The organism is Mycobacterium colombiense, from assembly GCF_001672755.1.
Taxonomy (GTDB): Bacteria; Actinomycetota; Actinomycetes; order Mycobacteriales; family Mycobacteriaceae; genus Mycobacterium; species Mycobacterium colombiense_C.
Genome location: NZ_LZKI01000034.1, coordinates 57,672 through 160,839, shown reverse-complemented (window position 1 = coordinate 160,839; position 103,168 = coordinate 57,672). Strand labels below are relative to the sequence as shown.

Annotated in this window: 110 protein-coding genes, 5 tRNA genes and 1 other RNA gene (1 of these 116 running past the window's edge); 57 read left to right on the top strand and 59 right to left on the bottom strand. The window is 67.0% G+C overall.

What is annotated here, in order from left to right; all coding sequences use genetic code 11:
* Positions 1-163: 163 nt before the first annotated feature.
* Together A5708_RS05060 and ffs are read right to left on the bottom strand one after the other, a co-directional pair.
* The gene (locus A5708_RS05060) at positions 164-1,447 is read right to left on the bottom strand and encodes an aminotransferase class I/II-fold pyridoxal phosphate-dependent enzyme (protein ID WP_196772532.1); all 1,284 of its coding nucleotides are present in this window, start codon (positions 1,445-1,447) and stop codon (positions 164-166) included.
* A gap of 85 nt (positions 1,448-1,532) precedes the next feature.
* Positions 1,533-1,629, bottom strand: an RNA gene (ffs, locus tag A5708_RS05055) — signal recognition particle sRNA small type.
* 76 nt (positions 1,630-1,705) lie between these two features.
* Here ffs and A5708_RS05050 point away from each other — a divergent pair.
* A tRNA-Ser gene (locus A5708_RS05050) sits at positions 1,706-1,794 on the top strand.
* 89 nt (positions 1,795-1,883) lie between these two features.
* A complete protein-coding gene (locus tag A5708_RS05045) occupies positions 1,884-2,705 on the top strand; it encodes a hypothetical protein (RefSeq protein WP_065027566.1) in 822 nt (273 codons plus the stop codon).
* Here the strand turns inward: A5708_RS05045 and A5708_RS05040 are convergent, their stop codons facing one another.
* Positions 2,706-3,446, bottom strand: coding sequence for an enoyl-CoA hydratase/isomerase family protein (locus tag A5708_RS05040; RefSeq protein WP_231117811.1), 741 nt, complete (start codon positions 3,444-3,446; stop codon positions 2,706-2,708).
* A 14-nt stretch (positions 3,447-3,460) separates the two neighbouring features.
* Positions 3,461-3,841, bottom strand: a complete 381-nt coding sequence (locus tag A5708_RS05035; protein ID WP_065027564.1) for a hypothetical protein — start codon at positions 3,839-3,841, stop codon at positions 3,461-3,463.
* Between the two features lie 177 nt (positions 3,842-4,018).
* Between A5708_RS05035 and A5708_RS05030 the strand changes: the two genes are divergently transcribed.
* From A5708_RS05030 to A5708_RS05020, 3 genes are all read left to right on the top strand, one after another.
* A complete protein-coding gene (locus tag A5708_RS05030; RefSeq protein ID WP_196772534.1) occupies positions 4,019-4,477 on the top strand; it encodes a lipoprotein LpqH in 459 nt (152 codons plus the stop codon).
* Between the two features lie 97 nt (positions 4,478-4,574).
* Entirely contained in the window at positions 4,575-6,284 is a 1,710-nt protein-coding gene (locus A5708_RS05025; RefSeq protein WP_065027562.1) for a hypothetical protein, read from the top strand.
* Complete coding sequence (locus tag A5708_RS05020) at positions 6,281-7,657, top strand: CHAT domain-containing protein (protein ID WP_065027579.1); 1,377 nt, start codon at positions 6,281-6,283, stop codon at positions 7,655-7,657. The genes A5708_RS05025 and A5708_RS05020 overlap by 4 nt, the downstream gene beginning before the upstream one ends.
* Positions 7,658-7,660: 3 nt before the next feature.
* Here A5708_RS05020 and A5708_RS05015 read toward each other — a convergent pair whose 3' ends face one another.
* Positions 7,661-7,960: a hypothetical protein gene (locus A5708_RS05015; RefSeq protein ID WP_155765896.1), complete on the bottom strand. Its 300-nt coding sequence runs from the start codon at positions 7,958-7,960 to the stop codon at positions 7,661-7,663.
* 83 nt (positions 7,961-8,043) lie between these two features.
* Here A5708_RS05015 and A5708_RS05010 point away from each other — a divergent pair, with 83 nt between their 5' ends.
* From A5708_RS05010 to A5708_RS05000, 3 genes are read left to right on the top strand one after another with little or no spacing between them, the layout of a single operon-like run.
* Positions 8,044-9,372 (top strand): hypothetical protein, encoded by a 1,329-nt coding sequence (locus A5708_RS05010; RefSeq protein WP_065027560.1) that lies wholly within the window; start codon positions 8,044-8,046, stop codon positions 9,370-9,372.
* On the top strand, positions 9,369-10,508 hold the full coding sequence (locus tag A5708_RS05005; RefSeq protein ID WP_065027559.1) for a hypothetical protein: 1,140 nt from the start codon (positions 9,369-9,371) through the stop codon (positions 10,506-10,508). The genes A5708_RS05010 and A5708_RS05005 overlap by 4 nt, the downstream gene beginning before the upstream one ends.
* A gap of 38 nt (positions 10,509-10,546) precedes the next feature.
* Positions 10,547-11,605 carry a dihydrodipicolinate reductase gene (locus A5708_RS05000; RefSeq protein ID WP_065027558.1) on the top strand — a complete coding sequence of 353 codons (1,059 nt, stop codon included), beginning with the start codon at positions 10,547-10,549 and terminating at the stop codon, positions 11,603-11,605.
* 9 nt (positions 11,606-11,614) lie between these two features.
* Here A5708_RS05000 and A5708_RS04995 read toward each other — a convergent pair whose 3' ends face one another.
* Both A5708_RS04995 and A5708_RS04990 read right to left on the bottom strand, forming a co-directional pair.
* A complete protein-coding gene (locus tag A5708_RS04995) occupies positions 11,615-12,916 on the bottom strand; it encodes a serine hydrolase domain-containing protein (RefSeq protein ID WP_065027557.1) in 1,302 nt (433 codons plus the stop codon).
* A gap of 39 nt (positions 12,917-12,955) precedes the next feature.
* On the bottom strand, positions 12,956-13,114 hold the full coding sequence (locus tag A5708_RS04990) for a hypothetical protein (RefSeq protein ID WP_231117815.1): 159 nt from the start codon (positions 13,112-13,114) through the stop codon (positions 12,956-12,958).
* Positions 13,115-13,172: 58 nt separating this feature from the next.
* Here A5708_RS04990 and A5708_RS04985 point away from each other — a divergent pair, with 58 nt between their 5' ends.
* From A5708_RS04985 to A5708_RS04975, 3 genes are read left to right on the top strand one after another with little or no spacing between them, the layout of a single operon-like run.
* The gene (locus A5708_RS04985) at positions 13,173-13,346 is read left to right on the top strand and encodes a CsbD family protein (protein ID WP_065027555.1); all 174 of its coding nucleotides are present in this window, start codon (positions 13,173-13,175) and stop codon (positions 13,344-13,346) included.
* On the top strand, positions 13,346-14,065 hold the full coding sequence (locus A5708_RS04980; RefSeq protein WP_065027554.1) for a cutinase family protein: 720 nt from the start codon (positions 13,346-13,348) through the stop codon (positions 14,063-14,065). The genes A5708_RS04985 and A5708_RS04980 overlap by 1 nt, the downstream gene beginning before the upstream one ends.
* Positions 14,066-14,092: 27 nt before the next feature.
* Positions 14,093-15,079: an NAD-dependent epimerase/dehydratase family protein gene (locus A5708_RS04975; RefSeq protein ID WP_065027553.1), complete on the top strand. Its 987-nt coding sequence runs from the start codon at positions 14,093-14,095 to the stop codon at positions 15,077-15,079.
* 12 nt (positions 15,080-15,091) lie between these two features.
* Here the strand turns inward: A5708_RS04975 and A5708_RS04970 are convergent, their stop codons facing one another.
* The 3 genes from A5708_RS04970 to A5708_RS04960 all read right to left on the bottom strand — a co-directional run bounded on the left by A5708_RS04970 (position 15,092) and on the right by A5708_RS04960 (position 17,753).
* Entirely contained in the window at positions 15,092-15,481 is a 390-nt protein-coding gene (locus tag A5708_RS04970) for a PPOX class F420-dependent oxidoreductase (protein WP_065027552.1), read from the bottom strand.
* Positions 15,482-15,562: 81 nt separating this feature from the next.
* Positions 15,563-17,017 (bottom strand): aldehyde dehydrogenase, encoded by a 1,455-nt coding sequence (locus A5708_RS04965; protein ID WP_065027551.1) that lies wholly within the window; start codon positions 17,015-17,017, stop codon positions 15,563-15,565.
* 31 nt (positions 17,018-17,048) lie between these two features.
* Complete coding sequence (locus A5708_RS04960; RefSeq protein WP_065027550.1) at positions 17,049-17,753, bottom strand: SDR family NAD(P)-dependent oxidoreductase; 705 nt, start codon at positions 17,751-17,753, stop codon at positions 17,049-17,051.
* Positions 17,754-17,888: 135 nt separating this feature from the next.
* Between A5708_RS04960 and A5708_RS04955 the strand changes: the two genes are divergently transcribed.
* The 5 genes from A5708_RS04955 (at position 17,889) to A5708_RS04935 (ending at position 22,101) form a co-directional block, all read left to right on the top strand.
* A complete protein-coding gene (locus tag A5708_RS04955) occupies positions 17,889-18,854 on the top strand; it encodes a TIGR03621 family F420-dependent LLM class oxidoreductase (RefSeq protein WP_065027549.1) in 966 nt (321 codons plus the stop codon).
* Positions 18,855-18,956: 102 nt separating this feature from the next.
* Positions 18,957-19,856, top strand: a complete 900-nt coding sequence (locus A5708_RS04950) for an enoyl-CoA hydratase/isomerase family protein (protein WP_065027548.1) — start codon at positions 18,957-18,959, stop codon at positions 19,854-19,856.
* Entirely contained in the window at positions 19,853-21,157 is a 1,305-nt protein-coding gene (locus tag A5708_RS04945; RefSeq protein WP_065027547.1) for an aromatic ring-hydroxylating oxygenase subunit alpha, read from the top strand. Before A5708_RS04950 ends, A5708_RS04945 begins: the two co-directional genes overlap by 4 nt.
* Positions 21,154-21,483: a hypothetical protein gene (locus A5708_RS04940; RefSeq protein WP_065027546.1), complete on the top strand. Its 330-nt coding sequence runs from the start codon at positions 21,154-21,156 to the stop codon at positions 21,481-21,483. The genes A5708_RS04945 and A5708_RS04940 overlap by 4 nt, the downstream gene beginning before the upstream one ends.
* Before the next feature lie 60 nt (positions 21,484-21,543).
* Positions 21,544-22,101 carry a TetR/AcrR family transcriptional regulator gene (locus A5708_RS04935; RefSeq protein WP_065027578.1) on the top strand — a complete coding sequence of 186 codons (558 nt, stop codon included), beginning with the start codon at positions 21,544-21,546 and terminating at the stop codon, positions 22,099-22,101.
* Between the two features lie 9 nt (positions 22,102-22,110).
* On the opposite strand, the gene A5708_RS04930 is transcribed toward A5708_RS04935, so the two are convergent.
* The 3 genes from A5708_RS04930 to A5708_RS27760 all read right to left on the bottom strand — a co-directional run bounded on the left by A5708_RS04930 (position 22,111) and on the right by A5708_RS27760 (position 24,372).
* Positions 22,111-23,313: a cytochrome P450 gene (locus tag A5708_RS04930; protein WP_065027545.1), complete on the bottom strand. Its 1,203-nt coding sequence runs from the start codon at positions 23,311-23,313 to the stop codon at positions 22,111-22,113.
* An 11-nt stretch (positions 23,314-23,324) separates the two neighbouring features.
* Positions 23,325-24,158, bottom strand: a complete 834-nt coding sequence (locus tag A5708_RS04925; RefSeq protein WP_155765894.1) for a mycofactocin-coupled SDR family oxidoreductase — start codon at positions 24,156-24,158, stop codon at positions 23,325-23,327.
* A gap of 79 nt (positions 24,159-24,237) precedes the next feature.
* Entirely contained in the window at positions 24,238-24,372 is a 135-nt protein-coding gene (locus A5708_RS27760; RefSeq protein WP_269199376.1) for a hypothetical protein, read from the bottom strand.
* 167 nt (positions 24,373-24,539) lie between these two features.
* Here A5708_RS27760 and A5708_RS04920 point away from each other — a divergent pair, with 167 nt between their 5' ends.
* Positions 24,540-25,370 carry a rhomboid-like protein gene (locus A5708_RS04920; RefSeq protein WP_081292820.1) on the top strand — a complete coding sequence of 277 codons (831 nt, stop codon included), beginning with the start codon at positions 24,540-24,542 and terminating at the stop codon, positions 25,368-25,370.
* Here the strand turns inward: A5708_RS04920 and A5708_RS04915 are convergent.
* Complete coding sequence (locus tag A5708_RS04915; protein WP_065027544.1) at positions 25,311-27,353, bottom strand: glycoside hydrolase family 172 protein; 2,043 nt, start codon at positions 27,351-27,353, stop codon at positions 25,311-25,313. The two genes, A5708_RS04920 and A5708_RS04915, sit on opposite strands and share 60 nt — an antisense overlap.
* A gap of 1,244 nt (positions 27,354-28,597) precedes the next feature.
* Positions 28,598-29,629, bottom strand: a complete 1,032-nt coding sequence (gene ligD / locus A5708_RS04910; RefSeq protein ID WP_065027543.1) for a non-homologous end-joining DNA ligase — start codon at positions 29,627-29,629, stop codon at positions 28,598-28,600.
* Positions 29,630-29,655: 26 nt separating this feature from the next.
* Between ligD and A5708_RS04905 the strand changes: the two genes are divergently transcribed.
* Positions 29,656-30,726, top strand: a complete 1,071-nt coding sequence (locus A5708_RS04905) for an ATP-dependent DNA ligase (protein ID WP_065027542.1) — start codon at positions 29,656-29,658, stop codon at positions 30,724-30,726.
* Positions 30,727-30,867: 141 nt separating this feature from the next.
* Here the strand turns inward: A5708_RS04905 and A5708_RS04900 are convergent, their stop codons facing one another.
* Together A5708_RS04900 and A5708_RS04895 are read right to left on the bottom strand one after the other, a co-directional pair.
* Positions 30,868-32,130, bottom strand: coding sequence for an HNH endonuclease signature motif containing protein (locus A5708_RS04900; RefSeq protein ID WP_065027541.1), 1,263 nt, complete (start codon positions 32,128-32,130; stop codon positions 30,868-30,870).
* Between the two features lie 94 nt (positions 32,131-32,224).
* The gene (locus tag A5708_RS04895; RefSeq protein ID WP_065027540.1) at positions 32,225-32,515 is read right to left on the bottom strand and encodes a CDGP domain-containing protein; all 291 of its coding nucleotides are present in this window, start codon (positions 32,513-32,515) and stop codon (positions 32,225-32,227) included.
* Between the two features lie 93 nt (positions 32,516-32,608).
* Between A5708_RS04895 and A5708_RS04890 the strand changes: the two genes are divergently transcribed.
* A complete protein-coding gene (locus A5708_RS04890; RefSeq protein ID WP_065027539.1) occupies positions 32,609-32,977 on the top strand; it encodes a hypothetical protein in 369 nt (122 codons plus the stop codon).
* On the opposite strand, the gene A5708_RS04885 is transcribed toward A5708_RS04890, so the two are convergent.
* The 6 genes from A5708_RS04885 to A5708_RS04860 form a co-directional block, all read right to left on the bottom strand.
* Positions 32,974-34,233, bottom strand: a complete 1,260-nt coding sequence (locus tag A5708_RS04885) for a cytochrome P450 (RefSeq protein ID WP_065027538.1) — start codon at positions 34,231-34,233, stop codon at positions 32,974-32,976. The genes A5708_RS04890 and A5708_RS04885 overlap by 4 nt on opposite strands.
* A gap of 35 nt (positions 34,234-34,268) precedes the next feature.
* Positions 34,269-35,174 carry a haloalkane dehalogenase gene (locus A5708_RS04880; protein WP_065027537.1) on the bottom strand — a complete coding sequence of 302 codons (906 nt, stop codon included), beginning with the start codon at positions 35,172-35,174 and terminating at the stop codon, positions 34,269-34,271.
* Between the two features lies 1 nt (position 35,175).
* A complete protein-coding gene (locus A5708_RS04875; RefSeq protein WP_065027536.1) occupies positions 35,176-35,661 on the bottom strand; it encodes an NUDIX domain-containing protein in 486 nt (161 codons plus the stop codon).
* A 6-nt stretch (positions 35,662-35,667) separates the two neighbouring features.
* On the bottom strand, positions 35,668-37,023 hold the full coding sequence (locus A5708_RS04870) for a WS/DGAT/MGAT family O-acyltransferase (RefSeq protein WP_065027535.1): 1,356 nt from the start codon (positions 37,021-37,023) through the stop codon (positions 35,668-35,670).
* A gap of 116 nt (positions 37,024-37,139) precedes the next feature.
* Entirely contained in the window at positions 37,140-37,523 is a 384-nt protein-coding gene (locus A5708_RS04865) for a DUF1330 domain-containing protein (RefSeq protein ID WP_065027534.1), read from the bottom strand.
* Between the two features lie 45 nt (positions 37,524-37,568).
* The gene (locus A5708_RS04860) at positions 37,569-38,426 is read right to left on the bottom strand and encodes an SDR family oxidoreductase (protein ID WP_065027533.1); all 858 of its coding nucleotides are present in this window, start codon (positions 38,424-38,426) and stop codon (positions 37,569-37,571) included.
* A gap of 112 nt (positions 38,427-38,538) precedes the next feature.
* On the opposite strand from A5708_RS04860, the gene A5708_RS04855 reads away from it, so the two are divergent.
* The 4 genes from A5708_RS04855 to A5708_RS04840 are packed head-to-tail and all read left to right on the top strand — an operon-like array spanning position 38,539 to position 41,487.
* On the top strand, positions 38,539-39,624 hold the full coding sequence (locus A5708_RS04855) for a dihydrodipicolinate reductase (RefSeq protein ID WP_065027575.1): 1,086 nt from the start codon (positions 38,539-38,541) through the stop codon (positions 39,622-39,624).
* On the top strand, positions 39,621-40,124 hold the full coding sequence (locus A5708_RS04850) for a VOC family protein (RefSeq protein WP_081292818.1): 504 nt from the start codon (positions 39,621-39,623) through the stop codon (positions 40,122-40,124). Before A5708_RS04855 ends, A5708_RS04850 begins: the two co-directional genes overlap by 4 nt.
* Entirely contained in the window at positions 40,121-40,894 is a 774-nt protein-coding gene (locus A5708_RS04845; protein WP_065027532.1) for an SDR family NAD(P)-dependent oxidoreductase, read from the top strand. The genes A5708_RS04850 and A5708_RS04845 overlap by 4 nt, the downstream gene beginning before the upstream one ends.
* A complete protein-coding gene (locus A5708_RS04840; RefSeq protein ID WP_065027531.1) occupies positions 40,891-41,487 on the top strand; it encodes a TetR/AcrR family transcriptional regulator in 597 nt (198 codons plus the stop codon). Before A5708_RS04845 ends, A5708_RS04840 begins: the two co-directional genes overlap by 4 nt.
* 6 nt (positions 41,488-41,493) lie before the next feature.
* Here A5708_RS04840 and A5708_RS04835 read toward each other — a convergent pair whose 3' ends face one another.
* On the bottom strand, positions 41,494-42,483 hold the full coding sequence (locus A5708_RS04835; RefSeq protein ID WP_065027530.1) for a D-2-hydroxyacid dehydrogenase family protein: 990 nt from the start codon (positions 42,481-42,483) through the stop codon (positions 41,494-41,496).
* Positions 42,484-42,599: 116 nt separating this feature from the next.
* Between A5708_RS04835 and A5708_RS04830 the strand changes: the two genes are divergently transcribed.
* On the top strand, positions 42,600-42,980 hold the full coding sequence (locus tag A5708_RS04830) for a hypothetical protein (RefSeq protein WP_065027529.1): 381 nt from the start codon (positions 42,600-42,602) through the stop codon (positions 42,978-42,980).
* Between the two features lie 29 nt (positions 42,981-43,009).
* On the opposite strand, the gene A5708_RS04825 is transcribed toward A5708_RS04830, so the two are convergent.
* Complete coding sequence (locus tag A5708_RS04825) at positions 43,010-44,425, bottom strand: short-chain fatty acyl-CoA regulator family protein (protein ID WP_065027528.1); 1,416 nt, start codon at positions 44,423-44,425, stop codon at positions 43,010-43,012.
* Positions 44,426-44,543: 118 nt separating this feature from the next.
* On the opposite strand from A5708_RS04825, the gene prpD reads away from it, so the two are divergent.
* The 4 genes from prpD to A5708_RS04805 are packed head-to-tail and all read left to right on the top strand — an operon-like array spanning position 44,544 to position 51,473.
* Complete coding sequence (prpD, locus tag A5708_RS04820; protein ID WP_065027527.1) at positions 44,544-46,043, top strand: 2-methylcitrate dehydratase PrpD; 1,500 nt, start codon at positions 44,544-44,546, stop codon at positions 46,041-46,043.
* Positions 46,043-46,960, top strand: a complete 918-nt coding sequence (prpB, locus tag A5708_RS04815) for a methylisocitrate lyase (RefSeq protein WP_065027526.1) — start codon at positions 46,043-46,045, stop codon at positions 46,958-46,960. Before prpD ends, prpB begins: the two co-directional genes overlap by 1 nt.
* Positions 46,957-48,084: a bifunctional 2-methylcitrate synthase/citrate synthase gene (locus A5708_RS04810; RefSeq protein ID WP_065027525.1), complete on the top strand. Its 1,128-nt coding sequence runs from the start codon at positions 46,957-46,959 to the stop codon at positions 48,082-48,084. Before prpB ends, A5708_RS04810 begins: the two co-directional genes overlap by 4 nt.
* Positions 48,085-48,089: 5 nt before the next feature.
* Positions 48,090-51,473 (top strand): pyruvate carboxylase, encoded by a 3,384-nt coding sequence (locus A5708_RS04805; RefSeq protein ID WP_065027524.1) that lies wholly within the window; start codon positions 48,090-48,092, stop codon positions 51,471-51,473.
* 67 nt (positions 51,474-51,540) lie between these two features.
* On the opposite strand, the gene A5708_RS04800 is transcribed toward A5708_RS04805, so the two are convergent.
* Genes A5708_RS04800 through A5708_RS04790 form a run of 3 tightly spaced genes read right to left on the bottom strand, consistent with a single transcriptional unit; the run spans position 51,541 to position 55,013 of the window.
* Entirely contained in the window at positions 51,541-52,455 is a 915-nt protein-coding gene (locus A5708_RS04800; protein ID WP_065027523.1) for an HpcH/HpaI aldolase/citrate lyase family protein, read from the bottom strand.
* A 16-nt stretch (positions 52,456-52,471) separates the two neighbouring features.
* Positions 52,472-53,656 carry a CaiB/BaiF CoA transferase family protein gene (locus A5708_RS04795; protein ID WP_065027522.1) on the bottom strand — a complete coding sequence of 395 codons (1,185 nt, stop codon included), beginning with the start codon at positions 53,654-53,656 and terminating at the stop codon, positions 52,472-52,474.
* Entirely contained in the window at positions 53,649-55,013 is a 1,365-nt protein-coding gene (locus A5708_RS04790) for an LLM class flavin-dependent oxidoreductase (RefSeq protein WP_065027521.1), read from the bottom strand. Before A5708_RS04790 ends, A5708_RS04795 begins: the two co-directional genes overlap by 8 nt.
* A gap of 68 nt (positions 55,014-55,081) precedes the next feature.
* On the opposite strand from A5708_RS04790, the gene A5708_RS04785 reads away from it, so the two are divergent.
* Positions 55,082-55,732 (top strand): GntR family transcriptional regulator, encoded by a 651-nt coding sequence (locus A5708_RS04785; RefSeq protein WP_065027520.1) that lies wholly within the window; start codon positions 55,082-55,084, stop codon positions 55,730-55,732.
* On the opposite strand, the gene A5708_RS04780 is transcribed toward A5708_RS04785, so the two are convergent.
* The 5 genes from A5708_RS04780 to A5708_RS04760 form a co-directional block, all read right to left on the bottom strand.
* Positions 55,729-56,700, bottom strand: coding sequence for an LLM class flavin-dependent oxidoreductase (locus A5708_RS04780; RefSeq protein WP_065027519.1), 972 nt, complete (start codon positions 56,698-56,700; stop codon positions 55,729-55,731). The genes A5708_RS04785 and A5708_RS04780 overlap by 4 nt on opposite strands.
* Before the next feature lie 13 nt (positions 56,701-56,713).
* On the bottom strand, positions 56,714-57,196 hold the full coding sequence (locus A5708_RS04775) for a VOC family protein (RefSeq protein ID WP_065027518.1): 483 nt from the start codon (positions 57,194-57,196) through the stop codon (positions 56,714-56,716).
* Positions 57,193-58,431 (bottom strand): MBL fold metallo-hydrolase, encoded by a 1,239-nt coding sequence (locus A5708_RS04770; RefSeq protein ID WP_065027517.1) that lies wholly within the window; start codon positions 58,429-58,431, stop codon positions 57,193-57,195. Before A5708_RS04770 ends, A5708_RS04775 begins: the two co-directional genes overlap by 4 nt.
* A gap of 14 nt (positions 58,432-58,445) precedes the next feature.
* On the bottom strand, positions 58,446-59,717 hold the full coding sequence (locus tag A5708_RS04765) for a sulfotransferase family protein (protein WP_065027516.1): 1,272 nt from the start codon (positions 59,715-59,717) through the stop codon (positions 58,446-58,448).
* 93 nt (positions 59,718-59,810) lie between these two features.
* Positions 59,811-60,197: a DUF2237 family protein gene (locus A5708_RS04760; protein WP_065027515.1), complete on the bottom strand. Its 387-nt coding sequence runs from the start codon at positions 60,195-60,197 to the stop codon at positions 59,811-59,813.
* Between the two features lie 129 nt (positions 60,198-60,326).
* Between A5708_RS04760 and A5708_RS04755 the strand changes: the two genes are divergently transcribed.
* The 4 genes from A5708_RS04755 to A5708_RS04740 all read left to right on the top strand — a co-directional run bounded on the left by A5708_RS04755 (position 60,327) and on the right by A5708_RS04740 (position 64,492).
* Positions 60,327-60,803, top strand: a complete 477-nt coding sequence (locus A5708_RS04755; RefSeq protein ID WP_065027514.1) for an NINE protein — start codon at positions 60,327-60,329, stop codon at positions 60,801-60,803.
* 230 nt (positions 60,804-61,033) lie between these two features.
* Complete coding sequence (locus A5708_RS04750; protein ID WP_065027513.1) at positions 61,034-62,167, top strand: cellulase family glycosylhydrolase; 1,134 nt, start codon at positions 61,034-61,036, stop codon at positions 62,165-62,167.
* A 136-nt stretch (positions 62,168-62,303) separates the two neighbouring features.
* Positions 62,304-63,947 (top strand): DUF4185 domain-containing protein, encoded by a 1,644-nt coding sequence (locus tag A5708_RS04745; RefSeq protein WP_065027512.1) that lies wholly within the window; start codon positions 62,304-62,306, stop codon positions 63,945-63,947.
* A 23-nt stretch (positions 63,948-63,970) separates the two neighbouring features.
* Positions 63,971-64,492: a hypothetical protein gene (locus tag A5708_RS04740; protein ID WP_155765892.1), complete on the top strand. Its 522-nt coding sequence runs from the start codon at positions 63,971-63,973 to the stop codon at positions 64,490-64,492.
* An 83-nt stretch (positions 64,493-64,575) separates the two neighbouring features.
* On the opposite strand, the gene A5708_RS04735 is transcribed toward A5708_RS04740, so the two are convergent.
* From A5708_RS04735 to A5708_RS04710, 6 genes are all read right to left on the bottom strand, one after another.
* Positions 64,576-65,052: a CAP domain-containing protein gene (locus A5708_RS04735; RefSeq protein WP_065027510.1), complete on the bottom strand. Its 477-nt coding sequence runs from the start codon at positions 65,050-65,052 to the stop codon at positions 64,576-64,578.
* Positions 65,053-65,186: 134 nt separating this feature from the next.
* The gene (locus A5708_RS04730; protein ID WP_065027509.1) at positions 65,187-66,191 is read right to left on the bottom strand and encodes a glycoside hydrolase family 6 protein; all 1,005 of its coding nucleotides are present in this window, start codon (positions 66,189-66,191) and stop codon (positions 65,187-65,189) included.
* 97 nt (positions 66,192-66,288) lie between these two features.
* Positions 66,289-67,005, bottom strand: a complete 717-nt coding sequence (locus A5708_RS04725) for a cutinase family protein (protein WP_065027508.1) — start codon at positions 67,003-67,005, stop codon at positions 66,289-66,291.
* A 157-nt stretch (positions 67,006-67,162) separates the two neighbouring features.
* A tRNA-Ser gene (locus A5708_RS04720) sits at positions 67,163-67,252 on the bottom strand.
* A gap of 29 nt (positions 67,253-67,281) precedes the next feature.
* On the bottom strand, positions 67,282-67,740 hold the full coding sequence (locus A5708_RS04715) for a nucleoside deaminase (protein ID WP_065027507.1): 459 nt from the start codon (positions 67,738-67,740) through the stop codon (positions 67,282-67,284).
* Positions 67,737-68,258: a tRNA adenosine deaminase-associated protein gene (locus A5708_RS04710; protein ID WP_007772009.1), complete on the bottom strand. Its 522-nt coding sequence runs from the start codon at positions 68,256-68,258 to the stop codon at positions 67,737-67,739. The genes A5708_RS04715 and A5708_RS04710 overlap by 4 nt, the downstream gene beginning before the upstream one ends.
* Positions 68,259-68,387: 129 nt before the next feature.
* Between A5708_RS04710 and A5708_RS04705 the strand changes: the two genes are divergently transcribed.
* Entirely contained in the window at positions 68,388-69,332 is a 945-nt protein-coding gene (locus A5708_RS04705) for a prephenate dehydrogenase (protein WP_196772533.1), read from the top strand.
* Here A5708_RS04705 and A5708_RS04700 read toward each other — a convergent pair.
* Genes A5708_RS04700 through A5708_RS04680 form a run of 5 tightly spaced genes read right to left on the bottom strand, consistent with a single transcriptional unit; the run spans position 69,295 to position 73,296 of the window.
* Entirely contained in the window at positions 69,295-69,894 is a 600-nt protein-coding gene (locus A5708_RS04700; RefSeq protein ID WP_065027505.1) for a putative glycolipid-binding domain-containing protein, read from the bottom strand. The two genes, A5708_RS04705 and A5708_RS04700, sit on opposite strands and share 38 nt — an antisense overlap.
* Complete coding sequence (locus A5708_RS04695) at positions 69,895-70,611, bottom strand: ABC transporter permease (RefSeq protein ID WP_065027574.1); 717 nt, start codon at positions 70,609-70,611, stop codon at positions 69,895-69,897.
* Positions 70,608-71,294, bottom strand: coding sequence for an ABC transporter permease (locus A5708_RS04690; RefSeq protein ID WP_065027504.1), 687 nt, complete (start codon positions 71,292-71,294; stop codon positions 70,608-70,610). Before A5708_RS04690 ends, A5708_RS04695 begins: the two co-directional genes overlap by 4 nt.
* Before the next feature lie 3 nt (positions 71,295-71,297).
* Positions 71,298-72,407 (bottom strand): ABC transporter ATP-binding protein, encoded by a 1,110-nt coding sequence (locus A5708_RS04685; protein ID WP_065027503.1) that lies wholly within the window; start codon positions 72,405-72,407, stop codon positions 71,298-71,300.
* A gap of 1 nt (position 72,408) precedes the next feature.
* On the bottom strand, positions 72,409-73,296 hold the full coding sequence (locus A5708_RS04680) for an ABC transporter substrate-binding protein (protein WP_419538303.1): 888 nt from the start codon (positions 73,294-73,296) through the stop codon (positions 72,409-72,411).
* Between the two features lie 159 nt (positions 73,297-73,455).
* On the opposite strand from A5708_RS04680, the gene A5708_RS04675 reads away from it, so the two are divergent.
* Positions 73,456-73,812, top strand: coding sequence for a LapA family protein (locus A5708_RS04675; protein WP_065027501.1), 357 nt, complete (start codon positions 73,456-73,458; stop codon positions 73,810-73,812).
* On the opposite strand, the gene A5708_RS04670 is transcribed toward A5708_RS04675, so the two are convergent.
* Together A5708_RS04670 and A5708_RS04665 are read right to left on the bottom strand one after the other, a co-directional pair.
* Complete coding sequence (locus A5708_RS04670; protein ID WP_065027500.1) at positions 73,809-74,861, bottom strand: phosphotransferase family protein; 1,053 nt, start codon at positions 74,859-74,861, stop codon at positions 73,809-73,811. The genes A5708_RS04675 and A5708_RS04670 overlap by 4 nt on opposite strands.
* 63 nt (positions 74,862-74,924) lie before the next feature.
* Positions 74,925-75,563 carry a histidine phosphatase family protein gene (locus tag A5708_RS04665; protein ID WP_064880171.1) on the bottom strand — a complete coding sequence of 213 codons (639 nt, stop codon included), beginning with the start codon at positions 75,561-75,563 and terminating at the stop codon, positions 74,925-74,927.
* Between the two features lie 126 nt (positions 75,564-75,689).
* On the opposite strand from A5708_RS04665, the gene A5708_RS04660 reads away from it, so the two are divergent.
* From A5708_RS04660 to A5708_RS04635, 6 genes are all read left to right on the top strand, one after another.
* A complete protein-coding gene (locus A5708_RS04660) occupies positions 75,690-76,361 on the top strand; it encodes a class I SAM-dependent methyltransferase (RefSeq protein WP_065027499.1) in 672 nt (223 codons plus the stop codon).
* 74 nt (positions 76,362-76,435) lie between these two features.
* Complete coding sequence (locus A5708_RS04655) at positions 76,436-77,470, top strand: phosphotransferase family protein (RefSeq protein ID WP_065027498.1); 1,035 nt, start codon at positions 76,436-76,438, stop codon at positions 77,468-77,470.
* A gap of 1 nt (position 77,471) precedes the next feature.
* A complete protein-coding gene (locus A5708_RS04650; protein ID WP_065027497.1) occupies positions 77,472-78,236 on the top strand; it encodes an SDR family NAD(P)-dependent oxidoreductase in 765 nt (254 codons plus the stop codon).
* Between the two features lie 18 nt (positions 78,237-78,254).
* On the top strand, positions 78,255-79,538 hold the full coding sequence (locus tag A5708_RS04645) for an acyl-CoA dehydrogenase family protein (protein ID WP_065027496.1): 1,284 nt from the start codon (positions 78,255-78,257) through the stop codon (positions 79,536-79,538).
* A complete protein-coding gene (locus A5708_RS04640; RefSeq protein ID WP_065027495.1) occupies positions 79,519-80,142 on the top strand; it encodes a TetR/AcrR family transcriptional regulator in 624 nt (207 codons plus the stop codon). The genes A5708_RS04645 and A5708_RS04640 overlap by 20 nt, the downstream gene beginning before the upstream one ends.
* Positions 80,142-81,110, top strand: coding sequence for an NADPH:quinone oxidoreductase family protein (locus tag A5708_RS04635; protein WP_065027494.1), 969 nt, complete (start codon positions 80,142-80,144; stop codon positions 81,108-81,110). The genes A5708_RS04640 and A5708_RS04635 overlap by 1 nt, the downstream gene beginning before the upstream one ends.
* A 7-nt stretch (positions 81,111-81,117) precedes the next feature.
* On the opposite strand, the gene A5708_RS04630 is transcribed toward A5708_RS04635, so the two are convergent.
* Entirely contained in the window at positions 81,118-82,992 is a 1,875-nt protein-coding gene (locus A5708_RS04630; RefSeq protein ID WP_065027493.1) for an alkyl/aryl-sulfatase, read from the bottom strand.
* A 177-nt stretch (positions 82,993-83,169) separates the two neighbouring features.
* Here A5708_RS04630 and A5708_RS04625 point away from each other — a divergent pair, with 177 nt between their 5' ends.
* Complete coding sequence (locus A5708_RS04625) at positions 83,170-83,637, top strand: lipoprotein LpqH (protein ID WP_065027492.1); 468 nt, start codon at positions 83,170-83,172, stop codon at positions 83,635-83,637.
* 1 nt (position 83,638) lies between these two features.
* Here A5708_RS04625 and A5708_RS04620 read toward each other — a convergent pair whose 3' ends face one another.
* The 6 genes from A5708_RS04620 to A5708_RS04600 all read right to left on the bottom strand — a co-directional run bounded on the left by A5708_RS04620 (position 83,639) and on the right by A5708_RS04600 (position 87,922).
* Positions 83,639-85,147 (bottom strand): sensor histidine kinase, encoded by a 1,509-nt coding sequence (locus A5708_RS04620; protein WP_065027491.1) that lies wholly within the window; start codon positions 85,145-85,147, stop codon positions 83,639-83,641.
* The gene (locus A5708_RS04615) at positions 85,125-85,829 is read right to left on the bottom strand and encodes a response regulator transcription factor (RefSeq protein ID WP_065027490.1); all 705 of its coding nucleotides are present in this window, start codon (positions 85,827-85,829) and stop codon (positions 85,125-85,127) included. Before A5708_RS04615 ends, A5708_RS04620 begins: the two co-directional genes overlap by 23 nt.
* A 151-nt stretch (positions 85,830-85,980) precedes the next feature.
* Positions 85,981-86,136: a DUF6131 family protein gene (locus A5708_RS26650; protein WP_155765891.1), complete on the bottom strand. Its 156-nt coding sequence runs from the start codon at positions 86,134-86,136 to the stop codon at positions 85,981-85,983.
* A gap of 22 nt (positions 86,137-86,158) precedes the next feature.
* Positions 86,159-86,398 (bottom strand): hypothetical protein, encoded by a 240-nt coding sequence (locus A5708_RS04610; protein WP_064880197.1) that lies wholly within the window; start codon positions 86,396-86,398, stop codon positions 86,159-86,161.
* A 106-nt stretch (positions 86,399-86,504) separates the two neighbouring features.
* Complete coding sequence (locus A5708_RS04605; RefSeq protein WP_065027489.1) at positions 86,505-86,915, bottom strand: MmcQ/YjbR family DNA-binding protein; 411 nt, start codon at positions 86,913-86,915, stop codon at positions 86,505-86,507.
* Positions 86,916-86,977: 62 nt separating this feature from the next.
* Positions 86,978-87,922, bottom strand: a complete 945-nt coding sequence (locus A5708_RS04600; RefSeq protein ID WP_065027488.1) for a class I SAM-dependent methyltransferase — start codon at positions 87,920-87,922, stop codon at positions 86,978-86,980.
* Positions 87,923-88,046: 124 nt separating this feature from the next.
* Here A5708_RS04600 and A5708_RS04595 point away from each other — a divergent pair, with 124 nt between their 5' ends.
* From A5708_RS04595 to A5708_RS04580, 4 genes are read left to right on the top strand one after another with little or no spacing between them, the layout of a single operon-like run.
* Positions 88,047-88,403 carry a nuclear transport factor 2 family protein gene (locus A5708_RS04595; protein WP_065027487.1) on the top strand — a complete coding sequence of 119 codons (357 nt, stop codon included), beginning with the start codon at positions 88,047-88,049 and terminating at the stop codon, positions 88,401-88,403.
* 39 nt (positions 88,404-88,442) lie between these two features.
* Positions 88,443-89,441 (top strand): phosphotransferase family protein, encoded by a 999-nt coding sequence (locus tag A5708_RS04590; protein ID WP_065027573.1) that lies wholly within the window; start codon positions 88,443-88,445, stop codon positions 89,439-89,441.
* A 19-nt stretch (positions 89,442-89,460) separates the two neighbouring features.
* Positions 89,461-89,940 (top strand): hypothetical protein, encoded by a 480-nt coding sequence (locus A5708_RS04585; RefSeq protein WP_065027486.1) that lies wholly within the window; start codon positions 89,461-89,463, stop codon positions 89,938-89,940.
* Between the two features lie 10 nt (positions 89,941-89,950).
* Positions 89,951-90,520, top strand: a complete 570-nt coding sequence (locus tag A5708_RS04580; protein ID WP_155765889.1) for a GNAT family N-acetyltransferase — start codon at positions 89,951-89,953, stop codon at positions 90,518-90,520.
* On the opposite strand, the gene A5708_RS27755 is transcribed toward A5708_RS04580, so the two are convergent.
* From A5708_RS27755 to A5708_RS04570, 3 genes are all read right to left on the bottom strand, one after another.
* Positions 90,517-90,645, bottom strand: coding sequence for a hypothetical protein (locus tag A5708_RS27755; RefSeq protein WP_267880497.1), 129 nt, complete (start codon positions 90,643-90,645; stop codon positions 90,517-90,519). The two genes, A5708_RS04580 and A5708_RS27755, sit on opposite strands and share 4 nt — an antisense overlap.
* An 87-nt stretch (positions 90,646-90,732) precedes the next feature.
* Positions 90,733-90,805: transfer RNA gene (locus A5708_RS04575), tRNA-Arg, on the bottom strand.
* A 43-nt stretch (positions 90,806-90,848) separates the two neighbouring features.
* Positions 90,849-90,937, bottom strand: a tRNA-Ser gene (locus tag A5708_RS04570).
* An 83-nt stretch (positions 90,938-91,020) separates the two neighbouring features.
* Here A5708_RS04570 and hisC point away from each other — a divergent pair.
* Both hisC and A5708_RS04560 read left to right on the top strand, forming a co-directional pair.
* Positions 91,021-92,088 (top strand): histidinol-phosphate transaminase, encoded by a 1,068-nt coding sequence (gene hisC, locus A5708_RS04565; RefSeq protein WP_065027485.1) that lies wholly within the window; start codon positions 91,021-91,023, stop codon positions 92,086-92,088.
* A gap of 10 nt (positions 92,089-92,098) precedes the next feature.
* The gene (locus A5708_RS04560) at positions 92,099-92,563 is read left to right on the top strand and encodes a DUF4334 domain-containing protein (protein WP_065027484.1); all 465 of its coding nucleotides are present in this window, start codon (positions 92,099-92,101) and stop codon (positions 92,561-92,563) included.
* 110 nt (positions 92,564-92,673) lie between these two features.
* On the opposite strand, the gene A5708_RS04555 is transcribed toward A5708_RS04560, so the two are convergent.
* Positions 92,674-93,258: a TIGR03086 family metal-binding protein gene (locus A5708_RS04555; RefSeq protein WP_196772531.1), complete on the bottom strand. Its 585-nt coding sequence runs from the start codon at positions 93,256-93,258 to the stop codon at positions 92,674-92,676.
* Between the two features lie 23 nt (positions 93,259-93,281).
* On the opposite strand from A5708_RS04555, the gene A5708_RS04550 reads away from it, so the two are divergent.
* The 4 genes from A5708_RS04550 to A5708_RS04535 are packed head-to-tail and all read left to right on the top strand — an operon-like array spanning position 93,282 to position 96,747.
* Positions 93,282-94,106 carry a crotonase/enoyl-CoA hydratase family protein gene (locus A5708_RS04550; RefSeq protein WP_065027482.1) on the top strand — a complete coding sequence of 275 codons (825 nt, stop codon included), beginning with the start codon at positions 93,282-93,284 and terminating at the stop codon, positions 94,104-94,106.
* Between the two features lie 25 nt (positions 94,107-94,131).
* Positions 94,132-95,370: a lipase LipE gene (gene lipE / locus A5708_RS04545; RefSeq protein ID WP_065027481.1), complete on the top strand. Its 1,239-nt coding sequence runs from the start codon at positions 94,132-94,134 to the stop codon at positions 95,368-95,370.
* A 29-nt stretch (positions 95,371-95,399) separates the two neighbouring features.
* Positions 95,400-95,588 carry a hypothetical protein gene (locus tag A5708_RS04540; protein ID WP_065027480.1) on the top strand — a complete coding sequence of 63 codons (189 nt, stop codon included), beginning with the start codon at positions 95,400-95,402 and terminating at the stop codon, positions 95,586-95,588.
* A 37-nt stretch (positions 95,589-95,625) separates the two neighbouring features.
* Positions 95,626-96,747, top strand: coding sequence for a hypothetical protein (locus A5708_RS04535; RefSeq protein WP_065027479.1), 1,122 nt, complete (start codon positions 95,626-95,628; stop codon positions 96,745-96,747).
* A gap of 3 nt (positions 96,748-96,750) precedes the next feature.
* Here A5708_RS04535 and A5708_RS04530 read toward each other — a convergent pair.
* A tRNA-Ser gene (locus tag A5708_RS04530) sits at positions 96,751-96,837 on the bottom strand.
* Positions 96,838-96,874: 37 nt separating this feature from the next.
* Here A5708_RS04530 and A5708_RS04525 point away from each other — a divergent pair.
* On the top strand, positions 96,875-97,849 hold the full coding sequence (locus A5708_RS04525) for an NAD(P)H-quinone oxidoreductase (protein WP_065027571.1): 975 nt from the start codon (positions 96,875-96,877) through the stop codon (positions 97,847-97,849).
* A 104-nt stretch (positions 97,850-97,953) separates the two neighbouring features.
* Here A5708_RS04525 and A5708_RS04520 read toward each other — a convergent pair whose 3' ends face one another.
* Positions 97,954-99,150, bottom strand: a complete 1,197-nt coding sequence (locus A5708_RS04520; protein ID WP_065027478.1) for a cysteine desulfurase-like protein — start codon at positions 99,148-99,150, stop codon at positions 97,954-97,956.
* A 118-nt stretch (positions 99,151-99,268) separates the two neighbouring features.
* Here A5708_RS04520 and A5708_RS04515 point away from each other — a divergent pair, with 118 nt between their 5' ends.
* The 4 genes from A5708_RS04515 to A5708_RS04500 all read left to right on the top strand — a co-directional run.
* The gene (locus A5708_RS04515; RefSeq protein ID WP_065027477.1) at positions 99,269-101,245 is read left to right on the top strand and encodes a DUF6541 family protein; all 1,977 of its coding nucleotides are present in this window, start codon (positions 99,269-99,271) and stop codon (positions 101,243-101,245) included.
* A gap of 81 nt (positions 101,246-101,326) precedes the next feature.
* Positions 101,327-101,776, top strand: a complete 450-nt coding sequence (locus A5708_RS04510; protein ID WP_231117814.1) for a bacterial proteasome activator family protein — start codon at positions 101,327-101,329, stop codon at positions 101,774-101,776.
* A 15-nt stretch (positions 101,777-101,791) separates the two neighbouring features.
* Positions 101,792-102,640, top strand: coding sequence for an ABC transporter ATP-binding protein (locus A5708_RS04505; RefSeq protein WP_065027475.1), 849 nt, complete (start codon positions 101,792-101,794; stop codon positions 102,638-102,640).
* Positions 102,633-103,168, top strand: the 5' portion of a protein-coding gene (locus A5708_RS04500) for a glycosyltransferase (protein ID WP_065027474.1). It continues 397 nt past the right edge of the window; only the first 536 of its 933 coding nucleotides appear in the window; its start codon is at positions 102,633-102,635; the stop codon falls past the right edge of the window. Before A5708_RS04505 ends, A5708_RS04500 begins: the two co-directional genes overlap by 8 nt.

Here is a 103,168-nt window from a genome sequence, read left to right as displayed (position 1 = left end):
AGGTTGCCGGACGGTACTTGCGGTAGAGGGCCACGGTCAGCAGGCTACCGGCGCGGGGTGACTACCGTCGCGCTGGCATCCAGTGTGCGTCAGCGGCTTCGAGTGTGCGGGTAGGGCGCGATTTCGCCGAATTTCCCGCCGTCAGCGCACAGTCGACGCGTGCTCAAACTCGTTGGGAAGCCAGCAGCGATTCGGACGCCGCCAGCAGCGCGCAGGTGGCCAGGCCGTCGACGGCGTCGCGCAGGTCCGGCAGCGACGGGAAGGTCGGCGCGATCCGGATGTTGGTGTCCCTCGGATCTTTCCGGTACGGGAACGACGCGCCCGCCTCGGTCACCGCGATACCGGCGTCCTTGGCCAGCGCGACGGTCCGCTTCGCCGTGCCCGGCAGCACGTCGAGGCTGATGAAGTAGCCGCCTTTGGGGTCGGTCCACGACGCGATCTTGGAGTCGCTGAGCCGCTGATCGAGGATCTCGGCGGCCAGCGCGAACTTCGGCGCCAGGATCTGTTGGTGCTTCAGCATGTGCAGCCGCACCCCGTCGGCGTCGCGGAAGAAGCGCAGGTGCCGCAGCTGGTTGATCTTGTCGGGTCCGATCGACTTCTTCCCCGCATATTGCAGGTACCAGGCGATGTTGCCCAGCGATCCGCCCAGGAAGCTCACGCCGGCGCCGGCGAAGGTGATCTTCGAGGTGGACGCGAACACGTAGGGCCGATGCGGATTGCCGGCCGCGGAGGCCAGCCCGAGCACGTCGACCTGCCGGATGAAGTCGTGCGTCAGGGTGTGCACCGCATACGCGTTGTCCCAGAACAGCCGGAAGTCGGGCGCCGCGGTCCGCATCTGGACGAGCCGCAGGACGTTGTCCCAGGAGTAGGTGACCCCGGTGGGGTTGCCGAACACCGGCACCGTCCACATGCCCTTGATGGCCGGGTCGGCGGCGACCAGCTCTTCGATCAGGCCGACGTCCGGCCCGTCGGACAGCATCGGGACTCCGATCATCTCGATGCCCATCGTCTCGGTGATGGCGAAGTGCCGGTCGTAGCCGGGGGCCGGGCACAGGAACTTGACGCTCGGTTCGTCCTTCCAGGGCCGCTGCGAGTCCACGCCGCCGTACAACATCGAGAAGGCGACCAGGTCGTGCATCAGTTCCAGGCTGGAGTTGTTGCCCGCGATCAGGTTCTGCACCGGGATGCCGAGCAGCTCCCCGAAGATGGCCCGCAGTTCGGGCAGGCCGTGCAGGCCGCCGTAGTTGCGGGTGTCGGTGCCCTCGCTGTCGCGGTAGTCGTCCCCGGGCAGGCTCAGCAGCTGGTTGGACAGGTCGAGCTGGGCGGGAGCGGGTTTGCCGCGGGTCAGGTCCAGCGCGAGCTTCTTCGCCTGCAGATCGACGTAATCCTGCTGGTGACGGGCGTGTGCTCCGGCAAGTTCTTCCGGGCTGAGGGACTCCAGCGACACCATGGACCCTTTCGCTGTCGAAGGCGGGAAACCAATGGCGATCGCAAGCGCGGCGGAGCCGGGCGAAGCGGGTCGCCACTCGTGGATATAGGGGACCCCGCGCACCCGACAGAGCCCATTGACCCTTGCTGCCTTCCGGCCCTGGGGGAGTTCACAGGATAGACGCCGCGCGGGGTCCAGCGACGAGTCTAATACCTGCCCCGGAGTCGACGATGAGCAACTGGCGGGGGCCGTCGGGGCCTCGGTTACCATGGCCACGGAGGATTCGCCTAGTGGCCTATGGCGCTCGCCTGGAACGCGGGTTGGGTTAACAGCCCTCGCGGGTTCAAATCCCGCATCCTCCGCCATTGGTCCGCCAAGCGGACACGTACGAATTGATATGGATTCGGGTCGGCCGCCTTTAGGCTGGCGTGAAATCACCAGCACGAGGAGGGGTATGGGGCGCAAGGTCGCCATCCCGTGGCACGCGTCATTTTCGATCGCTGCCGGCTTCCTCTACTTCTTCTTCGTGCTGCCCCGCTGGCCCGAGCTGATGGGCGACACCGCGCACACGTTGGGGACGACGCTGCGCATCGTGACGGGTGCGCTGGTCGCGCTCGCGGCCCTGCCCGTGGTGTTCACCCTGCTGCGCACCCGCAAGCCCGAGTTGGGGACGCCGCAGCTGGCCCTGTCCCTCAGGATCTGGTCGATCGTGGCCCACGTGCTGGCCGGGGTGCTGATCATCGGGACGGCGATCAGCGAGATCTGGTTGAGCCTGGACGCCGCCGGACGGTGGTTGTTCGGGATCTACGGCGCCGCCGCCGCGATCGCGTTGCTCGGCATTTTCGCCTTCTACCTCTCCTTCGTCGCCGAGCTGCCCCCGCCGCCGCCCAAACCGATCAAGGCGAAGAAGCCCAAGGAGCGTCGCGTGCGGCGCAAGAAGGGCGCCGAGGCCGAAGCCGACGAAACCGAAGACGCCGAAGTCGCCGAGGCCGACGAGGGCGAGGCGGAGACCGCCGAGGCAGAGGCCGAAGGAACTGAGCCGGCCGAGCAGACCGAGCCGGCCGCGGCCCCCGACAAAGTCACCGCCGAATCCACGGAAACGGCCGAAGCTGAGGCCGCACCGGAACCGACGACCGAGGCGACGCCCGTCGAGGAAGCCGGCGACGAGGCGAAGGCCAAGTTGCGCAACCGGCGCCCGACCGGCAAGGGATCGCACCGGATGCGTAGGCGCACGCGGGCCGGCGTGGCCGTCGAGGAAAACGCCGACGAGGAGTAGTCAGCGGCGCCGCAGCCGCTCCACGTAGGCGGCGATGCGTCGCAGCGTCTCGTCCGTGCCCCACATCCGGCGAACCTCGTCATCGACGTCTCGACCCTCACGGATGCGCGCCATCGTCGGGGCGTGCAGCTGGGTCTTCGTCTGCCGGTAGGCGTCGGCCGGGATGCTGCCCAGGTCCGACGCCTCCGCCACGGCCGCCTCGATCAGCTCGTCGGCGACGACGCGGTGGGCCAGCCGGCGGACCACCGCCTCCGCGCCGCGATAATTGCGGCCGCCCAGCAGCACCTCATCGGCGTGCATCCCGCAGGCATAGCGGATGACCTCCAGCGCGGCGACCGGAAACGGCACCCCCACGCGCACCTCGGCCGCGCCGATCTGCGCCTCGGGGCCGATCAAGCGGCGGTCGCAGGCGCACGCGAGCACGCAGCCGCCCGCGATGGCGGCGCCGTTGATCGCGGCGACGGTTGGCCCGGGATAGCTGAACATCGCCTCGAACGCGGCGGACAGCGCGGGGACCAGCCGATCGGTGTAGCCCGTGCCGCCCTGCACCACGCGGTTCAGGTCGACGCCGGCGCTGAAGGCGCGGTCGGCGCCGGTGACCACCAGCGCGCCGGCGTCCGAACGTGCCAGGTCACGCACCGTCGAAGTCAGCTCGTCGAGCAGCTCGACATCCTGCGCGTTGACCGCACCCGACGACAGAGTCAGCACCTTCACGGTTCCCGCGGTGCTGATGTCGATCATGATCATTCCTCTGATCAGCGGCTGACGGCCGCGAGAACGACTGGAATGTCCGTGTTCTCGTCGGTGTGATAGCTCGCGCAGACGCGGTGGTAGCCGTCGGCGATCTGCAACGGAACCCCGGCCAGGAAGTCGCCGCGCACCAGCAGGATGGGTGACAGCGGCAGCCCTTTCTCGATCTTGGTCAGGTCCGCCGCGACGTGCGGGTTGTCCACCGGCAGCAGGCTCAGCTGGGCCGCCCGCAGGATGTCTTTGGCCTTTCTGTGCGTCACGGTGCCGGACTTCAGCTTTTTGACCACCTTCTTCACGGTCTGCCTGTCCGCGAGCATGGTGAGATAGTCCACCGCCGCCGGAAAGTCATGGGCCTCAGGCTTTTCCAGCCATTTCACGCTGAGCATCGTGTTCCTCCCTGTGCGGGCTCCGACATCGACGCAGCCTACCGGCTCGGGCCCCGCGAAATTTGGGATCGGTAGCAAGCGGGGCGGTCTGTACTTGCGCCAGGACGACGCCATCGGGGCGGCGCACGAAGGAAGGAACCACAAGTGAAACGTCTTCTCGCAGCTGCGATTGGGACCCTGGGCTGCGCCGCGGCCTCGGTGGCCCTGGTGGGATGCTCGGGCGGCGGCCACACGGCCGCACCGGCGTCGAGCACCACCCCCAGCGCCTCCACGGGCACCAACGCGCAGGTCAAGGTGGGTGGTACGGACCTGGCCGGCGTGAACCCGGCCTCGGTGACCTGTGTGCGGACCGGCGGCAAGATCGACATCGGCAGCGGATCGACGGGCGGCACCCAGCAGGCGCTGGCCGTCGTGATGACTGACGAAGCCAACCCGAAGGTCCAGTCGGTGGCCCTCGTGGTCGACGGCAACGCCCTGGCGGTCAGCGACAACATGGGCGCGAAGGTGGGCTCGGCCAGCGTCGCGGTCGATGGCACGACCTACACCATCACCGGCCAGGCGCAGGGCGCCGACATGAAGAACCCGATGGCGGGAATGATCACCAAGGACTTCACCATCAAGGTGTCCTGCGGCTGATCGGTTGCGGCCCTCGAGCGGCGGACGTGCCTCACTCACGCGTCCGCCGCTCGCGGTTTGGCCAACCAGACACCGCCTCCGGACTTATGATGCAGCCGTGTCGATCCCGGACGAATTGGAGAAGGCGCGTCGTATGGCGTTCGCCGCCGATGAGGCCGGGGCACGCGACCTGCTGCTCTCGTTGATTCCGCGGATGGACCGCGACGAGCTGATGCTGGAAGCCCTTGCGCAGCTTGGCGAGATCTACCTGGCGCGCGGGTCTTACGACGGCGTCCGGGAATCCGTGCGGCGCATTCGGGACTGCGTGGCGATCTACGCCGGCATCGCCTCGGGCACGACGGCCGAGCGGGTTCGGCTGTCCGGCAACGAGATCGCGCACCTGATCTGTCGATACTCGCGGCGCGCCCAGTTTCTGCAGACGGGATTGGCCGCGGCGCTGGGTGATCACGAAGGCTCGGCGACCGAGCTTGCGTCGTTGTGCGACAACGACTCCGGGCCCGGCGATCTCGACGACGAGCACCGGTACCTGTGCACCTACGCGCACGTCCTGTGCGCCGTCGCGCTGTGCGACGACGACCTGCACGTCCGATCGGCCTCTCTGTGGGAGAACGTTATTGACGACATCGAGCGTGCCGGCGACAGCGGTGAGCGTGACGACCACGTGTGGGTCACCGCGGCGACCGGGTACGGCCGGTTCTGCGTGGAGACCGGGCGGTTGCCGGAAGCCGAGCCGTGGCTGCGTCGCGCGCAAGCGCGGGCAGAAAGAAACGGGTGGGAACTTGCCGCAGCCAGAGCACAATTGGAGCGGGCCGCGGCGCGGTGGGTGGCCAACGACCACGCCGGCACCGAGGAACTGGTCGGGCAGGCCTATCCGGTCATCGCACGCCACGACCGGGCCCACGACGTCGCCCGGTGCTGGCTGTACATGGGACTCACCCGGCTGGGAGCCGGCGCCCTGGAGGCCGCCGACGAATGCTGGGAACACGCCGAACGGCAGTGGCGAGAATTGGGAAAGCCACTGCATCTGCACCGTATCCTGTTGCAGCGCAGCTGGATCGCCATCTTCTGGAGCCACTTCTCCGACGCGGTCGAGCTGATCGCGCAGGCACGGGAGCTGCTGGACTCATCGCCGCGCAGCAGCTGGCTGCAGTACGCCCAGCTCGATAATCATCTCGGTACAGTCTGGCGCGCCGACGCTTTGGCGGATCTCGGTTTTGACAGCTCGGGTGATCCGGACGAGACCCTGGAAGAAACCGAGGCGCGACAGGCGGAGGGGCTCGGCATTCTGCGCGGCGAGGTCGGCACGCCGGAGTACTGGCGCGGAATGACCAAGCTCGAACAAGCAGCCGAGCTCAAGGTGCCGGCCGCCCTGGCGGTCGACTCGGTGCGATATTCGATCGCCGGCGCCGACGCCAGGGCCCGCTGGGCCACCGGCATTGCGGCGCCCATGCTGGCCGGCGCCTTCGCCGTGGCCTGGGAGTGGGAGAACACCGCGCTGATCAGTGAGCTCATCGAATACCACAGCGCGCGAGGGACTTTCGAGGGCCTGCAGCGACCGCGGATCGGCGAATGGGCTTCGACGGCCATCGCGTCGGCGCCCATCGACGCCGACGCGGAGCCCGCCGCGCTGGCCGCCGCGGGCCCGCCCGTCGCGGGCGGCGCGTCGCTGACCAGGCTGGGGCCGTTGCCGCCGTTGCAGATGCAGCCCGGGGCGGCGCCGATCCTGAGTCACTATCGTGCGCTGGCTTTGCAGCGCTACGGGCGCGATGTCACCTCGGCCGAGCCTGCCTGGTCGACGTGGCCATGAGCGAGCCCGACCGGCTGACGCTGGTGCTGCGGTACGCCGACCTCGGGATTGCGACCTACGCCAGCCTGCGGATCGTCGGGCAGCCGTCGAGAACCGTCACGTGGGTGCTGGAAGAGCCGCTGCTGCTGGCCGCGCTGCAGGAGCTCACCGCCGCCCTGCCCGAGCCGCACGGCACCGAAACGCGGCGTGACGCCATCGAGCGCGCCCTGCGCACGGGACCATTCGCCAAGCCGGACACCGAACTCACGGTCGCCTACATCCTCGGTGTGCTGCTGATCGGTACGCCCGGGTGGCAGCTGTTGGCCGAATGCGTGGCCTCGCCGCGGGCGGTGCTGTTCGTCTCGCCGAGCGCACGGCTGGCCCGGGTGCCCTGGGGGCAGCTGGCGATCCCGAAGTCGGGCCCCGGCAAAGAGGAACTGGTGCGTGCGCGCCAGGACGCGATTACCGCCAGCGGCCGCGCCGCGGCCCAAATCCCCTGGCAGCTAGCCGATATCGACGAGCTCACCGACGGCCATCGACTGATCGAGCTCGTCGATGTGCTGATGGCGGTGCCGCCCAACATCGTGCACTCGCCCCGATCCCCCGCCGGGTGGGACGCCCGGCGAGAAGGGCCACCGCTGCTTGTTCTCGATCCCCGCGTTCCGGGACAGCGACCGGACTCCGCGCTCGGATCGGTGCTGGGCAGGCCCTCGCCGTACACCCCCGTGGCACGGCATTTCACCGGCCTCATCGAACGGCGACCCGTCCTGCCGCACGCCGACACCGTGCTCGACCTGTTCCGCCGGCACGACGCCGACCGTGCGTGGCTGGGCGAGCTGCTGGCGCAAGCCCCGTGCCGGCTGTTCTACGTCGGCCACGCGAGTTCCGCGGACGACCAACACGACCAGGGAACTCGGGCGGACCGGGCGGCCCTGCACCTGGCCGACACCGCAGACATCCCTGGGGATGCCAATGCGATCGGCGATCACCGCCCATTGACCGCTTCGGACCTGATCGCCCTCCGGTTGCCGATGCCGCCCCGTGTTGCGCTGCTGGCGTGCGGATCGGGCGGTGACTATCAATTCGACGAGGCAACCGGCTTGGTGGCGGCGATGATTCTGAACGGCGCGCAACTGGTGACCGCCACCTTGTGGTCGCTGCCGACGACGGCGGCGTATCGGCAATTCGCCGCATCGCCCGGCCCGGAGCCGGCGGATCCGATGGCCGCGCTGGTGGCCGCTGTCGACGGCGCGCACGACGCCGCGCGGGAAGCCGGATGCGCGGTAAACCGTTGGCAGCGTGAACAGATGCGGCGTTGGCGCGACGGGGATCTCAGCGCCAGCCCACTGTATTGGGCCGCCCTGGTCACGTTCACCGTGGACGGCGAACGCTAGCGCTCACAGCGACGCCACCCAGGCCGCGTGCACGGCCAGCACATCGTCGGGTAACGAAAGCTCTTCGCGGGCGGTCGGATCGAAGGCCACCAGCACGACCAGGCCCGGCCGCAGCACGGACAGGTCCAGACCACCGTCGCATCGCGCCAGCTTGCCGATGAACGTCTCCCCCGAGACGGCCACCACCTCGATGAAGACCTGACGTTTGACCTTGCGCACGGTGCCGACCCCGACGGTGCGGTTCCCGGCGTCCCGGCGGCGGCGGGATCTGAGCCAGTCGGCCAGCAGCAACAGCTTGTTCATGCGCTCAGCGTCGGGCCGCACCCCGGCTACCGAACCCAACTTTATGGCTGCCGCAAACTTTGCGATGGCCCTATTCTGTGCAGATGAGCGCCGACCCGCAGGTGGCGACCGCCGTGGAAGCCGAGGCGTCGGGCCATCCGCGGCGGCTGGTGATCGAGGCGGCGTGGCGGGCCATCGGTCCGGGTGTGGAGGTGCTCAGCGGTGACGATGGCGGCCCGCTGAGCCGCACCGTCAAGCGCATCGTCGACCCGTTGGTGCTGCGCCTGCGGTCCAACCCCGCGTATTCGGCCCCTGTCGTGACACCCGCGACGGCCGCGGAGATGCACGACCTCATCGTCGGTAGTGGTTCCGAATTGCGCTCGGCCGCAGCCTGGTTCGAGGCCCTCAAGCTGGAGCGCCGCCGGCAGCGGATTCGCACCGGGAACGCGCAGGAACTGTACTTTCCGTTGTGCTTCGAACTCGCCGTCACGAAAGGTCCACCGACGCCGCAGGATTACGAGACGGCATCGGCGGTCCTGGGCGAGATCCACCGGGATCGCGACCGCACCGCGATAGAGGTCCTGCATCGCTATGTCGCGGACCCCGATGTCGTTGCCGCTCTCGCCGAGCAACTGAAGCGCAGTTGGCGCGACGTGCGGGCGGGCGAGGCCGCCATCGATCCGTTCCGGGCCGAGCTGACCACCGTCTTGGGCGCGGCCGGCAGTCACGCTGCCGCCGCGGCCCGCCAGCGGGTCTGGACGGCGATGATCGCCGACCCCACCCCGCACCACCTGGGCGCGCTGGCCCGCACCGACACCACCCGACTGCCATGGTCGCTCGTCGAGTTGGGTTTGAGTTCTATTGCGCCGCAACGCCCCCCGGCGATTTCACAGAGCGTGGACGGTCACCGGCCGCTGGATCGCAGCGTGGTGGACCGGGTGCGCGCCACCTTGCGCCGTGCCCTGGATCGCGACGCGTTGCCCGAAATCGCTTTGCTCTGCGAGGAAGAAGTCGACCGGGCCTGCGCGCCATGGGGGCTGTTGGCCGAAGACAAACAGGCCACACTGGTGGCAGGCATCGAGGTCGCGGTCCAGCTTGCTCCGCTGGACCCGTCCGCCTCCTGCAGCTACGACTTGGCCACCCAGATCCAGGCGCGGCTACGCAAGGAAGCCTACGTGCTGCACGCCCGGCGCTATCTGGCCGAAAACGGCCCGATTCATCCTCGCCAACGGCAGGTGGTCGACGACCTGGCCGCCTACGCGCAGCCCTACCTGAGCCGGCTGTGGGCCCGGCTGCACGGGCGCGACGTCTGGCAGGAACCCTGTGCCGACGTCGACGACGTGCGCGCGCTGCTCGACGGGGTGGCGCGGTCGGTGAGCCTCGACCACCGGCAGCGGATCAAGGCGATGCTCGAATTGCAGGTGGCCGGATGAGACTGGTTGCCGATTCCGGACTTTGGAGCACCGGCCCCGTCGAGACCGCGTCCGCGGCGCCGCTGGTCGCGGTGCTGGAAGTCAGCGGCGCGGTGCTGTCCTGGACGCTGGACGATCCCGACGATGCGGCGCCGCACATCACGTTCACCGATGTGTCGCGCGCGGACTGGCTGTGGCGGATGCTCGGCGAGTCCGGACATGTCGCGGTGGTGTCCGCCGTGGACGGCGCGGCGGGCCGGCCGCACAGCATCGAGCTCACCGGCGTCGAACTGGTGCCCGGCTCGGTCGCCCCGCTGCGCAGGCTGGCCACCGGGCACTGGCTGCGACGGTGGTGGCCGGCCAGCAGGCAGGACGGTCTCGCCGGCCTGGACCGTGCGCTGCTCGACGTCGAAATCGCGCTGCTGACCGCCGGGGCGCAGAGCTTCTTCCCCGACGACACGCTGGATTCCGATGTGGCGCAGCTGCTGCAGCCCCACGCCGGCGCGCTGATAAACCATGTCCGCAGCGATGATTCGCGGGTTGTCGACCTGGTCCGGGCGGGCGCCGGCCTCGCCGACGAGATCGGCACGGACAGCGAAGGGTGGTCTGAACTGATTGCGGCCGTTGATGATTCGAATTTGATCCTGATGTTGCCGAGCGATCGCCGCGACGACTACGCGCTGGCCGCCGGCGCGGACGCGGGTCCGCGCGGTGGGGGCGCGATAGCCCGGGGCGTCGGGTCCATCGCCTGGAGCGGGGTTCCGCCGGCGATCTTCGATGCCGGCGAGAACACCGTCGGTTGGAGCATCGAGGCGGGCGGGGCGACGGTCGTCGCGGTGGTGCAGGCGGCCGTCCTCGGCCCTGACCCGCCTACCGGCATCGCGGTGCGGCTGCGGTCCGCGGCCATCGACGGCACCGGCACCCTGGACGCGGCAGGGCGCGCGACGCTCCCTCTCCAGGACGGCCGGGGCCGCACCCTCACCGAGTCCGCGGCGTGGGGCCACGACTGGTCGGCGACGTCGGTGGTTGTGGGCGCTGAAACACCCGAATCCGTCGAGACCCGGGAACGCGTGCGGGGGTGGGCGCGGGCGCGGCTGGACCTGCCGCCGCGGGACGCGTTCCTCGCCGAAATATTGGCCTCAGAATCTGCCTATTAGGCCTACTAAGAACCCCGGTCATTACCTATGCTGAGCGAGTGCCAAACACCTATCGCGTCGTTCAGTGGAACACCGGAAACGTCGGCAAGAGCTCACTGAAATCGATCGTCACCAACCCCACCCTGGAATTGGTGGGCTGCTACGCCTGGTCGCCGGAGAAGGCCGGGCGCGACGCCGGCGAACTCGTCGGGCTCCCGCCGCTCGGCGTCAAGGCCACCAACGACATCGACGAGCTGCTGGCGCTGAAGCCGGACTGCGTGGTCTACAACCCGATGTGGATCAACGTCGACGAACTGGTCCGCATCCTGTCCGCAGGCGTCAACGTGGTGACCACCGCGTCGTTCATCACCGGACACAACCTGGGCGAGGGCCGCGACCGCATCTTGGAGGCCTGCGAGAAGGGCGGCTCCACGATCTTCGGGTCCGGCGTCAGTCCGGGCTTCGCCGAACTGCTGGCCATCGTTTCGGCGATGGTGTGCAACCGGATCGACAAGGTCACCGTCAACGAGGCCGCCGACACCACGTTCTACGACTCCCCGGAGACCGAGAAGCCGGTCGGCTTCGGCCAGCCGATCGACCACCCCGACCTGCCGGCGATGGCCGCGAAGGGCACGGCCATTTTCGGCGAGGCCGTCCGACTGGTGGGCGACGCGCTGGGGATAGAGCTCGACGAGGTGAAGTGCGTCGCCGAGTTCGCCCAGACCACCGAGGATCTCGTGATGGCGTCCTGGACCATCCCGGCGGGGCACGTCGCGGGCACCTACATCAGCTGGCAGGGCATCGTCAACGGCAAAGTTTTGATCGACCTCAACGTCCGGTGGAAAAAGGGGCAGACGCTCGAACCCGATTGGCAGATCGAGCAGGACGGCTGGGTCATCCAGGTCGACGGGCAGCCGACGGTCACCACCAAGGTCGGCTTCCTGCCGCCGCCGTACTTCGAGGCCACCACGCTCGAGGAATTCATGGACCTCGGTCACATCATGACGGCGGTGCCCGCCATCAACGGGATAGCCGCGGTCGTCGCCGCGGCGCCGGGCATCGCCACATACGCCGATCTTCCGCTGACGCTGCCGCGCGGCAACGCGTTTGTCGGGTAGCCGGGACGCTCAGCCCTCGCCCGACGCCGCGGTGTCCGGGACATTCGCCCGTCGCCGAGCGGGTTTGGCGTAGCGGGCGCCCAGCGCCGGCACCGCGATCGGGCCCTGGTCGCGGACCGCGTCGATGGCATTCCGCAGCGGACGGGCAAGGCCCGCAAAGGATCCCATGTCGAACAGCAGCGGGGTCAGCAGCCGGTTGTGGACGAAGCCGAAGGAGCTGCCAGTCTCGGGGTCGGCCCAGCCGAGGGTTCCGCCCAGCCCGACGTGACCGAAGCCGCGCAGCAAACCGGGAACCGGCGACTCGTGGTACCCCAGGTGAAAAGGCATGGGCACCACCATGTTCGCGTCGGGCCACTTGCGGCGCGCCTGCCCGGCCAGCCCCTGCGCCAGGTCCTCGGACACGAACTTCCTTCCGTCGATGCGGCCGTCGTTGGCCAGCACGCCGAACATCTTGGCCAGCGCCCTGGCGGTCACCACGCCGTTGGCGGCGGGGATCTCGCCGTCCAGAAACGGGGTGTCACCCTTGATCAGGGAGACGACGCCGGGGAAGTACATCGCGCCCAGCGCACCGGAGAACGGCAGACCGGCCACCCGCGGTGCGATGAAGTTGAACACCGGTGCGCGCAGCCTGCCCTGCGGTATCAGGATTTGGGCCGCCGTGGTCGGCGAGCCTTCCGGTGGGCGGCCCAGATGCAGCCCGTCGGTGTTGAGCGGACGGGCCACCTCTTGGCGGATCAGCTCGCGCATGCCTTTGCCGGTCACCGCCCTGGCCAGACCGGAGAGCAGCCATCCGTAGGTGAGCGCGTGGTAGGCCTGCACGCCGCGCAGGTGATCGACCGGCGCCGCCGCCAGGCGCTCCTCCATGAGCAGGTGATCCATCAACTCCGTCTTGGTGACGCCCCGCAGGTGTGACAACCCGGAACGGTGCCGCAGGACGTCGCGGACCGTGATCTCGGCCTTCCCGTTGGCGGCGAACTCGGGCCAGTATTCGGCCACGGGCGCGTCGTAGGACAGCAGGCCGCGGTCGGCGAGCCGGTGGATCACGGTCGAGGCGACGCCCTTGGTCGCCGAGAACACCATGGCGCCGGTGTCCGCGGTCCAGCGCTGCGTGCCGGCCCGGTCCGACCACCCGGTCCAGACGTCCACGACGGCCACCCCGTCGACGTAGACGCTCAGCGCTCCCCCGCCGAACCGGCGCCCGGGAAACAGCTGGGAGAACACCCCGACGGCGCTCGCGAAACGCGGGTCGGCAGCACCGGATACACCGCGCGGCAAGCCAGCGTCGGTGACCAGCAGAGTCGACGGCGTCACAGCGTCGGGACGCCTCGAGCGTTCACGAACTTGAAGCTATCAGCCGAAATGCTCGGGTGGCTCCGGATCCGCACCGCGCGGTTGTTCGGTGGGTGAGTCCCTCAAATAGCGCCTCAGCCGCAGTAGCTGATTGACCACCATGCCGATGCCGAGCAGCATCAACACCACCACTACTGCCACCACGATTGCGGTGCTCACGCGTCCATGATGACAGGGCGGGGTTTCGATAACTCCAGTTGAGGGGTAGCCAGCCGCCATGAGTAACGAAGACAAGGTGAAAAACAAGATCGAGGACCTGGGCGGCCGGGCCAAGGAAGCCATCGGCAAGACCACCGGCGACCCCGAGACCAGGGATGAGGGCCGAGCCGACCAGGCGAAGTCGGCGTTGAAAGACGCCGGCGAGAAGGTGAAGGACGCTTTCAAGAAGTAATGAACATTCGCACATTGGCCGTCGTGTCGGCGCGCGGGCTGACGGTGTCCGCGCTGTCGGCTGCGGCGGTGGTCGGTTCGTTCGTGCCGAGCGCACCCGTTCCGCCCGCGGCCGCCGAGCCGTGCCCCGACGTCGAGGTCGTCTTCGCCCGCGGATCAGGCGAGCCGCCCGGCGTCGGTGGGATCGGTCAGCCATTCATCGACTCGTTGCGCTCGCAGATCGGCGGCAGGTCACTGACCGTCTATCCGGTCAATTACCCTGCCAGCACCGACTTTTCGAGCCCCGACTTTCCCGTGACCGTCATCGACGGAATCCGGGACGCCAGTTCGCACATCGAGTCGATGGCGGCGAACTGCCCCAACACCAAAGAGGTGCTCGGCGGCTACTCGCAGGGCGCGGCGGTAGCGGGCTACACCACGTCGGCCGCCGTGCCCCCGGGTGTCCCGGCATCCGTGGTGCCCCCGCCGATGCCGCCGGACATCGCCAAGCACGTGGCCGCCGTGACGCTGTTCGGGACGCCGTCGGGTCAGTTCCTGCAGAAGTACAACGCGCCCCCGCTGACCATCGGACCGCTGTATCAGCCCAAGACGCTCGAGTTGTGCGCGCAGGGCGATCCGATCTGCGGCAACGGCGACAACACCGATTTCGCCGCGCACACGTCCTATCCGGTTAACGGCATGACAAACCAAGCTGCCAACTTCGCCTCCAGCCACCTGTAGGTTTTTGCCGTCTTGCAGAATGAGCCGATGCGGGTTCTGATCACGGGCGGTACGGGGTTTGTCGGCGGGTGGACCGCCAAGGCTATTTCCGACGCTGGGCACTCCGTCAGGTTTCTCGTCCGCAACCCCGACAAGCTGCAGACCACCGTCGCCAAGCTGGGCGTCGACGTTTCGGACTTCTCCGTCGCGGACATCGTCGACCGCGTCGCGGTGCGCGAGGCGTTGCAGGGATGCGACGCCGTGGTGCACAGCGCCGCGCTGGTCGCCACCGACCCGCGCCAGACACCCGAAATGCTCGCCACGAACATGCAGGGCGCCCAGAACGTTCTAGGTCAATCCGTCGAACTGGGCCTGGATCCCATCGTCCACGTGTCCAGCTTCACCGCGCTGTTCCATCCGGACCTGCAGACGCTGACGGCGGACCTGCCGGTGGTGGGCGGCGCGGACGGATACGGAACGTCCAAGGCGCAGGTCGAGATCTATGCCCGGGGCCTGCAGGATGCGGGGGCGCCGGTCAACATCAGCTATCCCGGCATGGTGCTGGGCCCGCCGGTCGGCGACCAGTTCGGTGAGGCCGGCGAGGGGGTGCGGGCGGCCCTGCAGATGCATGCGATCCCGGGTCGCAGCGCGGCATGGCTCATCGTCGACGTCCGCGACCTGGCCGCTTTGCACGCGGCACTGCTCGAGCCCGGACGCGGACCGCGCCGCTACACCGCCGGCGGTCACCGGGTGCCCGCGGCCGACCTCGCCAACCTGCTCGGGGAGGTCGCCGGGACGCCGATGCTCGCCGTCCCGATCCCGGACACGGCGCTGCGGGTTGCGGGCGCGGTGCTGGATCGGGCCAACCGTTTCCTGCCCTTCGAGACGCCGTTCACCTGGGCGGGCATGCAGTACTACACGCAGATGCCGGCGTCCGACGATTCCCCGAGCGAACGAGACCTCGGCATCACCTATCGGGACCCCAAAGACACTGTGGCGGACACCTTCGAGGCCATTCGCGCCGCAGGCGGCTGACCGTGGGGTGTCTCAGCCGGCGGGCTTGATCTCCAGGCCGACGTGCACCTTGTCGATGCCGCCGCGGACGATCGAGTGCACATAGAACCACGGCGCGTGATACCAGTACCGCTTGAGGACGGCGTTGTAGACGCGTCGCGTCTCGGACTTCGGAAGCACCCGGGCTTTCGCTTCGACCGCTTCGCTCTTGGGCTTGCCCAGCGCCGCGCTCTTGGCGATCGTCACCCTGGGAGTGTTGTTGATGCGCTTGGTTTTCCACGATCCGTCATCGGTGATCACCAACAGCGTGTCGTCGCCGTCGGGCACGCCCCAGATCGGTGTCGGTTTCGGACGGCCATCCTTGGTGAATGTCGTCAACAACAAGTACTTGGATTGGATAACGTCCTTGAAACTGGGGGCCACGCGTGTTCCTTACCTATGGGGGATTGCCCCATCTCTATCCCCGATAGTTAAGAAACTTAAACGGGGTGGCAACCCTGCAGGTCACGAAGCCGCGGTAGAAATGGATTGGCTGACTGTGTAGCTGTCGATGCCCTCGGTGCCGAGTTCGCGGCCGTACCCGCTGTTCTTGACGCCGCCGAACGGTGCCGCCGGATCCATGATGTAGCCCTCGTTGACGCCGAAGGTGCCCGACCGCACCCTGGCCGCCACGCCGTAACCGCGCTCGACGTCGGCGGTGAACACCGATCCCGCCAGCCCGTATTCGGAGTCGTTGGCGATCCGAACGGCCTCGTCCTCGTCCCGGTAGGACACGACTGTCAGCACCGGGCCGAAGATCTCCTCGCGGGCGATCCGCATGTCATTGGTGGCGTCGCTGAACAGCGTCGGCCTTACGTACCAACCGGTTTCGAGGCCGTCGGGCATCTCGCTGCCGCCGGCGACCAGGCGCGCGCCCTCGCTTCTGCCTGATTCGATGTAGCCCCGGACCCGCTCCTGCTGGCGCTGCGCCACCAGCGGCCCGATCTGGGTATCGGGGTCGGCCGGGTCACCCACCGTCATCGACTGCATGCCCGCCGCCAGAGCGTCGACGAACTCGCCCTTGCGGGCCTCCGGCACCAGGATCCGGCTCAGCGCATTGCATACCTGACCGCTGTTGGCGAGGCTGGCCATCTGAATCGCAGTGGCGGTCGCGGCGGGATCGGCGTCGTCGAGCACCACGGCGGCCGACTTGCCGCCCAGTTCCAGGCTCACCTGGGTCAGCCCCTGGGCGCACGCCAGCGCGACCTGCCGCCCGGCGGCGGTGGACCCGGTGAACGAGACCTTGTCCACGCCCGCGTGGCCCACCAGCAGTTCACCGACATCGCGGCCACCGGGCACCACGTTCAACACGCCGGGCGGAAAGCCGGCTGCCGCAACGAGTTCGGCAAGCAGCTGCGCATCGAGCACGGATTCGGGTGCGGGCTTGAGCACCACCGCGCAGCCGGCCAACAGCGCCGGCACGATCTTGCACATGGTGAGGAACTGCGGCATGTTCCACGGCACCACCGCGGCCACCACGCCAACGGGTTGCTTGACGATTCGAATGTCGTTGCCGTACAGGCCCGGACGATCCTGTCGCCACTGGTAATTCGCGGCCATGCCGCAGAACGCCGAGATCATGGTCAGCGGCAGGCGAACCTGCGCCATCTTCGCGAAGGTGATGGGCGCGCCGATCTCGGCCGAGATCAGCGCCGCCATGTCGGCCCGCCGCTCCTTATAGATGCCGGCCAGCCGGGTGAGCGCCTCGATCCGCTCCGCCGGCTGCATGCGCGGCCACGGCCCGGTGTCGAACGCCCTGCGCGCCGCGTCGACGGCGCGATTGACATCCTCCGGTCCCGCGGCGACCGCGTGGCCGATCACCGCCTCGCTGTGCGGCGACACCACCGAGATGACGGCGTCGTGTCCAGAGGCCGGCGCCGTCCATTCCCCATCGATGAAGAGTTGGTCCCGCTCGTACATCAATCTCCTTGGGGCTCTGCGTGTTCAGCGATCAGGTGTTGCGGCCGCCGTTGACCCCGAGTATCTGGCCGGTGATATAACCGGCTTCCTCGGAGACGAAGAAGGCGCATGCCGCGGCGATGTCCTCGGGCTTGCCGACGCGACGCACCGGGGTGCGCGCGATGTGATCCTCCACGGTGCCACCGAGCAGGTGCCGCCGCTCGGCGCTGCGCAGCATCGGGGTGTCGACGAAGCCCGGCGGAACCGCGTTGACGGTGATGCCGGCCGGGCCGTATTCGAGGGCCAGCGACTTGGTCAGGCCGTTCACCGCGGACTTCGCGGCGACGTAGTGGGCCATGAACGGCTGCCCGGAGTGGGTGCTGGACGACGAGATGTTGACGATGCGACCCCACCCGGCCCCGGCCATGTCGGGCAGCACGGCCTGAACGGTGTGGAAGACGCCGTGCAGGTTCACGTCGATGACCTTGGACCATTCCTCGAAGGACATGTTCGAGAACTTTCCGAACCCCTCCACGCCTGCGGCATTGACCAGCACCAGAATCGGGCCGAACGCCGCGCGGATCTCCGCTATCGCGGTATCGACCTGTGCGCGGTCGGTGACGTCGGCGCCATAACCGAACTCGTCGTCGGTGGGAGTCAGGTCGAGGACCGCCACCCGGAATCCGTCGCTGCGCAATCGCTCGGCAACGGCACGGCCGATCCCCGAAGCGCCGCCGGTAACGACCGCCGTCTTCACGCGCGCAACACCTCGACTTTCCTGAGCGACCGCCCAAATGGGCTTCACATGCCTATCACCCGGCCTCGCCTGCGGTCAAGCGCGAGTCGTCGATTTCGCCTTGATTCCGCTCAGGGGCCCACTTAGGGTCCGTTGATGGACAGACCCCCGTTTCGTTTCGGCGTGCAGGCCACCAATGCCGCCGGGTCACGAGAGTGGCGCGATACCGTTCGTCGGGTCGAAGATCTCGGATACACAACGCTTTTCCTCGCGGATCATTACCTCGGCCCGGGACCGGCGCAGCGAGAGGCGCGCACCCCGCGCCAGGACCTGGCACCCATCGCGGCGATGGCGGCGGCGGCCGCCTGGACCGAGACCCTGCGCATCGGTTGCCGCGTCTTCTGCATCGACTACCACGTGCCCGCGGTGTTGGCGAAGGAAGCGGCGACTCTCGATCTACTCTCCGACGGACGCCTCGAATTCGGCATCGGCGCCGGATGGAGCGGAGTCGAGTACGCCGCGATGGGGCTCGCGTTCGACCGGCCGGGCCGGCGTATCGCCAAGCTGGCCGAGGTGGTCTCGCTCGTCAAGGCCCACTGGCAGGGCGAAGAACTGGACTATTCCGGCGAGTTGGTCGAGGTACGCGGTTATGCGGGACGACCACGGCCGGTGCAGCACCCCCATCCGCCGATCATGATCGGCGGCGGCGGGCAGCGCGTTCTCACGCTGGCCGGACGCGAGGCCGACATCGTCAGCATCTCGAGCGTGCCGTTTGTGGCGCACGATCCCGACGGGCTGGACCCACTGGCGGTGGCGGAGCGCCGGATCGGCTTCGTGCGTGCCGCCGCGGGCGAGCGCTTCGATCGGCTGGACGTCGAAAGCTCCCCGTACTTCGCCGAAATCACCGACGATCCCGAGACCGTGCTGGCGAGGCTGGCGGAGTCGACAGGCATCGCCGCCGACCTGTTGCGCGATCATCCGAATGTGCTGATCGGTTCGGCGGAACACGTTGCCGAGACGCTGCATTCGCGCCGGGAAACCCTCGGCGTCAACTACGTCACGGTGCAGCAGGCACAGATCGACTCCTTCGCGCCGGTGGTGGCCCGCCTGCACGCACGGTGAGCCTTGACCGCCGCGACCGCAGGTGCAAGCATGTCAGCTACGCGGTTTGGGCGATCGCCCAAACCAGCAGGCTGACGGTTTCTCGCGGAATGAGACGGCTCAATGGCAAAACGAACCAGGTACAGCGAATATCACGATCGGTACGCGAACTACCGGTTCGAACTCACCGACGACGGAATCCTGTTCATGCAGTGCCACACCAACGGCGGCAGCCTGGTGTGGGACTGGCGCGCGCACGACGACATGTCGGATGCGTTCGCCGACATCGCCGGCGATCGCGAGATCAAGGTCCTGATCCACACCGGCACCGGCGAGAACTACAACGCGAACTGGGGCCGCTTACCCAACGGCGACCTGGTGGACAAGCCCGAATACCTGCTGATGCCCGGTACCCGAGGCCTGGTCAAACTCGATGAAAAGGCTTGGTACGCAAGGCACCTGATCAGCAACGTGCTCGACGTCGACGTCCCGATGATCAGCGCGGTCAACGGGCCGTGCAACATCCACTCCGAGGTCGCGCTGATGGGCGACATCGTGCTGGCCTCCGAAGACGCGTACTTCCAGGACGCCTCCCACTTCCCCCGCGGCCAGGTGCCCGGCGACGGCCAGCACGTCATCTGGAGCTTCCTGGCCGGCCACACCCGCGCCCGCTACTTCCTGTTGACCGGCATGAAACTCGGGGCGGCCGAGGCCAAGGAGTGGGGCGTAGTCAACGAGGTGCTGCCCAAGGACCAATTGCTGGACCGGGCCTGGGAACTCGCCCGCGAATTGGTCAAGCGTCCACCGCTGACACTGCGTTATTCGCGCCAGTTGTTCACCAACCCGCTCAAACGGGCCTTCATCGACGAGCTGGGTCACGGCCTCGCCCGGGAAACCTACGCGCAGCGCGCCTTCTTCCCGTTCGGCGGCGAGATGGCACCGCTGGACCGGGCCTGGGACCAGAAGCCTTGGAACAACTCGGCGCCCAACGGCGGGCAACGCAGTGAAGGAGTCCCCTCGTGACCAGCATCCAGCAGCGCCTGTCGACCGGGCGGGGCAAGTTCACCACCGACTATCCCGAACTGGGGACCGCGCCCGTCAGCTATGAGGACTCGATCTCCGAGGAATTCTTCACCGCCGAGCGCAAGGCGGTCTTCGAGCGAAACTGGTTGTGCGTCGGGCGGATTGAGCGCCTACCCCGCAAAGGGTCGTACTTCACCCGTGATCTGCCCGGGCGGCTCGCCTCGATCGTGATCGCCCGCGACCGCGACGACACCGTGCACGCCTTCCACAACGTGTGCGCGCACCGCGGCAACAAGGTGGTCTGGCAGGAGCACCCGGGTCGCGAATCGTCCGGCACCTGTCGCGCCTTCGCGTGCAAGTACCACGGCTGGCGCTACGGCCTGGACGGCAAGGTCAACCACATCACCAACGAGGGCGAGTTCTTCGACCTCGACAAGAGCACGCTGCGGATGCCGCCGGTGCACTGCGAGGTCTGGGCGGGGTTCATCTTCGTCAACCTCGCCGACGATCCGGTGCCGTTGCGCAGCTTCCTGGGCGACGGCCTGCTCGGCATCGAGGCCTATCCCTTCGACAAGATGACGCAGCACTACGGGTTTTCCACCCGCATCAACGGGAACTGGAAGCTGGCCGTCGACTCGGTCTGCGAGTGGTATCACCCGCCGTATGTGCACGGTCGCTTCATCGATCCCGATGTCGCCAAGGCCGAGAAGATGGTGCCGCCCGTCGACTCCTACCACTACGAACTGTTCAGGCCGCACATGCTCACCTCGGTTCCCGGACCACCCCCGCTGCCACCGCGCGAACCGGGCACCGCGGGACCGGCCCGCCAGGACCAGCGCTGGGTCTACAAGCTGTTCCGCGCCGGTCTGTTCGGGCCCGACGACGTGCCCGACTTGGGCTTTGAGGGATCGCAACCGGAGTTCCTCAACCGCGGCGAGATCGCCTCGTGGGGCAATGACCAGTTCTGGGTCTTCCCGAACATCTCGATCCAGATCTGGGCGCGCGGGTACTACATCACCTACACCTACTGGCCCGAGACCGTCGACTCGCACATCTACGAGATCGACATGTACTTCGTGCCGCCGGCCAACGCCGCCGAACGGCTCGCGCAGGAACTGGTGGTCGACAGCACGATCGAGTTCGCGATGCAGGACGTGAACACGATCGAAGCTTCGCATTCGGCCCTGAAGACCCGCGCGCAGAACACTTTTCACCTCAGCGATCAGGAATTGCTGATCCGCCAGTTCCACACCGTCATTCGCGACACCGTGGACGCCCACCGGTCCGGGGAGCCGTCATGACCACTCTGCCCGATGGCTTCGCCGACCTCGAACCGCTCGTCGCCGACTGGGCGTTGCCGACCAGAGCGCAGCGCTACGAGGCGCGGCTGTCCAAGCCCTACGACGAGCTCGTCAGGTTCTACGACGCCATCGCCCCCCGGGCCGAGGAGGCGATCGCGTACCTGAATGGCCTTGACCTCAACGCATTACCGGACGATGCCGAGCGGCTCCTGCACCTGCTCTATTCGATGATCCTGGTCTCTTATGCCGTCAACGTGTTCAAGCAGAACCGCATCCCGGACTCCGGGGCCGCGTTCTTCGACATGGTTGCCGAACCGGCCGTGTGATATGACCAGACCGTGACCGCTTCCGAGCGACCCAAAGCGCGCGACTCCACCACGCGCGACATGCTGGTGGCGGCGACGAGTCAGATCATGGTCGAGGAGGGCTACGCCGCCGCCACGTCGCGGCGGGTGGCCGCCAAAGCCGGCGTCAAACCGGCCCTCGTGCACTACTACTTCCCCACGATGGACGAGTTGTATCTGGCGGTCTTTCGTAGCGGTGCCGCCGTCTACCTGGAACGTCAGCAGCAGGCGCTGGCCTCCGATCGCCCGCTGCACGCCTTCTGGGACACGCTCACCGCGCCCAAGGACACCCGGCTGCTGCTCGAATTCATGGGACTTGCCAACCACCGCAAGGAGATTCGCGCAGAAATCGCCGCATGGTCGGACCGGTGGCGCGAGCAGCAGATCACCGCGCTGAACTTCATCATCCGCGAACATGACATCGACGCCGACGAATTCCCGCCCGCGGCCATCGCGGTTTTCATCGCCTCGATTGGTCGCACCCTGATCTTGGAAGAAGGGCTGGGGTCTTCCGGGGGTCACGAAGCCGCCATCGCGTTGGTCAACCGATTGCTGGACCGGTTCGAGATGCCCAGCCCGAAGAAACGCCGGGCCACCTGACGCGTCGGCTCAGGGCAACACGATCCGCAGCCGCTCCCAGCCGCGCACGGTCGACGTCGACGCCAATTGCGCGGTGTCGTAGTCGATGTCCCATTCGGGCCACCGGTTGAGTATTTCGTCGAGCGCGACGCGGCCCTCGAGGCGGGCCAGGTTGGCGCCCAGGCAGTAGTGCACGCCCTTCCCGAAGGTGATGTGCGAGATGTTGTCGCGACGGATGTTGTAGGTGTCCGGATCGGCGTAGCGGCGGTGATCGCGGTTGGCGGCGCCGAAGAGCAACAGCATGGCGCTGCCGGCCGGCACCGTCGTGCCGTAGCACTCGAAATCCTTTGCCATCCAACGCGCGACGTGCGGTCCGGTGGGCTCGAAGCGCAACGTCTCGTCGATGGTACGGGTCAATAGTGACCGGTCCTCGCAGACCGCGCGACGCTGGTCGGGGTGCTCGGCGAGCACCTTGGCCAGCCAGCCGATCAGCCGGCCGGTGGTCTCGTTGCCCGCCCCGGCGACCACCTGGGTGTAGTGCAGCACCTCTTTGCGGGTCAGTTTGCGGTGCACCCCGTTATCGTCGTCGAATTCGACGTTGAGCAGCGTCGTCATCAGGTCGTCCGAGGGGTTCTTGGAACGCCATTCGACGTAGTCGGCGTAGATCCGGCCGTCGGCGATGGAGTCGGCGTTGGCGACCTTCAACGGCGCACCCGGCTTGGTGCGCAGGTTGGCGTCATTGGCGTCACGCACCGAGATCTGTTCGGACTCCGGGATTCCCAACAGCATCCCGATCACGCGCATCGGCATCATCGATGCGAGCTCGGCGATGATGTCGAATCCACCGGAACCGACCAGCGGGTCCAGGCAGCGTATGCAGTATTGCCGAATCTGGTCCTCGAGGGCGGCCATCCGGCGGGGGGTGAACACCCGTGACATCAGGCCGCGCAGCCTGGAGTGCTCCGGCGGGTCCTGGAACATCATGACGCCGCCGGGCATGTCGAATTTCGACTGGACGAGCTCGAGGATGTCGCTTCTCCGGTTGGAGAAGGTCTCCCAGTTGGCCAGTCCGTGCTCGACGTCGGAATGCCTTGACAGGGCCCAGAAGTCGTAGCGCTCGTTGTAGTAGATGGGCGCCTCTTCGCGCAGCCGCGCGTAGATCGGGTAAGGGTTGGCATTGATGTTGACGTCGTAGGGGTCGTAGTAGACGTCGGTGTCGTTGGTGACGGTCATCGATGCTTTCCTTACTTCAGGCAGCTGCCGGCATCCACCGGAAGCGCCACGCCGGTGATGTATCGGGCTTCGTCGGAGGCCAGGAACAGCACGGCATTGCTGATGTCCTGGGCGGTGACCCAGGGGATCGGCAGCGTGTGGAAGGTTTGGCAGATCGGCGCGAGGTCGTCGGGCCCCGGGTTCTCCAGATCGGGGCGGAAGGCATGAAAGGTGCCGTCGTTGATCAGCAGCGGCGTGTTCACATGGGTGGGCAGCACGGCGTTGACCCGGATCATCTTGTGCCCCAATTCAACCGCGAATGCCCGCATCAGCCCGATCACCCCGTGCTTGGCCGACGTGTAGTGGCCGGTGTGCAAGTAGGCCTTCTTACCCGCGACGGACGAGGTCAAGATGATCGAACCGCCGCGGTCCCCGTCGAGCATGTGCGGGACACCGGCTTTGACCGTCTTCCACACCCCGCTGAGGTTGACATCGATCATCTCCTGCCACAGCGCCTCGTCGGTCTTGTGCAGCTTGCCGGTCATCGTGCCGATGCCCGCGTTGGCGACGATGACATCCAGCCGCCCCAGCTGTTCGACACCGCTGTCGACCGCCGCCTTCAACGCGTCGTACTCACGCACGTCCGCTTCGGCGGTCACGACGCGAGCTCCGGCGTCCTTGACCATGCCCGCGGTGATGTCGAGGTCTTCCGGCGTGGCGGCGGGGGCCGGCGACCCTTCGAATCCACGGCAGATGTCGACCGCGATGATGTCGGCGCCCTCCTGCGCGAGCCGGACGGCGTGACTTCTGCCCTGCCCCCGTGCCGCACCGGTCACGAATGCGACCTTGTCATCCATCCGACCCATGCATCCTCCACCCATCAACTTTGGGCGATCGCCCAAACGTGTGGCGCAGGCCATGTTTAGCAGCATCCCGACAAGTCCGTCAAGACCGCTGGGCGGCCTCGATCAGCGTCGCCGCGGCGGCGCGGGCATGGACGACGGGCGCGGTGTCATTCAGCGACGTCGCCATCACGGTGGCACCCTCGAACAGCACGGCCAACGGCCTCGAGGTGAACATGCCCAATTACGCCGCGGCCATCGTGACCGCCGCTGAGGCCGTCGCCGCGATCGCCTCTCTTTAAGGCGATGTCACGGGGCGTCCGACCGCGTGAAGATCTGCGGCATGGGTGTGAAGGCTTCGTTAAGAACGAGGCACGGCGCCCGCCGGACCCGCACCGTAGAACCATGACGTTCGCCGCCACCCGCGACGGCGCCCTGCGCTGGACGCAGGCGCCGCTGCGCGCGGTGCCCGGCGCGGCGTCGGTTCGGGTCACGGCCGGCTATGCGGTCATCCTGCTCGCCATCTACCTCATCCTCGCGGCGCTGGGCCCGCACGCGCGCGAGGTCGCCGTGAGCCGAATGAGCACAAACGTTCACAACCTCGGGCGCGGCCATCTGGGCACCTTGATCGGGAGCGCATTCGTCAACGACGGCGGGGACCTGTTCTTCTGGCTGCCCGGGCTGGTCTGCCTGCTGGCTCTGGGCGAACTCATGTGGTGCGGCTGGGGGCTGCTCGTCACTTTCGCCGTCGGCCACATCGGCGCCACGGTGATCGTCGCGATCGGACTGGTCGCCGCCATCGAGACGGGGATGCTGCCGGTCTCGGTCGCCCGCGCCAGTGACGTGGGGATCAGTTACGGCGCGGTGTGCGTGCTCGGTGCGTTCACGGCGGCGATCCCGGCGCGCTGGCGCGGGGTCTGGGCGGGCTGGTGGCTGGGCACCGCGCTGGTGGCGGCGTCGAGTGCTGACTTCACCGCCGTCGGTCACGTGGTGGCGTTGCTGCTCGGCATCGGATTGTCGTTCCGGATGCGGCCGGTCGCCGCCTGGACACCGCTGCACCAGGCCTTGCTGATGGTCGCTGTCACGTTCGGGTATCTGTTGCTTGCCGGGCCTTCGCTGATGGCGCCGGCCGGCGGCCTGGCCGGCGCGCTCATCGGGCTGGCCACCAATCGCTCCCTAACCAGAGGGCCCCGTCAGTGTGTCGACGTGGTAGCGGCTGGCGGTCCAGGGCGGTGAGTCGGCGGTAGGCGTCAGGGTGACGGTCAGCTGCGCCTTGCCCGCGGTCACCGATTGCGGCAGCAGGTAGGTGTCGTCCAGCCACCGGTGAAAGGTGTTGCTGCGCGGCTGTAACCAGTTGCCCGTCGGTACGCCGTCGACGGCGACGTCCGCCGATTGAAATCCGGTCGCCTGATCCGAGGTCCGCCGCAGCAGGACGCCGTCGTTGTCCGGATCGATCTGGACGTGAAAGGCGACCGCGCCCTGGGTGATACGGACGGAGCCGACCACGGGCAGGGTGTCCTGAGTGCCCTCGTATTCGCTGACCAGCAGCTGGTCGGTCGCGTCGGAGTCGGTGTAGCCGTGCAGGACTCGATTGACGGGATCGGTGGGGCTGACGTCGTCGCCGGCGATGATGCCGGCGTCCGGCTGCGTGTAGAGGAATGCGGTCGAGCTGTAGTCGGGTTGCACCATATTTCTTTTGCCGTGCTCGATGCCGAACCGGATCCCGGAGTGATAGCCGATCGCGTCGGCCAGCATGATCCGGTACACGGCGACGCAGTAATCGGCGCATCCGCCCGTGGCGGTGCGTTGATCGGGTTGGCCGTTGAGTGGGTCGCTGAAGTGGGTGCCGTTCTTGAAGTACCAGCCGCCCTCGTAGAGGTCCTCGGTGCCGGTGCCGTACCACCGCGGGGAGGCGGCGCCGTCGGTGTAGACCCGCTCGGCGCCTTCGAGAAAGTAGGGGGCGTCAGCACTGAACGCGGTCTTGGTTCGATAGCCGCGAATCGTGTGGCTGACGCCGACGAATTTGCCGCGTCCCTGTTCCTCGGCGAACACCCAGTCCTGGCCCGCGGCGGTCGGTCCGGCGTGCGAGCGCGCGGTGAAGTAGCCGGCGCGGCCGCTGGTCAAAGCGGGCGCCCATTGGGCGTCGGGTGCGGTGGCGACGTCGCTCACTATTCCCGTCACCGGGGTGGTCCCCTCGTTGATGAGCGTGACACGGGCCGACTGCGCGAAAGGCATTGGCCACCAATCGCATAACACCCACGATCCATCGGGTTGGGCGCTGGTCCCGAACATCAACGATCGCACGGGGTTCGCACCGAGGCCGGCACCGAAGAATTCGCCGAGTGGCGAGTCGACCATGGTTCGGCCGTCGAACTCGATCTGCAGCCGCAAGTCACCCAGCTGTTCCGCAGCCGGTTCGGGCAGTTGCAGCCGCAGCTCCGAGATGCTGGCCGAGCCAGTCGATTCGGCGATGGTTTGCGCGGCGCCGGCGGCCAGGTCGCTGACCCGGGTGCTGTGCGCCGCACCGGCTCCCGCCGGTTTGGGGTCGACCACGCCGGCGGACTTGAGCGTGTCCAGCACATCGAGCGCGGGATCGGACGGTGAGAAGGTGTTCACCCCGTCGCCATCGGGAAACTGCCGATAGTCCACGTGGTAATACTCCAAATGCGATGTGACGCTGACCCTCATCGAGCGCCGGTAGGGCATCGGCACCTTGATGTAGACGCCGCCCGGCGATTGTGCGGCATTGGCCACCAGCGGCCACACGAACGGGGCCCCCAATTTGCCGTCGACCATTGATTGCAATGGGGTGTCTACAACGTCCTGCCCGTCCAGCTCGATGCGGATGTTTCCGAGAGCGCGCACATTGCCGCCATCGCGGGTCAGCCAAATCGAATCGATCTCTCCGGCACCGTGATCCTCCGCGATGACGCAGCCGGCACCCCCCGGTGCCAGGCACCCGCCACTACCGTTGCGATTACCTGTGGACATGTCGAAATCGCCGCCGCTGCGGTCAAAGCTCGATACCTGCAGAGTCTGCGAACCGGGGTTCAGATAGGGCAATCGGTCCAATCGGCGGTACGTATCCCAGCCGACCATTCGTGCACCCGATCGGTTCGTGTCGGGTGCGGCCGGCTCTGCGGCGGCCACCCCGGCACCGGGAATTGCCGATAGCAGCAACGCGAATACCGCGGAACTCACCCGCGCCGCCGCCGACATAGCCATTGAGCCTACTTTTGTCGGTCTCGTCGGCGGGCGATCCGGCCGGTAACTTCCCAACCACACGAGCAGTCCCGTACTCGTAGTTTAGGCGGGAGTGTAATTTCGTACTTGAAGTTGGATTTATTGCTATTTCACAAGCTCGTATCCTGTTTTGGGCCAACGTCTTTAGACCCTGGCCGCATTCTCGCAAAAATGCGGGCAAGGCGGTGCCGACGCATCGTCCTCGCTACTCAACGAGGACAACGCGCGGAGTTCGCATTCAAATACCCCTTTGCGGCGCAGTAAAACTCGCTTTTCGCGGGAATTCACGAAGCACACCGGCGCTACGACGCGAATTCGTGCGTCCGCTACTCGCCGGCTTTCAGTCAGGTGACGTAATTAATTGAAAATTACTCGTTCCCATACTCATCCGAGAGCTCAACGCGTAATATACCTACTCTCGGGCGTCAGATTTCTCCTACGGACGGAGTGGTCATGTCTGGTCTGAAATACAAAGTTGTTCTCGGTCTTCTCCTCACCTTCACCGCCCTCACGGCTTCCGGCTGCACAACACCGATAACGATCGACTGCGGACCCAACCTGACCTGCACAATGTAGGTCTGCCGGCTAACCGGCAGGGTCTCAGTTACTCGCACCCATTACTCAGTACGGCCCATATTCGGGCCTATTGAGTGCCCCCTGAATGACATTGGGTGCCAGTCCTCGCACGGCTGCGCGCCGCGACGTGTCGGTGTAGCAAATGCTGCCGTGACCGCATCGGCCACAGCGTTGTGCTCTGAAAACAGCTGGATTGCAAGGCTTTTGCCGATCACCGGCCGCGTTTCCGGTCAAACTCTGGATACAACGTCGGCACTCGAACACAGCGGGGGCGTGCGCACGTTTCGGGCCGTGCGCACGCTCTACGCCAATTGATTGCTGACCTTTGGACGGGTCGGCGGCAAGCCAATTTGCCTCAGCGCGCCAATGCCGAAAAGCGGATTGAATCCGTTGGCAATTCTAGAGCTGACGCCGACTCGGCATTTCCCCGGCGAGGCCGGCGCCGCTGCGGTTCGTCCCGCCCGATGATCTCGATTGTCACTGTGACAAATCGGCTTAAGCCACTGCGGCGCAAGAGAATCACCTCCCGCGCAGGCCTCGCGGGTGCTACGTTGAGGTCCTCATGTGGGCTCGTCTCCGCGAGAGGGGTAAACGCGGGCCAATCGCCGGCCGCGATTCCGAACCCCCCGATCGATTAATTCCGGCTAGGCCTTGTCGCTTTTGAGATCTCGATCCCGGCTGGGCTGAACGCGTTTGGGCTCACCGGGCATTTTCGGATAGTTCGGCGGATACGGCATATCCCCGAGCCCGCGCTCTTCGTCGGCCTCGGCCATTTCCAGTAGGGAAGCGATCGATTGGACCGCATCATCCATTGCGGCCCAGGGGTCCTCTCGGTCGCGGACCAGATCGGGCACCGTTGCCATGGTGTAGTCGTCCGGCTGGGCGTCGGCCAGCTCCTCCCACGTCAGTGGCATCGAGACCGTCGCGATCGGGGTGCGCCGCACCGAATACGCCGACGCCATAGTGCGGTCCCGGGCGTTCTGGTTGAAGTCGATGAAAATGCGTTCGCCGCGCTCTTCCTTCCACCAGGACGTGGTGACCAGGTCGGGCGCCCGGCGCTCGACCTCGCGGGCCAGGGCGATGCCGGCGCGGCGCACCTCGATGAAATCCCAGTCGCCGGCAATCCGCAGAAAGACGTGGATCCCGCGACCACCCGATGTCTTCGGATATCCGACCAGCCCGAGCTCGTCGAGCAGCGGGCGCAACACCTCGACCGCGACCGTGCGCGCCTGCTCGAACCCGACACCGGGCTGCGGGTCCAGATCGATGCGCAATTCGTCGGGATGGTCGGTATCCGGGCAACGCACCTGCCACGGGTGCAGGGTGACGGTGCCCATCTGTGCCGCCCACACGATCGCCGCCGGATGAGTCACCTTCAACGCGTCGGCCGTCCGCCCGGACGGGAACGTCACCTGGCACGTCTGCAGGTAGTCGGGATGGTGCTGCGGGATCCGCTTCTGATAGATCTCCTCGCCGTCGATGCCGTCCGGGAAGCGCTGCAGGTGGGTGGGGCGGTCGCGCAGGGTGTCGAGCATCGGCCCCCCTGCGACGGCGCGGTAGTAGTCCACCAGGTGTCGCTTGGACCCGTTCGACCCCAGTTTCGGGAAATACACCTTGTCCGGATTGGTCAGGCGCACCGCAACGCCGTCGACGTCGAGCTCTTCTGCAGCAGCCATACCTTCGATTCCAGCACAATCAGGCTATGGACCTCCCTGTCATGCCGCCGGTGTCGCCCATGCTGGCGAAGTCGGTGCGCTCGATTCCCCCTGACGCGTCTTACGAGCCCAAGTGGGACGGCTTCAGGTCGATCTGTTTCCGCGACCACGACCAGGTTGAGTTGGGCAGCCGCAACGAACGGCCGATGACGCGCTATTTCCCCGAGTTGGTCGCCGCGGTCAGAGCCGAGCTGCCGGAGCGCTGCGTGATCGACGGCGAGATCGTCATCGCCACCGACCACGGGCTGGATTTCGAGGCGCTGCAACAACGCATTCACCCGGCCGACTCGCGGGTGCGGATGCTGGCCGAGGCCACGCCGGCGTCCTTCATCGCGTTCGACCTGCTCGCCCTCGGCGACGACGACTACACCCGACGGCCCTTCAGCGAGCGGCGGGCCGCCCTGGTCGATGCCCTGGCGGGCTCGGGACCGTCGATCCACGTCACGCCGGCGACCACCGATCTGGGCACCGCGCAGCGCTGGTTCGACGAATTCGAGGGTGCCGGCCTCGACGGCGTGGTTGCCAAGCCGCTGGACATCACCTACCAACCGGACAAGCGGATCATGTTCAAGATCAAGCACGAGCGGACCGCCGACTGTGTGGTCGCCGGGTATCGGGTGCACAAATCCGGTGCCGGCGCGATTGGTTCGCTGTTGTTGGGTCTGTATCAGGATGACGGCCAGCTCGCTTCGGTCGGCGTGATCGGCGCGTTTCCGATGGCCGAGCGGCGGCGGCTGTTCGACGAACTACAGCCGCTCGTCACTGATTTCGAAGATCATCCGTGGAATTGGGCCGCGCACGAGGCCGGTGAGCGGACCCCTCGTAAGAATGAGTTCTCGCGCTGGAACGCCGGTAAGGATCTGTCGTTCGTGCCGCTGCGGCCCGAGCGGGTGGTCGAGGTCCGCTACGACCACATGGAAGGCCGGCGATTTCGTCATACCGCGCAGTTCAATCGGTGGCGTCCGGATCGCGAACCGCGCTCGTGCACCTACGAACAACTCGAACAACCGGTGACGTTCAGCCTCGGCGAGATCGTGCCGGGACTCGGTTCGGCCTAGGACGGCGGTCCATTCCCGGCCGGGCGGCGTCTGAGCCGGGATGCCGGCTTCGACTGTCACGATGCCGTTGTCGCGCGTATCGCGAACGAATGTTGTGATATCCCAACCCGTTTGAGCTTTGATCCGGTGCTGGTGAGCTACCTAGTTGGTTGTCGGTGGTGGTTGCGGCTGGAAGGGTTCGTACCACCACCAGTCGGCGCGCTCGCGGGTGGGGCCGTGACACGGCGGGACGGCGGGCGGGGCAAGGTTTGGCGGACGCGCGAGGGATCCCGAATGCAGTGATCGCCCGGAGCTGTCGGTGACGCCAGGATCGTCGGCGGGTCCGGCGATGGTGATGACGCCCCGGTGATGCAACCGATGGTGATAAGGACATACCAACACCAGGTTGTCCAATTCGGTCTGGCCGCCGTCCTCCCAATGCCGGATGTGGTGGGCGTGTAGACCGCGGGTGGCGCCACAGCCCGGAACCACGCATGCAGGATGGCGGTGCTCGAGCGCACGGCGCAACCGCCGGTTGATCACCCGTGTCGTACGGCCCGCACCGATGACATCGCCGTCGCATTCGAACCACACTTCACCCGTGGCATCACAGGTCAGGTATCGGCGTTCGGCGTCGCTGAGCAGCGGACCCAGATGCAGTGCCGCGACGGGCCGCTGAGCGTCAACGTGCACCACCACAGTGGTCCGATGCCCGTGTGGCCGGCGGGCCGCCTCGGCATCCCATCCGGCCTCGACCAGGCGCATAAACGCTTCGCCAGTGCTCGGCAACGGTGGCGCCTGATCGCTGGCGCCCTCGCCCTCGCCCTCGCCCTCGCCGCCGCGATCGTGTTTCCACTCGGCGAGCAGCGCGTCACGATGAGACGCCAGCGCCGCGTCGAACTTCGCCGCGTCCAGGTGTGGAAGTTTGATCCGCCAACAGGTGAACCCCTGGCCGGAGGTCACGGTGATCGAGCGCTGCGGTTCAGGCCGAGAATCGGGTTCGGGTCGCGGTTCCAGCTTGACCGCCGTACGCAGCTGGTTAACCGTCGCGATCCCGGCCAGCTGCGCGTAATGCTCATCAGATCCCTCACCGGCACGCGCCGCGATGACGCCGACCTGATCCAGCGACAATCGGCCCTCCCGCATGCCCTGGACGCAACGAGGAAACGCCTCGCGTCGGCGCGCGACGGTGGTGATCGTGTGGGCGTTTGTCGATGACGAGCCCATCTTCCAGGCCACCAACGCCGGGACCGACTGTGCGCCCGTGGCGCCGCAGAGCTCGTCGCGATCGATCTCGGCGACGATCTCCACAATGCGCCCATCAATCGCGTTGCGCTGACCGGCCAACTCCGCCAGCTCCTCGAACAGCACCTCCAGCCGCTCGGCGGGGCTCACCGCCACCGGAGGCGATGGGGTCAAGGACATAACCTCATCATCGCAATCGGGTACGACAAATCTCGGCCACCCAATACAGCGCTGGCAAGTGACCGGCCTCGACTCTGGCTGACGCGGCGGCCGCTCAGCCGTCGATGTGCGTCGGTGGGTCGGCGAAGGTGAAATCCGAGGGCTGCTGGCCGGGGCCCATCAGACCGCAGTGGTTGTCGGGCACGAGGTAGGAACTGGCGCCATTGGGAACCAGGCGGGTGACTGCGACGCAACGTTGCCAGGTGCCGTCGGGCTGGACGGGTCCGTCGCACTTGCTCAGAACCGGTCCCCCGTACTGACACCCGGCGCCGGCCGGCGGCGCTGCGGCGACCAGCCCCGCGGCCATCAGTAGGCCGGCTAATCCTGAAACGATGTGGCGCTTCATGGTTGCCTCCCGTCAACGACGCTACCGCCTCTGCAACGGCGAACCCATGGTTTAGCGGCGTTTAATCGCGTCCGGAGCGGGCACGCGGCCAGCATGTCAGTCACACCCTTTCAGGATCTGCCGTTGGCCGATCGCGACCGCAAATGGGACGGCGACGCGGCCGAAAAGCGGGTGCGGCAGTGGGCCGACGCGCAGGACGGGCCGAACCGGAAATACCGCGACGCGCACGTCTGGTACGACGGCGACAAGAAGGACAACTTCACGGCTTACAAGCTGCTGATCGCCGACGTGATCGACGGCGACCTCAAAGCCGTACCACGCGGAGTGATGGCGGCCGGGGCGATCATGGACGGCGCGCGCGGCGGTATCGACGTGCCCGCGTCCGATGTCGATCGGATCAAGAGCCACCTGGCGAAGTACTACAAAAAGATGGACGAGAGCCCGCCCTGGGAACGAGACTAGACCGCGACCATGAGCTGCGACAGCCCGCGCAGTGTGACGTTGGTCTTGTACTGGGGCTCGCCGTCCAGCCGGGCGTTCGGGAAACGCGCCGTCACCGCCGACAGGGCCACACCGGCTTCCAGCCGGGCCAGCGGGGCGCCCAGGCAGTAATGCGCACCGCGACCGAATCCTAAATGCCGCAACGCTTTCCGGTCGGGGTTGAAGGCGTCGGGGCGGTCGTATTCGGCGGGATCGCGCTGGGCGGCGGCGGTCAGCAGCATCATGATGTCGCCCGCGGGCACGTCGATGCTCCCAATTGTCATGTCGTCGCCCGCAGTTCGGGCGATCATCTGCACCGGCGGGTCGTAGCGCAACGTCTCCTCGATGACCGCCGCGGCACGGTTGGCGTCGGCGCCGAGCGCGGTCCATTGCGACGGTTGGCGCAGCATCGCCAGGACCGCGTTGCCGATCAGGTTCACCGTGGTCTCGTGACCGGCGACCAACAACAGGACGCAGGTGGAGACGATCTCCTCCGCGGTCAGCTGGTCGCCCGACTCTTCCACGGCGATCAACCCGGACATCAGATCGTCACCGGGCCGCGAGCGTCGCCGGTCGATCAGGCCATGCAGGTAGGCGCGCAACCACATTCCGGCGTCCATCCGCTCTTTCAGGTTGTCCGACGGCGTTCCGGTGAAGGCGACGAAGGGGTCCAGGGATTGCGCCAGCAGTGCGGATACCCGGCTGAATTGCGGCTCGTCCTCGATCGGTACGCCGAGCAACCGGCAGATGACCGCCACCGGCAGTGGATAGGCGAGGTCCTCGACGACTTCGAACCGTCCCCGTTCGGCGATCCGGTCGAGCAACCCGTCGATCAGCGCGGTGATGTCGGGTTGCAGCGCGTTCACCACCTTCGGCGCGAACGCCTTGCTGACCAGCTTGCGCAGCCGGGTGTGGTCCGGCGGGTCCTGGAACAGGAATCCCGGCGGGGTTTGCGGCGGCGCCTCGGCACCGGCCTCGATGAGCTGCTGGGTCTGCGCCTCGATCTGCGCGCGGGCGGCCGTCGACTTGAGCCGGTCATTGCTCGACGACGGGTGGCGCAGCGCTTCGTCGCAGTCGCGGTAGGTCGAGAACACCGCGAGGTTGCCCTCCGGCAAGGCGAACGATCCGCGTTCGCGAAATTGCGCGAACAGCGGGTAGGGGTCGGCCCGGACCCCCGGGTCCAACAGCCGCACCAACAGCTCGTCGGGCTTTGTGGACTCGGCCGGCGCTGTCGTCATGCTGACATTGTGCCCGCCGCCCGGCCGCGCCCGATTCAGCGGCGCAGGAACTCCACGATGTGGCCGGCCAGTTCCGCGCCGGCGTCCTCCTGCAAGAAATGGCCGGCGCCGCGGATCACCGGGTGGTCGATCCCCTGCGCGCCGCGCATCTCCCGCTCGAAGATGGCGGCCATCGGCCCGGTGATCGGGTCGCTGTCACTGAAGGCGACCAGCATGGGTGTCGGGCTCACCGAAAGCCTGGTCCAGGCGGTCTTGTTGGCCGCCGCGGCGGGATCGTCCGGCGACGTGGGCACCAGGCCGGGCATGGCGCGCGGCCCGGCGCAGTACTCATCGGTGGGGAACGGCGCGTCGTAGCCCGCGCGCTCCTGCTCGCTCATCTGGTGGCGACAACCACCCTGCACGAACGCGCCGATGTTCAGGGTCGGCGCCGACGTGATGGCTTCGCGGAAGCGCCACCAGACGTCGGCCATGGGCTGCTCGCCGTTCGGCAGCCCGGTGTTGGCGACGACCACCCGCGCGAACCGCTCGGGATGCTCTGCGGCGAGCCGCAATCCGATCAGGCCGCCCCAGTCCTGGCCGACCAGGGTGACGTTGCGGAGGTCGAGCACATCGAAGGCGACCGCGCGCATCCACTCGACGTGCCGCGCGTAGCTGTGGTCTTCGCGGCGGGTGGGCTTGTCCGAACGACCGAACCCGACCAGGTCGGGGCAGATCACTCGATGACCGGCGGCGGCCAAAATCGGAATCATCTTGCGGTACAGATACGACCACGACGGTTCGCCGTGCAGCATGAGAATCGGATCGGCGCCTTCCGGCCCGTCCTCCACCCAGGCGACACGCAGTGTGCCGCCTTCATCGTCGGACACATCGCCATACCTTGGGGCGTAAGGGAAGTCGGGGATGCCGCCGAATCGGTCGTCGGGTGTTCGCAGCGTCTGCATGTCACGTCCCTTCGGATAGTCCGGCCAGGCCCGGATCCGCGATCAGGCGATCGAGAAAGCCGAGCTGTCCCTTCAGCAATTTGATGCGCGCGGTCGCCACCGCGAACCAGCCCACGCGATCAACTTCGGGAAACTCCCGCAGCTTGCCCGATCCTTTCGGCCATTCCAATTCGAAAGTGTTGCTGCGCGCGTCGGTGATGTCGAGGTCGCCGTGCACGGCGAAGGCCGTCACCACCTTGCCGCCGGATTGCTTCAGCTGACCCAGGTCTACTCGCGGGCCGGCCGGCACCGCGAGCCCCAGCTCCTCGGCGAACTCGCGCCGCGCGGCAGCCCAGGGATCCTCCCCGTCGGTGTACTCCCCTTTGGGGATGGACCACGCGCCGTCGTCTTTGCGGGCCCAGAACGGTCCACCCGGGTGCGCGATCAATACCTCGACGACGCCGTCGCAGGTCCGGTACAACATCACGCCCGCGCTGAGTTTGGCCATCGAGTTCTATTCTCCCACAGCGCGTTCCAGATCCTTGAGTGAGGACTCCAGGTGTGCGAGCAGGCGTTGCAGATGCGGCACGCTGCGCCGGCACCCCACCAGACCGAAGTCCAGATTGCCCGCGTTGTTGGCCAAGGTGATGTTCAGTGCCTGGCCGTCCAGTGCGATGGACAGCGGGTAGTTGCCGTCGAGCCGGGCGCCCCCGTAGTAGATCGGCTGCGTCGGTCCCGGCACGTTCGAAATGATGATGTTGAACGGGGGGGACGTCGACGCGACCCAGCCTGGGACCGCCGCCAGCGCCAATGCCGACGTGTTGACGGCCGACAGTGCCAGCGCCTGAATCCGCGGCAACTGCGAGAAAACCTTCTTGTTGCCGCGCATCGAGTCGCTGATGGTCAGCAGACGCTGCGCGGGATCGTCGGCGTCGGTCGCGAGATTGCACAGGATGGCCCCGACCAGGTTGCCACCGGCGTCGGCCTCCTCCTCGGTACGCAGGCTCACCGGGACCATCGCGATCAGTGGCGTGTCCGGCAGCGCTTCCTGCTCGAGCAGGTAATAGCGCAGCGCGCCCGAACACATAGCCAGGACGACGTCGTTCACCGTGACCCCCGCGGCCTGCTTCACGCTTTTGATGCGGTCCAGTGACCACGACTGCGCCGCGCAGCGGCGGGCGCCCCCGATCTTGACGTTCAACATGGTCTTCGGTGCCCCGAAGGGCAGGGTCAGTTGCTGCTCGAACAGCGCCGCACGCGCCAGCCCTATTGTCGAGGGGGCCAGTGCGGCAAGGGATCCCGCCGTACGGGCCAATGAGCTCAAGGGAGAGGACGGGCCGGATCTGCGCTGGGGTTTGCGCAGGGTCCACGGCGCACGGATCTTGAGGTCGTCGGGGTCGGTGGACAGCGAGCGCTGCATCAGCTTCTGCGCGGAGACACCGTCGATCAGCGCGTGGTGCACCTTGGTGTAGATGGCGAACCGGCCGTCTTTCAGGCCTTCGATGATGTGCGTCTCCCACAAGGGGCGGTGGCGGTCCAGCAGGCTGCTGTGCCATCGCGAAGTGAGCTCGAGCAATTCGCGGACCCGTTTGGGCGACGGCAGTGCCGAACGCCGGAGGTGATAGTCGATGTCGACGTCGTCGTCGTAAGTCCAGCCCAGGTTTGCGATTCCGCCGACGAAGCTCGCGGGATGCTTGCGAAACGTGGGCTGGAAATCCGGCTGGTCGGCCAGACTTTTGTAGAGGTCACGAACGAAGCCGCGGCCGGCGCCCGACGGCGGCTCGAACAACTGCAAGCCTCCGACGTGCATGGGATGTTCGCGAGATTCTCCCAGGAGAAAGATCGCGTCGGTGGGCTTTATCAGTTCCATCCAACTATTAGACCCATTTCGGCCGGATCCGGAAAGCCATGGCATGATCCGACCGCGCCGGGCCCGCGCTCGGCTGCGGCCACGCGGTTGGGTCGCGTAGGGCGGGCGGCGTCAGGTCACTCGGAAGCCATCGACCATGTCGAGGTCGCGATCAAATCTCCGCGGTCCAGGCCGGCAGCGCGATGTTCGTGCACCTTGGCATACTCCTGGGTTGTCACCATGTCGATGAAGGCTTGCGGGTTTGGGTACTCGACGACGAGAATCGCGTCCCACCAAGGTAGTTCGCCTTCGCCGATCACCACCGACGGCGCTCCGCCGGCATAGCGCAGGGTGGCGCCGACGCGTTGCAGGTGCGGGGCCACCTCCCGGCCGTACTGCAGATAGCTCTCCACGCCGCCCCCGGGTTTGAACTTCAACAGGTTGATCATCACCACCGGCGCGTCAGTCGGTCGCGCCGCGAGCGCGGCGAATTGCTCGGGCGTCGGTTCCAAGCCGGCCATGTGAATCTCCTTGCGTTGGTTTTGTTCTAGAAGCGGGCCGGGTAGCTACAGCAGATCGGTGATGGTCTTCAAGCCCGCGTCGTAGAGCACGCCGGGCAGCATCCCGCCGTCGCATTCGATCGTGGTGCCGTTGACGAAGTCGGCCTGTCCGCCGGCCAGGAAAACGCAGACGCGCCCGACTTCGGCGGGCTCACCCGCACGGCGCATGGGCACGGCGGCGAAATACTTTGCGCCATCGGGGTCGTCCTTGGGCAGCACGAAGGACCGAAAGTTCTCGGTCATCGTGGGCCCCAGGGCTATGCAGTTGACCCGCACCTTGGGTCCCCACTCTTCGGCCAGCGACCGGGTGAGGTGGTTGAGGCCGCTCTTGGCCGCCCCGTAGGAGACCAGGGTCGGCGATCCCGCCGGATGTCCGGCGCCGCTGGAAATGTTGACGATGCAGCCGACGCCGTCCTGGGTCTGCATCTGCCGATAGGCACGGATCGCGAACCAGAGCGGGCTGATGAGATTCATCTGCACGGCGAAGGCGTGGAACAGGGCCGTGCGTGCGTAGTCGTCATCGTCGGCGGGCGCGCCCTGAATGCGTTGCACCAGTTCAGGAATGCTCTCGGCATGCGGCGCCGGGACGGTGCCGCCGGCATTGTTCACCAGGATGTCGACCCGTCCGTGGATAGCCACGACGTCCGCGACGAACGCGTCGATCGATCGGTAGTCACCCTGATCGCACACCTGTTGGGAAGCGCGGTCCGCCCAGTCCGGTTCGATGCCGGGGATGCCGTCGAGCGGTGAGCGCGAGCAGCCGATCACGGTCGCTCCGGCGCGCAGCAGTTCGTGGGCGATGCCCACGCCCACGCCGCGGCTGGTGCCGGTGACGATCGCGATCTTGCCGTCGAGGACACTCATCAACAGACCCTCTCACCGAACGGTCGATTATTGACAGTCACTGTCAGCGAGTCATAGCCTGCCATTTCATTCGCCGCCGTGTAAAGGCCGCACACCGTCCGGGAGGTCAATGATGAGTAGCCCGTCCAAGCTTCGTGTCGTCCAGTGGGCCACCGGGGGCGTGGGGAAAGCGGCGATCGCGTGCGTCATCAATCACCCACAGCTGGAGCTGGTGGGCTGCTGGGTGCACAGCGCGGACAAGAACGGCGTCGACGTCGGCAAGATCATCGGGACGCAGGATCTCGGTGTCGAAGCCACCACCAGCATCGACGAGATACTGGCGCTGGACGCCGACTGCGTGATGTACAGCCCGCTGATACCCAATGACGACGAGGTGATCGCGATCCTGCGGTCCGGGAAGAACGTGGTGACCCCGGTCGGCTGGGTGTACCCCGACCCGGGCAACAAGCGCCACCAAGCCGTCGCCGACGCAGCGACGGAAAGTGGTGTGACGCTGCATGGTTCGGGAATCCACCCCGGCGGCATCACCGAGCGGTTCCCGCTGATGGTGTCCTCGCTGTCGTCGGCGATCACGCATGTGCGTGCCGAGGAGTTCTCCGACATCCGCACCTACAACGCGCCGGACGTGGTGCGCCACATCATGGGATTCGGCGGAACCCCCGAGGAAGCGACGCAAGGGCCGATGGCCGGACTGCTCGAAGCCGGCTTCAAGCAGTCCGTCCGGATGATCGCCGATCACATGGGATTTCGCATCGATCCCAACATCAGAACCATCCAGGACGTCGCCGTGGCGACCGCGGATATCGACTACGACCCCTTCCCGATCACGACCGGCACCGTGGCCGCGCGCCGGTTCCGCTGGCAGGCGCTGGTTGACGGCGAGCCGGTCATCACCGCGGCCGTCAACTGGCTGATGGGCGAGGAGAACCTGGAGCCCGCCTGGAATTTCGGGGACCGAGGCGAACGGTTCGAGGTGGAGATCACCGGCGATCCCGATGTGAGCCTCACCTTCAAGGGTCTGCAACCGGAGACGATCGCGGAAGGCCTGGTGAAGAACCCGGGCGTCGTCGTCACCGCCAACCACTGCATCAACGCCATTCCCGACGTCTGCGCCGCCGAGCCGGGCATCAAGACCTACCTCGACTTGCCGTTGTTCGCCGGGCGTCCGGCCCCGAAGCTTTCGACGGGCAAGCGGTGACGGACAAGGGCGTCCTCGGCGACGTGTCGTTCTGCCACCTCGTCGTCGGCGTGACCGACATGGACCGTGCTCTGGCGTTCTACCGCGACGTGCTGGGCATGGAGATCGTCTTCGAAACCCTCATCTCCGGAGAGCCTTTCGACGCGGCCTTGCACTCGAACCGCAGGCAGGAGGGCCGGGTGGTCGGCGGGCTGTTGGGCGGGTTGATGGTCGAGCTACTGTCCATCGGCGCCAACCCACCCGAGCAGAAGCAGCGGCGCGGCATCACCGGAATCCATAATGTGTCGCTGTCGGTCACCGATCTCGACGACACCCACCGCCGCGTCATCGACGCCGGCTGTACCCCCGACCAAGAGCCCTTCGAGATCGGCGGCGTCCGAATGTTTTTCGTCAAGGACCCGGACGGGACACCGGTCGAGTTCATCGAACTCCCCGACGGGGCGCGAAGCACCTACGAAATGCACCGCGGCGTACCGCTGCAGATGGGACCCGTCAGATGACGTACAGCCACCCCGATTCGATGCGCGGGCACGTCGCGATCGTCACCGGCGCCGCCCAGGGCGTCGGTAAGGGCGTCGCCACCGCGTTGCTCGAACGCGGCGCCGAGGTACTGCTGGTCGACATCCAGGAAGAGGCCCTCGGTCGCACGGCCACCGAGCTCACGGCGATCGGGCGGGTCGAGCAACTGGTCGCCGATCTGCGCGACCCGGACAGCGCGCAGCGGATCGCGGCCGCGGCGGTCGACGCCTTCGGCACCGTGCACGGACTGGTCAACAACGCCATCGCCACCAACGAGCCCAAGGCGTTCGTCGACATCACCACCGAAGACCTGGCCCTCGGTTACGACGTGGGTCCCCGCGCGACATTCCTGCTGATGCAGGCCGTGCACCCACTGATGGTCGCGGCCGGCGGCGGGTCGATCGTGAACCTCGGTTCGGGGACGGGCACCGGCGGCGAGCCCAAGTGGGGCGGCTATGCCGCCGCCAAGGAAGGCATTCGTGGACTGTCGAAGGTGGCCGCGCTGGAATGGGGCCGCGACAACATCCGCGTCAACGTCATCTGTCCCTTCGCCGAATCCGACGGCGTCAAGTTCTGGAAGTCGTTCGCGCCCAAGGAGTACGACAAAGCCGTGGGCCGGGTGCCGATGAAGCGCATCGGCGACGTCCGCACCGATGTGGGCGCGCTGGTGACGTTCCTGCTCGGCAGTGACGCCACCTTCATCACCGGTCAGACCATCCACGTCGACGGCGGGATCGGCTGCTTCCGATGACCGGCGAGTCGCTCCGCGACCGGCAGCGCGCACAGATCCGCGCCGACATCCGGCGTGCGGCGTTCCGCCTGTTCGTCGAGCGCGGGTACGACGCGGTGACCACCGAGGAGATCGCCACGGCCGCCGGGGTTTCCCCGCGCACGTTCTTCCGCCACGTGCCGGCGAAGGAGGAGCTCCTCCTCGCGCCGGTGCGCTACGGCGGCGCCGCGATCGTCAATCTCCTCGAGGGACGGCCCGCCGACGAGTCGCCCGATGTCGCGCTGATCAATGCCATCATCACGCGGACTCGCTCATTCGAGCAGGCGGACACCGAAGAGTGGCGCGAAGCCCTGCTGGTGGTTCCCGACCTGCTCGACAAGGTCACCGTGCACCGGCCGGCCGACAAGGAGCGCGCGACCAAGCTCATCGCCGAACGGATGGGCGTCGCTCCGGAGGCCGACCTCCGTCCGGGCCTGCTGGTCCAACTCGCCTTCGCGGCAGCCGATTTCGCCTTTCAGCAATGGGTGCGACAGTCCGGGAAGCCGCGGCCGCTGGATCGATACGTCACCGATGCGCTGGACGCGGTCAAAAGCCCGCACTGGAGTCGGAAGTAAGCCCATTCAGCCTCGTTGCGCCACTTCGGGATTGGCGATCCTGATGGGCTCCCCGTCCAAGAAGGCCACCACCGATTCCACCGTGTCGGAGTAGAAGGCGCCCAGCATTTCGCGCGTGACGTATCCCAGGTGAGGAGTGAGGGTCACATTCGGAAGCAACCGCAGCCGATGGTCTTTCGGCAGCGGCTCGGTGTCATAGACGTCCAGCCCGGCCCCGGCGATACTCCGGCTTTCCAGCGCAGCCAGCAGAGACGGCTCGTCGACGATCGGGCCCCTGGAGGTGTTGATCAGGTAGGTGTGCGGCTTCATCAGTGCCAGTTCGGCCGCGCCGACCAGTCCCCGGGTGCGTTCCGAGAGCACCAGATGAATGGAGACCACGTCCGAGGATTCGAAGAGCGTCGCTTTCTCGACACGGCGGGCGCCCACGCTCGCGGCGGCCTCCCCGGTGAGATTCTGGCTCCACGCAATGACTTCCATCCCGAACGCCGTGGCGTATTCGGCCATGCGCCGGCCGACTCTGCCCAGGCCGAGCAGCCCGAGGGTCTTGCCGGACAGGGTCATACCCGCGCTGCTCTGCCACCCGCCGTCCCGCATGTTGCGATGCTCGTCGGCGAGATTGCGCACCGTCGCGATCATCAGCCCCCAGGCGAGTTCGGGCGTGGCGTCGCGCATGGACCTGAATCGGGGGTGGGCGAAATCCGAATGCGCCACCAAAATCCCGTGTTCGGTGGCTGCGGTCATGTCAAGGTTCGGCAGGCTCCTGCCGACGATCGTGATCAACTTCAGGTCCGGCAGCCGGTCGATCAGGGTGCGCGGAAAGCCCATCCGCTCTCGCAGGGTGCACACCACATCAAACGTCCGCAGTGCATCGACCGCCTCGTCCTCGGCAAGGTGGCGGTCGAAAACGGTTACCTCAGCCCGCTTTTGCACGGGCGACCAGTCGGCAACCTGTAAGGCCACGCCCGCGTAGTCATCGAGAATCGCTACCTTGGGCATGCTGTTTCCCCGATCCGGTGAAGGGTTCACTGCAACATTACGTCGCCCCGCCGTAAAGACTGCATACTCATCTGGTGGGGAGGCGGCTCGCTTTGCTTTTGTTCGGGGCGATATGGATGCTCAGCGGCGCTCTGATGGCCTTCAATCCGCCGCCGCACGATTTCCGTCGAGCAGCCGCGCTCCCATTCGTCGGCTGGGTCACGATGGCGTTCGGGGCCTACATCGCCATCAAGATGCTGGGCGGCCAGGACACCACGGACCGCGGCAAGCCCCCACGACATGCCAGCGGCGACGAGACCAGCGTGCGCGACTCGGTCAAGTTCGTCCTCGGCATGGTGTTCCTTCCCGCGTGTGGCGGCCTCGCCATCTGGGACGGCATCCATCGGGGGATGCTGTCGCTAATCGGCATGGGAATCGCGACGACCGCCACGGGGTTGCTCGCGATACCGCTCACGATCGGGATCGTGAGATGGCTGCTGCGTCGGGTCCGCCGCTGACCTCGGTCGGCGACCCGACCTGACCGCGCTCAGGTGGTAATCGCTGGTGGATAGGGCAGATCCGTGCTGCTGTGCGGGTCTACGTACACCTGGCGACCGAGATACGGGAAGGCGCGTTGCGGGCAGGCGGGCCGGTCGCAGATCTTGCAGCCGGCGCCGATCGGCACAATCGACTCGACGTTGGAAAGATCGATGCCCACGGAGTAGATCAGTTTCTCGGCATGGGCGATGTCGCATCCCAGCCCGATGGCGAAGCTCTTAGCCGGCCCAAGGTAGCGGCTCGGCTCCGTCGTGGTAGTTCTGGCCACCCAGAAGTAGGTGCGTTCGTCGGGCATCTGCGCGACCTGCGTCAAGAACTGGTCGGGCCGCGAAAATGCGTGGTGCGCCACCCACAAGGGGCAGTTTCCGCCGACACGGGAAAAGTGAAACGCCGTGGCGGACTGGCGTTTAGAGATGTTGCCCGCGCTGTCGGTGCGGACGAAGATGAACGGAACCCCACGAGCGTTCGGGCGTTGCAGGGTGGACAAGCGATGGCAAATGGTTTCGAACCCCACCTCGAATCGCCGTGCCAGGTAATCGATGTCGTAACGGAAGCTCTCAGCGGCTTCGAGGAATCTCAGGTAGGGCAACAGCAGGGCGCCGGCGAAATAGTTGGCCAGCCCGATGCGGGCCACGCCACGTGAATCGTCGCCGAGCTGGTCGTCGCCGGCGATGATGCCGCTGATCAGCCTGCCCTGGGTGAGCAAGGCGATCTGGGTGGCGAGCTGAAAGGCACGCTGACCGGGTTGAAGCCACCGGGCCAGATAGAGAACCTTCGATTCGGGCGCGAACATGCGTTTGGAATTGGGATCTAACACCTGGCCATCGTCGATCACGACCGTGACTCCGAGTTCGTCAGCGAGCAGCTCCGCCAGCTGGCCGTCGAGACCGCCGATGCGCAAGCGGTTCTTGTTGAACAACTCTTCGGCCGCGATGTCGAGTTCGCCGATGTAGTTCTTTCGATCGTAGAAGAAGTCCCGCACCTCTTCGAAAGGCATCGACTGCTGTGGCATTGCCGCGGTTTCGACGTTGGCGCGACTGTGCAGCGCTTCGAGATCGGCGGTGGTGTCGTGCAGCCGGCGGTGCAGATTGACCAGTGTCTGCCCGATCGCCGGCATCCGGGCGACGAGCTCCTCGACTTGCGCGGCCGTGGCAGCCGTGTCGGCCAGGACTTCGCGCAGGTCCGACACCAAGCGGGCGTCGGATTCCGGTGCGAAGTAGTGGGTCGGCAGGTCGAACCGCTCGGTGAGAGTGAGCAGCACCGGAACGGTGATCGGGCGCTGATCGTTTTCCAGCTGGTTGACGTAGCTGGTCGACAGTCCCAGGACGCGTGCCAGCGCCACCTGGGTCAGCCCCTGCTCCTCGCGTAATCGCCGTAGCCGCGCTCCGGCGAACGTCTTCGCCATTCATCACACGGTACGCCCGCCCTTTTCACAAAGTTCGCAAAATTCGACGGCTAAGGACGCACGATTACGCTTTTCCAGGGCATTTACCGCGTACGCGGCTTTGCGTACTGTGCGGCTTATGCGCCTTCATGATGTACGAACCCGACGCAGCGCCGACGACTTCCCACGCAATGAGCACCTGGCCTGGAAGATCGCCGAGGTCGCGGCCGACCCGGTCGCCGTGCCCGCCGACACCGAGGCGATGGTGATCAACCGGATCATCGACAACGCCGCGGTGTCGGCCGCCTCGGTGACGCGCCGCCCGGTCGCGGCCGCCCGGGCCCAGGCCCAGGCGCACCCGTTCAAGGGCGCCAAGGTCTTCGGCATCCAGGGCGACTACTCCCCGGAATGGGCGGCCTGGGCCAACGGCGTCGCGGTGCGCGAGCTCGACTTCCACGACACCTTCCTGGCTGCCGAGTACTCCCACCCGGGTGACAACATCCCACCGCTGGTGGCAGTCGCCCAGCACCTGGGGATCGGCGGAGCCGACCTGATCCGCGGCATCGCGACGGGTTACGAGATCCAGATCGACCTGGTCAAGGGAATCTGTTTGCACGAGCACAAGATTGACCATGTCGCTCACCTCGGTCCGTCGGTGGCGGCCGGACTGGGCACCATGCTGCGGCTGGACAAGGACACCATCTATCAGGCGATCGGGCAGGCGCTGCACCTGACCACGTCCACGCGGCAGTCGCGCAAGGGCCTGATCTCCAGCTGGAAGGCATACGCGCCCGCCTGGGCCGGCAAGGTCGCCATCGAGGCCGTCGACCGTGCCATGCGCGGCGAGGGCGCACCCGCCCCGATCTGGGAGGGCGAGGACGGGGTGATCGCCTGGCTGCTCTCGGGTCCGGAGCACACCTACCAGGTTCCGCTGCCCGAGCAGGGCGAACCCAAGCGCGCCATCCTGCAGAGTTACACCAAGGAGCACTCGGCCGAATACCAGAGCCAGGCGCTGATCGACCTGGCCCGCCGAATGCGCGGCAGCATCGGCGATTTGGGCCAGATCGCGACGATCGTGCTGCACACCAGCCACCACACCCACTACGTAATCGGCACCGGCGCGGGCGATCCGCAGAAATTCGACCCGGATGCCTCCCGCGAAACGCTCGACCACTCGGTGATGTACATCTTCGCCGTCGCCTTGCAGGATGGAACCTGGCATCACGAAAGGTCTTACGCGCCGGAGCGGGCACACCGGCCCGACACCATCGAGCTCTGGCGCAAGGTTTCGACGGTCGAAGATCCCGAATGGACCCGGCGCTATCACTCCTCGGATCCGGGCGAGAAGGCGTTCGGAGCCCGCGCCGAGGTCACCCTCAAAAACGGTGAGGTCATCGTCGACGAGATCGCCGTCGCCGACGCACACCCCCTGGGCGCCAGGCCGTTTGCGCGCGAGCAGTACATCGGAAAGTTTCACGAACTGGCCGAGGGCGTCGTCAGCGAAAGCGAGCAGCGGCGCTTCCTGTCCGCGGCTGAGGCTCTTTCGGACCTGCAACCTGGCGCGCTGGGCGCGTTGAACATCACGGTCGGTCCGCTGGTGCTCGACCGGGCACCCGTGATTCCGTCGGGGATCTTCTGATGGGCGGGCTGATCGGCGGCGCCGCACCGGCGTCGACCAAGCGGGCACGATTCCGTGCCACGCTGGAAGGCGGCCGGCTGCAACGGTTCCCGGGCGCCTTCTCGCCCCTGGTCGCCAAGTTGGTCGCCGAGCTCGGGTTCGACGGGGTGTACGTGTCCGGCGCGGTGCTTTCGGCCGACCTCGGCCTGCCCGACATCGGCCTGACCACGCTCACCGAAGTCGCCGCCCGCGGGGCGCAGATCGCGGCGGTCACCGACCTGCCCGCCCTGATCGACGCCGACACCGGCTTCGGCGAGCCGATGAGTGCAGCGCGCACCGTGACCGTGCTGGAAGACGCCGGGCTGGCCGGCTGCCATTTCGAAGACCAGGAAAACCCCAAGCGGTGCGGGCACCTCGACGGCAAGGCGGTGGTGCCGACCGCCGAGATGATCAAGCGACTGCGGGCCGCCGTGGCCGCCCGCCGGGATACGAATTTCATCATCTGCGCCCGGACTGACGCCGCCGGCATCGAGGGCGTGCCCGCGGCAATCGACCGCGCGAAGGCCTACGCCGACGCGGGCGCCGACCTGATCTTCACCGAAGCACTGCACACACCAGCCGAATTCGAGCGGTTCCGGGCCGCCGTGGACACGCCGTTGCTGGCCAACATGACCGAGTTCGGCAAGTCGGAGCTCCTGACCGCCCGGCAGCTCTCCGACATCGGCTACAACGTGGTGATCTACCCGGTGACCACATTGCGGTTGGCGATGCACGCCGTCGAGACCGGCCTTCGCGAAATCGCGGACCAGGGAACCCAATCCGGCCTATTGGGCCGTATGCAACACCGCAGCCGGCTCTATGAACTGCTGCGCTACGCCGATTACAACCAATTCGATTCCGACATTTACAACTTCACCCTCGGAGGAGACGCGCAATGAGCGCCATCGAAGACAACCAACCCCGCATCTACAAGGGGCTGGCCGGTGTCGTCGTGGACACCACCGCCATCTCCAAGGTCGTCCCGGAGACCAACTCCCTGACCTACCGCGGGTACGCGGTCCAGGACCTGGCGGCGCATTGCAGCTTCGAGCAGGTCGCCTACCTGCTCTGGCACGGTGAACTTCCCGACGAGCAACAGCTCGCGCTGTTCAGCCAGCAGGAGCGAGCGGCCCGCCGGCTGAACCGATCCCAGCTGTCGTTGTTGACCAAGCTGCCCGAGACCTGCCACCCGATGGACGTGGTGCGCACCTTCATCAGCTCGATGGGCGCCGAAGACCCCGAAGAGGACGACAGCAGCCCGGCGGCCAACTACGCCAAGGCGTTGCGGATGTTCGCGGTGCTGCCCACCATCGTCGCCGCCGACATGCGCCGCCGTCGTGGCCTGGACCCGATCGCCCCGCACAGCCACATGAACTACGCGCAGAATTTTCTGCACATGTGCTTCGGTGACGTGCCCGAGCAGGTGGTGGTGGACGCCTTCGAGCAGTCGATGGTCCTCTACGCCGAGCACAGCTTCAACGCCTCGACCTTCGCCGCGCGCGTGGTCACCTCCACCCAGTCCGACATCTACAGCGCGGTCACGGCCGCCATCGGCGCACTCAAAGGCCCGCTGCACGGCGGCGCCAACGAGGCCGTCATGCACGACATGCTCGACATCGGCACCGCCGGCAGGGCCGCGGAATGGCTGCGGGGCAAGCTGGATCGCAAGGACAAGATCATGGGGTTCGGCCACCGGGTCTACAAGAACGGTGACTCGCGGGTGCCGACCATGAAGGAGGCCCTCAGGCGCGTCGCCACGGCGCGTGACGGCCAAAAGTGGCTCGACATCTACGAAGTCCTGGAGAAGGGCATGGCCGAGGCCAACGGCATCAAACCCAACCTGGACTTCCCGACCGGACCGGCCTATCACCTGATGGGCTTCGACATCGGCACCTTCACGCCGATCTTCGTGATGAGCCGCATAACCGGGTGGACCGCACACATCATCGAGCAGACCGCGTCCAACGCGTTGATCCGTCCGCTGAGCGAGTATGTCGGACCTCCGCAGCGCGCTCTATCGTAAATATCGTGTTTGCGAAGGTACTGGTCGCCAATCGCGGGGAGATAGCGATCCGCGCGTTCCGCGCGGCCTATGAGCTGGAAATCGGCACGGTCGCGATCTATCCCTACGAGGACCGCAATTCCGTGCATCGGCTGAAGGCCGACGAGTCCTACCAGATCGGCGAGGAGGGCCACCCGGTCCGCGCGTACCTGTCGGTCGACGACATCGTCGCGACGGCCCAGGCTTGCGGGGCGGATGCGATTTACCCCGGCTATGGCTTCCTGTCGGAGAATCCTGACCTGGCGGCGGCGTGCGCCGCGGCGGGCATCACCTTCGTCGGCCCCAGCGCGGAGGTGCTCGAGCTCACGGGCAACAAGTCGCGGGCCATCTCGGCGGCGCGGGAAGCCGGTCTTCCGGTGCTGGCCTCCTCGGCACCCTCGACGTCGGTGGACGAACTGCTGGCGGCCGCCGAGTCGATGGAGTTCCCGCTGTTCGTCAAGGCGGTCGCCGGTGGCGGCGGTCGCGGGATGCGCAGGGTGGCCGACGCCGCGTCGCTGCCCGAGGCGATCGAGGCCGCCAGCCGTGAGGCCGAGTCCGCGTTCGGGGACGCCTCGGTGTTTCTCGAGCAGGCGGTGACCAATCCGAGGCACATCGAGGTGCAGATCCTGGCCGACACTCAGGGCAACGTCATGCACCTCTACGAGCGCGACTGCAGCGTGCAGCGCCGCCACCAGAAAGTCGTCGAGATCGCGCCGGCACCCAACCTGGACCCTCAACTACGCCAACAGATCTGCGCGGACGCGGTGGCGTTCGCGCGCAGCATCGGCTATACGTGCGCCGGCACGGTGGAATTCCTGCTCGACGAACGCGGCAATCACGTGTTCATCGAGATGAACCCGCGCATCCAGGTGGAGCACACGGTCACCGAGGAGATCACCGATGTCGACCTGGTGTCGGCGCAGCTGCGGATCGCGGGCGGCCAGAGCCTGGAAGACATTGGCTTGAACCAGGATTCGGTCGTTCCGCACGGCGCGGCACTGCAGTGCCGGATCACCACCGAGGATCCGGCGAACGGCTTCCGCCCGGACACCGGCCGGATCACCGCCTACCGCACCCCGGGCGGCGCGGGCATCCGCTTGGACGGCGGCACCACGCTGGGCGCCGACATCAGCGCGCACTTCGACTCGATGCTGATCAAATTGACCTGCCGGGGCCGAGACTTCGCCACGGCGGTGCGCCGGGCGCGGCGGGCGGTCGCCGAGTTCCGGATCCGCGGCGTCTCGACGAATATCCCGTTCCTGCAAGCCGTTCTGGATGACCCGGACTTTCAGGCCGGCCGCATCACGACGTCGTTCATCGAGGAGCGGCCGCAGCTGCTCACCGCCCGCAGCTCCGCCGACCGCGGCACCAAGATTCTCAACTACCTGGCCGACGTCACCGTCAACAAGCCACACGGTGAGCGTCCGTCGGCGGTATACCCGCATGACAAGCTGCCCGACATCGACCTGTCGGCTGACCCGCCCGCGGGATCCAAGCAGCGGTTGACCGAACTCGGGCCGGAGCGATTCGCGACCTGGCTGCGCGAGTCGCCCGGCGTCGGCGTCACCGACACCACGTTCCGCGACGCGCACCAGTCCCTGCTGGCCACGCGGGTCCGCACCAGCGGCCTGATCAAGGTGGCGCCCTACATCGCCCGGACCACGCCGCAGCTGCTGTCCATCGAATGCTGGGGCGGGGCGACTTACGATGTGGCGCTGCGCTTTTTGAAGGAGGACCCGTGGGAGCGGCTGGCCACGCTGCGCGAGGCGCTGCCCAACATCTGCCTGCAGATGTTGCTGCGCGGGCGCAACACCGTCGGCTACACGCCCTATCCGGAGACGGTCACCACGGCGTTCGTCGAGGAGGCGACGGCGACCGGCATCGACATCTTCCGGATCTTCGATGCGCTGAACAACGTCGACTCGATGCGACCGGCCATCGACGCCGTGCGGGAGACCGGGGCGGCGATCGCCGAGGTGGCGATGTCCTACACCGGTGATCTCAGCGACCCGGCCGAAAAGCTGTACACGCTAGACTATTACCTGAAGCTGGCCGAACAGATCGTCGACGCGGGCGCACACGTGCTGGCGATCAAGGACATGGCCGGCCTGCTGCGCGCACCCGCGGCCGCGACGCTCGTGTCGGCGCTCAAGTCCCGCTTCGATTTACCGGTGCACGTGCACACCCACGACACCCCGGGTGGGCAACTGGCGACCTATGTGGCGGCCTGGCACGCCGGGGCCGACGCCGTGGACGGTGCCGCCGCCCCGGTCGCGGGAACCACCAGCCAGCCCGCGTTGTCGTCGATCGTGGCAGCCGCGGCCAACACGGCGTATGACACCGGGTTGTCTCTGCCGGCGGTCTGCGACCTGGAACCGTACTGGGAAGCGCTGCGAAAGGTGTACGCGCCGTTCGAATCCGGGCTACCGGCGCCGACGGGACGCGTCTACCACCACGAGATCCCCGGCGGCCAATTGTCGAACCTGCGTCAGCAGGCCATCGCGCTGGGACTGGGTGACCGGTTCGAGGACATCGAAAACGCTTACGCCGGAGCCGATGCCATCCTGGGGCACCTCGTCAAGGTCACGCCGTCCAGCAAGGTGGTCGGCGACCTCGCACTGGCGCTGGTGGGCGCGGGCGTCAGCGCGCAGGAATTCGCCGACGACCCCGGGCGCTACGACATTCCGGACTCGGTCATCGGCTTCCTGCGCGGCGAACTCGGCGACCCGCCGGGCGGCTGGCCTGAGCCGTTGCGCACCAAGGCGTTAGAAGGGCGCGGCCCGGCAAAGCCGGAGCAGGCGCTGTCCGCCGACGACGAAAAGACGCTGGGCATACCGGGCGCCGACCGGCAGGCGGCGCTGAATCGGCTGCTGTTCCCCGGGCCGACCAAAGAACTTGACGAACACCGTGAGACGTACGGCGATACGTCTGGGCTGAGCGCCAATCAGTTCTTCTACGGGTTGCGTCAAGGGGACGAACACCGCGTCGAGCTGGAGCGTGGTGTGGAGCTGCTGATCGGACTGGAGGCCATCTCCGATGCCGACGAGCGCGGCATGCGCACGGTGATGTGCATCCTGAACGGACAGTTGCGGCCCGTCGTGGTGCGAGACCGCAGCATCGCCTCGGATGTGCCCGCCGCTGAGAAAGCCGATCGCGCCAACCCGGATCACGTCGCCGCTCCCTTTGCCGGCGTCGTGACGGTGACCACCGAGGTCGGCGACGAAGTAGAGGCCGGCCAGACCATCGCGACCATCGAAGCGATGAAGATGGAGGCCGCCGTCACCACCCCGAAGGCCGGCAAGGTCGCGCGGATCGCGGTCTCACAGACCGCGCAGGTGGAGGGCGGCGACCTCCTGGTGGTGATCGACTAGCGGCAATCGCAAGCGCGGCCGCTGCGATCGCAAGCGCGGCGCAGCCGGGCGAAGCGGGTCGCCGCCATCAGCCGAGGCTGCTCTTGATGAGGGCGGCGCGCGCCAGCGTCTGCTCGGCCTGCTTCACGTGCGCAGCGTCCACCAGGACACCGTTCACGCCGACGGCACCGCGGCCCTTGGCCTCGGCTTCGCGGTACGCGGCGACATTGGCTTCGGCCCGCGCGATTTCGTCGGCGGTCGGCGCGTAGACCTCGTTGGCCACGGGCACCTGGTCGGGATGGATGGCCCACTTTCCGGTGTAGCCGAGCAGCGACGCGCGCCTGGCGTCACGCTCGTAGCCCGACAGGTCCCGGTAGTCGGGATATGGCGCGTCGATCGCGTCGATGCCGGCGATGCGCGCGGCCACGATCACCTTGTTGCGCGCGTAAGCCCAGAATTCGCCCGGGTATTCGCCGAGCGGCACGAAGTTGGTGTCCACTCGCGCGCCCTGCGACAGCGAGAAATCGCCGACGCCGAAGATCAGGGCATCCAGGCGAGTGCTGGCCGCCGCGATCTCTTCGGCGTTGGCCAGGCCTTCCACCTCTTCGATGAGCACCTCGAGCCGAATGGCTTTGTCCAGACCAAGTTTCGTCTCGAGCTGGGTGAGCAGCACGTCCACCCACCAGACGTCGCGGGCGCGGCGGGCCTTCGGGATGATGATCGTGTCCAGGTTTTCGCCGGCCTTGGTGACGACATCGACGACATCGTCGTGGCACCACTGGGTGTCCAGACCGTTGATCCGGATCGCGCGTGCGGTGCGTCCCCAGTCGATGTCGTTGAGCGCGGCGATGACTTTGGCGCGCGATTCCACTTTGACGCCGGCGGGGGTCGCGTCCTCGAGGTCGAGGAACACCAGATCGGCGCCGCAGTTGGCGCCCTTCTCGAACATGTTGTCGTTGCACGCGGGCACCGCGAGTTCGGAACGACGGAGCAGATCGGTCACGAGTGAATTCCTTCTGTCACAACACGCCGCGGGCGCGCAGGTCATCAATGTCGTTGGCAGTCAAGCCGAGTAGTTCGCCGTAGACCTCGGCGTTGTGTTCGCCGAGGCGCGGTCCGAGGTGGCCGACCGTGCCGGACGCCGATGAGAAACGCGGCACGGGAGCCTGCACAGTCATCGCCCCGAGCTGTGCATCGTCGATCGAGATGAACACCTCACGATGCGCCAGCTGCTCGTCGGCGACCAGATCGCCGATGTCGTAGACCGGGGCCGCGGCCACCTCGTGGGCGTCAAAGACCTCCATTGCTTCCGAAAGCGTCTTTGTGGCAACCCAATCCGCCACCACGGCATCGACCTCACGCGCCCTGGCAAGCCGGCGTTGAGGATCGGAGAAGTCGGGGTCTACCACCAAGTCGTCGCGCCCGATTGCCCGGAACACCCGCAGCGCCAGCGCCGGTGAGCTCCCGGACATGGCCAGCCACCGCCCGTCGGCCGTCTCGTAGGTGTTGCGGGGCGCCGAAATGTCCCACCGATTGCCGGACCGCTCGGGCACCAGGCCCAACTGGTCGTAACCCAACAACGTCTGTTCGAGCAGGCGGGCCAGCGGGTCGATCAGGTTCACGTCGATCAGCTGACCCGGCCCGCCGTGCACGTCGCGGTGATACAGCGCCATCATCACCGCGTAGGCGGCGTTCAGCGAAGCCACACCGTCGGCCAGCATGAACGGCGGCAGCGTGGGCGGACCGTCGGCCTGGCCGGTGATGTGCGCGAATCCGCTCATCGCCTCCCCCAGTGTGCCGAATCCCGGGCGCTCACTCTTGGGGCCGGTCAACCCGTAACCGGTGATGTGCAGCATCACGATCCGGTCGTTGACCGCGCGCAGGCTCTCGTAGTCCAGGCCCCACTTGCGCAAGGTCTGCGGACGGGTGTTGACGATGACGACATCGGCATGCTCCACCAGTCGGCGTACCAGCGCTTGGCCCTCGGCGCAGCGCAGGTCCAGGGTGATCGATCGCTTGTTGCGCGACAAAGACTTCCACATCAGTCCCACGCCGTCGCGCTGGTTACCCCAGCCACGGATCGGGTCGCCATTGCGGGGATCCTCGACCTTGATCACGTCGGCGCCGAACTCGCCCAGGTAGGTCGCCACCAGCGGGGCGGCGGCCAGAGTGGCGAGGTCGAGTACCCGCAGTCCGTCAAGCATCGGCGCCGGCAGCCACTCGTGCGTTCGAAGGTCGCTGCAGCCCAAGGTGTCCGCGCAGCGTCGACGACTCGTACTCGGTCCGGAACAGCCCCCGGCGTTGCAGCTCCGGAACCACCATGCGCACGACGTCTTCGAACGCTCCGGGCAGATGCGTTGCGGCCAGCACGAATCCGTCGCAGGCGCCGGTTCCGAACCAATCCGCCATCTGGTCGGCGACCTGCCGGCCGGTGCCGACGAAACGCGGCCCCTGTAGCAGGGTGGCGCGATGGTTGGCAAGGTCGCGCAACGTGACGGTGTCGCCGCCGATATGAGCACGCAGGTTCTGCACCAGCCCCCGGATGCCGGAGACCGAGGCGAGCAGTTCGTCGGTCACCGGGTCGTCGAGATCATGTTGCGCGAAGTCGTAATTCATCAACTCCGACAAGAGCGTCAGGGATGCCATGGGATGAACCAGATCATCGAGGAACATGGCTTCGCGCTCCTTGGCGTGGGCTTCCGACTCGCCGACGACAGCGTATGCCATCGGGCAGATGCGGACCGCGGCGGGATCGCGGCCGGCGTCGGCGATCCGGTCCTTCTGATCCGCGTAATGGCTGCGCGCGACGTCGATGCCCGGGTCGCCGGTGAAGATCAATTCGGCCCACCGCGAAGCGAATTCGCGGCCGCGGCCCGACGAGCCGGCCTGGATGATGACCGGGCGGCCCTGCGGGGTGCGCGGCACCGTCAGCGGGCCGCGCGCGGAGAAGAACTGTCCGACGTGCCCCAACTCGTGCACTTTGGTGGGGTCCGCGTACTGCCCCGACAGCCGGTCGTGCAGGACGGCGTCGTCCTCCCAGGTGTCCCACAAGCCCGTCACCACATCCATGAATTCGTCGGCGCGGTCGTACCGTTCGTCGTGGCCGAGGTGGGCGTCGACGCCGAAGTTCTGCGCTTCGCTGTCATTGACCGACGTGACCACGTTCCACGCGGCGCGGCCGCCCGAAAGGTGATCCAGCGAGGCGAAGGTCCGCGCGACGTGGAACGGCTGGTAGTAGGTCGTCGAGTAGGTGGCGCCCAGCCCGATCTTCGACGTGGCCTGCGCGAGCACGCCGAGGATCACGCTGAGGTCCAGCTTGACCGGCCGTGCGCCGTACTGCACCGCTTCGTCCACCGAGCCGCCGTAGACCCCGGGCATCGCCAGGCGATCGTCGAAGAACATCAGGTCGAAGCAGCCCTCCTCGAGCTGACGGCCGATCTTGGCGTAGTAGGACGCATCGAGGTATCGGTGCTCGGTTGCGGGGTGCCGCCACGAGCCCGCGTAGACGGAAGTGCTGCCGGCCTGCATGAAGGCGACGAGCGCCATTTTGTCGGTACGCATGGTTTGAAACGTAACATCTGATATTTCAGATATCAAACGTTAGATCTGCCGTTTGGTATTCTGCGCAGGTGGCAGGCATCGACATTTCCGGCACGGTCCGCGAGCGCGCCGCCCGCGAGCTGCGCGACCGGATTCTTACCGGCGCCCTGCCGGCGGGATCACGCGTCGACCTCGACGCCATCACCGAGGAATTCGCGACCAGCCGCACGCCGGTGCGCGAGGCGCTGCTGGAGCTGTCCTTCGAAGGGCTGGTCCAAGTCGCCCCCCGCAGCGGCGTGACGGTGCTCGGCATCAGCCCGGATGACGTGCTGGACAGCTTCACCATCCTCGGTGTGCTCACCGGACAGGCCGCGGCGTGGGCGGCCGGGCGGATCGAGGCAGCAGAACTCGAGACCCTGCGTGTACTCGCGGCCGACGTCGTCGCACGGTCCGGCGACGACAGCATCGGCGAAGCCAACTGGCATTTCCACCAGATGATTCACCGCGCCGCGCACTCGCCCCGGCTGCTGAATCAGATCAAGCAGGCCGCCCGGGTGGTGCCGAGCAATTTCCTCACCTTGTTCCCCGAGCACGAGAAGCACTCACTCGACGAACACCAGGAGCTGCTGGACGCGCTCGCTGACAAAGACTCCGAGCGGGCCCGCGTGATCGCCGAACGACATGTGCTGGATGCGGGTCGCTCGCTGGCCGAGTGGCTGGAGCAGCGCCGCGACGGTTAGGCGAGTGCAGGCAGCACCTTGTCGGTGAGCAACTGGACCGACTTCCACGCTTCGTCGACCGGCATGCCGCCGACCAGCGGGTGCATGACGAGCGGGCCGTAATTGTCCGCGTCGCGCACCTCCGCGATCAGCTGATCGGGGGTGAGGAAGCGGTACCGGCCCGACGCCCTGACCTGGTCCAGGGTTTGGACTCCGGGCAGGTGCATGAGCGAACGCTGATCGGTTGACCATCGGCCGTAAGTGATTGCCTCCCAAAGGATGTGATCACCGAGCTCCGCCCACGCCCGGTCTGGATCCTCGTGCAGATAGATCATTCCGCGGTTGATCGGCCCCGGCATCAGGATGAACGGCGACATGCCGGCCTCGGCACACAGCTCCCGGTAGTACGCGGCGATGTCCGGCAGGTGGTCGGCCAGGCTGAGTGGCAGCCGGAACCGGGCAGCGCGGCGTGCCGTGGCACGAGCGCCGCCCCCGACGTACAGGGGTGGGTGCGGCCGCGTGAAGGTGCCGGCGCAGATTGCGTTTTCCGGATCACCGCCGGACCAGATGGCCAGCATCTGCTCGAGCAGGCCGTCCATCAGCGCACCGCGCCGGCCGAAATCTGCTCCCAGGGCGTCGTATTCGACCGTCCGATACCCCAGACCCACCGTGGTGTGCAGGCGGCCGCGGCTCATGTTGTCGACGAGCGCGATGTCTTCGGCAAGCCGCACTGGGTTCCACAGCGGCCCCAGTGCGCAATCGACGCTCGCGATCAGCGTCGAGGTCCGGGCCAAGAACATCGCCGCAGCCATGATCGGATTGCAGCTCCACCCGTGCCCGGTCGCGTGATGCTCGTCGACGCTGATGGAGGTGATGCCGTGCGCCTCCCCCCACTGTCCCAGCTCGAGCGCCGCCGAAAGGAGCTTGCCCTGCGTGCGTGGATCACCCTGCGGGGACGCGAAGTTGAAGCGCAGTACCGTCAAGAGCATCGGCGATCCCGCCTCACGACGCTTCCGGCCCGGCCGCCGCCTGCAGGAAGGCCGGAAAGTCGGGGAACAGCGCGCGGTCGACGATCTCGATGCGGGTTCCCGCCGCGTCGACGTAGTAGGCGAAGAGCGCCAGATCCGGCGGAGCGGTGTCGGCGGTCGCTTCGAAGGTGAAGCCGGTGTCTTCCAATCTCTTCGCGCTCTCGGCCAAATCGTCGGTCCAGTAGCCGAGGTGGTGAATCGCGTTGCCGGGTGCCGCCGTCCAGGCCGTTCCCGGTACCTCCTTGATCAACTCGATGTGCGGCGCCTGCAGCGAATAGACGAAAGTCGAAGTCACCTCTTGGGTTCCGCTCGTCGTGCGGAATGGCAACGTGTAGCTGACCGGGGTGATCCAGCGATAACCGGCCAGCGCGGACAGCCGGGCCATCGCCGCGTCGAGGTCGGAGACGATGATGCCGGTGTGATAGAAGTCCTCGGGCCGTAGCGCGAATTCCGTCATGTGTACCTCGCTATCTGACTGCGGAGCCAAGCACTTTCCCAGAAATTCGTGCTGCCGGCGAGCAGCTTTTCATGCGCTTCCCGCAGCACGCCGCGGCCCCCCGGATGGTCCGCCGGGACAAGCTCGGCGAGGTGGATGGCCTGTAGCGCACGACCGGCGGCCAGGTGTGCCCGCGCACGCTCCACCAGCGCATCGGCGCCGGCCAGCTCGATCAGATCGGCGGCCACGGAATCGAATGCGACCGGGTAGAGCTCGGTGGTCGATTCGTGGTGGAACCAGCCCGAGTAGTTCTCCCAGACGGCCCGCACATCCCACGCGACTTTGCCGTAGCCCTGGCCCACTTCGTATTCCGCGGGCAGGGTGATCTCCCGCATCAAGGTGCGAACGTCTTTGCCGGCGTTCATCCCGGAGACGGTCTGATCGTGGATGTACCGAATCGCGTCGCGCAGCCGGGTCAACTCCGCGTTGATGCGTTCGGCACCCCTGATCGGCTCGAAGTGGCCGGTCACCAGCAGGTCGGCCTGCAGGTCGCGGACCCTCTCCACCGATGCGATGGCCGTCAACGCGTCCCGATACCGGTCGCCGCGCATGGTGACCAGATTGGGAATGTGCCCGATCAGGGGTCCGAACGTGTTTCCGCACAGACAGATTCGTTCGTCGGGCAGCCAGATCACCAGGGAGTCGGTGGTCTCGCCGCCGGGGACGGAAATCAGTTCCATGCGTCGGCCCCCGACCTCCAGGCGCAGGGTGTCCTCGAAGTCGATGTCGACGACGGGCACGCTCTGGCCGGCCAGCCGCGTGGTTCCGAGGCGCCGCTGGATGGCCTGAATGCCACTGGCCAGAGTGTCCTTGAAGGCGAAGGCGCTGCGGTTGGCCCGGTACGGGATCAGCCGATCGTTGTCGTCACGCCAGGCCTTCCAATTCGCCTGTGCGACAACGGTCGTCCCGGGATCCCGCACGCTGTCCAGTCCGCCGACATGATCCACGTGGCCCTGCGTGAAGATGATGTAGCGCACCGGCGACGAGTCCACGGCGTCGAAGTTGGCGCGATGCACCGGACCCTCGAAGCCCATGCCGGTGTTGACGATCACCCGGCCCTCGCTCGTGGTGAGCAGATACGAGTTGGACAAGCCGGGCGAGCACCACAAGCCCGGGGCGATCTCTTCGGCTTTCTCGGCAGACGCCGGGCGCATCGCGTCGGCACCCGGCCTGCTCCGATAGACAGGTTCGGACATCGCTGGTGACCCCTTCATTCCGGACGGACGTCGAACTTGTCGAAGTAGAAGCCGAAACGGCCGCGCAGTTCGTCGGCGGAGGTGCCGAAGTGCCGCTGTAGTTCGTAGCGGATGCGGCCGTGTTTGCCCCGCGGATTGCCGTCCAGGTAGCGCTGGAAACGTTGCTGCACCTTGGGTGGTAGGTCGACACCGGCGCACTGGTAAAGCCGTTCGAGCACCGGCATCTCGTTGCCGTTGAGCTGATGGAAGTTGATGTCGATACTGCGTTCGGGCGCCACCAGGTCGCGGTCACGTACGCACCCGCCGAGCAGTCGGTACACGCGATCGCTCCAATAGTCCAGCAGCCACTGCGGATCAATGCTGTCGCGGCGCAACCGATCCGAGTACGCCATCATGGTGATCGCCGACTGGATCACCGCGACGGGATCACGGTGGGTGAAAGCCACTGTGGCATCGGGGAAAGTCGCCATCAGCGGGCCGAGCTGCTCGCAGTGCTGCGGACTCTTCAGCACCCATGTCCGCGGCCCGCGCAGGAAGGTCAGCGCCTGCAGCACCTTCTTCATGTAAGCGTAGTGCCGGGTCTGGTCGAGGCCCAGGTAATAGTCGCGCCAGTCGGGCACGCGCGCATGCCATTCCAGCACGTACGAGGCCAGATCAAGGTCGAGGAGCTCCACCTCCTCCTCGATCGCCTCGGGGAACCGGTCGTGCATGGCGGCCACCACAGGGGCGCTCACCATCAGCGCATCGTGCTCCGACTTGGCGCGCGCGTAGCGGGGATCGACGCCGAAGATGTCCGGGCCCTGCCCGAGCGCGGGGATGGGGTCCTGGCTCTCCCAGTACGGCAGAGCACGCCGGCGTGGGTCGGAGGCGATGAGATTCACCAGATGCGTGGTGCCGGAGCGCGGCATCCCGACGACGATGAATGGATTCTCGATCGGGATGGACTCGATCTCCGGATACCGCCGGATGAGCTCGGTCAGCGACATGCGGTTGCGCAGCAGGCGCACGATTCGTTGGCGCAGCGAGCCGCGGGTGAGCTGGCGCAGGCCTTCGTCGGCTTCGATCGCCGCGACGTGCGCGCGCAGGCGGTCGGCGAAGCCGTCGGTGTCGTCGAGATCGGCGGCTCCGGCCGGCAGACCGGTCTGCTCGACGGCCTCCGCGAGCATCCGGTCGATGTCGAGGTCGACGGGCCTGGCTTCGGTGAACTCCAGGATCTGACGCTGGACGTCGGTCAGTTGCGGCGCGGTCAAGTCATCGAAGTCGATGTCGTCAACCGCAGATCCCACTCCGGAACCCCTCTTCGACGCGTCAGGTGATATGCCACAGACGCTAGCCGCGGTGGAGATGCGTCGTTCATCCACCTCGCCGGTGGCCCGGCACTACAGGTTGGCCAGATCGTCGGGCACGTCGACCATGTGTTCTTGCAGCGCCTCCAGGGGCACCACTTCGAGGGTGCTCTCGTGAGTGGCCGCCAACACCACCGGCGCAGCGCATCCGTCGTGATGAGCGCGCAGCCAGTTCAGCGCGGTCACACACCAGCGGTCCCCCGGCAGCAGGCCCGGAAACCGGTACTCGGGCACCGGCGTCGACAGATCGTTGCCGATGGACCGCTGGTGTTCCAGGAATTCGGCGGTCATCACCGCGCAGATCGTGTGCCGCCCAAGGTCCTGAGGGCCGGTCGAGCAGCAGCCGTCGCGGTAGAAGCCGGTCAGCGGGTCTGTGCCGCAGGGTTCCAGCGGACCGCCTAACACATTTCGATCGGGCACCCGTTCAGTATTGCGCCCTCCGGGGGGAAGTTTGAAGCAATTTCGCCGACTGCGCCGTCAGGTTTCTTCAGCGCCGGTGCGTCCGCCGCCATGTGGACGCCCGGCCGGCAAACGTGTTAACTCGAACTGATGTCGACGCCACCCAACCCACCCGGAAATCCGCCCGGCGAGCCACCCTGGGGATGGCAGCCGCCCAGCTACGGGTCGCAGCCGAATCAGTACACGCCACCGCCGGGATATCCGCCTCCGCAGGCCTACCCCGGGCACTCGGGCTATCCGGCATACCCCGGTTACCCGGGATATGTTGACCCACAGGCGCCCTACGGCCGCGATCCGGTTTCCGGGCTGCCGCTGTCGGACAAGTCCGCCACCACCGCCGGCCTGCTCCAACTGTTCCTCGGCTTGTTCGGTGTCGGCCGCTTCTACATCGACACGACTCAGATTGCGGTGGCCCAGTTGTGCCTTGGTCTGTTCGGAGTTCTCTTCAGCCTGTTCTGTTTTCTGGGATTTCCGGTCCTGCTCGGCGGCATCGTCTGGGCGATCGTCGACGCGATCTTGATCTTCACCGGCAGCGTCAAAGACAACCACGGCCGCAAGCTGCGGTAGGAACTCGAGATTGGACAACGGTTTCGATTGTCCGGCAACGTTTTTGGCTCGGCGTGGGCCAGATTTTAACCTGGGCGGCTTCGCAAGGGCCCGGGGCGCGCCGGTGATGGTGGTCACGGATTGGTCACGATCGCGCGCGAAAGTCGCGACTCGACAGCGCTGACGACGAACCTGCCGCGACGCGCTGAGCAAATCCCGGGGAAATCGCCCCGAAAACTTATCGTCACATCGTGGAACGACGTACGGCCCTGAAACTCCCTCTGTTACTGGCGGCAGGCGCCGCAGTTGCCCGGATGCCCCGGGCTTCCGCGGAGGAAGCGGGCCGGTGGTCACCCGACCGCGCGAACCGTTGGTATCAAGCGCAGGGCTGGCTCGTTGGAGCAAACTACATTCCAGCGAACGCCATCAACCAGCTCGAGATGTTCCAGCCCGACACCTTCGATCCGCGGCGCATAGACACCGAACTCGGCTGGGCCCAGTTCTACGGCCACAACACCGCGCGGGTGTTCCTGCACGATCAGCTCTGGGCGGCCGATCAGCGTGGCTTCCAAACCCGTCTAGGTCAATTCGTCGACATCGCGGCGCGCCACCGCATCAAACCACTGTTCGTTTTCTTCGACTCCTGTTGGGATCCGCAACCGCGAGCGGGACGCCAGCGCGCGCCACGGCCCGGCGTGCACAACTCGGGCTGGGCGCAGAGCCCGGGCGCCGAACGACTCGGTGACCCGAAGTACGTCCCGGTAATGCGCGACTACGTCACGGCGGTAATGACCCAATTCCGCAACGACAACCGGGTTTTGGGTTGGGACCTGTGGAACGAGCCCGACAACCCGGCGCGCCAGTACCGCAACACCGAACGAAGCGACAAGGAGCAGCTGGTCATCAACCTGCTCCCCCAGGTCTTTCGCTGGGCCCGGGCGGTGGATCCCAGCCAGCCGCTGACAAGCGGTGTGTGGCGCGGAGATTGGGGACAGCCGCAGGGCCGCAGCGCGATCAGCGACATACAGCTGGCCAACGCCGATGTGATCACCTTCCACTCCTACGCCGGGCCTTCCGGGTTCGAGAACCGGATCAACGAGCTCACCCCGCTGGGTCGCCCCATCCTGTGCACGGAATACATGGCGCGGCCCCAGGGCAGCACCGTCGAATCGATCCTGCCGGTTGCGAAGCGCCACAACGTCGGTGCCATCAACTGGGGCCTGGTCGCCGGCAAGACCCAGACCTACTTCCCCTGGGACTCATGGGATCACCCCTACACCTCGGTCCCGAAGGTGTGGTTCCACGATCTGATCCGGCCCGAGGGACGGCCGTTCCAAGACATCGAAGCGCTCACGGTGCGAAAGCTGGCCGGTAATCAGACGTGAGCCGGATCGCGGCTTCCCTAATCCTTCGCTGACGTCAATCAACACCAAGCCGCAATCGACCTCCCGGTAGTAGGGTTATACCTGCTCAGAAGGGGGCGGGGATGCTCGTCGGTGTTGGTCGGCTATTGGCGACGCCATGACGTGGGAAAACCTGAGCGAAGCAGAACTGATCGCGTCGGCCGGCGGAGATCCGTGGGCGATCAACCAGAGCCTGCAGGCGGGCAGCCCGTTTCAGATCTCCCAGCTGGCAGAGGCCTTTCATGGCGCCGGCCGGCACACCGCCGAAGCCGACCACGCCTTCGAGGACGCTCGGAAACGCTTCGCCGCCGCCTGGAACCACCAGGATGGTGGCCACCCCATCAACGACTCCGATGAAGTCCAACGGGTCACCAAATCCCTTGGTGCGCAGTCCGAGCGACTGCCGAAGATCGGCGCCGATCTGGAGTCCATCGCGGCCGCCCTGGCCGACGCACAAAAGCAAGGGGCTCAAGAGATCGCGCTCCTGGACAGTGAGCTGCGGGGGCTCGACAGACTCATCGGCGCGATAAAACACGACTTGACGCTCGACCTCCCTCAGGCGGAACGCGCCAAATTGGAGAAACTGAAGGAGGCTGCGCACGCCCAGGCCGTGGACGACGTCCGAGACGCCGTCAAGCAGATGAATTCAATTCGAAACGCCTATTCGGACACGTTGCGGAAGTCGATGGACGCCCTGCATACCGACGGCTACGACCCTCCGAAAGCCGTGGACGACTGGATCGAGAGTCCGCTGAAGCCTGGTGAGGTAAGGGATCTCGGGCCGATCGCCGGTACCGGCGGCATTCCCGGCATCCCAGGCATCGGCGCGGCTGACTTAGGGGAAGTCGTCGAGGTTCCCGGGCAGCCCGGGAAGTACCTTGCGATCTTCGGGGATTCGTTCTCCGGCAATAAGGTCGGCGAGGGCGAGCATTATCGATCTGTGGCCGTACCAGTGACTTTCGACGCCGACGGGCGCCCGCATTTCGGTGCGCCATTGACGGGAGCAAAAGACAGCGGCCGTGAGCTGTTCCCCATGCCGGCAGAGGCGGTCAAGGCCGGAATCAACGATACGTTGCCGGCCGGAACGATCACGCTCGGCGACAAAACGTACATGATGGTGACGGGCACTCAGGGGGATTTGAAGCCAGTGGCTTCGTGGCTGGTCGAAGTCAACGGCGATCCCGGCAAGGGGTGGGCAATGGTGCCGGGATCGTATCGCGGCGCGGGCGACGCGCCCACACAGGTCAGCGGCTACAAAGGGTCAGACGGCAAGGTCTACATCGCCGCCGATTCCTTCGACCGCAGCCGAGGCATCACCATGTACCGCGCGGATCCCGGCAACGTGTTCGATCGGTCAACCTGGCAGCCTTGGAACGGGAACGACTGGGGAAAGCCCGGACAACAGGCCACCCAGGTAACCGCCAATCGCTACGGAGAGCTCAGCTTCCGGGAAATCGGCGGGAGGCCCGTGCTGTCTGGCTTTAATGTGGATGCGCACAAGGGAAGTATCGAAGTGCGGGTAGGAGCCAACCCGACTGAAATGTTCGGCGCGAACGTGCCCACGACTCTCGTCGCTCAGAACGGCGATCCAGGAGCCCCGAAGTTCATCCCGCAACCGTACGGTGGATACATCTTGCCAGGATCAACGCTAGACGATTTGAAATTATTTGGCAGTCAATGGAATACGCTTAAAGATGCAAACGGCGTGCCGTTCGGTACTCCGTACAACACCCGCGAATTTCAACTCAACCCCTATCACTGACCGCCTGAACCGATTGGATGCACATGGTCATCAAGAAGCTGGTCGGCGTCACGACACTCGTCGGAGCTACTTTCGCAGTTGCCTGCACGGCGCATGCCGATCCACCGAGATTTCCGGACCTGAGCGCAGACGCCCCGGTGAACGTCCGCGACTACACCATCGACGTTCCCAACCCTGGCCGGCCGCCCCTGCCAACGGTGTATTTCCTCACTCCGGATGGTGTCGTCTGCAGCTACACACCTGATCAAGCACAGTGCAGTGGAAATAACTTGCCCGCGGTGCCGCCCGCGCCTTCCAATCCGGACGCGGGAATCACCGGGGTCAATTGGATCGGAACCACCACAGGGCTGAAGCAGACGAATGAGGGTGAACCATCACGCGTGATCGACGGGCAGCCAGTCAAAACGCTTCCTCCGGGTCATTCCATCACCGTCAATGGCATCATCTGCGGGGTCGACAACGCGGGCACGACAGCGTGCAAAGACGCGCAAGGCCGTGGCTTCGTGCTGTCGCCGAAGGGATCTGGGTGGCTGCCTCACGTGTGAGGGCCGCTCGAGGGTGGCGGGGCAGTCACCGGACGCGCAGAGCGACCAGAGTGGCGATCCGAAAACACTTGGTGTAGAAGGCTTTACGACGCAGCGAAGTCGGCGACGGCGGTCATCTTGTTGCCGTCCCAGGCGGTGGCGAAGCCGCCGGCGTTGTATGCGCAGTTCAAAATGATGTCTCGGTGCGGCGGACTCTGCATCCACATGTCGAGGGCTTCCTTGGGAGTCGCGGCGGATCCGGTGCCCCAGAAGACGATCTCACCCGAGTACCGGCTCCTGTAGCCCGCAGCGGTGATTCGCGCCTGCGGCGACGAGCCGTCCGAACCGATGTGTCCGCTCACCCCGTTGCGTAGCATGTCGTCTGCGTGGCGCTGGGCGGCTTCGGTCAAACGCGGATCGTCGCTGATCGGCCCGCATGCCGGGCGAAGCTGGTTGATGCCGCTGTACAGCGCTGTCCCCGAATCGTCTGCGTGCGCGACGAAACCGGACAGTGCCCCGGGAGCCGTGATGAAGGCAGTGCAGATCGCGAAGACGGCGGTGATCTCGACTTTCTTGGCCATGATGCCTCTTGTCGCGCGCTCGCTTTGCTGTTTTCGGTATCTAAATGTTACCCATTTTCAACCAAGAACGATCATCGAATCGCAAATCCGTTCCGCGGCACCGACATGCTTACCGGCTCGACGGCGAGGCCGTTCTAGTGACCGGCGTTGTGGGCGAGATCGATGGCGTACTGGCTCACGAAATTGCCGGCCGGCGGATCACCTTTGCCGCATGTCCCATCGGACTCGCCGGGCCGCTTGATCCACAGGTACGCGTCGGCATGCGCACCCGCGGTGCTGGCGGTCGGCGGAGTGCCCAGTGCTCGGCCGCTCGGGTTGCACCAATTGAGGTCGGAGTCGGGTGCCGGTCCCGCACCGTTGCGCGACGTGTCGATCACGTAGTGCGAACCATTGGTGAGGCCCGAAATCGCTTCGCCGTAGCCGATTTCGTCGTCGGTGGTGAAGAAGTTCGCGGTGTTGATGCTGAAGCCCCGGGCGTGGCCGACGCCGGCCTGGTTGAGCCGGGCCGCCATGTCGTCGGCGCTGTGCCATCGCAGGTGACCCGCGTCGACGTACACGGCCGCGTTCGGATCCTTGGTCAGCGTGTCGACGGCGTAGCGGATCAGGTCGAAGCGTTCCTGGCGCGCATCACCCGACAAGCAGTCGGCCATGGCAAGCGCATCGGGTTCGACGACGATCGCCACCCGCGAAGCGCCCACGCCGGATGCGATGCCGTCGATCCACGAGCGGTAGTCGTCGGCCGAGCCCATACCGCCGGCGGCGAAGCTGCCGCAGTCGCGGTGGGGGATGCCATAAATCGCCAGAACCGGGATGGCGCCGGCCCCATTCGCGTCGCCGACATACTTCCCGACCGTTGCTGCCGACCCGCCCGGGACGATCCAGTAGGCCTGCGGCGTGTTGGCGATGGCGGTCAATTCCGGGCTCGGCGGATCGGCGCTCTGCGCGGCGCGCATGGCCGCCGAGGTCGGGTTGACGTAGAACGGCGCTCCGGCCAACGGGTCGCCGTCGGCGACCAGCCGCACCGCAGGGGCGGGACGGACCTGGACCGGGTCGGCGACAAGACCCATGCCGGCCACGGCTGCAGCTGTGAGCAAGGGGACGATCCACCGCGCGGCTGCACCTGCAGCTGAGAAGTTCACCTGAGGAAAATTAGTGGCTCGCAAGCATCGAGCGCCAATCGGCGCAAGCCCGAGCCGTGCGTCCGGTCGGCTAAACGAGTACGGCGACGGCCATCCGCTACATCGAGCCGCGCCCGCCAGGACTGCCGGCGAGAAGGCCGGCCGCGAAGGCCGCGCCCTTGTCGATCGCCGCGGCGTTGGTCGAATACGTGTCGTGCGCGGCGAAATTCATCCCGTCCGAGCAGATCGGGTCCTCGGCGGCGCACACCTGGAGGGTCTTGGCCTGATAGAGCGGGCCGATGGCAACCGGCGGCTCACCCAAGAAGTTCATCGCCTTTTCGTTGGGCAAGGCGAAGAGGACGACAGAAGAGACATGATTGGCGACTTCCGGATCCAACGGTCTGGGCACGCTCGCTGGATCGATCCCATTCGGTACGACGGGCGAGGTGACGAAGCCCATCACGGCCGCGCCTTGGGAGTATCCGCTGAGCACCATCTTGGTGTTGGGACAGTCGTGCGCCATCGACAGGACGTGAGCGCCCGCATCTCTGACGCCGGCCTCGCCCGCGTTCGTCCAGTCATGAGTGGCGGGGTAATCGACCGGATAGACGCCGAAGGACTTCGCGCCGATGCGCGGGTGCAGGGAGTCGACGAATGCCTGCCCGGTTGAGCCGAGACCGGGCGGATCGTCGGTGCCGCGGGCGAACACTACCTGCACATCCGGGCACGGATCGGCGGTGGCGGCGGGGACGGCGGTGGCGAGGATCGAAGCGGCGACGCCAGACGCCGCGGCTAGCGCAGGAGCAAGTAGACGAGGGCTGTGACGTGCGATCATGCCGCTGGGTGCCCAGAAACGGGGCCTCTAAACCGTGGCTTTGGGCCGCGGACCGACGTGGACGCTGTCGCGACCAGGCAAGCAATCGCGGAATGCGCTGACGGAGCGATCAGCCGGTTTCCAGCAAATCTGGAAACCGCTTACGTCCGTGCAGTCTTGGCGGTGGCGGAGGGATTTGAACCCTCGGACGGTTTTAGCCGTCACACGCTTTCGAGGCGTGCTCCTTAGGCCGCTCGGACACGCCACCGCCGAGCAGCTTACCGAACGGCATGCCCCTCACCCCAATCGCTGGCGGGCGAAGAAGGCCTCCAGCGGCGCGGCGCACTCCTGGGCCAGCACGCCGCCACGCACTTCCGGGCGGTGGTTGAGCCGTCGATCGCGGACCACATCCCACAACGACCCGACCGCTCCGGTCTTGGGCTCCCAGGCGCCGAACACCAGCCGGGCGATGCGCGACAGCACCAGAGCGCCCGCGCACATGGTGCACGGTTCGACGGTGACCGCCAGCGTGGCGCCTTCCAGCCGCCACCCATCGCCGAGGACCTCGGCCGCCGCGCGCAGCGCCACGATTTCGGCGTGGGCCGTCGGGTCTCCCCACGCCTCGCGGGCATTGACCGCGCGGGCCAGCTCGGTTCCATCGGCGCCGATCACCACCGCACCGATGGGCACGTCGCGGGGACCCGCCGTCGCGGCAACCGATAAGGCGGAACGGATCAGGTCTTCGTCAGTGATCACCGACCGAGGCGGTCGATCACCGCCGACAGCTGATCGGCGAAGCCCATCTCGCGGGCGATGCGGCCCAGCTGCTCGTCGGCGTACAGGTCGGTCTCGTCGAGGATGACCCCCAGGACCGCCTCAGGCAGCCCGACGTCGGACAGCAGTCCTAAGTCGCCCTCTTCGAAGGGATCCGAGTCCTCGAGATCCTCAGGATCGATGTCGGCGTCCAGCTTGTCGAGCACTTCCGCGGCGATGTCGTAATCCAGGGCCGCGGTGGCATCCGAGAGCAACAACCGCGTGCCCGACGGCGCCGGCCGGACGATGACGAAGAATTCGTCGTCCACATCCAGCAGGCCGAAGACCGCCCCGGAACTGCGCAATTCACGCAGCTCGGTCTCGGCGGCCGCCAGGCTCAACAGCGATTTACGGGCCATCGGGGCACAGCGCCACTGCCCCTCTTCACGCACCACCGCAACGCCGAACCCGTCCGGCGTGTCCGCGGACAGGCCCTGGGCAGAGGCCCGTTGTGCTCCCATGGCCGCTTACGGTAGTCCCTGACCAGGCCCCTGACCAGATGGCTCCTGGTAGCCGCGAGATCTGGCAGCGCCGTCCCCGGCCGGATGTGCCAACCTTGGAATGTGGCAAGCCCTCCTTCTAAGACACCGGTGTGTGTGCTCGGGCTGGGGCTGATCGGTGGCTCGATAATGCGGGCCGCCACGGCAGCCGGCCGTGAGGTGTTCGGCTATAACCGCTCGGTGGAGGGCGCGCAGGCCGCGACCGCCGACGGCTTCGACGCCACCACCGACCTGACCGCGACCTTGTCCCGCGCCGCCGACTCCGGTGCGCTGATCGTGCTGGCCGTGCCGATGCCGGCGATGGCGGGCATGCTCGCCCATATCGAGGAGACGGCCCCGGACTGTCCGCTGACAGACGTCACCAGCGTCAAGCAGGCGGTCCTCGACCAAGTCATGGCGGCGGGTCTGCAGAAACGGTTCGTCGGGGGCCATCCGATGGCAGGCACCGCCCACTCGGGTTGGACCGCCGGCTACGCCGGGCTGTTCACCGGGGCTCCGTGGGTGGTCAGCGTCGACGATCACGTGGATGCGGCGGTCTGGTCGACGGTGATGACGTTGGCGTTGGACTGCGGCGCGGTGGTGGTGCCGGCCAGGTCCGACGAACACGACGCCGCCGCGGCGGCGATCTCGCATCTACCCCACCTGCTCGCCGAGGCGCTGGCGGTCATCGCCGGAGACGTCCCGTTGGCGTTCGCGCTGGCCGCCGGCTCCTTCCGCGACGGGACCCGGGTGGCGGCCACCGCCCCCGACTTGGTGCGGGCGATGTGCGAGGGCAACTCCGACCAATTGGCGCCGGCGGCCGACCGCGTCATCGAGCTGCTGACCCGAGCGCGCGAATCGCTGGCTTTCCACAACTCGATCGCCGACCTCGTCGAGGCCGGCCACGCCGCGCGCACGCGCTACGACAGCTTCCCGCGCGACGACATCTTCCACGTCGTCGTCGGCGCGGAGAACTGGCGTGAGGAACTGGCCGCGGCGGGCCGGGCCGGCGGGGTGGTCAGATCCGCTCTGCCAAGCCTGGATAGTCGACGATGAATCCTTCCTCGTCGACGCTCACCGTCGTGTCGGAGATCGGCGAGCGCAACTTGATCTCGTTCAGGCTGCCGGTGCTGCTGTAGCTCACGGTGTCGGCGGTGATGGACATCTCCGGCACGTTCACATAGACCACCGGCAGCGTGACCGAGGCCGCCCGCTCATACAAGCCGAGCCGCCGGATGGGCAGCGCGTTGAAGAACGGGCTGAACTCGACGTCGACGTCGAGCGCGCCGTTGTAGGCCGCGCGGTGTTCGCCCTGATGGTCGGTGACCAGCCACATGTTCTCTTCGTCGCGGGCGAAGGAGAAGACCCGCTCCCGCTCGGCGAGGGTGACGGTCATTCCGAGCCGCTTGGTGGCACCGGCCTCATCGGTCAGCAGGTCGTAGTAGGCGCCGAACGCGGGATGGGCGTCGGTGGCAGCGGCAATGATGCGGCCATTGGCCTTGATTCTGTTGCCGGACACCTGAACTCGTACCGATTCCATCCGGGGAGCATCCTGTGCGCGCCAGGTGAGCATCGCCTGCCACACGCGGCGAGACGGTTCAGAGGGGGCTGCGTTCACTCATCTACCGTAAGACGTGCCCGCCAACCGCTGCGGAAGTGCCCGGTATGTTCGCCGCAGCCGCCCGGTGCCCGGCACCGCAATCCACACCGCAACCGCCAGCAGTCCGTCGAGCACCAGCGCCAACGCGGCCACCATCAACGCCCCCACCAGAGCGAGATGAAACTCACGTTCTTTGATCCCGTCGATCAGGTATCGGCCCAGACCGCCGAGGCTGGCGTAGGCGGCCACGGTCGCGGTGGCGACGACCTGCAACGTGGCGTTGCGCAGCCCGCCCAGGATCAACGGCAACGCGTTGGGCACCTCGACACGCAGCAGCACCTGGGCCTCGGTCATGCCCATCGCGCGGGCGGCGTCGACGACCGTCGGCTCGACGTTGGCGATCCCGGCGTAGGTGCCGGCCAACAACGCCGGCACACCCAGCAGCATCAGCGCCACCAGCGACGGACCCATGCCCAGCCCGAACAGCAGCGTCCCGAACAGCAGCACACCCAGCGTCGGCAGCGAGCGCAGGCCGTTGACGGCGCCGACCACCAACAGGGTGCCGCGGCCGGTGTGCCCGATGATCAGGCCGACGGGGATCGCGATGAGCGCCGAGGCCCCCACCGCCAGGGCGGTGTACTCGAGATGCTCGAGGATGCGGGCCGCGAGCCCGACCGGGCCGGTCCAGTTGTCGGCGGTCAACACGTAGGAGATCGCCCGCTCGATGAAGTTCACCGCGCGCCACCCACCACCGGTGCGACGATCGAGCGGCGGCCGGTGCTGCGCGTGGCGTGTGCCCACGGTGTGGCCAGCCGGCCGGCCAGGACGATGAGCACGTCGATGGCGACCGCCAGCAGGAACAGCGCGATGATGCCGGCCAGGATCTGATCGCTCTTGTTGGTCTGGTACCCCTGGGTGAACCAGCTGCCCAGCCCGCCGATCCCGATGACCGAGCCGACCGAGACCATCGCGATGTTGGTGACCACGACTACCCGCAGTCCGGCGACGAGAACTGGAACCGATAGCGGCAGTTCGACTTTCAGCATCCGCGTGATCGGCGGGTAACCGACCGCGGTGGCGGCGTCGCGCACCTGGGTGGACACCGCGTCCAGGGCCTCGAGCACCGCACGCACCATTAGCGCGGCGGTGTAGGCCGTCAACGCCACCATCACGTTGGCCTCGTCGAGGATGCGGGTCCCGATGAGCATCGGCAACACCACGAACAGCGCCAGCGACGGAATGGTGAACACCACGCTGGCGGCCGCCGTCGTGAGCCGGCGGGCGATCCGAGTCCGCTGCACCAGCAAGCCCAGTGGCAGCGCGATCGCCAGACCGATCAGCACCGGCACCAACGCCAGCCGCAGGTGCACGATGGTCAGGCCCCAGGCGTCGTCGAGATGGGTGAGTAGATAGTGCATCGGCTATGTCCCCCGGGGTTCCGAACCCAGCCGTCGGGAGTCCACCGCGGCCAGCACGTCGGCGGCCAGCACACCGCCGATCACCCTGCCGCCGTCGTCGACGGCGACACCGATGCCCGACGGCGACGACAGCGCCGCGTCCAGCGCCTGGCTCAGATTGCCCCGCGGCCGAAACAGCGATCCGACCCCGCTCATGCTGTCGGGCAACGACACACCGCCGCGGTGCCGTCGCAGCCCCTCGTGGTCGATCCAGCCGAGCGGCACTCCGGCGTCGTCGACGACCACGGCCCAGCCGTCGGAAAGCCCTGCCGCGGACAGCTTGTCGACCGCAATCTGTTCGAGGTCGTGCAGCGGCAGCTCGGCCGCGTCGAGGAGTTGCAGCCAGCGGTAGCCGCGGCCCAGGCCGATGAACCGCGACACGAAGTCATTAGCCGGCCGCGACAGCAGCCGCGCAGGCTCGTCGTACTGCTGTAGCGAACCGCCCTTGAACACCGCGACCCGTTCACCGAGTCGCAGCGCCTCATCGATGTCGTGGGTGACGAACACGATTGTCTTGTGCAATTCGCCCTGCAGGCGCAGTATCTCGTTCTGCAGATCATGGCGGACCACCGGGTCGACGGCGGAGAACGGCTCGTCCATCAACAGGATCGGCGGGTCGGCGGCCAGCGCTCGTGCCACGCCGACCCGCTGTTGCTCGCCGCCGGAAAGCTGTGCGGGATAGCGGGTCGCGAGCTTGGCGTCCAGCCCGACCCGTTCGAGCACCGCGTAGGCTTCTTTGCGGGCGACCCGGCGGGGCTGGCCCCGTAAGACGGGAACCGTTGCCACATTGTCGATTACGCGTTGGTGGGGCATCAGACCGGCGTGCTGGATGACGTATCCGATGCCGAGGCGCAGCTTCACCGGGTCGCGAGTGGAGACGTCGACGCCGTCGATCGTGATGCTGCCCGAGGTGGGCTCGATCATCCGGTTGATCATCCGCAGCGCCGTGGTCTTGCCGCTGCCGGAGGATCCGACGAACACGGTCAGCTTGCCGGTGGGGACGCTCAGGCTGAGCTGGTCCACGGCGGTGGTTCCGTCGGCGAAGACCTTGCTGACGTTGTCGAAGATGATCAAGTCATCCTCCGATCGGGTGGTCGAAGCCGTTGTCGCGTACCCAGTTTCGCGCCGCCTGGTCGGGATCGATGCCCGAGTTCCCCGACACCGCGGCATTGAGGCCGGCAACGCCGGACGTGGTCAGCTTCACCGAGACCGCATCCAGCACCTCTTTGAGCCGCGGAGACCTCTTCTGCGAATTGAGCAGCGGCACAATGTTTCCGGCCACAAAATTATGCTCGGGGTCGTCGAGGGCCACCAAGTGGTTCTGCGGGATGGCCGGTGACGTGGTGAAGATATTGGCGGCGTTCACCCTGCCCTCGACCAATGCGCGCACGGTCACCGCGCCGCCGCCGTCGTCGATGGCGACGAAGTTGCCCGGCTTGACGTCAAGTCCGTACTTCTGCCGCAGCCCGGGCAGCCCGGCCGGCCGAGTCGCGAACGCCGAGGGCGCCCCGAATCGTACGTCGGCCGAATGGACGGCCAGATCGGCGATTGTCTTCAGATTCCAGGAGTTGGCTGTTTGCCCGGTCACGCTGACGGTATCGGTGTCGGTGGCCGGGGCGGGCGTCAGAATTGAGAGGTCAGCGGGCAGGCGCTGGTCAAGCTCACGCTCGACGGAATCCAGCGTGGTGGCGTTGGACTGCGGCGAGATGTAGAGCAGGAGATTGCCGATGTATTCCGGCACCAGATCGATGGAATGGTCTTTGAGCGCAGGAATATACGTCTCCCGGCTCCCGATTCCCATCCGTTTGCCCACTTCGAAACCATTGGCCTGCAAGGCTTGTGCATAGATCTCAGCGATGATCTGCGATTCCGGAAAATCGCCGGAGCCGATGACAATGGAGTTGGGGCTTCGAACCTGCGCTCCCAGCGGATCGGAATTGCTGCACGCCGCAACGACGGACATGGCCGTCACCAGTACCGCCGCGCGCGCGATCACGCCCCGCGCGTGCGGCAGTGCCGTCATACCGCCGACCCTAACGCTCGAACGGCACAAACGCTGGCGTGCGAGGTTCGGTTGTCCGAATCGGTTTCAATCGGCGTCCGATAGGGCAAAGATGGCACTATGAGCAGCCAAACCCCTGCCTCGCCCGGCCAACCACCGCCCAAGCCCAACCCCGCCGCCAAGACCGGCGCACCCGCCAAGGAACCGGCCATCGGGTTCACCCGCGCCGGCGCCCTGTGGTCGTCGCTGATCGCCGGCTTCGTGATCCTGATCCTGTTGCTGATTTTCATCACCCAGAACACGACACCCGCAGAATTTCAGTTCCTCGGCTGGCACTGGAGCCAACCCAAGGGCGTTGCGATTCTGCTGGCGGCCGTGGTCGGTGGGCTGATCACCGTTGCGGTCGGCACCGCACGGATCTTGCAGTTGCGCCGCGCGGCAAAACGGCAGCACGCGGCCGCGGCTGCGACGCGCTAGCTGGGCAGCTTGGCCAGTTCGGCCAGACCCCGGGAGATCAGCGGCGCCACCACCTCGGGTGTGTGCTCGGACGCGTCGCCCGTGCCGCGGGCCTGATCCGACATCCGCCGGCGGAAGTCGATGCCCGCGGCGATGATGGCGAGCTTGAAGTAGGCCAGCGCCATGTAGAACTCCCAATGCGCGAGCGATGTACCGGCCACCAGCGAATAGCGGTCCGCCAGTTCGTCGGCCGTTGGCAGCAACGGTGACGTCCACGCGGCCTGCGCATTGACGATCAAATCCAGGGCGGGGTCGCGGTACACGCACATCAGGGCCGCATCGGACAGCGGATCCCCCAGCGTGGAGAGCTCCCAGTCGACCACCGCACGAACCTTGGTCGGGTCGTCGGCGTCCAGGATGGTGTTATCGATCCGGTAGTCGCCGTGCACGATCGACGTGCGGCTCTGCTGCGGAATCGCCTCGCCCAGACCGGAATGCAGCCGTTCCACATCGGCATCGCGCCGATCCTCGGGCAACCGCACCAGCGACCATTGCGAGCCCCACCGCCGCACCTGCCGCTCCAGATAGCCGCTCGGCTTGCCGAAGTCGGCCAGTCCGACGGCGTTGGGGTCGACGGTGTGGAGGTCGACGAGCACGCGGATCAACGAGTCGACGCAGCCGCCGATGACCGTGTGGCTGAACGACTCGAGTTGAGCGCGGCGCCGCACCACCTGTCCGGCGACGAATTCGACGATCTGGAAGGGGGCGCCGAGCACCGAATCGTCCTCGCAGAGCCCGATCGTGCGCGCCACCGGAACGGGTGTGTCCTGCAGCGCCGCGACCACCCGGTACTCGCGGGCCATGTCGTGCGCCGACGGGGTCAAACCGTGCAGCGGCGGTCGCCGCACCAGCCAACTGGTGCTGTCGTCGTAGACACGGAACGTCAGATTGGAGCGACCACCGGAAATGAAGTCCGCGCGTAACTCGCCGTCGCGCCCGATCCCGAGCGAACGCAGATAGGAGTCCAGCGAGGCCAGGTCGAGGCCCTCGAGTTGGTCAGCTGAAGTCACCGAACTTGTCTACCATCGCCGGGCTCGACGCGGCGCACCACCTGCGATTTAGCGGACTTCCGCTCAGGCCTTGCCACGGCTCGCGTCGTCATCGAGCAGTCTCTGGTTTCGCGGCAACAGGTCCCAGACGTGTTCGGTGGTGTTGACCGCCGCCACCGTCGCTTGGCCGGACCGGGAAAACAACAGCCGAGTGACCGAGGCGTAGTCGACCGGAAAGGACAGCAGCCGGGCGGTGCCAAGGATTTCGTGCAGGAGGACATTGATGACCCCGCCATGGCTGAACACCGCGACCGTGTCGTCGGGGTCGCCGGTGGCGACCAGGTCGTCGACCGCGGCGCGCACCCGGGCACGAAAAGCGTCCTCGTCGACCGCGCTGGGCAGATGCCCCTGAGCCAGGCGCGCCCATTCCTCGGGCATCTCCGCGCGGATCTGCTCGACGGGGATGTACACGGGAAGGTCGCGGTCGTACTCGGCGAAGCGATCGTCGATCTCGACGGTCAAGCCGCGATCCGCTGCGACCGGCTCGGCGGTCTGGATGGCCCGGCGCTGCGGGCTGCTGACCACCCGCGCGATCGGAAACCTGGCAAGCGCCTTGGGGAGTCGCTCGATCTGGGCCAGCCCTTCCTCCGACAGGTCCGGATCGGAACCTTGTCCGTGTTCGCTGCGCAGCGGCAGCGCGTGCCGGACCAGAAGCACTTGCATGTTTCTTCCCGTCTCGTCGAAAGGTTGTGCCGGTCCGAAGTCTCTCATCGCCCGGTGCCCGTCGTTCAGGGCGTGCACAATGACATCGCTGCACCAGCTTCATGCCCTCAGTGCCGAGGAGGACGGATGACTGAACCGGACAGGGATTGGGACGCCGCCTACCGACAAGCCGCCCCGCCTCCCTGGAGCATCGGCCGGCCCCAACCGGAGCTCGCGCTGCTCATCGATCAGGGCAAGATCCGCGGCGACGTGCTGGACTCCGGGTGCGGCCACGCCGCTCTGTCGCTGACCCTCGCCGCGCTCGGCTACACCGTGGTGGGCCTCGACGCCAGCGCGACCGCGATTGCGGCAGCCACCGCCGCAGCCGCCGGGCGAGGGCTGACGACGGCGACCTTCGCCCAGGCCGACGTCACCAACTTCGGCGGTTACGACGATCGCTTCTCCACGATTCTGGACAGCGGACTGTTTCACGCGCTGCCGCCCGACCGGCGCCAGGACTACGTCCGGTCCATCTTTCGGGCCGCCGCGCCGGGCGCCGCGCTGTACATCCTGGCCTTTGCCGCCGGTGCACTGGACGACGCCCATTCGGGCCGGCCGGGGCCGCCCGGCTTCACCGAAGCCGAACTGCACGACGCCGTCGCGACGCTGTGGCGAGTGGACGACCTCCGCGCGGCCAAGGTGTACGGCACGGACGACGACGCCGGGTCGCCCGACGGTCCGCTGGCTCACCTGGACCACGACGACGAGGGCCACTTCATGGCGCCCGGGTTCCTGCTGAGCGCGCACAAACCGGGCTGACGGCCGCACTTGCCTCTAGCACGGAGAATGCTATTCTCCGTGCAGAGATCGGGGTGTGCAGAGAGGGTTGACGAGTGACTGGTGAGTCGGGACTCGACGTGGGCGTCCTCGCCCGCTGGCTGGATGCGAACGACGCACCGGGCGGTGGCGAAGAGGCGCAACTGACCCAGCTGAAGGGTGGTTCGCAAAACACCCTGTATCTGATCGAGCGCGGTGGCCAGCGGATGGTGCTGCGGATGCCCGGGGCCCGGGCCGACGCGGCCCGCATCGACGGGCTGCTGCGGGAGATCCGCCTGGTGCGGGCGCTGTCCGGCACCGACGTCCCGCACGCGGCACTGATCGCGGCCGACGACACCGGCGCCGTGCTCGGAATGCCGTTCTACGTCATGCAGGCGATCGACGGGTGGAGCCCGATGGACGGTGGCTGGCAATCGCCGTTCGACACCGACATCGAGGCCCGGCGGGGCCTGGCCTTCCAATTGGTCGACGGCGCGGCCAAGCTGGGCCGAGTGGATTGGCGCAAGCAAGGACTCGAAGGCTTCGGCCGCCCGGACGGATTCCACGAGCGGCAGGTGGATCGCTGGCTGGCGTTTCTCGACGCCTACAAGGTTCGCGAGCTGCCGGGTCTGGACGAGGCTGCCGGGTGGCTGCGCCGCAACCGTCCGGCGCAGTACCGGCCGGGCATCATGCACGGCGACTATCAGTTCGCCAACGTGATGTTCGCGCACGACGCCCCCGCGCGCCTGGCCGCGATCGTGGACTGGGAGATGACCACGGTCGGCGATCCGCTGCTCGACCTGGCGTGGTGCCTGCTGGGCTACGACGGCGAAAAGCCGCGCGAGGACGGGTTTTATCTCGACATGCGCGGCATGCCGACGCGCAGCGAGCTGTTGGACCACTACGAAACCGTCAGCGGATTGTCGACCGAGAACATCGACTACTACCTGGTGCTGGCCAACTGGAAGCTGGGCATCGTGCTGGAGAAGACCTACGCGGCCGGAGTGCGGACCGGCAAGGTCGACCCCAAGATCACCGACGCGTTCGGCCCGATGATCCTCCAGCTCATCTCCACGGCCGCCGAACTCGCCCGATCTAACAAGGGATCCTGAAATGGGTTATGCCGAACAGCTTTTCGACCTCACCGACCGCGTCATCCTGATCACCGGGGGTAGCCGCGGCCTGGGCCGCGAGATGGCGTTCGGCGCGGCCCGCTGCGGTGCCGACGTGGTGATCGCGAGCCGCAACATGGACAACTGCGTCTCCACCGCCAAGGAGATCGAGGCCGAGACCGGCCGATCGGCCATGCCGTATCAGGTGCACGTGGGGCGCTGGGATCAGCTCGACGGCCTGGCCGAGGCGACCTACGAACGGTTCGGCAAGGTCGACACGCTGATCAACAACGCGGGCATGTCCCCCCTGTACGACAAGCTGACCGATGTGACCGAAAAGCTGTTCGACGCCGTGGTCAACCTCAACCTCAAGGGCCCATTCCGATTGTCGGCGTTGGTGGGTGAGCGCATGGTGGCGGCGGGCCGGGGCTCGATCATCAACGTGAGTACGGCCGGCTCACTGCGGCCGACACCCGACATCGTCCCCTACGCCGCGTCCAAGGCCGGGCTAAACGCCATGACCGAGGCGCTGGCGAAGGCGTTCGGGCCGGCGGTGCGGGTCAACACGCTGATGGCCGGACCGTTTCTCACCGACGTGAGCAAGGCCTGGAATCTCGGTGCGGCCGAACAGAATCCGTTCAAGCACCTGTCACTGCAGCGCGCGGGTGACCCGCGCGAAATCGTCGGCGCGGCACTGTTCCTGGCGTCCGACGCGTCCAGCTTCACCACCGGCTCGATCCTGCGGGCCGACGGCGGGATTCCCTGACGTGAAAGGAGTGTTCAAATGTCCTGGGACTTTTCTACCGAGCCGGAGTTCGAGGAGAAGCTCGAGTGGATCCGCGGCTTCGTTCGCGACGAGGTGCAACCGCTCGAGGTGCTGTTTCCGGGCTGCGAGTTTCTCCCGCTGAACGACGAGCGGCGCCGCATCGTCGACCCGCTCAAGCAGCAGGTGCGCGACAAGGGTTTGTGGGCACCGCATCTGGGGCCGGAACTGGGCGGGCAGGGATTCGGTGCGGTCAAGCTGACGCTGATCAACGAGATCCTGGGCCGCAGCCCGTGGGCGCCGATCGTGTTCGGAACGCAAGCGCCCGACACCGGCAACGCCGAGATCATCGCCCGCTTCGGAACCCAGGAACAGAAGGACCGCTACCTGGCGGGGCTGCTGTCCGGGGAGATCTTCTCGTGCTTCTCGATGACCGAACCGCAGGGCGGCGCGGATCCGCGGGTCTTCACAACCCGCGCCATCCGCGACGGCGACGACTGGGTGATCACCGGGCGAAAGTACTTCTCCTCCAACGCCTCAGTCGCCTCGTTCTTCATCGTCGTCGCAATCACCGATCCCGATGTACCGGTCCATACCGGTGCGTCGACGTTCCTGATCCCCGCCGGCACCGAGGGTTTGGTCCTGGAAGCCAATCACCACCTGGTCGGGGCCGACCCGCACGAGCCGGGCCATTCGCTGGTGCATTACAACGACGTGCGCGTGCCCGCCGACGCGCTGCTCGGCGAACCCGGCCAGGGCTTTTTGATATTGCAGACCCGGCTGGCCGGCGGGCGGCTGCACCACGCGATGCGCTCCATCGGGATGGCGCAACGCGCGGTCGAGATCATGTCCCGCCGGGCGAAAAGCCGCTTCACCCAGGGCAGCCTGCTTGCCGACAAGCAACTGGTGCAGGAGTTCGTCGCCGACTCGTACACCGAGCTGATCCCGTTCCGGCTGACCGTGCTGCACGCCGCGTGGCTGATCGACAACGGTGACGAGCGCGCAGCGCGCGCCGAGATCGCCGCCTGCAAGATCCTGGCATCGCAGGTGCTCAAATCGATTGCCCTGCGGGCCATTCAGGTGCACGGGGCGCTGGGACTCACCGACCAGCTGCCACTGGTCAACGTCCTGCTGGGCGGCATCGCGCTGGGCCTGGCCGACGGGCCGACCGAGGCGCACAAGGTCAACCTGGCCCGGATGCTGCTGAAGGGTTACGAGGCCGAGGAGGGCGACTGGCCCAGCGAGATGCTCGACGTGCGGCGCGCCGCCGCGCGCGCCAAATACGGTGAGCTCGTTGACCTCTAACCGGGTGACTGCCGCGGTCGAGCGGGCACTGGATGACCGCCAGCGAGAGGCCACCGAGGAGGTGGAGCGCATCCTGGCCGCCGCGGTGCGCGTCATGGAACGCGTCGCACCCGAACCGCCGCGGGTCAGCGACATCGTCGCCGAGGCGGGTTCGTCGAACAAGGCGTTCTACCGCTACTTCGCCGGCAAGGACGATCTGATCCTGGCCGTCATGGAACGCGGGGTGGCCATCGTGGTGTCCTACCTCGAGCACCAGATGGCCAAGGAATCCGAGCCGCGCGACAAGGTCGCGCGGTGGATCGAGGGCACGCTGGCCCAGGTGGCCGATCCGCACCTGATCAGCATGACCCGCGCGGCGGCCGGCCAGATGTCGGCCGGTACCAGCTCGCGCGCGGCCGACCAGGAGATGATGCGGCCGCTTCGCGAGCTTCTGGTTGAACCCGTTGCGGCGCTGGGCAGTAGCGACGTCGAGCGCGATGTTCAGGCGGTGTTCAGCTGCACCGCGGCGACCATGCGCCGCTATGTAGGCTCGGTCGACCGGCCCGGCCCCGACGACATCGCACACGTGGTGCGGTTCTGTTTACGCGGTCTGGAGGCCAGTTGATGCGCGCGGTGATCTGTCGTTCCTACGGCGCTCCCGAGGATCTGGTGATCGACGACGTGCCCGATCCCGTCGCGGGCCCGGGCCAGTTGCTGGTGCGGGTCCGCGCGGCCGCGGTCAACTTCCCCGACGTGCTGTTCATCGCCGGCAAATACCAGGTCAAGATTCCGCCGCCGTTCATCCCCGGCAACGAGATCGCCGGCGAGGTCATCGCCGCCGGTGACGGCGCGCCTTTCCTTCCCGGACAACGGGTTTCCGGCACCACCTTCGGGGCGTTCGCTGAGCGGGCGCTGCTCGACGCAAGCCAGGCCGAGCTCGTGCCCGACGACGCCGACTTCGCCTCCGCCGCGGCGTTCGGCGTCACCTACCGCACCGCATATCACGCGCTGCGCTCGACAGCCACTGTCACACAAGGCGATTGGGTGGTCGTGCTTGGGGCCGCGGGTGGCGTGGGGCTGGCCGCGGTCGACCTGGCGGTCGCGATGGGGGGCCGGGTGCTGGCTGCGGCGTCGAGCCCGGAGAAGCTCGAGCTGTGCCGGCAGCGCGGCGCCGAGGCCACCGTGGACTACGACCGCGAGGACCTGAAGACGCGGATCCGTGAGCTCACCGGCGACAGCGCCCGCGTGGTGCTGGACCCGGTGGGCGGATCGTATTCGGAGCCGGCGCTGCGCGGACTGGCGCGTGGCGGCACCTTCGTCACGCTGGGCTATGCGGCCGGCACCATCCCGGCGATTCCGCTGAATCTCATTCTGCTCAAGGATATCTGCGTGCGCGGCATGGAGATCCGCACCTTCATGACAGACCGGCCCGATGACGCCGTGCGCGACCTCGAGGAGTTGGCACGGATGTTCGCCGCCGGCACGGTGCGGCCCTACATCGGCGCGCGGTTCCCGCTGACCGAGACGGCCGCGGCCTTAAGACATGTGGCCGACCGCAAGGTGCTGGGCAAGGTGGTGATCGACGTCGCGTGACGCGGCGTCACGGCGTGACGATGTTGAAATTCGGGTCCGGCCCGTCGAGCACACTCAGCAGGGCCTGCAGCGCGCTCTGATCACCGGTGAGCTCCAGGCCGGGCGAGCTGAAGTCGCCCAGCACCACGGCGAGAAGCCGAATCTTGTCGGCCAGGTTGATCGTCACGGTCGCCGTCGAGGGGTCGGGCGCCACCTTGCGGCGAACGAGCACCCCGTTGCGCAGGGTCAGCCGATAGTTGGTCGCGGTGTCGGCGAATGCGATGTCGATCGCGATGTTCAGATCCCAGCTGCGTGGGCCGTTGACCCGGATCGCCAAACCGTCGAAGAACTGCTCCGGTGTCAGCTGGGCCATCATGGTGGGAGAGGCGACCTGGGTCGCGGTGCCGAAGTTGCCGTCGCGCAATTCCGTTGCGCCGCTGAGGAAGAAGTTGCGCCAGGTCGCGTTCTCGGCCCCGTACGCCAGCTGCTCGAGCGTGTCCGAGTACAAGGCGCGGGCGGCCGCGTGCTCGCTGTCGGTGAAGATCGCGTGGTCCAGCAGCGTCGCGGCCCAGCGGAAGTCCCCGGCGTCGAAGGCCTCCCTGGCGAGGTCGACGACGCGATCGAGCCCGCCCATCGCCTCGACGTACCGGGGCGCCAGGGCCTCGGGCGGGTGGGGCCACAGCCGCCCGGGGTTGCCGTCGAACCAGCCCATGTAGCGCTGGTAGATCGCCTTGACGTTGTGGCTCACCGATCCGTAGTACCCGTGCGTATGCCAGGCCTGCTCGAGAGCCGGTGGCATCTGGAATATTTCGGCAATCTCGACACCGGTGTAGCCCTGGTTGAGCAACCGCAGCGTCTGGTCGTGCAGGTACGCGTACATGTCGCGCTGCAGCGACAGGAATGCGACGATGCTGTCCCGTCCCCAGGTCGGCCAGTGGTGGGAGGCAAACACGACGTCGGCGCGATCGGCAAACGTGTCAATCGCCTCGGTGAGATAGCCGGACCAGGCGTGCGGGTCACGAACCAGCGCGCCCCGCAGGGTCAACAGGTTGTGCAGATTGTGCGTGGCGTTCTCGGCCATGCACAAGGCTCGGAAACGTGGGAAATAGAAATGCATTTCGGCGGGCGCCTCGGTACCCGGCGCCATCTGGAATTCGATCTCCACGCCGTCGATGGTGTGTGTTTCACCGGTGGTGCGGATATCGATGGTGGGCACGATGATGGCGACCTCGCCGGTCGACGGCACCTGCCCCAGCCCGCAGCCGACCTGATCCATCGGTCCACGGGGCAGCAGGGCGCCGTACATGTAGGTCGCGCGTCGCGTCATTGCCGGTCCGGCATAGACGTTTTCCTGCACCGCGTGCTCGATGAAGCCCTCCGGCGCCAGGACGGCCACCGCACCGGCATCCACGTCCGCCTGCGAGGTGACGCCCAATACGCCGCCGAAATGGTCGACGTGGCTGTGCGTGTAGATCACCGCGACGACGGGGCGCTCGCCACCTCGGTGGGTGCGATACAAGGCCAGCGCCGCCGCGGCCACCTCCGTGGACACCAGGGGGTCGATGACGATGATGCCGTTGTCGGATTCCACGAACGTGACGTTGGAGATGTCGAAGCCGCGAACCTGATAGATGCCCGGAACCACTTCGTAGAGGCCCTGTTTGGCGGCCAGCGTCGACTGTCGCCAGAGGCTGGGATGCACCGACGCCGGTGCGGGGCCGGCCAGGAACGAGTAGGCGTCGTTGTCCCAGACCACCCGCCCGTCGGCAGCTCTGATCACGCACGGCGACTCCGCGGCGATGAATCCCCGGTCGGCGTCGGCGAAATCCCTTTCATCATGAAACGGCAGCACGTGGGCGCGATGGGCCGACTCGATGACGGCGCTGGGAGGCTTGTGATCCACCCCCCTACCTTGTCACTAACCCGCCATCATCTAAATCGGTTCGGGTGGCTTTTCGTCGACGAATTAATGAATACAGCAACAATTTCTCCGGGTTCTGGATCGCGGCCCAGTTAACCCGCATACTGCCCAGACGGCCCTCAATGCCGAGGGCCGCAACTATCGGGCAAAGGAGAACAGGTGAAGCGTCAACTGACGGTGGCGGTGGCCGGTGCGGCAATTCTTGCCGCGGGCATTTCCGGCTGTTCGAGCAATAAATCAAATGGCGTTTCGACTTCGGTGCCGGGAGGCTCCGTGTCGGCCGGCGGCAACAACTCGTCGAAGGTCATCATCGACGGCAAGGACCAGAACGTCCAAGGCACCACCATTTGCACCAAGGCCGGCGGCAACATCTCCATCGCGGTCGGCGGGAACCAGACCGGGATCAGCGTCGTGCTCGCCGACGCCAATCCGCTCGCGGTGAAGGCGGTCCAGCTCGGCAACGTCAACGGCGTGACGCTTCAGTACGCGCAAGGTAGCCAGGGCAACGCCTCGGCGACCAAGGACGGCAACACCTACAAGGTCACCGGCACTGCCACCGGCATCGACATGGCAAACCCGACGCAGCAGGTGAACAAGCCGTTCGAAATCGACGCGACTTGCTCCTGACCTAACCGGCAGCGGGCGGTTGCCATCCATTGGGTGGCAACCGCACCGTGAACTCGGTACGACCCGGCGCGCTGTCCACCGCGATAGTTCCGTTGTGCGCCTTGACAACCGCCGAGACGATCGCCAGGCCCAGCCCGGTGCTGCCGCCCTTGCGAGAACGCGACGAGTCACCGCGGGCGAACCGTTCGAAAACCTCGGATTGCAACGCCGCCGGGATGCCCGGCCCGTTGTCGATGACCTGCAGCACGGTGTGCGACGGCTCGGCGCTCAACCGCGTCGTCACGACGGTGCCCGCCCCGGTGTGGACGCGGGCGTTGGCAAGCAGATTGGCCAGCACCTGGTGTAGCCTCGCCGCGTCCCCGGTGACGACCACCGGCTCTTCGGGCAGGTCGAGTTCCCACTGATGGTCGGGCCCGGCGACGTGAGCGTCGCTGACCGCGTCCACCGCCAACCGCGACAGGTCCACCGGTTCGCGTTCCAGGGGACGGCCGGAGTCCAGCCGGGCCAGCAGCAGCAGGTCTTCCACCAGGCGCGTCATCCGCTCGGTCTCGGAGGCCACCCGGCTCATCGCCTGCGCCACCGCCTCGCGGTCGTCGCCCATCCGTTGGGTCAGTTCGGTGTAGCCACGGATCGCCGCCAGCGGCGTGCGCAGCTCGTGACTGGCGTCGGCGACGAACTGGCGAACCCGCGTCTCGCTGGCCTGCCGCGCCGACAGCGCCGCCGCGATGTGGTCCAGCATCTGGTTGAGGGCCGCGCCGAGTTGCCCCACCTCGGTGGACGGGTTGGCGTCGGATTCGCGCACCCGCACCGGGAGTTCGACCTCGCCGCGCGCCAACGGCAAGCCGGCTACCGCGCTCGCCGTCTGCGCGACGCGGCGCAGCGGCGCCAGCGCCCGCCTGATGATGATCACACCGGCCGTGGTCGCGGCGACCAGCGCGATGACCGTGACGATCCCGAAGATGACCAGCATCCGCATCAGGGTGGCGTCGATATTGGCCATCGACAGGCCGGTGACGATGACGTCGCCGCCGCTGCGGCTCGGGGCCGCGACCACCCGGTAGCGGCCCAGCCCGTCGAGGTTCAGGGTCACCGGCTTGCGGCTGCCGGCGATCCCGGACAGCTGCAGCTGCGCGGTCGGGGTCAGCTCGGCCCGGTCGCCGCTGCTCGTCGTGTAGCCGGCATCCACCGTGTTCCCGTGGCTGACGACCGCCGCCACCATGCCCGCCGGCTGGCCAGGGGCGTCCAGGAATCGCGGACCGGGGCCCGGCCTCGGATAGACGTGCTGATGCCGCCAGCCCGAGTGCGGCTGCTCGGGGTACATGAGCGCCGAGCGGTAGGAGGTGCCGGCGAGCTGCCCGTCGAGCTGGGCCACCAGGTGGTGCAGCAGCGCCAGTTCGGTCGCCGCGGTGATGCCCAGGCAGACGATCGCCAACACGACGATCTGACCGACCAACAGCCGCAGCCGAAGGGACCAGGCCCTTCGCGTGTCAGCGGGCCGGCTTGAGGACATAACCCGCGCCGCGCAGCGTGTGGATCATCGGTTCCCGGCCGTTGTCGATCTTCTTGCGCAGGTATGAAATGTAGAGCTCGACGATGTTGGACCGGCCGCCGAAGTCGTAACTCCATACCCGGTCCAGGATTTGGGCCTTGCTCAGCACCCGCTTGGCGTTGCGCATCATGAATCGCAACAGCTCAAACTCGGTGGAGGTCAACGAGATTGGCTCACCGGCCCGGGTGACCTCGTGGCTGTCCTCGTCGAGAACCAGGTCGCCGACCACCAGTTGCGCGCCGCTGTCCACAGTCGTCACACCGGTGCGGCGCAACAGCGCGCGCAGGCGCAACACGACCTCCTCGATGCTGAACGGTTTGGTGACATAGTCGTCGCCGCCCGCCGTCAGACCGGCGATGCGGTCTTCCACGGCGTCCTTGGCCGTCAGCAGCAGGACGGGCAGTTGCGGATTCTCTTCGCGGAGTTTGTGCAGGACGTCGAGCCCGCTCATATCGGGCAACATCACGTCCAGGACAACCACATCGGGTCGCTGGGCACGGGCGGCCGCGATGGCCGAGTTCCCGTCACCGGCGGTGGAGATATTCCAGCCCTCGTACCGCAGTGCCATCGACACCATGTCGGCCAGGACAGATTCGTCGTCTACGACCAAAACGTTGATGGGGTTGCCGTCTGCACGACACATAACAACCCGCTCTACTGAGGCTCGGGGCTGCGTCACAAATTCCAGTATCCGCCGCGGGCTGAGGCAACGCTATGCCGAACCTATGCTTATCCTGTGAAACGAATCGCGCGACTGCTGAGCAGCCGCGCGATTCGATCTCCAGTCGAAGTTGTTAATACCAATAGCGGCGGCCGGCGACGGGGCGACCGATCGAGCCCAGAATCCACAGGATCGCGCCGATAACCAACAGCACGATACCCAGAGTGGTCAGGATGGGTACGTGGAAGAAATAACCGAGAATAAGCAGGACAATTCCTAAAATAACCATGTCGATTCCTTTGAGTGAGCGGTTAGAGGTTGATTGATTGCATTGAACTTGGTTGTGGCAGATGGCAATCCGTGACTTTTGGATTGACACCGAAGTAATTCAAGGGTCCAGCGATTACGGTCACCGCAACCGTGCCCGCCGAGGCGCAAGATGTGTTGTCATTTTTGAAGTAGTCGCGCTGCCACGCCGCGAAGACTCCGATCAGCAACCACACCAACGCAACCGTGCCGATGATCCCGCTGCCACGCATCGTGACCTCCAATGTGGTCGAGAAGAAGTTTTCTCGTGGACGTGAAGTTACCCGTTCGACTTATGTCTAAACATGCAATGGGTTATGCGGCAGTGCTTGTCGGCGCAGCTCGCTGGGCCTAGAGATGGTCGGCGAGCCAGGTGGCGGCCCGCTTCTTCGACGCCCGGGACAACCAGGCGTCCTGAATCAGCTCAGCTAATTCGGCTCTGCTGATTTCCGCCAGCCGAGCGGCCCGCACCAGCACCGAAGGATGCCCGTCGAAATGGTCCGTGGTGAAGAACGGCGACGTGGGATCGGAGATCAACGCCAACTTGTCGCTCTCCGATTCCACCCAGAGCATGATCACGTCCGGATAGCGTTCGCCGGTGTCCGGATCGGTCGCGTCCGGCCGGGGTGTGCGGAAGAAGACGAACGACTTGCCGCCGACCTGATAGATGGCGTTGCCCTTGGGACCTTCCAGGCGCTGGACGTGCGGCATCGCGGCGGCGATCTCATGCACGTCGTCGAGCCGCGCGCGTCGTGCAGGCATGACAGCGAGGGTACCGACCGCTCGCGACAGTGGCGAGAGACGTTGCGGCTAAGTGGGTTTGATCAGCCCGCCGTCCGCTGCGCGGACACGTAGAGGGTGGGCGGCATCGAGTCCTCCGCGCCCTGCGGAACGCGGCGACCGTAGCGGGCCATCAACTCCGCGAACGACGCCGTCGTGACATCCCAGCCGCGGTCACGCAGCCAGCCGTCGACGGGCGTGCGCTCCTCCGCGTACCAAAGGTCGTCGAAGTCGGTGATCTCGGCGTTGACCAATTCGGCGGCCGCGGTCCGCATCCGCCGCATGTCGTCGCGCTGACGCTGCACTCGACCGGGGTCGGTGAAGCCCGCGTCGGGCACATTGGATGCCAGCCAACTTCCCGCAGCGCTCAGCGAATCGATCCGCTCGAACAGCAGGTCCTGGGCCTGCGCGGGCAGGTAGCGAACCAGTCCCTCGGCCGACCAGACGGCCGGCTTGGAGGCATCAAAACCCGCCTCCTGCAATGCTTTCGGCCAATCCTGGCGCAGATCGATCGGAACGTTGACCAGCTTCGCCTTGGGCTCCGCCCCGTGCTCACGCAGCGTCTTGGATTTGAACTCCAGCACCTTGGGCTGGTCGAGCTCGTAGACGACGGTGCCGTCGGGCCACGGGAGGCGCCAGCTGCGTGCGTCCAGGCCGGCCGCCAGAATCACCACCTGCCGAACGCCGGCGTCCGCGGCGCCGAGGAAGAACTCGTCGAAGAACGCCGTCCGGGTCGCCATGAAGTCGACCATCAGCTGAAGGCGATCGCGCAGATCCGGCTCGATGTCGCCCGCCTTGGCCAGCAGCGCCGGATCGGCGTAGATGCTCCACATGCCCTCGCCCGCGGCGTCGACGAACACCCGCGCGAACGGATCGTTGATCAGTGGGTTCTCGCTCTCGGTTTCAGCCGCGCGAGCTGCGGCGACACCCAGCGCCGTGGCGCCCACGCTCTGCGTGATCTCCCAGGAATCATTGTCGGTCCGCGGCATCGCCAGTTCCTTCCCCAGAAAGTAAGTTATGCACACTATTCTTCCAGCCGCCGCCGCCCGGGGCCGCCCGTCACCCCTGTCCTAGTCTTTTTCCCAGACGGTCCACAGGTTGCAAGGGAGTGCCATGACGCCCACCCCGCGTACGCCGCAGGAGGTGTTCGCCCACCACGGCACCGCGCTGGCCGCGGGCGACCTCGACGAGATCGTCGTCGACTACGCCGAGGATTCGGTGGTGCTCAGCCCCGCCGGCATCGCCCGCGGCAGAAATGCCATCCGGACCGTCTTCGCGACGTTGCTCGCCGATCTGCCGGATGCGCAGTGGGACTTGCGGACTCAGCTGTTCGACGAGGACGTGCTGTTCTTGGAGTGGACCGCCGATTCGGCCGTCAACCGGGTTGACGACGGTGTTGACACCTTCGTGTTCCGCGACGGCATGATCCGAGCGCAGACCGTCCGATACACGCCGCACCCGAAGGGCTGAGAAGTGGATCACGTGGACCTGGAAGCCGTAGCGGAGTGGATGTCCGAGCAGGGGCTGGGCGAGGGCCCGCTAGAGGACGTTTCCAACGTCACCGGCGGAACCCAGAACGTCATGGTGCGATTCACTCGGGCCGGCCGGCCGTACGTGCTGCGGCGCGGGCCACGGCACCTGCGCCCACGCAGCAACAGCGTGATCTTGCGGGAGACGAAAGTTCTTGCCGCACTGGCGGGTTCCGACGTGCCCCATCCCCACCTGATCGCCGCCTGCGAGGACCCGGGTGTGCTGGGCGACGCCGTCTTCTACCTGATGGACCCGGTCGACGGCTTCAACGCGGGCGAAGGCCTGTTGCCGCTGCACGCCGGCGATGCCAAGATCCGGCACGGCATGGGCCTGTCGATGGCCGACGCGCTGGCCAAGCTGGGCGCGGTCGACCACGTCGCGGTGGGTCTCGCGGATTTCGGCAAGCCCGAGGGCTTCCTGGAACGTCAGGTGCCGCGCTGGCTCTCGGAGCTGGAGTCCTACAACGAGTACGACGGCTACCCCGGGCCCGACATCCCCGGCATCGAGGAGGTGTCGGCCTGGCTGGACCGGCACCGGCCGGCCAACTGGACGCCGGGGATCATGCACGGCGACTACCACGCCGCCAACGTGATGTTCTCCCGCACCGGACCCGACGTCGTCGCGATCGTCGACTGGGAGATGTGCACCATCGGCGACCCACTGCTGGATCTGGGCTGGCTGCTGGCCACCTGGCGCCAGTCCGACGGTTCCAGCGTCTTCAGCCACGCGTTGGGCGGGCAGGACGGATTGGCCAGCACCGACGAGCTCTTCGAGCGCTACGCCGCCAACACCACCCGCGACCTGTCGAACATCACCTGGTACACCGTGCTGGCCTGCTTCAAGCTCGGGATCGTGATCGAGGGGACGCTGGCCCGGGCCTGCGCCGGCAAGGCGGAGAAGGAGGTCGGCGACCAGTTGCACGCGGCCACGGTGCATCTGTTCGAGCGGGCGCTGGGCCTCATCTCCGAGAAGGACTGACCTACTACCATCTCCTCTCGTGCCGCCCTATCCCGAGGAACCGGATTACTACTCCGAGCCCACCGCGGCCGCGCGGTACGGCGGGTATTACGAACCCGAGCCGCAGCCGCCGGAGCCCCCGACGCCGTGGTACCGCCGTCCGGCGGCGCTGGTCGCGGCCGGGGCCATCGGGGTCATCCTGCTGGCCGCCCTGGTATACGCGGTGGTCAAGCTCACCAGCGGCTCGCCAGCGCCAGGCCCCGCCACCACGACGCCCGTCCCGTCCACCACCGCGCCGGTGACCACCACGGAGCGGGCGCCGCGGCATCACGGGGGCGGCGGCGGTGGCGCGCCGACCGAGACGGTGACCGAGACGGCCCCGCCGCCGAGCACCGACACTCCGACGACGACGGAGCCGCCCACCACGGCCGCACCGAGCACGGAAACCAGCACCGTCACACAGACCGTGACCGAACCGCCCCGCCGGGGGCCGTTCCAGCCGTTCCAGCCGCGCCCGTAGCGCGGCCGACATGCCCGCAAGCGGCGGCCTGATCCGCCCGGCATCGGCAGCGGATGCGGCCGCGTGCGTTGCCATTTACCGGCCGTACGTCGAGCACACGGTCATCAGTTGGGAAACCGCCGTCCCGACCGAAAACGAGATGGCCGCGCGGATCGCCTCCGCCCAGGTGAGCCACGAATGGCTTGTCCTGGAACGCGGTCGCCGGGTGATCGGCTTCGCCTACGGGCACGCCTTCGATCGCCTCGCCACGTACCGGTGGTCGATCGAGACCGGGATCTACCTCGACGCCGGCCACCGGCGCACCGGAGGGGGCCGCGCGCTCTACACGGAGCTGCTGCGCAGGCTCACCGAGCGGGGCTACCGGCAGGCGTTCGCCGGTATCACTCAACCCAATGAGGCCAGCAACGGCTTCCACCGGTCTTTCGGGTTCACCGAAGCGGGCCTGTACCGGCGCGTCGAATGGAAACACGACGGCTGGCACGACGTCGCCTGGATGCAGCTCGACCTGGCCGCTGCCGAGCCGGATAAAGCACCCGGCCCGATCAGTCAGCCGGGCCGGGTGAGCGAGTCCGGGGCTTAGCCGCCGGCGCCGCCGCCACCCAGGAAGCCCCCGCCGGCGCCACCACCGACGAAGCCGCCACCGGCGCCGCCACCCAGGAAACCGCCGCCCGCGCCACCACCGATTTGCTCAATGCTGATTGTCATGGGCGGAAGGTATCGACGGAAAACCGCGCCCACAAGAAACTGGGTCTTAACGATTTGAATCATTTAAGGGATGCCGAGCCAGCTGAGCGCGCCCGAAGGGATTCGAACCCCTAACCTTCTGATCCGTAGTCAGATGCTCTATCCGTTGAGCTACGGGCGCCTGTTCTTCAGTTGTCGTTCCGTGTTGCCGCTAAAGGATCTAGCGGAGGCGAGAGGATTTGAACCTCCGGTCCCCTTTGAGGGGGACAACTCATTAGCAGTGAGCCCCATTCGGCCGCTCTGGCACGCCTCCCTTGGACTTTCTGAGGGTACCGACCCCTTTCCGGTCTCGCGGAACCGGCCATACTGTACACAGTCGAGACATAAACTGTCGAAGTGACCGCTCGCCTTCGCAACGAACTGGCCGGACTGCCAGTGTATGTCCCCGGTAAGAACGTCCCGGGCTCCATCAAACTGGCCAGCAACGAGACCGTGTACGGTCCGCTGCCCAGCGTGCATGCGGCCATCGAGCGCGCGGTTGCCGTCGTCAACCGCTACCCGGACAACGCCAGCGTGGACCTCAAGGCCGCGCTGGCCATGCACCTGGGTTCCGACGTCGCGCCCGAGCAGATCGCGGTCGGCAGCGGCTCGGTCACCTTGTGCCAGCAGCTGGTTCAGATCACCGCGGCGGCCGGCGACGAGGTGATGATCGGCTGGCGCAGCTTCGAGTGCTATCTGCCGATCATCCAGGTGTCCGGCGCGACCACGGTCAAGGTGCCGCTGACCGACCACACCCACGACCTCGACGCGATGCTCGCCGCGGTCACAGACCGCACCCGGTTGATCTTCGTGTGCAACCCGAACAATCCGACCTCCACAGTCGTCGACCCGGACGCACTGACGCGATTCGTCGAGGCGGTGCCGCCGCATGTGCTGATCGCCATCGACGAGGCCTACGTCGAATACATCCGCGACGGCATGCTGCCCAACAGCCTGGAGCTGGCCCTGACGCACAGCAATGTCGTTGTGCTGCGGACCTTTTCGAAGGCCTACGGGCTGGCGGGGCTGCGCTGCGGCTACGCGGTGGGCCACCCGGACCTGATCACCGCGCTGGACAAGGTAGTCATGCCGTTCGCGGTGACGAACGTCGCGCAGGCGGCCGCCATCGCGTCGCTCGAGGCCTCCGACGAACTGATGGCCCGCACCGACGCGCTGGTGATCGAGCGCACCCGCGTGAGCGACGCCCTGCGCGAGGCCGGATTCGAGCTGCCCCCGTCACAGGCCAACTTCGTCTGGCTGCCGCTGGGCGACCGCACCATGGACTTCACCGAGCAGGCCGCCGATGCGCGCCTGGTGGTGCGGCCGTTCGCGGACGAAGGCATCCGTGTCACCATTGGTGCGCCGGAGGAGAACGACGCCCTGCTGCGTTTCGCCTGCGACTGGATTGCCCGCACCGAATCGTAAGGAGCCGCTCGTGGACCTCGCGCGGAAGAAGTTCACCGAGTTCAAAGAGCGCAGCGGCGACATCGCGGATTCCGAGCTCGACGAATTCTGGGCGGAACTCACGCCCGCGACGATCGACGGGATGCTCGGCGAGTGGAAGGGCGGCGAGTTCCAGACCGGCCATAAGATGAACGGCCAACTGGAAAAGGCCGGCTGGTACGGCAAGACCTTCACGTCCGTCCGCGACGTGCAGCCGCTGGTCTGCCTGGACGCCGACGGCAACAAGTTCTCCAACGTGGAGATGGGCAAGGGCGAGGCCAGCCTGTGGCTGGAGGACTTCCGCGGCGAGGTCACCGCCACCATGGTTTACGACGGCCAGCCGGTGCACGATCACTTCAAGAAGATCGACGACGACGCCGTGATGGGCATCATGAACGGCAAGGGTGTCCGGGATAACGGCAAGTACTACTACTTCTATCTCGAGCGCGAGCAGTAGCCCGGGTCGTCGCGCCGTCGAGTGTGCATTGACGGCCTTGAGTGTGCGTCCAGGGCGGCGACACGCGGGGCTTGGGCCCGCCGTGGCTGCACACTGCGACGCGCAGCCGGCTACCCCGCCGGGTTGCGGCCGGTGAACGCGACCAACTGCTCGAGCGCGCCGGCGTCGGCCGGGACCTCGACCGGGTCGTCGAACCCGGCCTGCCCGCGTAACTCCGGCCTGATGATCTGACGCGCCAGCCCCAGCACGTATTCCGACAGCGGCTCGGGTGCGTGGATGTCGTGCCCCACCGCGGCAGCGTAATCCCAAGCGTGGACCAGGAATTCGATCGACAGGACGCCGCACGCGCTGTTCGCGGGCATCTCGCCCTTGCCGAACGGCACCGACCCGTCCAGTCCGTGGCGGTGCCATGCGTCCAGCGCGGGTCGAGCCGCGGCGATCACCTGGCGCTCTACCGAATCGCCTTCCTCGCGCTCCGGAATCTCCGCGCCCACCATGCCCCCGAGCGCCGAGATCGAGTTCAGCAGATGCCCGGTGAGCGCCGACACGTCGAACTCCGTGCACGGCGTCCGCCGCGACAGGTCGTCCGCGGCGATGGTGTGCAGGACCCCCTGCAGCACCCCCAGGGTGTCCTCGGCGCTGTGCAGCTCGTCGGTGGGCTGGGAATGCGGTCCGGGTCGCAAGTCAGGAGCCATATTCGCCACGCTACGGTCTCGATATGGCGCAAGCATACGAATCCGTCACCGTCGAGACGAAAGACCACGTTGCCCAGGTGACGCTGATCGGGCCGGGCAAGGGCAATGCGATGGGACCGGCCTTCTGGTCGGAGATGCCGGAGCTGTTCGCGGCGCTGGACGACGACCCGGAGGTGCGGGCGATCGTGCTGACCGGCTCGGGCAAGAACTTCAGCTACGGCCTGGACGTGCCGGCGATGGGCGGCTCGTTCACCCCGCTGCTGTCCGGAGACGCGCTGGCCGGCCCGCGCGCGGTGTTCCACCGCGAGGTCAAGCGCATGCAGGGCGCGATCACCGCGGTCGCCGACTGCCGCACGCCCACCATCGCCGCGGTGCACGGCTGGTGCATCGGCGGCGGCGTCGACCTGATCTCGGCGGTGGACATCCGCTACGCCAGCGCCGACGCCAAGTTCTCGGTGCGTGAGGTCAAGCTCGCCATCGTCGCCGACGTCGGCAGCCTGGCCCGCCTGCCGCTGATCCTGAACGACGGGCACCTGCGCGAGCTCGCGCTGACGGGCAAGGACATCGACGCGGCCCGAGCCGAGAAGATCGGTCTGGTCAACGACGTGTACGCCGACGCCGACGCCACCCTGGCCGCGGCGCACGCCACCGCCGCGGAGATCGCCGCCAATCCCCCGCTGACCGTGCACGGCGTCAAGGACGTTCTCGACCAGCAGCGCACCGCGGCCGTCTCGGAGAGCCTGCGCTACGTAGCGGCCTGGAACGCGGCCTTCCTGCCGTCCAAGGACCTGACCGAGGGCATCTCGGCGACGTTCGAGAAGCGTCCGCCGCAGTTCACCGGGGAGTAGTCCGGCGCCACGTACCCTCGCTGAGGTGACGACACCAGACGGCAAGATCCGCCTCCCGGCAGACCTGGACTCCGTGACGGCGATCGGCGCCGAAGACCACTCCGAAATCGACAGCGCCGCCGTCGACCGGATCTGGCAGGCCGCCCGACATTGGTACCGGGCCGGCTTCCATCCCGCCATCCAGCTCTGCATCCGCCGGCACGGCCGCGTCGTGCTCAACCGCGCGATCGGGCACGGCTGGGGCAACGCCCCGAGCGATCCGCCCGACGCGGAGAAGATCGCCGTCACGCCGGACACACCGTTCTGCGTGTACTCGGCGGCCAAGGGAATGGCGGCGACCGTGGTGCACATGCTCGTCGAGCGCGGCGTCTTCTCGCTCGACGATCGGGTGTGCGAATACATCCCCACGTTCACCAGTCACGGCAAGCACCGGATCACGATCCGGCACGTGATGACCCACAGCGCGGGACTGCCCTTCCCCACCGGCCCCCGGCCGGACGTCACCCGCGCCGACGACCACGAATACGCGCAGCAGAAGCTGGGCGAGTTGCGGCCCCTCTACCGTCCCGGGCTGGTCCACATGTACCACGCCCTGACGTGGGGTCCGCTGGTCCGCGAGATCGTGTACGCGGCCACCGGCAAGGAGATTCGCGAGATCCTGGCGACCGAGATCCTCGACCCACTCGGCTTCCGCTGGACCAACTTCGGCGTCGCGAAGAAGGACGTCCCGTTGGTCGCGCCCAGCCACGCCACCGGGCGAACGCTGCCGCCGGTGGTCGCCCAGATCTTCCGCAAGGCGATCGGCGGAACCGTGCACGAGATGATCCCGTACACCAACTCCCCGGCGTTTTTGACCACCATCATTCCGTCGTCCAACACTGTATCGACCGCGCAGGAGATGTCGCGGTTCGCCGAGATATGGCGCCGCGGAGGCGAACTCGACGGTGTGCGGGTGATCAGCCCGGAGACCATGTACGGCGCGGTGACCCAATGCCGAAGGCTGCGACCGGATTTCGCAGTCGGCCTGCAGCCGGCCCGCTGGGGTACCGGCTACATCCTGGGCACCGACCGGTGGGGCCCGTTCGGGCGCAACGCGCCGCACGCGTTCGGCAACCTGGGCCTGGTGAACATCGCGATCTGGGCCGACCCCGCGCGCGGACTTTCGGCCGGCGTGGTGAGCAGCGGCAAACCCGGCCGGGATCCCGAAGCCCGCCGGTACACCGCCCTGCTGGACACGATCACCGCCGAAATTCCGACCGGTTGATCACGACGGCAGTGGGAACACTGCCAGTCATGGCTACCTATCGAGTGCTTGACCCGAAGGGCGAGGTCGTCGCGACCAAGGACATCGAAAGTGCCGACGACGCACACGCGTGGTTCGTCGACAACAAGGCCGACAACAGCGAGCTCGGCTGGCGCATGGAAGTCGAGCACGACGGCGAGTGGCACTTCTTCGACGACAGCGAGGGTGATCGAAGCTAGGTGTTTGTCCCCGGGCTCGTGGGGCAACCAACAAAGCATGGACTCGCAACGCTTCCGCAAACTGCTGGACGCACCGGGGCCGTTCGCTTCGGTGTACTTCGACGACTCACACGACACCCATGACGCAGAGGCTCAGCTCGAGCTGAAGTGGCGTGCGGTCAAAGAGGAGCTGGAGCGACAGCGCGCCGGCGCGACGGTGATCGCTCAGGTCGAGGACGCGGTCATGAACTTGCGTCCGCCGATCGGCCGCAGCGGACGCGCGGTGATCGCCGGCGCCGACGGCGTGGTGATCAACGAGCACCTGGCCCGGCCCGCCGCCACCGACGTCGTTCGCGTCTCCGAATTACCTTATCTGGTGCCGATTCTCGAGCAGAGCTTCGATCACCCGGACTACGTGCTGGTGGTCGTCGACCACAGCGGTGCCGACATCACCACCCACATCGGCGGGAAGCTGCGCACCGAGACCGTCGACGGCGGCGGCTATCCGGTGCACAAATCCGCCGGTGCCGAGACCGCCGGCTACGGCGACCCCCAGTTGCGCACCGAGGAGGCCGGTCGCAAGAACGTGCGCGCCGTCGCCGACCGCGTCGCCGAGCTGGCCGACGACAAGGCGATCGAGGTGATCTTCGTGGTGGGTGAGGTGCGCTCGCGCTCCGATCTACTCGCCACGCTGCCCGAACGCCTGCAGGACCGCGCGGTGGCACTCGAGATCGGGGCACGGCACAGCGGTCACGACTTCGGCGAGATCGAACACGCCATCGAGGGTGAATTCGTCAAGCGCCAGCTGCGCACGATTGACGATGCCGCGCAACGCTTTACCGCCGAGATCGGGCGGCAGTCCGGGCTGGCGGCCGAGGGACTCGGCGCGGTCTGCTCGGCGCTGCGTCAAGGCGCGGTGGAGACACTGATCATCGGCGACATCGGCGATGCGACCGTCGTCGCGGACGAGGGTTTGACGACGATCGCGCCGGACGAGAACGTGTTGTCCGAGCAGGGCGCCGCGCCCGCCAAGACGCTGCGGGCGGACGAGGCGCTGCCCGTGTCGGCGATCTCGGTCGGCGCCGCCCTGGTGCGCACCGACGAGCGGATCTCCCCGGCCGACGGCGTGGGCGCGGTGCTGCGCTACGCCCCGACGCTGCACCAGAGCGCCGACCGATGACAGCGGTGGCGGAGGGATTTGAACCCCCGGACGGTTTTAGCCGTCTCTCGCTTTCAAGGCGAGTGCATTAGGCCGCTCTGCCACGCCACCGCTGATTAGGGTAGCGGGACTCGGTAGCGTGGCCACCATGCGCGCCATCGTCGCCGAATCCGCCGAGCAACTCTCCTGGCAGGAAGTGCCGGACGTCTCCGCCGGGCCGGGCGAGGTTCTGGTCAAGGTCACCGCAGCCGGCGTGAACCGCGCCGACCTGCTGCAGGCCGCAGGCAAGTACCCGCCGCCGCCCGGCGCCAGCGAGATCATCGGCATGGAAGTGTCCGGTGTCGTCGCGGATACCGGCTCGGATGTCACGAATTGGTCTGTCGGACAAGAGGTTTGCGCGCTGCTTGCCGGGGGCGGATACGCCGAGTACGTCGCCGTTCCCGCCGGCCAGCTGATGCCGATTCCCTCAGGTGTCGACCTGGTGGACGCGGCCGGGCTGCCCGAAGTGGCCTGCACCGTGTGGTCGAACCTGGTGCTGACCGCCCACCTGGGCGAAGGGCAGCTGCTGCTGATGCACGGCGGGGCCAGCGGCATCGGCACCCACGCCATCCAGATCGCCCGGGCGTTCGGCGCCCGGGTGGCGGTCACCGCCGGGTCGGAGGAAAAGCTGCAGACCTGCCGCGAACTGGGCGCCGAGATCACCATCAACTACCGCGACGACGACTTCGTCGCACGGGTGCAGGAGCTCGGCGGCGCCGACGTGATCTTCGACATCATGGGCGCCTCCTATCTGGACCGCAACCTCGACGCCCTGGCCACCGACGGTCAACTCGTCATCATCGGCATGCAGGGCGGCATCAAGGGCGAGCTCAACGTCGGCAAGCTGCTCGCCAAGCGGGCCCACGTCATCGGGACCACGCTGCGGGGCCGCCCGGTGAGCGGACCGAACAGCAAGAGCGAGATCGTGCAGGCGGTGACGGCCAAGGTGTGGCCGATGATCGCCGACGGCCGGGTTCGGCCCATCATCGGCGAGCGGATCCCCATCGAGCAGGCGGGCACCGCCCACCAGAAGCTGGCGGCGGGAGAGGTGCACGGCAAGGTCGTGCTGACGCTGCCGGCCTAGGCCCCGGACGTCGAGCGTGCGTGCAGGGCATTGAGTGTGCAGGCTGGGCGAGGTTTTCGGCGGATCACCGCCGTGCGTGCACACGTGATGCGGGGTAAGGGCGTCTAACCCAGGGACGCCAGCGCGCGCACCAACTGGTCGACTTCGGCCGTCGTCGAGTAGTGCGCCAGCCCGACGGTGACCGCGCCGCCCACGTCGTTGACGCCCAACACATCGAGCGCGCGGGAACTTTCGTTGGTGACGGCCAGAATCCCGTTGTCCGCCAACCGCTGCACGACCCGCTCGGCGGGCACGCCGTTCAACGCGAAACTGACCACCGGGATCCGCACCTCCGGGCGGCCGATCACCATCACCAACGGCAGCGAGCGCAGCGACACCATCAGGTAGTCGTAGATCCGGTTGAGATACGACGTGGCGGATTGCATCGACACCGCCAGGCGCTCGCGCCGGGTGCCGCGGGCGGATTCGTCGAGCGACGCCAGGTACTCGATGCTGGCCACCACCCCGGCCAGCAGACCGAACTGGTGCGCGCCGATCTCGAGGCGCGCCGGCCCGACAGCCTTGGGGTCCGGCGAGATGGAACTGAACGAGTTGAGCAGCGCCGGGTCGCGGAACACGATCGCCCCGATCGGGGGGCCGCCCCACGCCGCGGCGTTCACCGCCACCACGTCGGCGTCGGTTTCCTTCACGTCGAGCAGCCGGTAGGGCGCCGCGGCGGAGTGGTCGACGACCACCAGGCCACCGACGTCGTGCACCAGCTTGGTCATCGCCCGCAGGTCGGTGACCGTGCCCAGCGTCCCGGAGGCCGAGGCGACGGCGACCAGCCTGGTCGACTTCCCGATCAGGCCCTCCCACTGCCACGTCGGGAGCTCTCCGGTCTCGATGTCGATCTCGGCCCACTTGACCTTGGCGCCGTACCGGTGCGCCGCGCGCAGCCACGGGGCGATGTTGGCCTCGTCGTCCAGGCGGCTGACGATGACCTCGTAGCCCAGCCCGGCCCGCGACGACGACGCCTCGGCCAGCGCCGACAGCAAGATCGCCCGGTCGGCGCCCAGCACGACACCCGCGGGTTCGACGTTGAACAGATCGGCCACGGCCGCCCGCGCCGCCTCCAGAACGGCGGCGCTGCGCTGCGCGGACGGGTGTGCGCCCACGGTGGTGGGACCGGACCTGCGGAAGGCCGTCGACACCGTGGTCGCGACGGAATCGGGGACCAGCATCCCGCTCGGGGCGTCGAAGTGTACCCACCCGTCACCCAGCGACGGATGCAGTCCGCGCACCCGGGCGACGTCATAAGCCATGTGGGCCACCTTAGAGCTTCCGCTTTTTTGCGAAACTGTGACGGTAGCGGGTGCCACAGACGTTCCGGCCAGTTGGTGGCTTCCCGAGCCAGGGCACCCGGCCAGCCATACTAGTCGAGTGGGGCTCTGGTTCGGAACGCTCATTGCATTGTTTTTGCTGATAGCGCCCGGGGCGATCATCGCACGTATCAGTCAGTTGTCTTGGCCGGTGGCTGTCGCCGTCGGCCCGGCGCTGACCTACGGCGTTGTCGCGCTGGCCATTATTCCGTTTGGTGCCATCGGGATTCCGTGGAACGGCTGGACGGCGCTGGCGGCGCTGGCCGTGGTGTGCGTGCTGATGATCGGGCTGCAGCTGCTGCTCGCCCGCTACCGGGACCGCGAGGCCGAAGCCCTCGAAGTGAGCCGCTGGCCGGCCCTCACGGTGGCCGGGGGCGTGCTGCTGGGCGCCCTGCTCATCATGTGGGCGGCCTACCGCGGCATCCCCCACTGGGAGTCCATCCCCAGCACCTGGGACGCGGTCTGGCACGCCAACGAGGTGCGGTTCATCCTGGACACCGGCCAGGCGTCATCCACCCACATGGGCGAGCTGCGCAACGTCGAAACGCACCAGGCGCTGTACTACCCGTCGGTGTTCCACGCCCTGATCGCGGTGTTCTGCCAGCTGACCGGGGCGGCGCCCACCACCGGCTACACGCTGAGCTCCGTCGCCGCGTCGGTGTGGCTGTTTCCCGCCAGCGCGGCGATGCTGACCTGGCATCTGGCCCGGCCGCGCAGCACCGAGTGGCGCAGTGCCGGGGTGGCGGCCACCGCAGCCGCGTTGTCGGCGTCGTTCACCTCGCTGCCCTACGTCGAGTTCGGCGTCGCGGCGATGCCCAACCTGGCGGCCTACGGGGTCGCGGTGCCGACGTTCGTCCTGATCGTGTCCACCTTGCGGCACCGCGACCGGGTGCCGCTGGCCGTGCTGGCGCTGGTGGGTGTGCTGTCGGTGCACCTGACCGGCGGGTTCGTCGCGATCCTGTTCCTGCTGGGCTGGTGGCTGCTGGACGCTGTCTGGCATCCGGTGCGGGGCCGGCTCGCCGACGCGCTGACCCTGGCCTGCGTGGCGGTGCCGACCGCGCTGATCCTGGCGCCGCAGTTCCTGGGGGTGCTCAGGCAGGCCGACATCATCGCCGGGCACTCCTTCCCCAGCTTCAAGGGCGCCAAGCAGGGCCTGATCGACGCCGTGCTGCAGCACACCCGCCACCTCAACGACTTTCCGACGCAGTACAAGCTGCTCGCGCTGGCGGCTATCGGCATGGCGATCCTGCTGTACAAAAAGGTCTGGTGGCCGACGGCGGTGTGGCTGCTGTTGATCGTGGCGATCGTCTACTCGGGGGCGCCGGCGCGGTTTCGCGGGCCGATCGGCAACACGATCGAGGAGTTCAGCCAGTTCTTCTACAACGACCCCCGCAGGCTCTCCGGGGTGGTGGCGATGCTGCTGGCGCCCATGGCGGGCATCGGGTTGTTCGCGCTGGTCGTGCTGGTGATGGCTGCCGTCAAACGGCTGACCGGGCGATTCCGGCGGTTGCCCGGACCCGCGTGGATCGCGGCCACAACGGTGGTGCTGGCGGTGGCCTGCGTCTACACCGCCCGGCACTACTTCCTGCCGCACAAGGTTCTGTTCGGCGACAAATACGACTCGGTGATGATCGACCAACGCGACCTGATGGCCATGGCCTACCTGGCCAAGTTGCCCGGTGCGCACGACACCCTGATCGGCGACTCCAACGTCGACGGCACCGCGTGGATGTACGCGGTCGCCGACCTGCATCCGCTGTGGACGCACTACGACTTCCCGCAGCAGACCGGGCCGGGCTACTACCGATACATCTTCTGGACCTCGGCCCGCAAAGGCGATTCGGATCCGCGGGTGCTCGAGGCGATTAAAGCGCTCAATATTCGGTACATCTACACCAGCACGCCGACTGTCCGGGGGTTCGCCGTACCCGAAGGACTAGTGTCACTGGATAAGTCGAAGTCGTGGGCGTTGATCTACGACAATGGCGGTGCCCGGATTTACGAATGGCGCGGAAACGGCACGACGCCACATTCATAGCCCACAAAGGATGGTGAAGGATTGAGTACCCGCAACGATGACGACGACGTCGAGATCATCGGCGGCGTCGACCCGCGGATAATGGCACTCTCCGACGACGACGCCGACGAGCGCTCCCTGACCGACCTGGTTGAGCAGCCGGCGAAGGTAATGCGCATCGGGACCATGATCAAGCAGCTGCTCGAGGAGGTGCGCGCCGCACCGCTGGACGAGGCCAGCCGCAACCGGCTGCGTGAGATCCACGCGACCAGCATCCGGGAACTGGAAGAGGGCCTGGCGCCGGAACTGCGTGAGGAGCTGGACCGGCTCACCCTGCCCTTCAACGAAGACGCCGCACCGTCCGACGCCGAATTGCGCATCGCCCAAGCGCAGCTGGTCGGCTGGTTGGAGGGGTTGTTCCACGGCATCCAGACCGCGCTGTTCGCGCAGCAGATGGCCGCCCGCGCGCAGCTGGAAAAGATGCGCCAGGGCGCGCTTCCCCCGGGCATCGGTAAGCCGGGCGGCGCGCCCGGGCACGGTCAGTACCTGTAAGCAGACGCAGTACCAATGGCGCCGGATTCTGGTCCTCACATCGAGACGCACAACGCGTGGGTGGAGTTTCCCATCTTCGACGCCAAGTCGCGCTCGTTGAAAAAAGCCTTCCTGGGCAAGGCCGGCGGCACGATCGGCCGCAACAGCTCCAACGTGGTCGTGGTCGAAGCGTTGCGCGACATCACCATGTCCCTCGAGCTCGGCGACCGGGTCGGCCTGGTCGGCCACAACGGGGCGGGCAAATCGACTCTGCTGCGCCTACTTTCGGGCATCTACGAACCCACCCGCGGCTGGGCGACGGTCACCGGCCGGGTGGCGCCGGTCTTCGATCTCGGCGTCGGCATGGACCCCGAGATCTCCGGCTACGAGAACATCATCATTCGCGGCCTGTTCCTGGGCCAGACGCGAAAGCAGATGCTGTCCAAAGTCGATGAGATCGCCGAGTTCACCGAGCTGGGCGACTACCTGTCGATGCCGCTACGCACCTATTCCACCGGAATGCGGGTACGGCTGGCGATGGGCGTGGTCACCAGCATCGATCCCGAGATCCTGCTGCTCGACGAGGGCATCGGCGCGGTGGACGCCGACTTCCTGAAGAAGGCACAGTCGCGGTTGCAGAGCCTGGTGGAGCGCTCCGGAATCCTGGTGTTCGCCAGCCATTCCAACGAATTCCTGGCCCGGTTGTGCAAGACGGCGATGTGGATCGACCACGGCGTCATCCGCATGTCCGGCGGCATCGAAGACGTGGTGCGCGCCTACGAAGGGGAGGACGCGGCCCGGCACGTTCGCGAGGTGCTGGAAGAGGACCAGCAGGCGAACCGGGTCGAGACACCCCTGGCCCAAAGAGCATCCGGGGATGAGTGAGACCGTCTTCGCCGTCGTCGTCACCCACCGGCGCCCCGACGAACTGGCCAAGTCGCTGGATGTGCTGAGCACGCAGACCCGGCTGCCCGATCACCTGATCGTGGTGGACAATGATTTCTCCGGCGAAGGGCCGGGCTCCAACCGGGTCCGCGACCTGGTTGCCGGCCAACCGATTCCGACCACCTATCTGGGATCGCACCGAAACCTGGGCGGCGCGGGAGGTTTCGCGCTGGGCATGCTGCACGCGTTGGCTCAGGGCGCCGATTGGGTGTGGCTGGCCGACGACGACGGACGCCCGCAGGACTCGAACGTGCTGGCCACCCTGCTGGCCTGCGCCGAGAAGCACGGCTTGGCCGAGGTATCGCCGATGGTCTGCAATATGGACGACCCGCAGCGGCTGGCGTTCCCGTTGCGGCGCGGCCTGGTATGGCGCAGGCGCGCAAGCGAATTGCGCACCGAGGCGGGCCAAGACTTACTGCCCGGGATCGCGTCGCTGTTCAACGGCGCCCTGTTCCGGGCCGCCACCCT

Excerpts from the sequence above, each read along its gene's own strand:
- A5708_RS04635 (WP_065027494.1), top strand. The coding sequence starts at position 80,142 with ATGCGCGCGGTGATCTGTCGTTCCTACGGCGCTCCCGAGGATCTGGTG.
- A5708_RS04780 (WP_065027519.1), bottom strand. The coding sequence starts at position 56,700 with ATGCTCTTGACGGTACTGCGCTTCAACTTCGCGTCCCCGCAGGGTGAT.
- A5708_RS05020 (WP_065027579.1), top strand. The coding sequence starts at position 6,281 with ATGAGCGAGCCCGACCGGCTGACGCTGGTGCTGCGGTACGCCGACCTC.
- A5708_RS04620 (WP_065027491.1), bottom strand. The coding sequence starts at position 85,147 with ATGTCCTCAAGCCGGCCCGCTGACACGCGAAGGGCCTGGTCCCTTCGG.
- A5708_RS04840 (WP_065027531.1), top strand. The coding sequence starts at position 40,891 with ATGACCGGCGAGTCGCTCCGCGACCGGCAGCGCGCACAGATCCGCGCC.
- A5708_RS04925 (WP_155765894.1), bottom strand. The coding sequence starts at position 24,158 with ATGGGTCGGATGGATGACAAGGTCGCATTCGTGACCGGTGCGGCACGG.
- A5708_RS04930 (WP_065027545.1), bottom strand. The coding sequence starts at position 23,313 with ATGACCGTCACCAACGACACCGACGTCTACTACGACCCCTACGACGTC.
- A5708_RS05015 (WP_155765896.1), bottom strand. The coding sequence starts at position 7,960 with ATGAACAAGCTGTTGCTGCTGGCCGACTGGCTCAGATCCCGCCGCCGC.
- A5708_RS26650 (WP_155765891.1), bottom strand. The coding sequence starts at position 86,136 with ATGGTTATTTTAGGAATTGTCCTGCTTATTCTCGGTTATTTCTTCCAC.
- A5708_RS05005 (WP_065027559.1), top strand. The coding sequence starts at position 9,369 with ATGAGACTGGTTGCCGATTCCGGACTTTGGAGCACCGGCCCCGTCGAG.
- A5708_RS04600 (WP_065027488.1), bottom strand. The coding sequence starts at position 87,922 with ATGCCGCGGACCGACAATGATTCCTGGGAGATCACGCAGAGCGTGGGC.
- A5708_RS04735 (WP_065027510.1), bottom strand. The coding sequence starts at position 65,052 with ATGGCCAAGAAAGTCGAGATCACCGCCGTCTTCGCGATCTGCACTGCC.
- A5708_RS04680 (WP_419538303.1), bottom strand. The coding sequence starts at position 73,296 with ATGTCCGTCGTTGCGGCGTGCAGCAATTCCGATCCGCTGGGAGCGCAG.
- A5708_RS04890 (WP_065027539.1), top strand. The coding sequence starts at position 32,609 with ATGTCAGTCACACCCTTTCAGGATCTGCCGTTGGCCGATCGCGACCGC.
- A5708_RS04935 (WP_065027578.1), top strand. The coding sequence starts at position 21,544 with ATGCTGGTGGCGGCGACGAGTCAGATCATGGTCGAGGAGGGCTACGCC.
- A5708_RS04645 (WP_065027496.1), top strand. The coding sequence starts at position 78,255 with ATGTCCTGGGACTTTTCTACCGAGCCGGAGTTCGAGGAGAAGCTCGAG.
- A5708_RS04865 (WP_065027534.1), bottom strand. The coding sequence starts at position 37,523 with ATGGCCGGCTTGGAACCGACGCCCGAGCAATTCGCCGCGCTCGCGGCG.
- A5708_RS04875 (WP_065027536.1), bottom strand. The coding sequence starts at position 35,661 with ATGGCCAAACTCAGCGCGGGCGTGATGTTGTACCGGACCTGCGACGGC.
- A5708_RS04615 (WP_065027490.1), bottom strand. The coding sequence starts at position 85,829 with ATGTGTCGTGCAGACGGCAACCCCATCAACGTTTTGGTCGTAGACGAC.
- A5708_RS05040 (WP_231117811.1), bottom strand. The coding sequence starts at position 3,446 with ATGATCGACATCAGCACCGCGGGAACCGTGAAGGTGCTGACTCTGTCG.
- A5708_RS04980 (WP_065027554.1), top strand. The coding sequence starts at position 13,346 with ATGAACATTCGCACATTGGCCGTCGTGTCGGCGCGCGGGCTGACGGTG.
- A5708_RS04880 (WP_065027537.1), bottom strand. The coding sequence starts at position 35,174 with ATGCAGACGCTGCGAACACCCGACGACCGATTCGGCGGCATCCCCGAC.
- A5708_RS04895 (WP_065027540.1), bottom strand. The coding sequence starts at position 32,515 with ATGAAGCGCCACATCGTTTCAGGATTAGCCGGCCTACTGATGGCCGCG.
- A5708_RS04900 (WP_065027541.1), bottom strand. The coding sequence starts at position 32,130 with ATGTCCTTGACCCCATCGCCTCCGGTGGCGGTGAGCCCCGCCGAGCGG.
- A5708_RS04550 (WP_065027482.1), top strand. The coding sequence starts at position 93,282 with ATGGCGCAAGCATACGAATCCGTCACCGTCGAGACGAAAGACCACGTT.
- A5708_RS04540 (WP_065027480.1), top strand. The coding sequence starts at position 95,400 with ATGGCTACCTATCGAGTGCTTGACCCGAAGGGCGAGGTCGTCGCGACC.
- ligD (WP_065027543.1), bottom strand. The coding sequence starts at position 29,629 with ATGGCTGCTGCAGAAGAGCTCGACGTCGACGGCGTTGCGGTGCGCCTG.
- A5708_RS04860 (WP_065027533.1), bottom strand. The coding sequence starts at position 38,426 with ATGAGTGTCCTCGACGGCAAGATCGCGATCGTCACCGGCACCAGCCGC.
- A5708_RS04590 (WP_065027573.1), top strand. The coding sequence starts at position 88,443 with ATGTCCGAGCAGGGGCTGGGCGAGGGCCCGCTAGAGGACGTTTCCAAC.
- A5708_RS04775 (WP_065027518.1), bottom strand. The coding sequence starts at position 57,196 with ATGACGGAATTCGCGCTACGGCCCGAGGACTTCTATCACACCGGCATC.
- A5708_RS04975 (WP_065027553.1), top strand. The coding sequence starts at position 14,093 with ATGCGGGTTCTGATCACGGGCGGTACGGGGTTTGTCGGCGGGTGGACC.
- A5708_RS04675 (WP_065027501.1), top strand. The coding sequence starts at position 73,456 with ATGAGCAGCCAAACCCCTGCCTCGCCCGGCCAACCACCGCCCAAGCCC.
- A5708_RS04660 (WP_065027499.1), top strand. The coding sequence starts at position 75,690 with ATGACTGAACCGGACAGGGATTGGGACGCCGCCTACCGACAAGCCGCC.
- A5708_RS04985 (WP_065027555.1), top strand. The coding sequence starts at position 13,173 with ATGAGTAACGAAGACAAGGTGAAAAACAAGATCGAGGACCTGGGCGGC.
- A5708_RS04955 (WP_065027549.1), top strand. The coding sequence starts at position 17,889 with ATGGACAGACCCCCGTTTCGTTTCGGCGTGCAGGCCACCAATGCCGCC.
- A5708_RS04665 (WP_064880171.1), bottom strand. The coding sequence starts at position 75,563 with ATGCAAGTGCTTCTGGTCCGGCACGCGCTGCCGCTGCGCAGCGAACAC.
- A5708_RS04595 (WP_065027487.1), top strand. The coding sequence starts at position 88,047 with ATGACGCCCACCCCGCGTACGCCGCAGGAGGTGTTCGCCCACCACGGC.
- A5708_RS04710 (WP_007772009.1), bottom strand. The coding sequence starts at position 68,258 with ATGGGAGCACAACGGGCCTCTGCCCAGGGCCTGTCCGCGGACACGCCG.
- A5708_RS04825 (WP_065027528.1), bottom strand. The coding sequence starts at position 44,425 with ATGGCGAAGACGTTCGCCGGAGCGCGGCTACGGCGATTACGCGAGGAG.
- A5708_RS04855 (WP_065027575.1), top strand. The coding sequence starts at position 38,539 with ATGAGTAGCCCGTCCAAGCTTCGTGTCGTCCAGTGGGCCACCGGGGGC.
- A5708_RS05045 (WP_065027566.1), top strand. The coding sequence starts at position 1,884 with ATGGGGCGCAAGGTCGCCATCCCGTGGCACGCGTCATTTTCGATCGCT.
- A5708_RS04790 (WP_065027521.1), bottom strand. The coding sequence starts at position 55,013 with ATGCGTACCGACAAAATGGCGCTCGTCGCCTTCATGCAGGCCGGCAGC.
- A5708_RS04770 (WP_065027517.1), bottom strand. The coding sequence starts at position 58,431 with ATGTCCGAACCTGTCTATCGGAGCAGGCCGGGTGCCGACGCGATGCGC.
- A5708_RS04535 (WP_065027479.1), top strand. The coding sequence starts at position 95,626 with ATGGACTCGCAACGCTTCCGCAAACTGCTGGACGCACCGGGGCCGTTC.
- A5708_RS04905 (WP_065027542.1), top strand. The coding sequence starts at position 29,656 with ATGGACCTCCCTGTCATGCCGCCGGTGTCGCCCATGCTGGCGAAGTCG.
- A5708_RS04870 (WP_065027535.1), bottom strand. The coding sequence starts at position 37,023 with ATGGAACTGATAAAGCCCACCGACGCGATCTTTCTCCTGGGAGAATCT.
- A5708_RS05035 (WP_065027564.1), bottom strand. The coding sequence starts at position 3,841 with ATGCTCAGCGTGAAATGGCTGGAAAAGCCTGAGGCCCATGACTTTCCG.
- A5708_RS04510 (WP_231117814.1), top strand. The coding sequence starts at position 101,327 with ATGGCACTCTCCGACGACGACGCCGACGAGCGCTCCCTGACCGACCTG.
- A5708_RS04950 (WP_065027548.1), top strand. The coding sequence starts at position 18,957 with ATGGCAAAACGAACCAGGTACAGCGAATATCACGATCGGTACGCGAAC.
- A5708_RS04755 (WP_065027514.1), top strand. The coding sequence starts at position 60,327 with ATGTCGACGCCACCCAACCCACCCGGAAATCCGCCCGGCGAGCCACCC.
- A5708_RS04940 (WP_065027546.1), top strand. The coding sequence starts at position 21,154 with ATGACCACTCTGCCCGATGGCTTCGCCGACCTCGAACCGCTCGTCGCC.
- A5708_RS04520 (WP_065027478.1), bottom strand. The coding sequence starts at position 99,150 with ATGGCTTATGACGTCGCCCGGGTGCGCGGACTGCATCCGTCGCTGGGT.
- A5708_RS05010 (WP_065027560.1), top strand. The coding sequence starts at position 8,044 with ATGAGCGCCGACCCGCAGGTGGCGACCGCCGTGGAAGCCGAGGCGTCG.
- A5708_RS04740 (WP_155765892.1), top strand. The coding sequence starts at position 63,971 with ATGGTCATCAAGAAGCTGGTCGGCGTCACGACACTCGTCGGAGCTACT.
- A5708_RS04830 (WP_065027529.1), top strand. The coding sequence starts at position 42,600 with ATGCTCAGCGGCGCTCTGATGGCCTTCAATCCGCCGCCGCACGATTTC.
- A5708_RS04525 (WP_065027571.1), top strand. The coding sequence starts at position 96,875 with ATGCGCGCCATCGTCGCCGAATCCGCCGAGCAACTCTCCTGGCAGGAA.
- A5708_RS04690 (WP_065027504.1), bottom strand. The coding sequence starts at position 71,294 with ATGCACTATCTACTCACCCATCTCGACGACGCCTGGGGCCTGACCATC.
- A5708_RS04845 (WP_065027532.1), top strand. The coding sequence starts at position 40,121 with ATGACGTACAGCCACCCCGATTCGATGCGCGGGCACGTCGCGATCGTC.
- A5708_RS04795 (WP_065027522.1), bottom strand. The coding sequence starts at position 53,656 with ATGCTTGACGGACTGCGGGTACTCGACCTCGCCACTCTGGCCGCCGCC.
- A5708_RS04580 (WP_155765889.1), top strand. The coding sequence starts at position 89,951 with ATGCCCGCAAGCGGCGGCCTGATCCGCCCGGCATCGGCAGCGGATGCG.
- A5708_RS04650 (WP_065027497.1), top strand. The coding sequence starts at position 77,472 with ATGGGTTATGCCGAACAGCTTTTCGACCTCACCGACCGCGTCATCCTG.
- A5708_RS04745 (WP_065027512.1), top strand. The coding sequence starts at position 62,304 with ATGACGTGGGAAAACCTGAGCGAAGCAGAACTGATCGCGTCGGCCGGC.
- A5708_RS04810 (WP_065027525.1), top strand. The coding sequence starts at position 46,957 with ATGAGCGCCATCGAAGACAACCAACCCCGCATCTACAAGGGGCTGGCC.
- A5708_RS04725 (WP_065027508.1), bottom strand. The coding sequence starts at position 67,005 with ATGATCGCACGTCACAGCCCTCGTCTACTTGCTCCTGCGCTAGCCGCG.
- A5708_RS04605 (WP_065027489.1), bottom strand. The coding sequence starts at position 86,915 with ATGCCTGCACGACGCGCGCGGCTCGACGACGTGCATGAGATCGCCGCC.
- prpB (WP_065027526.1), top strand. The coding sequence starts at position 46,043 with ATGGGCGGGCTGATCGGCGGCGCCGCACCGGCGTCGACCAAGCGGGCA.
- A5708_RS04555 (WP_196772531.1), bottom strand. The coding sequence starts at position 93,258 with ATGGCTCCTGACTTGCGACCCGGACCGCATTCCCAGCCCACCGACGAG.
- A5708_RS04920 (WP_081292820.1), top strand. The coding sequence starts at position 24,540 with ATGACGTTCGCCGCCACCCGCGACGGCGCCCTGCGCTGGACGCAGGCG.
- A5708_RS04835 (WP_065027530.1), bottom strand. The coding sequence starts at position 42,483 with ATGCCCAAGGTAGCGATTCTCGATGACTACGCGGGCGTGGCCTTACAG.
- A5708_RS04965 (WP_065027551.1), bottom strand. The coding sequence starts at position 17,017 with ATGTACGAGCGGGACCAACTCTTCATCGATGGGGAATGGACGGCGCCG.
- A5708_RS04885 (WP_065027538.1), bottom strand. The coding sequence starts at position 34,233 with ATGACGACAGCGCCGGCCGAGTCCACAAAGCCCGACGAGCTGTTGGTG.
- prpD (WP_065027527.1), top strand. The coding sequence starts at position 44,544 with ATGCGCCTTCATGATGTACGAACCCGACGCAGCGCCGACGACTTCCCA.
- A5708_RS27760 (WP_269199376.1), bottom strand. The coding sequence starts at position 24,372 with ATGTTCACCTCGAGGCCGTTGGCCGTGCTGTTCGAGGGTGCCACCGTG.
- A5708_RS27755 (WP_267880497.1), bottom strand. The coding sequence starts at position 90,645 with ATGACAATCAGCATTGAGCAAATCGGTGGTGGCGCGGGCGGCGGTTTC.
- A5708_RS04505 (WP_065027475.1), top strand. The coding sequence starts at position 101,792 with ATGGCGCCGGATTCTGGTCCTCACATCGAGACGCACAACGCGTGGGTG.
- A5708_RS04915 (WP_065027544.1), bottom strand. The coding sequence starts at position 27,353 with ATGTCGGCGGCGGCGCGGGTGAGTTCCGCGGTATTCGCGTTGCTGCTA.